The sequence below is a fragment of the Algibacter miyuki genome (genome assembly GCF_030409805.1).
Classification (GTDB): domain Bacteria; phylum Bacteroidota; class Bacteroidia; order Flavobacteriales; family Flavobacteriaceae; genus Algibacter; species Algibacter miyuki.
Genome location: NZ_JAUFQP010000010.1, coordinates 351,030 through 466,372 on the forward strand (window position 1 = coordinate 351,030; position 115,343 = coordinate 466,372).

Below are 115,343 nucleotides of genomic sequence, written 5' to 3' on the forward strand. Positions count from 1 at the left end.
TATTTCTGGATTATTAAGTGTAATATTATTAAGAATAGTATCGGCAAACAAAAAAACATCTTGTAAAACTACCGCTATTTGACTTCTTAAAGATTGTAAAGTAACATCCTTTATATTGACATCATCAACAGCAATAATACCTTCTTTAATTTCGTAAAAACGATTCAATAAATTAATAATGGTCGATTTCCCTGCTCCAGTTGCACCAACGATAGCAACGGTTTCTCCCGCTTTTACATCAAAAGAAATACCTTTTAGTACGGCTTCATCTTCAACATAATTAAAAAACACGGTATCAAACTTAATATTGCCTTTAAAATTTTCTGCTATATGTGTGCCATGGTCGTCTATTTGTGATGTGGTATCTAACACTTTAAATACACGGTTTGCTGCGACCATACCCATTTGTAAAGTATTGAATTTATCTGCAATTTGACGCAAGGGTCTAAACAACATCGGGATAAACATGATGAAAGCAATTAAATCGCCTTGTGAAACATCGGTACCTTTTAAAACCACGTGTAAACCACCATACCAAGCCACTAGTCCTGTAGCGATAGATGCTGACAAATCGGGCAATGGAAAGAAAATGGAGTTATACCAAACGGTTTTTAACCACCCCTTTTTATGGCGTTCGTTAATGGCTTTAAATTTTCTTAACTCGGTATCTTCTCGAGTAAAAAGTTGTAAAATCTTCATTCCTGTTAAGCGTTCTTGCACAAAGGAATTTAAATTAGACACCTCGGTACGCACTTCTTCAAAAGCCTTTTTCATTACTTTTTGAAAAATTCGAGTGGCGTATATTAACAAAGGAAGCATAATAAAAACCATGAGGCTTAATTTCGCATTAATATATACCATTACGGCAAAAACAACAATCATGGTAAGTAAATCTTTAACAATCATGAATAATCCTTGTCCGAAAATATCTGCAATTCGTTCCATATCAGTCACCGCTCGAGTAATGAGGACACCTACGGAAGAACTATCGTAATACTTCATTTTAAAACTCAGTAAATGATTGAATAGTTTAGTACGCACATCTTTTACTAAATTTTGCCCCAACCAAGCTGCATAATAAATAAAGCCAAGTTGAAACACGGTTTGAAGTATGAGTACTACAAACATAATAATCACGTAAAACAGGAAATCGTCAACCTTATTAACAGCAATACTATTATCAATGGCATATTTAGTTAAATAAGGCGTTGCCGCACTAAAGGCCGCCAACAACACCACCATAACTAGTAAGCTTATAAAAACGAAATTATACGGTTTTATATATGTAAACAACCTTTTAAAAAGGGTGATATCAAAAATATTTTCTTTCGGTTTGCTCATTTATATTATTATATCTTGAGGATATTCTACGTTTATTAAATATAAGCCATGTGCAGGAACTGAAAAGCCAGCTTCGCTCCTATTTTTAGACTTAATAATATGATGTAATTGGTCTACGGGAATTTTCCCTAAACCAATATTTATTATGGTGCCAACAATGGCGCGGACCATGTTTCGCAAAAAACGGTCGGCCTTAATGGTGAACTGAAGTTCGTTTTCAACAAGCTGCCAATCGGCTTTCATTATAGTACATAAAAAAGTTTTTACTTCTGTTTTACTTTTTGAAAAACATTGAAAATCGTTGTATTCAAATAGAATTTTAGCAGCTGCTTTCATTTTATCCACATCCAAACTATGTTTTACGTAATAAGCGCTCTCGTTATTAAAAACATCTTTTTGTAACGAAACTCGATACAAATAAGTACGGCTTATGGCATGAAAACGCGCATGTACATCATCTTTCACTTGAAAAATAGCTTGCACGGCGACATCTTTTGGTAAAAACGAATTGAGCTTAAACACAAAATTCGGATCATTTAAAGTAGCCTCAAAATCAAAATGAGCAAACATTTGTTTAGCATGCACACCAGTATCTGTACGACCTGCCCCCATTATTGAAATAGGTGTTCTGAGCAAAGTAGACAATGCTTTTTCTAAAACTTCTTGAACAGAAATAGCATCGGGCTGAATTTGCCACCCGTGATAGGCACTACCATTATAAGAGAGTTCTATAAAATATCGCAATTTGTTTTAATACTTTTGTTGAAACAACAAATATAGCTAGTTTTGCCGTGCTTGCGAAAGCCCTAATCTTAATTATATATTAAAAGATTTTAATGACCAAAATATTACTCCTTTCAGACACCCATAGTTATATAGACGATGCCATTTTAAAACATGTAAAACAAGCCGATGAAGTATGGCATGCTGGTGATATTGGCGACTTAAAAGTAACCGACGCCATAAAAAAACTAAAACCTTTACGAGGGGTATATGGCAATATTGATGATGCTAAAGCCCGAGGTGAATTTCCTGAACACAATCGTTTTATGTGCGAAGATGTGGATGTTTGGATTACCCATATTGGTGGTTATCCTCCAAAATATAATATTAGAGTCGTTGAAGAAATCAAGAAAAACCCACCACGTATTTTTATTTCAGGACATTCTCATATACTTAAAGTTATGCCCGATAAGAAGCTAAATCTTATTCATATGAATCCTGGTGCTGTAGGAAAACATGGCTTTCATAAGGTTCGAACCATGCTGCGCTTCACTATTGAAGGAAAAAAGATAGATAATTTAGAAGTTATTGAATTTCCAGACAGACACCCGAAAGTTTAATTCCAAAAATAAAAAAACTCCGAAAGTTTTCACTTCGGAGTTTTACGCACTAATAGTACTAAGATGTTAGGTTTATCGTAATCGATCAACAGATTTTACAAGTTCTTCATCCTTCTTGATGGCCTTATTGGCAAATGCCAACAACACGATAGAAACAAGAGGGAGAAGCATCCCAATACCTTTCTCAGAAACCGCCGTCTCTCCAGATACATTTAGCGATTGATACACGAAAAATCCTAGTAAAATAAAGTTTAATATGATATTAAGTCGCCCCAAAACAAATTGAAGCTTCCGGTTTTTAAACATAAAAATAGAAATCAAAGATAATAAAGCCGAACCTAAAAACAAGCCGATATATAATATATTATCCATAGCAAAAACAGTAACACCCGCATTTGTTATCCATACAGGAACCACAAAAGTTAAGCCTGCAGAAACCCCTGCGGCTAATAATAAATAAACTGTTTGAATGCGTTGTAACATAACTTTTTCTAAATAACTAGATCGCAAAAATAACAGTTCTTTTAAAAAAATACGTTAAAAAATTAAAATAAAGTTGTATAATTGCAGTATTAATTCTCAACAACCGCAAAAACAGGTTGTTATTCTTCCGAATAAAAATTCATTTTTTTCAAAAGACTCAAGATTTATATTCAATATATAAAATTCAATAAACATCGATGTTTGAAATTTCACAATTAAAAGAAAAAAAACTCACTGACTTACAGGAGATTGCTAAAAAACTAAACGTTCCGAAGTACCGCTCTCTAAAGAAATTAGATTTAGTTTACCAAATATTAGATACGCAAGCTGCCGACCCTAAAGCTGTTGATGCTGTGGTAGAACCAGCCAAACCAGCAGAAAGCGCCGCTGCAGATAAACCGAAACCAAGAAAACCGAGACAGCGCGTTCAAAAACCTGCTCCAAATACACCTAATAAACCTGCGAATACACCAGTACAAGCCGAAGCTCCTATTGAAGCTAAGCCTGTTGAGGAAGTTAAAGCAGAAGCTCCAAAGGCACAAAAAGCACCGCAAGCTGACAAAAAGGTAGAAACTAAAACGGAAAATACCCCGAAGCCGAAACCTAGACCACGTCCGCAAAACGATAGAAAAAACGATAACCAACCAAGGCCTCAACAAAAAAGAGAGCAAAATAATAAACAAAACAAAAACCAGAAAAATGGGAATACCCATGCTGGTAATAACGGTAATAAAGATAGTAGAAATCGCTATCGTGAGCCAGATTTTGAATTTGATGCTATTATTGAAAGTGAAGGTGTTTTAGACATTATGCAAGACGGTTACGGTTTTTTACGCTCGTCTGATTATAATTATTTATCCTCTCCCGATGATATATATGTATCACAATCTCAAATTCGATTATTCGGATTAAAAGTTGGAGATACCGTATTGGGACATGTACGTCCACCTAAAGAAGGCGAAAAATATTTCCCTTTGATAAAAGTGAGTAAAATTAATGGTCAAGACCCTAATGTGGTTAGAGACCGTGTATCTTTCGAACACTTAACACCATTATTTCCTCAGGAAAAATTCAATTTAGCTGGTCGTCAAAGTACGATTTCTACTCGAATTATGGATTTATTTGCACCTATCGGAAAAGGGCAACGTGGTATGATTGTATCACAGCCAAAAACAGGTAAAACCATGTTGTTAAAGGATGTTGCGAATGCTATTGCTGCAAACCATCCAGAAGTTTATCAAATGATTTTATTAATTGATGAACGCCCTGAAGAGGTTACCGATATGCAACGTAATGTACGCGGCGAAGTAATTGCTTCCACTTTTGATAAAGAAGCTCACGAGCACGTAAAAATTGCCAATATCGTTCTCGAAAAAGCAAAACGCTTAGTAGAATGCGGCCACGATGTTGTCATTCTTTTAGACTCTATCACACGTTTAGCACGTGCTTACAATAGTGTACAACCCGCTTCAGGTAAAATACTAAGTGGTGGTGTAGATGCTAACGCCTTGCACAAACCAAAACGTTTCTTTGGAGCAGCTCGTAACATAGAAAATGGCGGTTCGCTTACCATTATAGCTACAGCACTTACCGAAACAGGATCTAAAATGGACGAAGTAATTTTCGAAGAATTTAAAGGAACCGGTAATATGGAGCTACAATTAGATAGAAAAATATCGAATCGTAGAATTTTCCCTGCTATCGATTTAACCTCATCAAGCACACGTCGCGACGATATTTTACTCGACGCCAACACCATACAACGTATGTGGGTAATGCGTAAATACCTTGCAGATATGAACCCCGTAGAAGCCATGGAATTTATAAACGAACGTTTCAAACAAACCAGAAACAACGAAGAATTCCTGATTTCCATGAATGGATAAAATTTAAACACCAATAATTATAGAAGCCTTAATGTAAAAGTTAAGGCTTTTTTTTATGCCTATTTGGGCGTTACCCAAGGGTCGCGCTTTACGTTACTAGTTTTGGCTCGATGCGCGCCTCGCCAAAAGCTAACCACTACAATCGCTAACGCAGACTTAGATAGATAAAAGCCCTAAAACCAAATCTAATTCACACCATAAATCCCACTATAAACACATTGAAAACCACTCCTATAAAGTCGCTAACTCCATCGCTATCAAGACTGAAAAACTGATTTTTTTGCCGTTCATAATTTAACGCTAACACTTAACAGGTTATATTTCATGTTTTGTCGAAAACAAAAATGATTTAAGTTAAAATAAGAAAATACTTGCTATTTTTGATATGCTATTAAGCTATTAATTAACTTTAAAATCTGAAAACGATGAAGAACACAAAACAAAAATTTGTAAATATGATCAGTGCTCTTGCGATTGTATTTGCTTTAACTTTCTCAACTAACATGAATGCTACTACAGCAGTTAGTTCTGTAGAAGCTCCAACAACTGTTGCACTTGCTTCAACACACTTTACTTCTGTTGCATTAACAGGTAACTGGTATGACATTATATTCAGTTGGGTAAAATGTAAAATCTGTGGTGCTAAAAACTGTAAAATTAAGCACAACACAAGTAACTGTAAAAAATGTCACAGACCTCACAAAGGAAACTGTAATGGCGGTGGAGGTTCTACTCCTTCTGTACCATTAGATGGTGGACTTGGTTTCTTAATGCTAGGAGCTGCTGCTTTTGGAGTTAAAAAATTACGTGGAGACAAGAAAGCAAAATCTTAATATATTTTAAGAGATTATTTCATAACAAAAAGGCTTTTCTTCGGAAAAGCCTTTTTGCATTTTACTAAATAGCTTCTTTTAATAAAAGTTTATGAATACTACAATACCATGTCCTCGCTTATAAAAACGACATCCTTACTTCATTACAGATTATTGCAATACTTGAAATTTTACTTCTTAATTACAACCTATAGAAGATTAACAAACTACTATTCCTACATATCTAACACCCAACCTAATACTTCACAGGCATTATCTCTTGTTTTATCGAAAATTGAAATAATTTGATTTATTAAGCTAAAAAACTTAGTATTTTTGACCTGCTTTTATACTATAAATTAATTTAAAAAAAAATTAAAAATTATGATTACAAAAACAAAAATGGTTAACGGTATCAGTGCACTTGCTATTGTATTTGCTTTAGGTTTCTCAACTAATGCAAACGCTGTAGGAGGAGGAGGCTACGACAGACCTTCAAAACCAAAAAATTGCGGAAAATGCCACAAACACAGCCACTACGGAAAATGTAAGCCTGGTAATGGTGGAGGAGATCCAACTCCTACTCCATCTGTACCATTAGACGGAGGTCTTGGTTTCTTAGTTCTAGGAGCTGCTGCTTTTGGAGTTAAAAAATTACGTGGAAACAAGAAAGCATAATCTTAATTTACTTTAAGAGATTATATCAAAAAAGGTTTTTCTTCGGAAAAGCCTTTTTTTCATTTTATAAAATTAAAGGTGTATAGTTTAATTAATTTTTTTTTAAAAAGGAACACCACCAACCATCAACCTTATTTGTTCATCATAAATTGAGTCAAACATCTAATAGATGTTAAACTATATTTTATCGAAAAATAAACTATTAGCAGTTTAAATACTTAAATAGTGCTTATTTTTGATAATTAGAAATAATAACAAATCTGTTAAAATTAGTACATCCCCTTTTTAATTAACCCTACTTAAAAAATATGATAGATCTTAAATCTTTAAAAAAAGATATCCCACGGCCCATAAGACTCTTTCTAGGAAAGGCTTTTTTGATTTTTGTGATATGGAAAGTTGTTTACTCTGGTTTTATGTATGATTCTCAGTACTTGGATCACCCGTTAACAACACATGTTGCCGAGGCTTCTGCTGCTCTGTTAAATAACTTAGGAGATATGAGTGGCTTTACTACGAAAAGAGAGAACACTAGTTTTATTTTCGAAGGCGGAAAAACCATTCACGAAATATCGGCTATTTATCATAATGATATCATATCCTTAAATATTGCTAATGCTTGTAATGGCCTTGAAATTTTTGTGCTTTATATGGGGTTTATTATCTGTATGCCTTCATCCTTCTGGAGAAAAACAAAATATATCGTTTTAGGTATTCTATTACTCGATGCCATTAATATTTTAAGATGTGTGGGCCTTATTTATTTAATTGAATATTTCGAAATATATTTCGAATTTGCTCACCATTACCTATTCAAGGCTATTGTATATACGGCCACATTAATCATTTGGGGATATTTCGCCCGTAAAATTCAATTAAAAAATGACGCTGTATAAATCTGATAAAGTCCGATTCATTGTTGGACTTCTTTTAATTATCGTAATTTACACTTGGTACTACATCTATTTTGCCGAGAACAAGAACACCGTAAATATTCCTTCAAAGGTTAAACACATCATTACGTTTGCTACCACTGTTGCTGTATACTTTGTAGGTACTTTTCACTTAGGAAAACTAAAAGACACCTGGATGTCTTCCTTGTGGCACTTTGTACACGTCTCTGGCTTATTTATTATAGGTGTTATGGGATTATACGATTGGTTCATACATGATATATCCTTAAATGCTCGCCATTTTGCTGGAGGCATTCAAGAAATGCTTATTTCTCCTGTTTTATATTTTGCAATGGGTTTACTAAATAAAACATTCAACAAACAAGAACAACCAAAAACATAAAAATTTCGAAATACATTCTTTTTAATATTTAAAGAATTCAAAAATAGCACCTAGGTTTTTGAAAACTACATTCGATACTAACTAAAAAAAGCCTTGACATATATATGTCAAGGCTTTTTTCTTATGATAATAAGAGTTAACTATTAAATGAACTAGTATCTCATCAATAAATCTTTATACTCTCTTAAATCGGCTATATTACCTTTGTTGTTTAAGTTTTTAGTTAGCGCGATTAAATATTTTAAACTTTCAACTGGTGTGTCTAAATCGTTCTCTCCTGCCTCTTGTTCTTCATCTAAAGGTTCATCATCAAGAATAGGAATTAGAAACGTGCTATTCGCTTCTAAATGCTCATAAGCTAATCTAAGCACCTTTACTACTAGCGGTATTTTTTCATCTAACGCATAAGTTCTTAATTCCTTAATATCGTCGACTAACGTATCTTTATTAATACCTGTTTTATCCAGGTTCTCAAGAATTTTATCGACTAATTTATTTGCTTTTTGATTTTCCAACGGAGATAATATTATATGGTTATTAACTTATTCTAAATGCAAATTTAGATTTTTAAATTACTTTTCACACTATAAGAGCGTTAAAAAAATTCAAAAAAAAAGCTTCTCATTTCTGAGAAGCTTTTGATATCATAAAACTTTAAATCAATATTAAAGTGCAGCAACAAATTTTGCTAAACCTGATTTAAGGTTGGCCGCTTTGTTAGCGTGAATAACGTTTTTCTTAGCTAATCTATCTAACATAGATACTACTGAAGGAAATAATGTTTCAGCTTCTTGTTTATCAGTTGACTCACGTAATTTCTTGATAGCATTACGAGTTGTCTTATGCTGATATTTGTTAGTTAAACGCTTTGCTTCGTTACTTCTAATTCTTTTTAATGCTGACTTATGATTTGCCATTTTGTTTCTTTCTTATTTTTTTAATTGTAGCCCGTAGGGGAATCGAACCCCTCTTACATGGATGAAAACCATGCGTCCTAGCCGATAGACGAACGGGCCATTATTTTTTCAGAGTGCAAATATAAAAACTTTATTTTTAACTTGCAAATCTTTTTTTTTATTTCTTCAAATAACGAACAACGTTTCCGTTGCGGGTGCAAATATACAACTTACTTTAAATGTCGCAAGCACTTTTTAAAGTTTTTTTTATTTTTTTTTAATTAATATGCTTTTGCAAATAGTACACGCCCTTCCGATGGTTTCCCTGAATAAACACAAACGCCCGCTTCCTTATTCATTTCCAATGGAATACACCTAATCGTTGCTTTTGTGATCTCTTTTATCTTATCTTCAGTCTCTGCTGTACCATCCCAATGCGCTGAAATAAATCCTGTTTTATTTTCTAAAATATTTTTAAATTCTTCAAAAGAATCTACTTCTGTGATGTGAGAATCTCTAAAATCTAAAGCTTTTTTAAATAATCCGTCTTGAATTTCTTTTAATAAACCTTCAATAATGGTTGTTAAATCGCTTAAAGGAACCACTTCTTTTGTTAAAGTATCTCTTCTGGCAATTTCAACAGTGCCATTTGCGAGGTCTCTTGCCCCTATCGCGACACGTAAAGGAACTCCTTGCAATTCATGTTGTGCGAATTTTGCGCCTGGTCTGTGCGTGGTTCTATTATCAAACTTAACCGTTACATGTTTACCACGTAAATCGCTCATTATAGTATTTGCTACTTCGGTTATCGCATTTAAATCTTCATCTGTCTTATATATAGGAACAATAACAACTTGGTTTGGAGCCAGACTTGGAGGTAAAACCAATCCTAGATCATCACTATGTGTCATAATTAAAGCCCCCATTAATCGGGTTGACACCCCCCATGAGGTGGCCCAAACATAATCTTGCTTACCTTCTTTATTAGCAAACTTAACATCGAAAGCTTTAGCGAAATTCTGACCTAAAAAGTGAGATGTCCCTGCTTGTAATGCTTTTCCGTCTTGCATTAATGCTTCAATACAATACGTTTCATCAGCGCCAGCAAAACGTTCGCTTTCGGTTTTTAAACCTTGAACAACGGGTATAGCCATAAACTCTTCGGCAAATGTAGCGTATACGTTATTCATTAAAGCTGCTTCTGTTAGAGCTTCTGCTTTCGTTTCGTGAGCGGTATGCCCTTCTTGCCATAAAAATTCCGCAGTACGTAAAAATAAACGCGTACGCATTTCCCAACGCACCACATTGGCCCATTGGTTTATTAATAATGGTAAATCGCGGTACGATTGTACCCAACCACGAAAGGTATTCCATATAATAGCTTCGGAAGTTGGCCTAACTATAAGCTCTTCTTCTAACTTTGCTTCTGGATCTACACGTAACTTTCCTGGTCTATCAGGATCGTTCTGCAATCTATAATGTGTTACAATAGCACACTCTTTAGCGAAACCTTCTGCATTTTTTTCTTCAGCTTCAAATAAACTTTTCGGTACAAAAAGTGGGAAATACGCGTTTTGATGCCCTGTTTCTTTAAACATTTTATCTAATTGCGCTTGCATTTTTTCCCATATAGCATAACCATATGGCTTAATTACCATGCATCCTCTAACGGCTGAATTTTCTGCTAAGTCGGCCTTAACAACAAGTTCATTATACCATTTAGAATAATCTTCTGCTCTACTTGTAAGTTTTTTGCTCATATCGGTGGTTTGGCACAAAAATTGTGATTATGTTAAATATAAAAATAGTTCAGCAAAACTAACTATTTTTGCAATGTCCAACAATAAAATTATACAGATATGCGATTAAATAGCTACTTAAAACAAAAAATGCCCAACATAGCCTTACTAGGTTTACTGTTAGGCTTGTCATCTTGTGGCTCATATCAATACGTAGGTGTTGACAATGATGGTATTTATGGCGAACAAACGATAACTATTGATAATAATCGTGGAGACAACGTTATTATATCTTCAGATAATGCCAATAGCACATATTATGAAAACTATTTCAAAAATGGATCTTTAGCAACAGAACAAATTATTGCTAATAGCGAAATTTTCACAGATATAGATAGTTACGAAAGTGATAATTATTCTGAAGACGATATCATTACAACAGATAATACATACCAAGGTTATGCAGGTTGGGGACAGGACACCCAAAGTGTAACTATTAATTATATAGACAACGGTTGGAATAACTACGGATGGAATTCATGGGGATACAACAGTTGGGAATGGAACCGATATAACAATTGGGGATGGAATAGTTTTAATAACTGGGGCTATTATAACCCATACCACTATGGTGGATATAACAATATTTTTTACGGAGGCTACAACCGCTACGGTTATTACAACAACTGGGGGTATAACAGGTACTACGGAAACGGAGGCTATTACGGAAATTACTATAACAGAAACAATGTAGCCTACAACGCTAGTAGAAGAAATAGTTACAACAGTGTAAACAGTCGTAGAAATGCAGCACCAACTACAAGTACAAATCGTACGAGCAGCGCGACTTCTCGTGGAACAGCTTCAAAATACAACACCACTACTAGACGTAGCTCAACATCGGCCTCTACTGTTAACGGAAGTACAGTAAGCAGAAGCACTTCTAGCAGATCGACAACAAGCCCAACCACAAGTACAGCTAGAAGAACGACTTACACAACTAGAACTCCTTCTACAAATTCAACAACGAGATCAACGTCAACATCAACACGCCGTACTAGTACAACAGCAAAACCATCTACTTACTCTAGAAGTTCGTCGCCAACATATAATAGATCATCTTCTACTTATACGCCAAGCAGTAGTTCATCTAGTAGCAGCTCAGTTTCTAGATCATCAAGCAGTTCTAGTAGTTCGTCTGCTTCAAGATCATCAAGCAGCAGCAGAAGTTCTGGTTCAAGTTCATCTAGTGGCGGAAGACGTCGTTAATCTATTCTAAAAAAGAAAAAATAATATTATTTATGAAAAAGTTAAATCTACTAGCCATAGGGTTACTTTCTATGTCTAATCTATTCGCCCAAGATATTAGCGATGCCTTACGATATTCTCAAGATGAAATTCAAGGAACCGCTCGCTTTAGAGCTTTAAGCGGTGCTTTTGGGGCCTTAGGTGGCGACATGAGTGCGGTAAGTATAAACCCTGCAGGTTCGGCAGTATTTAGCCAAAGCCATATTTCCTTTTCTTTATCTAGTGAAGATAAAAACAATACTACAGATTACTTTGGTAACACTGAAAAAACAAACGACTCACAGTTCGATTTAAATCAATTTGGTGCTGCTTTTGTCTTCGGAAATAACAACAGAAATTCACCTTGGAGAAAGTTTACCTTAGCAATAGCTTATGATAAAACAAAAAACCATAATAACAGTTGGTATGCGGAAGGTTTAAATACAAATGATGATGGAAATTTCAGTAATTCCATAGCAAGTTATTTTTACGATTATGCAGATGGCAAAAGATTAGATCAAATTTCAGCATTTCCAGACGAATCAATAAGAGAAGCCTATTCTGACATTGGAAGCATCTACGGATTTGCACACCAACAAGCTTTTTTAGGATATGAATCTTATATTTTAGATGCTGTTGACGAATCTGATGATGGTAACACATTATATAACGCCAATGTAAACTCAGGCAATTTTACGCATCGCTACAGTTATTTAGCAACAGGCTACAATGGTAAAATAACATTTAATTTCGCCACCCAATACGAAGATAAATTATATCTAGGTATTAATTTGAATTCCCATTTTATAGATTATCAACGAGAAACATTATTACTTGAAAACAACACTAACGGAGGCGTAGTTACATCTATTGATTTTGGCAATACCCTAGCAACAACAGGTCGAGGTTTTTCTTTACAACTTGGTGCTATTTATAAAATAACATCGCAATTAAGACTTGGTTTAGCATACGACTCTCCTACTTGGTACACTATTGAAGAAGAAACAACTCAAAGATTAAATACAGACAAGTTATATGACGAAAATGTAGATCCTATAAACCCACAAATTGTTAACATTTATCCAGAATACAAACTGCAAACACCTGCAAAATACACCGGAAGTTTAGCTTATATTATTGGAACACGCGGTTTAATTAGTTTCGATTACTCTAATAAAAACTACGGAAACACAACCTTTAAACCAGAAGCCGATTATACAGATTTAAATAATGGTATAGACAATGTACTTACTTCTGCTTCAACTTATAGATTAGGTGGCGAGTATAAAGTAAAACAAATTAGCTTTAGAGGTGGTTACCGCTTTGAAGAAAGCCCTTATACCGATGGCGTAACCGTGGGCGATTTAAACGGGTTTTCACTTGGTTTAGGTTACAATTTTGGCAACACAAAACTAGATCTTACTTTCGATCAAGCCAAACGTTCATACCAAACACCACTTTATAATGTAGGTTTGTTAGACACTGTCGATATCGATCAAGTAAACTCAAATATAACGTTATCGCTTAATTTTAATATTTAAGCACTTACACTCTATAAAACATAAAAAAACTTGAATATTAAACCATTCAAGTTTTTTTTTTGTGACCAACTGTAATATTTCTCATTTAAAACAGACCAAAACACTTATAACAATTGTTTGTTAAGATAAAACATAACAAAACGGAATTACTTATCTTTGCAGACTTAAAATTAAGATTTTTCCGCAATGAAAATGGATAACACTATAGAAGAATACGATGCTTTAGGCGAAGACCACATTGGAACCTCATCGAACACACCGCTGAGAAATGATGCCTTTAAACTTTCTGATTCAGAAAAAATTGACATTATTAAAGATGATGTGCGCCATATCATGGAAACTTTAGGTTTAGATTTAACCGATGATAGTTTAAAAGGCACTCCAAATCGTGTAGCAAAAATGTTTGTAAACGAAATTTTTGGTGGTTTAGATCCTAAGAAAAAACCAAAAGCGTCTACATTCGACAATAAATATAAATATGGCGAAATGCTTGTTGAAAAAAACATTACGGTATATTCAACTTGCGAACACCACCTTTTACCAATCGTGGGTCGCGCCCATATTGCCTACATTTCTAACGGTACCGTTGTTGGTTTATCTAAAATGAATCGTGTTGTAGATTATTTCGCAAAACGCCCACAAGTACAAGAACGTTTAACCATTCAAGTTGTTAAAGAACTTCAAGAAGTATTAAACACTCAAGATGTTGCTTGTGTAATTGATGCCAAACATTTATGCGTAAATTCAAGAGGTATTCGCGATATTGAAAGCAGTACCGTAACCTCAGAATTTGGTGGAAAATTTAAAGAAGAAGCGACGCGTAGAGAGTTTCTAGATTATATTAAATTAGACACGAAGTTTTAAGTAAACATGATACGTTACGTTTTTTATTTAGATAAAAAGCTACAGACTATATATAATTACAGTCTTGTTTCAAATTTAAACCTTCAGAAAAACGAATCGTAAACAGCTTAAATCAACAAATTAACAACAATCGTATTTCAAACTAATACCAGCAACACATGCAACTTTTCGAGCATAATCCTATAAAAGTGTACAATTCCCTTTCGGGAAAAAAAGAAACCTTCACGCCTATTGAAACAGGTTATGTTGGCATGTATGTTTGTGGACCAACGGTTTACAGCAATGTACATTTAGGAAATGTTAGAACCTTTATGTCTTTCGATATGGTGTTTCGTTATTTGAAGCATTTAGGCTACAAAGTACGGTATGTTAGAAATATTACCGATGCCGGACATCTAGAAAATGATGCCGATGCTGGTGAAGATAAAATCACAAAAAAAGCTCGTTTAGAGCAAATAGAACCTATGGAAGTAGTACAACGCTACACTGTAGATTTTCATAATATACTAAACACTTTTAACTTTTTACCGCCAAGTATAGAACCTACCGCAACCGGACACATTATTGAGCAAATAGAATTGATTTCTACCATTATTGAAAATGGATTTGCTTATGAAGTTAACGGATCAGTATATTTCGATGTTCATAAATTTAATGAATCTCATGAATACGGCATATTAAGTAAACGTAAGTTAGAAGATTTAATACACAACACCCGCGAGCTCGAAGGACAAAGCGATAAGAAAAACCCGCAAGATTTTGCCCTTTGGAAAAAAGCTGAACCGCAGCATATTATGCGTTGGCCTTCACCTTGGAGCGATGGTTTTCCTGGATGGCACCTCGAATGTACAGCGATGAGTACTAAATATTTAGGCGAACAATTTGATATTCATGGTGGTGGAATGGATTTGAAATTCCCACATCACGAATGTGAAATTGCACAAAATGAAGCGGCCAAAGGTAAGTCTCCCGTAAATTATTGGATGCACGCCAATATGTTGGAATTAAACGGGCAACGCATGTCTAAATCTACAGGAAACACCGTAAATCCTGATGAATTACTATCAGGAAATAACAAGTTTTTTAGTAAAGCATACGCACCAAGTGTTATTCGCTTTTTTATTGCACAATCGTCTTACCGAAGTGTTTTAGATTTAACCGATGCCGGTTTATTAGCTAGTGAAAAAGGTTTTTATCGCTTAATGGATGCTGTTAATATTTTAGATGATTTAAAAGCGTCTGAAACCTCAACCATAGACATCAACGCATGGAAAACATCTTGTTATGATGCCATGAACGACGACTTTAACTCTCCAATTTTAATTGCCAATTTATTTGAAGCCGTTAAATATATTAATCAAATAAAAGAAGGTACTGCAACACTTTCTTCGGAAGATTTAAGCACGTTAAAAGACACCATAAATAGTTTTGTTTTTGATGTTTTAGGACTTCAAAACACAGCAAAAAATGACTCTGGAACCGATAAATTATCAGCAGCCGTTAGTGTTTTAATAAAATTAAGACAAGATGCTAGAGCGAATAAAGATTTCGCCCTTTCTGATAAAATTCGTGACGAATTAGCTGTTGTCGGTATTCAACTTAAAGATGGCAAAGACGGCACAACTTTTAGCGTGTCGTAAACATAAATCTTCGTAAGCGCGAGGACATTCAAGCAACTTATGAAACAAATTTTCATAGCGCCCTTTCTATTCATAATCAAGGTATATCAAAAATTGATATCGCCATTAACCCCTGCAACCTGTAGGTTTCATCCCACCTGCTCACACTACACAAAAGAAGCCTTAGAAAAACACGGCCTACTCAAAGGCGGTTGGTTAGCTATAAAACGTATTTTTAGTTGTCATCCCTGGGGTGGTTCTGGCTATGATCCCGTTCCTGATAAAGATTAATGTCACAATTCTTTTATTTACCAAAAAAACCTATTCCTCTTTTTTAACTTAAAATAAATTGACACAAATAACCGTCTAACTATTTGACAGTTAGATGTTTTTTATGTATTTTTATTTCACTTCCAAAAACATATTTCATTTTTGGAGTCTCTCCTATTTTCTTTTTAATAGCAAAAGTTCGTTTTATCTACTCTAATTCGGTAGATAATACCTTATAGATTTCTTTTTAATCGTGAGATTAATTCGAGCTTCTAGATGGATTTAAAATATCATCAAACGATAAACAAAACTAAAAATTACATCAAATAGATTAAGCTAGTTCTACTCGATTTTTCCAACGGCATAATCCATTTCTAATTTTCAGTTTTCAACTAACGCTATTACTAAAGAAGATGACAAAAAAAGCTAAAATTGTCGGTGTTGCTCAAGACGTAGAATTGGTAAACTTTGTGATGCCAAATACGCTGAACAAAAAGTACAAACTAAAATCGTACATTGAAGTATCGGAAACCCGCTCTAACAACAATATTAACACCATTGACTTAGATGATGAAGATCTTGTCGCTATTGAATTTAACGATCAAACCGAATGGATTGGACACCCTGCCGATGTACAAGCTATTTACGATAAAAAAACACTCCATCAGCGATCTACAAATAGTAATGACTATGTTTTTGATACCCAAATTTCAAACGAAGATTCGAGTCGTGGTTACATAAAACGTGCTTTAGTAAAAGTATTTAGCGTGTTTACACCTTCAAAACAAGTTGAAGAAATAGCCATGACAGCTTTGGCTGAATCCTACGACAATAAAATACAACCTCATTCTGGTCTGTATCAAATCGATTCTAATTTCAAAAAATCGAGTTATAAAATCCCAAAAGAAGATACTAAGATACCATTTTTATTATTGTTACACGGTACAATATCCACAACTTTAGACGCCTTTAGTGCTTTAAATAATGATAATGACACGTGGAAATCTATCCATAATATTTATGGAAATCAAATTATTGCTTTGGAACATTTTACGCTTTCGGTAAGTCCGTTACAAAATGCCTTAGATTTTTTAAAAGCCTGTCCAAACACGATTACTATCGATATTTTAAGTCATTCCCGAGGCGGATTAATTGCCGATATTTTAGCTAAATGTGATTATCGAAATACGGTTACAGGTTTTAGTGCACAAGAAATTGAAATTCTGAAAGGCAAAGAAGAACAAGGCAACCGCGAACTTATGGAAGCCATAACAAAAGAAGCTAAACGAAAAAAAATAACGATAAATAGAGTTATTCGAGTTGCGGCTCCCTCTAGTGGCACCACTATTTTATCTCGTAGAATGGATCACTATTTTAATCTTATGCTCAATGCGGTTTCTTTGGCATTTGGTGTTACAAATCCGCTTTACCATACCGTAAAAGCATTTCTACTTGATCTTGTGAGCCAAAAGGAAAATCCTGAAGTTTTACCGGGATTAAATAGTATGATGCCTGAATCGCTTTTTCAAAAAATGCTCAATATATCAGACACCTCTGTAGTGAGTGAACTTTATAATATTTCGGGCGATTCCGAAGTTGGAGGCGTCTCTTTCGACTCCTTAAAAGTGATACTTGCTAATTTATTTTACCTCGAAGCCAACGATTTGGTGGTAGATACCCGCCGCATGTCTCATGGTGTTATTCGTCAAGATGGTATTTACAAATATTTATCGCAAGGCAGCGGAACAAATCATTTTAATTACTTTTCAGATAAAGAATCTAGACTTGCTATTTTACAAGCCTTCCAAGCTAGTAAAGAGATTCCTGCAGAACTCTTTACCAAAGAAACATATAGCGATGCTAATCGTGGTATTTTATTAGATAGGCTTTCCATGGGAGGCATCAGTGTTCGTCCAGAAATAATCACCAGAGACGTTGTTATTTTTATACCCGGCATTATGGGGTCTTCCCTATCTCAAAATAACGAAAGCCAGTGGGTTAACATGCGCGAATTAAATCAAGGCGGTATTCCAAACAACCTAAATATAAATGCTAAAAATGTTGAAGCTAGCGGTGTTATTATAAAATATTACAACGATTTTGTTAACCATTTACTAGAACAATACGATGTAATAACCTTGGAATTTGATTGGAGAAAATCTCTAACAGAAGCTGCCGAAACTTTAAAAAATGAAATTGAAGACATTACCAAAAACCACAAAGTAAAACTTCATATTATAGCACACTCTATGGGTGGTGTAATGGCGCGACAATGTATGATCAACCATGCCGACACCTGGGCTTTATTCAAACAGAATCAATCGAATAAATTCATTATGTTGGGTACACCTTGGTTAGGCTCATACCTCGTTATGGAAGTCCTTACAGGGCATAGCAAACGTGTAAAACAATTAGCTGCTCTCGATTTTAAAAACGACCGAAGCGACCTTTTAAAGGTGTTTTGGAAGTATCCCGGAATTTTTGAATTAATGCCTATTGAAAAAGAAAGCAATCGTCATTTTTGGGATGAAAAATTTTGGCAAGCACTAGACGATCAAGCCAATTTAAAACACATGCCAATTCCAACTTCAGACCCTAAACTACTGGATAAAGATAAAAGGCACAGAGCTACAGACCTAGAGATGCTAAATTCATTTAACGATTATAAAAAGAAAATTTCTTCGTTTTTAGATAATTTAACTGATTCTGATTTTAATAATATCTATTATATCTGTGGCCAATCTGACAAAACTGTTTTCGATTACGAATTAAAAGATCGTTTTTTATCCCAAACCAAAAAACTAGTTTACAAAGCCACTTCACATGGTGATGGCAGTGTAACTTGGGCTACGGGTATCCCAAAACAATTATTAAATAGTAATAACCTTTATTATACACATACCACACATGCCGATTTAGCTAACGAAGATTATATTTTCCAAGGCATTTCCGATATTTTATCAACAGGAAGCACCAACGCCTTAAGTTCTCAAAGACCAAGCACACGAGGGGAAGAAATTATTTCTGAAGTTTACGAATCTTCAGAGCCTATTTCCGATGCTAATGCTGTTATTAACGCCATTTTCGATGTTAAAACAAAAATTAAAACCGAAACAGAATCCTTCAACATTAAAATAATTCATGGCGATTTAAAGGTTGCCTCCTACCCTGTTATGGTGGGACACTTTTTTATGGATCTTATTTTAAGTTCAGAAAAAGCACTCGACGGTTACCTAAATAATCGCTTATCGCAACGTATGAGTATTGGGTATTACCCCGGAAAAGTGGGCGAAAGCGAAGTGTTTTTCAACCTAAACACCCAACCCAGAGGCGCTGTTGTTTGTGGCTTAGGTAGCCCAGATACGTTAACGTCATTTTTACTCTCACAATCGGTGAAACAAGCCGTACTAAAATACGCTATGTTCATGAGAGATAACTACACATTACCACGTGCCAAAAAGTACGCCAAAGGCATGTCGTTTGTTTTAATGGGCATTGGCTACGGCCGTTTACCCATTGAAGAATCTATTAACGGGTTGCTCTTAGGTATTGCTGAAGCTAACAAACACATTAAAGACACCCAAGAAGGTTTACAATGCTTAAAAGATATTGAAATTGTAAATTATTACGAATCTATTGCGAGTCAAGCCTATTTTAGCTTATCCAGATTGCAAAATAAAAATGACGCTCGCATCGCATTTAGGTTACAAAAAGGCATTACAAAACGAACGGGTGCCAAAAAAAGAAATATTTTCCGTCATAATGAATACGAACGTTGGGTAAACCTACATATTGATAGCGTTAAAGACGATGCTTTAGTTTGTGAAACAGACGATGGTATTTCAGGATTCAAATATTATCAATCTAGTGGTTTAGCACGTGTAGAAGAAGAAATGGTAGGTATTGGTTTACACAAAATCAACCATTTACTAAAGGAAATGTCTACAAGTTCTTCATGGGATAGCCGATTATCAAAATCACTTTTCGAAATGTTGGTTCCAAACGATTTCAAAAACACGTTTAGAAACCAAAACAACCTCGTTTTAAAACTCGATAAACATGCCGCACAAATTCCGTGGGAACTTTTGCACGATAGTAAAACCAGCGACACACCAACATCGGTAACTTCTAGTTTTATTAGGCAATTGGTTACAAACGATTCCGTAAGGTTCAATCAAGTTTCTTTAAATAATATAGAAGCTTTCGTAGTTGGTGATCCTATTTATAATCAAAACAATTTACCACAATTACCGGCGGCTAAAATTGAAGCGGAATGGGTGGCGAACACGCTAAAAAAATCGGCCTATCAAGTCAATTCTCTAATAAATTCATCAGCAAAAAACATTATGATGGAATTATTCAGCAAGCATTATAAAATCATGCATTTTGCTGGTCATGGTATTTACGATCCTGAAAATTGCAATGTTGGTATTGCCATAGGAAACGGTATTTGTATCGACCCAGCTATGATAAATCAATTAGGCTATGTCCCCGAATTTGTATTTATAAACTGCTGTTACTCGGGTACTTTGAACGCCCAAGACGAGGCTTATAGCAAAAACAGATACCGCTTAGCTGCCAATATTGGTACACAGCTTATAGAGATGGGTGTAAAAGCCATCATTATTTCGGGTTGGGCTGTAAATGATGGTGCTGCCAAAGTTTTTGCTGAAACATTCTACGGAAAAATGTTTCAAGGTTATGATTTTGGATCGGCTGTAAAACAAGCACGCTTAGCCTGTTTCCAGAAATACCCGAGCTCTAATACTTGGGGCGCTTATCAATGTTACGGTAATCAATTTTATATGTTTAAAAACCGTTCGAAATCCAGTCGCTTTAAAGAGGAATATGTAGTATCATCTCAGGTTCACACTGATTTAGACAATCTATTTATTGCCATTCGAGACAAAAAAGAGGATAGCGCTTCGGCACAACGAAAACTCGATAAATATATAGATCAAGCGCAATCATGTAACTTGTTAGACGCTGTCACCTTAGAAAAAGAAGCTATGATTTATGATGAATTAGACATGTCTGATGTAGCCTATTTAAAATATCAAGACTTATTCGAATTCGACAAAGGCAACTATTCTATAAAAGCGTTAGAACAGTATTGTTTAGTACTTTCTCATCGCTTAGGGAAAGACGTTAAGCCAGAAGACGGCATGACAAAAAAACAAACTATTTCTGCTTATTTAAACGAAATAAAACTTTTAACCCTTGCTGGAAAAAACCCAAGCCGATTAAATATTATAGGAAATGCATACAAACTCTCAGCACGTCACTTTAATACTAAAGACAAAATTGACAAGTTTAAAATGGCTTACAACTCTTATCAAGATGCCTTAATTATTTCTAAAGACAAACATAATGGACAGTATCTTGATGCACTGTCGAACATGATTTACATAGGGTATTTCCTTGAACTTTTAGGTGATGATAAATCTCTATTATCACGATTTAATGAAAATCCAGCTTTTACAAAAGTGACTAATTTAGAAAAACATCTGAATGAATTTTATGAAGAATTAGACGATTATGATAAATCTGACTTAGATATTTCCGTACTTATTGGTATGACAGAAATCAGTTATGCTCTAATGTTAATCAACCCAAAAAACATTAACAAACAAGAGCAAAATATTTTAAAATGGTATCGTCAAATCTTCCATCAAATATACAGTCCGCGTTATATTAAAATTGAGATTTTACAAATAGAATTCTTTATCGATAACATTAAAGATTCTAAAATAAAGAAAAGTCTAACCTATATTAAAAGTGAACTTGAAAAATATTAAATCGGTTTAAACACCTAAAGCTAAAACCTATGAAAACTCCAATAAAAACCGTCATACTTATCAGTTTAAGTTTCATTTTAACCTCCTGTTACTCTGTACGCTTGCGAAGTACGGAAGGCGCTTACCAACCAGACCCGCTTTCAACCAGAACAGATTATTATAGAATGATGGCTGTGGAAGAAGTCTCCGAAGTTATAAAAATAGATGTCGTTTCTAAAGATTTCACTTATTTAATAAAGAAAACCGACGCTTGCAAATCAGGAAAACTGCATACGGTAGAATTCAAAAACACTTTTGGAGGCTCCATGTTAAGCCTCGTTACTTTCGGAAGAAAGCGTAAAATGAAAATTAAATATGTCTGCATGAAACCTTCAAACTAAAACTATGGCAACAACAAAAACACATGCACTAAATGAATGGGACACCCTACATAACAACGGACCATTCCCTTTAAAAACCCTTTACATTACCGAATTGGAAGGCGACGGAAATATGCCTGATAAATTGGATCGATATAACGATGCAGCAAAAGAAATTCAGCGACTAATAAAAGAAACTCACGAAGCCAATCAAGGTTTTAGAGCCTACGGATCGGCTTGGTCTATGAATCATATAGCCAGCCATAAAGACCGTATGCATTACAATGGTTTTATGAATATTCATATGCCCATAGAACCCAAAAATTGCCATACGCACACCAGTTTCGATGCGTCGAATTTATTTTTATTTGAATGTGGCACTACCATCAAACGCGTATCCGAAGTATTATCCGCTCACGGAAAGTCGTTAAAAACAACAGGTGCTAGTAACGGGCAAACCATTGCTGGCTGTATTTCTACTGGCGTTCATGGCTCGGCATTAAATGTAGGTGCTGTTCAAGATTATGTTGTGGGTTTAAATTTAATTATTGGCCCAAACCCGGAGGATATTGTGTATTTGGAGCGCCATACACAACCCGCTTTAAATAACGCTTTCGCGGAAAAAATAAATGCTCGAATCATTAGAAATGACGGTTTATTTAACGCAGCGCTTGTCGGTTTAGGTGCTTTCGGGTTTATCCATGGCATAGTAATCGAAGCCGAACCGCGTTTCCTTTTAAAACGTTACGTCAAAAAGATTGATAAAGATTTAGCCTTAGAACTTGCAGAAACCTTAGATTTTAAAAATTCAGCATTTAAAATCCCTGAAGAAACCTCCGCCGATGGTTCAGGAAACACACCTTATCATTATAAAGTGTTTATAAACCAGTACAGCAAAGAGCCTAAATACGTAGTGGAATTGATGTATAAAAAACCATACCACCCCAATTATGCCGATCCTTTCCCAATAATAAAACAATCGCTTTATCGCGATTTAATTTACCTCTTCACAAAAATGGCCGAGAATTTCCCAAAAAGTATTCCGTGGCTCGTAAAACGCTTGCGCAAATCTATTTTACCTACCGTAGACGACACTCTAACTGGTACTTTACCAGAAATATTTTGGGACGCCCCTTATCAAGGTCCTGCTTTTGCTTGTTCCGTAGGCGTAAACCATACCGATTCGGCAAAAGCCTTAAAAGTACTTGCCGATTTAACCAATAACGAAGGCCCTATTCCTGGTATTTTCGCAATGCGCTTTGTAAAACAAACAAAAGCAACTTTGGGTTTTACAAAATTCCCTATAACCTGTATGCTCGAAATTGATGGCGTATTATGGAAGAAAACTAAAAAAATAATGAGTTTAAATGAATATTCCAAACGTATCATTGAAGTTTTAAAAGCTAATAATATTCCCTTTACCATCCACTGGGGCAAAGCGAGCGATTGGGCTTTTCCAGGTTTAGTCAATCATATGTATGGTGAAAATGCTGTTAAAACCTGGAAACAACACCGGCATGCTTTATTATCTGAAAATATGGCGAAATTATTTTCGAACGATTTTTTAGCAAACACAGGTTTAGCAGAAAAAGACATCAACCAAGACAATGATTTCCCTACTGACGAAGAATTAATCGCATCATTATAATCATGCTTAACCTTATTAAAATATAATAATTATGACTAATGAACAAACCCGTTTTCCGTATAAGACATTAATTTGGGCAGTACTAGCTGCTATATCTATTTTTCTATTTAAACCACAAATAGGAGACTTATTAACTGGTGCGGAACACATTAATGTATTTGGTATTGAAATAAAAACAAACAAAGAACAGGCCATTAAATTGAAAGACTCCATACATCAGTTTGAAGTTCAAATTGCCAGTTTATCCACTCAAATTAACACCCAACAAGATCAAATACAAGAATTAGACAAGTTGAGTTCTAAACTGAAAAACGATTTAGCCGAATGTCCAAAAGCAAGTGACAATGTACTGAAATATAACGCTCAATTAAGCACCCTATTTAAAGCCAGTAAAGCTCTAAAAACGCAATCTGATGATTTAAAAGATGTAAAAATATTAAAAATGAGTCCTGTATTAAATAAAGTAAAATAAGCTTTATTTGAAGTGGCCCTTGCTAAGGGTGCGATATTCTGAATAAATATTTTAAAAAAAATCCCGTTTCGAACAAAATAAAATATTTTTTTATTGGAAACGGGATTCGTAATCTATGTAGTAACAATTAAAATGTCAACCTATGCTTTCACCGGAATCTCTTTTAAAATCTGTAATACAAATTCCCAGTATTTTTGAGCTGAAGAAATTTGAGCACGTTCATCAGGAGAGTGTGCACCTTTAATGGTTGGTCCAAAACTAATCATATCCATCTCTGGATAGTTTGTTCCTAAAATACCACATTCTAAACCAGCGTGACATGCTGCTACGTGTGCTTTTTCGTTATGTAATTCTTGGTAAATTCTATCTAAAACTTTTAAAATAGCCGAATCCATATTTGGAGCCCAACCAGGATAATCACCAGTACATGCAACCTCGCAACCTGTAAGCTCAAAAGTAGAACGCAACATGTTTGCTAAATCCCATTTAGAACTTTCCACAGAAGAACGTGTTAAACATCCAATTTTAACATGGCCGTCTTTTACAATAACACGTGCCAAGTTATTTGATGTTTCTACCAAGTCCGGAATATCAGCACTCATACGGTAAACCCCATTACAAGCCGCATAAATAGCTCGAGTTAAACCTTCTTGAACACCTAAATCCATGATTTTTTCAGGAGTGTCTATTTTAGAAATTACAATCTCTAAATTTGGTTCCATCGTTTTTAATTCGGCTTGTAGCGTCTCGGTTTGTTGTTTTGTTTCTAAAAGAAAAGCTTCTTCGTGAATGGCATCAATAGCAACAATGGCGTTACTTTCTCTTGGAATAGCATTACGTAAACTTCCGCCATCAATTTCTGAAATTCGTAAACCGAAATTTTCAAAACCATCGAATAATACACGGTTCATTATTTTATTAGCATTACCTAAACCTTCGTGAATTTGCATTCCCGAATGCCCACCTTGCAATCCTTTTACAGTAATTTTATAACCTATTTTAAATTCTGGAGTTTCTTCTTGCTCGTAAGTACGTGTTGCAGTAACATCGATTCCTCCGGCACAACCTACGCCAATTTCGTCATCTTCTTCGGTATCTAAATTTAATAGAATACCACCAGAAAGCAAGCCGCCTTTTAAGCCTTTAGCTCCCGTCATTCCCGTTTCTTCATCTATAGTGAATAAAGCTTCTATAGCCGGATGTGGAATATCGGTACTTTCTAAAAGCGCCATAATCGTGGCAACGCCTAAACCATTATCGGCACCTAAAGTGGTTCCTTTTGCACGAACCCAATCACCATCGACATACATTTGAATACCTTGCGTATCGAAATCGAATTCGGTGTCGTTATTTTTTTGGTGAACCATATCTAAATGCGATTGCATCACAACAGTAGTTCTATTTTCCATGCCTGCAGTAGCTGGTTTTTTGATGATAACGTTACCTACTTCGTCTTCTATAGTTTCAAAACCAAGTTTTGCACCAAAGTCTTTCATAAAAGCAATAACACGTTCTTCTTTTTTTGAAGGTCGTGGTACAGCATTTAAGTCGGCAAATTTATTCCAAAGCTGTTTAGGTTCTAAATTTCTTATTTCTGAGCTCATTTTGTTTACATTTTAATGCAAAGTTAGCAAAAATACACAGATATTGGTAGCTACTCCTGATTGATGTGGTATCCTTTTTTTTGAATGCCTATAATTTGTTAAAAGTCTAAGTGAACATTTTAAGATTAACTTTAATTTAAAAAGATATAAGTGTAATAAAAAAAAGATATAACGGAAAGCAGGAAGAAACCTTTATGGACAAGAAATAGCCTCTAGGTGCTAATTTTTATTATTTTTGATTTATGCTTAAAAACAAGAAAACGATTATGGCATTGCTGTTAATTCCGCAATATTTTTTCGTGAAATTATTAGAAGATTATCCGCAATTTGTGGAAACGTATTACAGTAATGGTCTGTATGTTTACGTGTCTAAAATGTTTCGTTTTACGTTGGGTTGGTTGCCTTTTTCGTTTGGTGATTTAGTGTATGCAGCAGCTGGTTTTTATATTTTAAGATGGTTTTATTTGAATATAAAACGACTAAAAAGTGATACAAAACAGTGGTTTGCTGATGTTTTTTCGGTGGTTTCGATGCTGTATTTTGCGTTTCATTTATTTTGGGGTTTTAATTATTACCGATTGCCGCTGTATAAAAGTTTGAATTTGGAGCCGGAATATTCAACAGAACAACTTGTAAAAGTAACCGAGAATTTAATTTTAGAGGCAAACAATTTACATTTAAAAATAACCAAAAACGATACGACTAAAGTAACCATGCCTTTTAGTAAATCGGATATTTTAAAGTTGGCACCAGATGGTTATGAGGGCTTAAAAAAAACGTTTCCCAATTGGGAATACACGCCGCGAAGTGTTAAAAAATCGCTATTTAGTTACCCATTAACCTACATGGGTTTTAGCGGGTATTTGAATCCGTTAACAAACGAAGCACAAGTAAACGCTGTAATTCCAACCATTAAACTGGCTACAACGGCCACGCATGAAATGGCACATCAATTAGGTTTTGCTGCAGAAAATGAAGCTAATTTTATTGGCTGTTTGGCGGCTATTAATCATGAAAACATATATTTTAATTATTGTGGTTACACCTTTGGTTTGCGCTATTGTTTAAATGAAATTTACAGACGTAACCCCGATTTACATAAGCAATTGATGGGCACTATAAATGTTGGAGTTTTGAAGAATTACGAAGAAGTACGCTTATTTTGGGACGCGCATCAAAACCCTACGGAACCTGTTTTCAAAAGTTTTTATAGTGGCTTTTTAAAAGCTAACAAACAGGTAAAAGGCATGGAAAGCTATAGTTACGTGGTGGCTTTGCTTGTTAATTATTTTGAAGAAAAATAAGACACTTTTAAATATTAACTTTTTTTTAAGTGTCGCACCTGCCTATGTAGTTAGATATTCTTACTTTTATGAGAAACTAACAGCTTATATTTATGTTTAAAAACGTTCTAGGAATCTTGAGCTTCTTTTGCTACAGTTGCCTTTTTGGCCAAGATTACTTCCCGAAAAATGATGGTGTAACCACGACCAACACCAATTACACAGCATTCACTAATGCAAAAATCCATATTTCTAGCAGTCATATTATTAACAAAGGCACACTGCTAATAAAAGATGGTAAAGTAGTAGCCTCAGGAACCGAGGTTAGTATACCGAAAAACAGCAAAATTATTAATATTGAAGGCAAAAGTATTTACCCTTCCTTTATTGATATGTATTCGGATTTTGGTATTGAAAAACCCAAACGAGAAACCGGTAACAGAAGTGCATCCCCACAATATGACGCCAGTAGAACGGGCTATTACTGGAACGACCATGTGATGCCAGAAAACCAAGCGCTTTCACAATTTAAGTTTGATGCTAAAAAAGCTAAAGATTTATTAGAAGCCGGGTTTGGAGTAGTTAACACCCACATTCAAGATGGTATTCATCGAGGAACCGGCACACTAGTTGCTTTAAACAGTCAAGCTGGAAATGAAACACGTATTCTTAAAGAGAAATCGGCACAATACCTGTCTTTTTCTAAAAGTGCATTATCTCGACAGTCTTATCCAAGTTCGCTCATGGGCAGCATGGCATTACTTCGCCAATTTTATCTCGATGCAGAATGGTATAAAAAAGGACTCAGTAAAACGAAAGATTTATCTATTGAAGCCTTAAATAGAAACCAGAATTTAATTCAAATTTTTGACGCAGGAAACAAAGCCAATGCACTAAGAGCCGATCTTGTTGGCGACCAATTTGGTATTCAATATGTTATTTTAGGTGGTGGTGATGAGTATGAGCGTATTGCCGATATAAAAAACACCAACGCCTCATTTATACTTCCTATAAATTTTCAAGATGCTTATGATGTTGAAAATAGTTTTTTAACAAATTCACTAGCGCTTAGCGATATGAGAGCGTGGAGTCAAGAACCTACAAACCCGAAGGTTTTTGCCGAAAACAACATCGATTTTGCTTTAACAACGCATACTTTAAAATCGCCAAGTGAGTTTAAAGACAAGTTAATACAAGCTATTGACAATGGACTTTCTAAAGAAAAAGCACTCGAAGCATTAACCACTATCCCGGCCAAATTACTGGGTCTACCATCAGAAATAGGGACGCTTACAAATGGTGCTTACGCTAACTTTTTAATTACTTCGGGAGATGTTTTTGATAAGAAAACAAAACTCTTTGAAAATTGGGTGCAAGGCGAGCAACACATGGTTACCAACATGAACACTAAAGATATTAGTGGTGATTATGAATTTAGCTTAGCCAATACAGTTTACAAGATGACGCTATCGGGAGATAGCAAAAAACTTAAATCTAAAGTGACGAGCGAAAGCAAAACTTTAGGCTCTAAAGTAAGTTATGATAATGATTGGCTTCAACTTTCATTAACCGCGATAGATTCTACTTCGGAAGGCTTTACCCGAGTTATGGCTCAGGTTGAAAACAATGCATCACTTAAAGGAAAAGCAATTTTACCTAATGGCGCAGAAACTGTTTTTTTAGCCACAAAAAATAAAAAAACAAAAACAGATTCCGAAGAAAAAGATGAAAAAAAGGCAGATTCGACAAAAACCATTGCCGCTATAACGTACCCCAATACGGCTTACGGATTTAAAACCCTCCCAAAACAAGAAACATTACTTTTTAAAAACGCGACGGTTTGGACTAACGAAGCCGATGGTATTTTAAAAAACACCGATGTGCTTATTAAAAATGGTAAAATAATTAAAATTGGCAACAACCTTAGCGATACAAAAGCTGAAATCATTGATGCTACCGGCAAGCATTTAACCGCTGGTATTATTGACGAGCACTCGCATGTTGCTGCAGCTTCAGTTAACGAAGGCGGTCAAAACTCATCGGCCGAAGTAAGTATGGAAGATGTTATCGATGATGAAGATATTGGTATTTATCGCAACCTAGCTGGTGGTGTAACATCTATGCAAATATTGCACGGTTCGGCAAATCCAATCGGTGGGCGTTCGGCTATTATAAAATTAAAATGGGGCGAATCGGCCAATAATTTAATTTATAACGATTCTCCTAAATTTATAAAATTCGCGCTTGGCGAAAATGTAAAACAAACCAGACATACCAACGGCGTGCGTTTTCCGCAAACCAGAATGGGCGTGGAACAACTTTATATTGATTATTTTACCCGAGCAAAAGCCTATAAAGCTTTAAAGAAAAGTGGAAAACCATATAGAAAAGACATCGAAATGGATGTGCTTGTTGAAATTCTGAATAAAGAACGTTTCATTTCTTGTCATTCTTATGTGCAAAGTGAAATTAATATGTTGATGAAAGTTGCGGAACAATTCGACTTCAATATTAATACATTCACCCATATATTAGAAGGTTATAAAGTGGCCGACAAAATGGTAGAACATGGCGTAGGTGGCTCAACCTTTAGCGATTGGTGGGCGTACAAATACGAAGTTAACGATGCCATTCCTTACAATGCTGCCATTATGCACAATGCAGGTGTTACTGTAGCGATTAATAGTGACGACCCTGAAATGTCTAGACGTTTAAATCAAGAAGCAGCTAAAACCATTAAATACGGAGGTATGAGCGAAGAAGACGCTTGGAAGTTCGTAACCTTAAACCCTGCCAAACTATTACATATTGATCATCGTGTGGGAAGTATAAAAGTTGGAAAAGATGCCGATGTGGTATTATGGACCGATCACCCGATGTCTATTTATGCTAAAGCCGAAAAAACCATTATTGAAGGCGTAACTTATTTTGATTTAGAACGCGACAACAAACTGCGTGCCGACATTAAAACAGAGAAAAACGAGTTGATAAACCAAATGCTTAAAGCTAAAAACAAAGGTTTAAAAACACAACCTATTAAGAAAAAGGAAAAAGAAGCAATGCATTGCGATTATGTAGGCAATCAAATTAATTAAAACGAAGACAATGAAATATTTCAATTTATATATCGCGTGTGCCTGCCTCCTATTTTTCGGATCTATACACGCCCAACAAACACCCGCAAAAAAACAAAGCAAAGCCCTATCTATAGAAGGAGCAACCGCCCATTTAGGCAATGGTAAAGTTATTGAAAACGCCCTCATTATGTTTAATGAAGGAAAAATCACTTTTATAGGAAGTGCCCATATGAGAATTGCTCGTATAGGCAAAGTTATCGACGCTAAAGGCAAACATGTTTACCCTGGTTTTATTATTCCGAATTCTACTTTAGGTTTAGTTGAAATTGATGCGGTAAAAGCCAGTGATGACGACTCCGAAATTGGAACTTGGAACCCAAACATTAGAAGTTTAATTGCTTATAATGCCGAATCTAAAGTAGTAGAGTCTATGAGACCAAACGGTGTTTTACTCGGGCAAATAACACCACGTGGCGGGCGTATTTCGGGCACCTCATCTGTAGTACAATTTGATGCTTGGAACTGGGAAGATGCTGCCGTAAAAACCGATGAAGGTATTCATATTAATTGGCCAAGCAACTTTTCCAGAGGACGCAGTTGGCTGGGTGAAGATCCTGGTCTAAAAATGAATAAAGCGTATGCCGACCAAGTTAAAGCCATAGAAGATTATTTTAATAATGCCAAAGCCTATTCCAAAGCAACGCCATCTATAACCAACTTAGCTTACGAAGCGCTTAAAGGTATTTTTGATGGTTCTAAAAAACTATACGTTAATGTGAATGATGAAAAAGGCATTATAGATGCCGTTAACTTTTCTAAAAAGAACAACATTGCAAACACGGTTATCGTTGGTGGTCAAGACGCGTATAAGGTGGCAGACATTTTAACGGCAAACAATATTCCAGTGATATTAAACCGTGTACATTCTAGACCAAACCAAACCGATGATGATTACGATTTACCATATAAAACCGCAAAATTATTAGTAGATCAAGGTGTTATAGTCGCATTACAAGCGAACGGCCAAATGGAGCGCATGAACACAAGAAACCTACCTTTTTATGCAGGTACCACTGTTGCTCATGGTTTAACTAAAGCACAAGCTTTACAATTAATCACTTTAAATCCTGCTAAAATATTAGGCATCGATGCCATGTACGGTTCATTAGAAACGGGTAAAAGTGCGACCTTATTTATAAGTGAAGGCGATGCTTTAGATATGCGCACCAACATCATCTCGCATGCTTTTATAGACGGACGCCTAATTAGTCTAGAAACGCACCAAACAGAGTTATGGAAACGCTATTCCGAGAAACATCAATCCAATTAAACCCCATAAAAAAAGCAAGCTTAACAGCTTGCTTTTTTATTTTATATTTGTTCTTTACTGCAAATTACTTAGCAATTTCAGCTGTTTCTGGAGTTTCAAAAATAGCATTATCTGGAGCTGTTTGAGATAATTTTACATCTGTAAAAACATCTTTTCTTTTGCTTTTTCCTGGGGCATTATTTTCTGTTGTAAAACCTTCCATGCTTTCAACAAGTTCTAAACCATTCACAGTTTGCCAATCTGTGTAACGTCTAAAATGTAATTCCGAACTTTTTTCTTTTGAAAAATAAGTTACAGTATAACCCAACCATGCCATTTTATAAGTCGTTGGATTGTAATAAAGCACATAATCATCTCCTGAAGATTCACCAACACCATTTTCATACGAAATTTTAATTCCTGGATATGTTACACCTTCGAAAGTAATAGACTCTGCATCGCTATAAATAATACCATCATCGGCTAAAACAAAAGGCATCGCGTAGAAATAAAACATTAAATTATAGAAAAAACGAGGATTACCTTTAAAGGCTTTATCGTTTTTACTGTTCAACCAAATATCGTTGCTATTCGCACCAATGGTATGATCTGGCATATCTACTACAATATTTCTATTCTTTAAATTGGTAATAGTCGATACATTTCCATCGTCCTTTACTTGCGTATAAGCTAGTGATTGCATGCTATTCCAAGTCTCTAAACCACCGTGAGCATCAAATACTTTTACTAAAGCTTCTGGATAGTTTTTGGTTGGAGCAGCCGTTTCTTCAGCTGTAGTTTCTGCCTTTACAGTTTCTTTTTTTGTTTCATTTTTACAAGAAAACATTGAAATGGTAAGTAATAATAAAAAAATGTGTTTCATAGTGGTTTTTTAATTTTAACCTAAGTCGTAAATAAGCGCTCAAAATTACATTAAATAAATTATTTTTGTTAAACCTATGATAAAAGAAATTACAAGTATCCAAAATCCGTATATAAAACAACTCTTGTTACTCAAAGAGAAATCTAGAGCACGTAAAAAATCGGGCTTATTTTTAATTGAAGGCGTTCGCGAAATAGAACTCGCTATAAAAGGCGGCTACGTGCTAGACACGATTTTATTTTACCCAGAACTTTTTTCTGAAACGGCACTAAACACGCTAACTACGAGTCAGAATTCAACTATTGAAATCTCTAAAGACGTTTACGAAAAACTTGCTTACCGAAGCACTACGGAAGGTGTTTTAGCCGTTGCCAAACCGAAAAGCCACCTGATAAGTGATTTAAAATTTAACACCCAATCGCCATTAATTCTAATTGCTGAAGCACCGGAAAAACCGGGTAATATTGGTGCTATTTTACGTACTGCCGATGCAGCCAATGCCGATGCTGTAATTATTGCCAATCCCAAAGGCGATTTATACAACCCCAATATTATTCGTTCTAGCGTAGGTTGTGTGTTTACCAATACCATTGCAACCGGTTCTACTACCGAAATTATAACATTTCTAAAAGCCCATAATATTAATATTTACTGTGCTGCGTTGCAAGCTTCGGTAGACTATCATACCCAAGATTTCACAAAAGCCACGGCCCTAGTTGTTGGCACAGAAGCTACCGGCTTAAGTGACGAGTGGCGCGTCAATTCAACCCAAAATATTATTATCCCTATGCAAGGCGAAATCGATTCTATGAATGTTTCCGTTGCCGCAGGAATTCTTATTTTTGAAGCCAAACGCCAACGCGATTTTAAGTAATATCATGGAAACCATAAAACCCTTAATATTAATCCATTTTAAATTTAAAAACTATGCAGAAAACATTACTCTCTTTTTTTATTCTACTAAGCTACTTAGGTTTTTCTCAAAACCCGAATTTAGTTTATAATGGCAATGTAGAATTATTCTCATCACCAACAAGTTCACCATCAGGATGGTCGTCTTCTAGCGATTTTGGAGGTTTTAATCAAAACACTACCGATTTTAGTGAAGGTGCTAGCAGTGTACAATTTAATCCAATGTTTACTGATTTAATGATGTTTACCACAGTGGCCATACCTTTGGAAGCCAATAAAACCTATAACATTAAATACAGCTACAAATTCCTTGGAAATGCGTTTGATACTGACGATAATATTAAATTTCAAATTTACCTAACATCTACCGAAAAGTTTGAAAACTTTGTTAGTATTACAAACAACGAGTGGAACACGGTTGAAGTACAATACACCCCAACCGTATCTGATGCAGATGCAGAAGCTAGTATTACAGTAACTCCAGGAGATTCAGAATACGCTGTATTATTCGACGATATTCAAATTGTGGAAGCGGCTGTATTATCTAACACCGATGTTTCAAAAGAAAAACACATCAATTTAGTCCCCCTTGGCAATAATCAATATCAAATAAAAACAGGGGCAGATACACAAATTTCTAACGTGTCGTTATATTCTATATTAGGCGCCAAGCAAAGGTTATCTCCAGCATCAAAAAGGGATCAAAACTATAATTTAAATCACCTTTCGGCTGGTCTTTATGTTTTTCATATTACAACCAATACCCAACAAATTGCCGAAAAAATATTGATTAAATAATACCTTAATTTAAATTACGAACTATAGCGTTAATGAATTCAACAACCCTTTTTTACATTATAATCGCCTTAATCCTTATCAATTTTATAGTTGATAAAATTTTAGACGCCTTAAATGCGAAGCACTTTAATGATGCACTTCCCGAAGATTTACAAGATGTTTACGATGTAGTGGAATACAAAAAATCGCAGCAGTACAAAGCCACCAACTATAAATTTGGGCTGCTAACATCTACCTTTTCGGTGGTGCTTACTTTAAGTTTTTTATGGTTTGATGGTTTTGAATTCATTGACAATATAGCCCGTAGTTACAGTACAAACCCTATAATTATCGCACTAATATTCTTCGGAATTATTACCGTAGGTAGCGATATACTCACCACACCATTTTCGTATTACAGCACCTTTGTAATTGAAGAAAAATTTGGGTTTAACAAAACCACAAAAGGCACGTTCTTTTTAGATAAACTAAAAGGCTGGCTCATGATGGCCGTTGTTGGCGGTGGTATTTTGGCTTTAATTATTTGGTTTTACCAGCTTACAGGCGACAATTTTTGGCTGTATGCTTGGGGATTAGTTGCTGTTTTCAGTTTGGTTATGAATATGTTTTACTCCAAACTTATTGTGCCACTTTTTAACAAACAAACTCCATTAGAAGCCGGAAGTTTACGCGATAAAATATCGGCATACGCCAGTACGGTAGGTTTTAAAATTGATAAAATATTTGTAATTGATGGCTCTAAACGCAGTACCAAAGCCAATGCTTACTTTTCAGGTTTTGGAAGCGAAAAACGCGTTACGCTTTATGATACTTTAATAAACGATTTAGATGAAGATGAAATTGTTGCTGTGCTTGCCCACGAGGTTGGCCACTATAAAAAGAAACACATCATTTTTAATTTGATAACCTCTATTTTACTCACCGGTTTTACACTTTTTATATTATCGCTTTTTATTTCTAATCCGTTATTATCGGAAGCTTTAGGTGTGCAAATACCAAGTTTCCATATTGGGTTGGTGGCTTTCGGGATGCTCTACGCGCCTATTTCGGAAATTACAGGTTTAATAATGAATATGTTTTCTAGAAAATTTGAATACCAAGCCGACAATTACGCGAAAAACACCTACAAAGCCGACCCCTTAATTACCTCCTTAAAGAAGCTTTCTAAAAACAGTTTAAGTAATTTAACACCGCACCCAGCTTATGTTTTTATGCATTACTCCCACCCGACACTTTTAGAACGTATTGGGAATTTAAAAAAATAAGTCACTCTCTGTTTTTTGTTATTTTGAAGTTAGGGGGAATTGAATACGCTAAGTTGTTAATTTTGATGGCTTTTTGTTTAGATTTATTGTTGAATTTGTAAAAGTTTTTGGCTATTTTCGTTTGAGGTTGGGAGTTACGTTTAAAATGATTACCGCGCCACTAAACCTCATGAGCAATTATAAGAGAACTAAAAAATGCACACAGACTTACCATTAAAAGAAAGCTCTACAGATAAATTAGGAAGACATATTTTTGCTTCTGAAATAGCATCTGGACTAGTCAAATCTTTTAAAGATAATAACGAAAGTATTGTACTTGGAATTAATGGTACTTGGGGCTCAGGAAAATCTACGTTACTTAATTTTATAATAAATGAAGTTGAACAACTTTCATCAGATATAAAACAAGATATAATAGTTTTAAGATTCAACCCTTGGATGTTTTCTGGACAAAAAGAACTACAGTCTGTATTTTTAAGAGAATTAGTTATAAAATTAAAAAACAACTCGGAAAATCTTAAAAATGTTTCAATAAAAATAGCTGAATTTTTAGAATACCTAAACTGGGTTAATTACATTCATTCAGGTGCAGGTGATGCAATAAAATATCTAAGGAACTTTTTTAAGAAGGCAGGCAAGGAAAAAGATCTTAATCAATTAAAAAGTGAAATTGACAACATTCTAATTGAATCAAAAGTAAAATTATATATTACAATTGACGATATAGATAGATTAACACCTTCTGAAATAACTGAAATTTTTCAATTAATAAAATTAAATGGAAACTTTGCAAATACAATTTTCATCTTAGCCTATGACCAAAAGGTAGTTGAAACTGCATTAGAAAATCAGTTTGGTGAAAACGGAAAAAAATATATCGAAAAAATAGTACAAGTTGACTATACTTTACCTTCTATTTCTAAAGAAGATATTTCAAGATTATTTATTGATAATTTAAACGAAATCTTTACTGATGAGAAAATAAATAAAACAATTAAAAGCTTAAATGACTCAATTAAAGAAGAACCTTTCATAGATACTTTCCAATCTTTACGAGATATTTACAGATACAACAATAGTATAAAGCTTCGATTACCATCAATAATTAATGAGCTAAATGTTTTAGATTTTTTATTGATTGAGTCTTTAAGAATATTTAACTCAAAAGCTTATCAATTCATAATTACCAATAAAGATATATTAACATACAAAAACAAAACGTCAGTTAACAATTTCCACTCTATTTCTACCAATGAACAGTCTACAGAAGAGTTTATTGAAAACTCAGAATTTGATTTATTAGTGAAAACAAATTTAAAACGATTATTCTTAATTGACACTTCCTTTTCATTGAATGAAAGTACTGATGAAGAATTAATTCGAGCAAAAAGAGTTGCTAATAGGAATTATTTTGACAGGTATTTTAATCTTCAATTATCTAACTTTGATATTCAAGAAAATGTGTTTGATAACTTCATAAACAAAAATTCGATTAGAGAAAACGAAGAGGTACTGATTCAAATTCACGATAAAGAACAAATATTTCAGTTTTTAAACTGGATAAAAATAAAAAGTAAAAATTCCGAAGAAACTAAACATCAAAAAATAATTGAATCTATTTTAACATTTTCTAAAAACTTATCATATACAAGTGGAATATTCATGGGAGCCGGTTCCGACTTAAGCGTTACCTTACATTACACTTCAGAAATGCTAAGTAATATAATAGAGTTAGATTTAAGAAGAGAAATTATCATAAACCATTTAAAAAACAATCATTGTTTTACTTCATTCCATGTCGCGGACGGAATATTATATGCTAACGAAAAATTAGAAAGTAATCAATTATATTCCAATGATCAATGGCATTACCTATTCAAATACGAAAAAGAGAATGATGCAGTGTTTACTGAAAAAATAATAGAACATAGAAATGCTATTGCAAAAGAACTTTTTGATAAAATTTTAACTGACTCCGACTATTTAGCAGAAGATGAGATTCGCTCGGTTTTAGAGGTTGTTTATAAAAACTATAGAAAACATTACGAAGTAAATTTCCCCAAATTAATAAGTAAAGACACCGAATTAGTGAAGTTTTTATGGTTATCTATTAAGCGGAACAAGATGACTTCAGTGAACATGACTGCTTACCAACTTGCCGATTATCAGTTTTTTCCATGTTTTAACAAGGAAAAAATAAAGGATAGAATAGATAAGTTTAATTTAGACAACTTTGATGAAAACGAAAATAAAGTAATAGCACTATTTCAAAATGCCTACTCAGATGGTTTCATCGATAAAAAATATTACGATATAGAAACACTTAATGAAATAATGAGATAATCCCACCCCCCCAGCCCAACCCCGCGTTAACGATTAAACGGTTTGTTTGAAATCCTTTTTGCCTTTTTCGGCAACAAGATTGAGTAGTGAAAGCGTGTTAAAACGCCCAAAAAATTGAATATCCAAAAATTTGATTACCTTTGCAGCTTGAAACTCGGGAAAAATCGAGTTTATATTCCTCAGAGAGAGGATGTGTTACTGGAAGTTTAAGGTTAAGTATGTCGATTCGCTTTCTTATGTAACACCACATAACAAAATCGAATACTTATACAAGAATGAGCACATTCCAAGAATTAGGTCTTAATGACGACCTTTTACGCGCAATTACCGATTTAGGATTTGAAAAGCCTAGTGAAGTTCAAGAAAAAGCAATCCCAATTTTATTAAATTCTGAAACCGATTTAGTGGCACTAGCCCAAACCGGAACAGGAAAAACAGCAGCATTTGGTTTCCCTATGTTAGCTAAAATAGATGTAAACAGCCGCACAACGCAAGGTTTAATTTTAAGCCCAACACGTGAGCTTTGTTTACAAATTACCAACGAGATGAAACAATACGGTAAGTATTGTAAAGGTTTAAATGTGGTTGCCATCTATGGTGGATCTAGCATTACAGACCAAGCGCGTGAGGTAAAACGTGGTGCACAAATTATTGTGGCTACACCAGGTAGAATGAAAGATATGATTAGCCGTAGATTGGTTGATATTTCTAAAATTCAATATTCGGTTTTAGATGAGGCCGATGAGATGTTAAACATGGGTTTTAAAGAGGATATTACCGATATTTTATCGCATACTCCTGAAGAGAAAAACACATGGTTATTTTCTGCAACGATGCCTAGAGAGGTAGCAACGATTGCTAAAAAATTCATGGACAATCCGCAAGAAATTACGGTTGGAAATAAAAATGAAAGTACAAGTAACGTATCTCACGAATACTATTTAGTAAATTCTAGAGACCGTTACCAAGCCTTGAAACGTTTGGCTGATGCGAACCCAGATATATTTTCTGTTGTATTCTGTAGAACAAAACGTGATACGCAAAAGGTTGCCGAGCAACTTATTGAAGATGGGTATAGCGCTGGTGCTTTACACGGCGATTTAAGCCAGAACCAACGTGATTTGGTAATGCAATCGTTTAGAAAAAACCAAATACAAATGCTTGTGGCTACCGATGTAGCGGCTCGTGGTATTGATGTTGACGATATTACTCACGTTATTAACTACCAATTACCTGATGAAATTGAGACGTATACGCACCGTTCTGGTCGTACTGGTCGTGCCGGAAAAAACGGTATTTCTATGGTTATTGTTTCTAAAAGTGAAGTGCGCAAAATTAAAAGCATCGAACGTATTATTAAACGTCAGTTTGATAAAAAGGAAATTCCAGACGGCATGGAAATTTGCGAAGTGCAGTTAATGTCGCTTGCAAATAAAATTCATAACACGGAAGTTAACGAGGAAATTGAAAAATACCTAACAAGCATTAATGAAATGTTTGAGGATACAACAAAAGATGAATTGATTAAAAAATTCTTCTCTGTTGAATTTACACGTTTCTATAATTATTACCAAAAATCGAAAAACTTAAACGTTGCCGAAGGTTCTAGAGATAGAGAAGGCGGACGCGAAGGTGGTCGTGATTTTGGAGGAAGCTCTAACTCGACAAGATACTTTATTAACGTTGGTGAGAAAGATGGTTTTGATTGGATGAAATTGAAAGATTTCTTAAAAGACCAATTACAACTTGGTAGAGATGACGTATTTAAAGTGGAAGTTAAAGAGAGTTTCTCTTTCTTTAATACTGAAAATGAAACTAAAGATAAGGTTTTAGCTTTCTTTACAGACTTTAAACATGAAGGTCGTTTTGTTAATGTTGAAGTTTCGGAAAACCGAGGCGGTGGCGGAAGACGCAATGACAGACGTGGCGGCGGCGGAAGACGTGACGATAAACGTGGCGGTGGAAGACGTAGTGATGACAGAAGAAGTGCTTCTGGAGGAAGTAGAAGTGATCGTAGACGTGAAGGTGGATCTAAACCAAGACGTTCGGATTCGGACTCTGGTGGAGGAAAATTTGCTGGAGCAAGACGTTCTAGAAGATAAGCCTAACCGGTTATAAATATTAAAAAGCTGACTGAAAGTACATTTACTTTTAGTCAGCTTTTTTTATGCTTAAAATTATAGAAGAATAAAGACTTAACGTTTTAAACTGAAATGCCCTTGATAGGTTTTATTTTGACTTGGTCTGTACAGTGTAAACCAATAATCGGATGATGCTAATAAATGCCCATTGAAAGTGCCGTTCCAACCTTTTGATTTTGGGTTTAATTGAATAAGTAATTTACCATACCTATCGAAAATATTAATTTTAATTCCCGGTTCTGCCTCTGGTAAAGCAATTTCCCAAACATCATGATAGCCATCGTTATTAGGTGTAAAGTACTTTGGGTAATTGAATATAAAAATAGCTTCAGTATAAACAATACACTCATTTTCGTTTAGAATATAAAGCGTATAATCGCCAGGTTCTAAATTGTTAAAATAAGGTCGTGTTTGAAAAATATTGCCGTCTAAAGAATATTTAAAATCTTCTGCAATTCCATTTACAGAAACTGATACCGTGTTTCCATTAGATGCCCAATCGCTCACTTCAACACCAACATCGGTTAACTCATTAATGCCTATAACCTGTACCGTTTTAGTGGCTTCACATTTTAAACTCGGATTATTAGGATCGATATCAAAAACCGTTACCGTATAATCGCCTGGGGTATCTACAATAAGTTCGTGGCTAGTGTCTCCCGTATTCCACAAGTATTCATCGTGAGCAGAATCGACATACAATTCCACAGTTTCACCCGGGCATACATACCAAAAGGTATCCATAACGATGTCTGGACTTCTATTAATTTTTATGTAAAATGATGTGGTATCAAAACAGGTATTATTGGTTGTGTTTTCGGCACGAACAAAAATACGTTGCGGATTGCTTTGATTTTCAAAGTTTTCAGCTATGGAAGCTTGTCCGTTATCGGCATCATACTGACTTAAATGGTAGGTTACCTTTCCTGTTTGTCCGTTTAAAATAATATCGGTTTGACTACCCAAATCGAAAAATGCCTTACTGTCTATAGCGCCATCGCCACAGAAAAACAAATCGTTTGGTGGGTTTGCAATTACGGCTTTATCGATGATAATGGTAATGGGCGTTGTAGAAAAACAACCGATATCTGTATTTTCTAATCTCGCAACGATTGTTTGGTTATTGCTTGAGGTTTCAAAAGTGGATGGATTTAGAACGCCCAAACCTGATGTTGCGTCAACATAATTCAAATGATAGGTAATAGCATAATTACCAAGCGATAAGCTGCTTGGCGTATAAACTTGGCTATCAAATTGAGATAAATCTACAAAGGCTTTTCCATCGTTCGAGGCATCGTCACATAAAATTAAATTAGTGACTACCTCCGCTCTTTCCGTTTCAATAATTAATTTAAAGCTTGATATATCAAAACAATTCTTGTTTAGCACATTGGTTATACGCGCATAAATAGTTTGATAATTACTGGTATTTAATATCGTACGCGGTAAAACATTAAGCTGATCTTCGGCATCATCGAAAGTTAAAAAGTAATCCACATCGAAATCTGAACCAGACTGAGTTCCTAAAATTTCAGCTGTTTTAGTATCTAAATCAAAGGATTCAATGCCATCGGCTTTATCATCGTTGCAAATCACATAATCTTCTGCTTGTTGCGCTTCAGGCGATTCAAAAATCTCTAAATATTTAGATACATTATACGTACAACTTCCCGATTTAAAAACGGCTTTAACCAAGTACTTACCTGCAGTGGTATAAGCATGTTCTGGACTAATTGCTGTTGATGTTTTGCCATCTCCAAAATCCCACAAAACAGAATCTATAGGTTCTTCGGTATTTAAATTCAAGGAAATATTAGTATTTGAACAGCTGTTATCCGCATCAATTTTTCCAACAAAATACGATTGAATAAAAGACGGTAAACCAAAAATGGTTGTTTTAAACTGCAGATCCACGCTCCTACTCACATAATTGCAACCTAATCCTTTAACATTCGGATTTTCAACCACACTTAAATTCCGAGAAAACGTATTAGAAATATAAATTTTTCCATTGGGTCCAAGTTGTAAGCCTGAAATAAGTTTGCTCTCGGATGAAATAACCACATGCGAACTAATTAAATCGGCCCTGTTGTTCATCGTTAAATCAAACTGATACAATTTTGAGGTGTATTTTTGCTGATCTAAATCGGTAACATAAAGTAATTTACTATTCGGAGAAAACTCGATACCATAAGCGCCATTAAAAAACGTATTGGCAAAAAAACCATTTAAAGTAATGGCGTTAGAGACTACACCGGTTTGTTTATCAAAATCGAAAATATCAACAAAACTATTGGTACTCCATTTAGCCAAAGCCAACCGCTTTCCGTTAGGAGAAAATTTCATGTAGCCAATACTATTAAAATCCGATCCGCCATGATAGCTGCCTACAACAGAAATTACAGGCGTAGTATCTACACCATCTTTCGTGATTTTAAAACTGGCCAAACTGGCACCATTCCAAAGTTGTGTGGTTACCCAAAAATCGACACCATTGGCATGCTGAACAGCCGATATTTTTTCGGAACAAGGCCCAATAACGGGTATATTTTTATTTGCAGTAACATCACCATTACCGTTATTTAGCGTCATATCCACTTCGGAATAATTCAACCCAACCACAGAGCCACCAGCGGCCACCGTAAAAATATAATAAATTGTATCAGAGTTTGGTTTTGGGACTACAATAGCCGATTGCGTGCTCGAAATATCACCTTTTAAACCTGCTCCATTAGGCATAATATTATGGTTTTTATCCCACACCTTACCGCCATCGGTATAAAATAAAATCTCCCCTTCAGCATTGGATATTCCGGAGCAACCTTCATTCGTGGCCAGTTTTCCATCGGTTAACGCACCAACAGTTTCACCATCAAAATAAACGCCGGCATTATAACCAAAATACCAATTAGAACCTTCCCCTTGAGCGCATACAGCAAGCGGCATTAAGGCAGTAAGCACCCCCAAAAAAAGCACAACATATAATTTAGAAAACATCTTTTTCCTTTAAAAATCTAGACTTAAAATGACAGGGGGCTCATTTTTTGTTTAAAAATAAGCAAGCTTTTTATATTGTAATAATAATCTTAATAAAAAAAAGTCAAAAACCAATAAAATTCACATAAAACCGTTAAAGCTGTATTAATAGCATGATATCTACGTTAAATTATACTAAATTATGCGCTTATGTTTATTTCTTTAGTATTTTTATAAAAAATTTAAATTAATGAAAAAAATTTTAATATTCCTTTTTATATCTACTCTTGCAGTCGAGCTATCTTATGCCCAAGACGCATTGAGAGCGGAAGGAGTTGTTCTTAATTCTTCAACGTCTACGGCGTTAGAAGGCGTTAATATTGTTAACCTAAACCAAGTTAAAGGAACAACAACCAACGAAAACGGGGAATTTAAAATTACAGCAAAAGTTAACGATACACTTCACTTTTCATATTTAGGTTTTAAATCCATCAAAGTACGTGTTACTAATGACTGGTTAAAGTATGGCAGCTCTAACATTGAGCTTACCGAACTCGCGCTAGCCCTAGAAGAAGTGGTGGTTAGCCAACTTAAACTTACCGGTTTTTTAGAAGTCGATATTAAGCAAGTTCCTGCCATAAACAGCAATTACCGATACAGCATTTCTGGTTTAGAAGGTACTGGTTACGAGGCGAGCCAAAAATCTGGATTAACCAAAGTTATTGGTTCTATTTTTAATCCAGCCGATTTTCTACATCGTATGTTTGGCAAAAAACCAAACGAGCTTAAAAAGCTTAAAAAGATGAAAGAAGACGACGAAATTAGAAACCTTTTAGCGCATAAATTCGATCGCGAAATGCTTACTATTTTACTGCAAGTAGACCGTGTAGATTTAGACGAAATTGTAAGCCAATGCAACTACTCGAAAGGGTTCATACAAAAAGCAAACGACTTGCAAATTCTCGATGCCATTAACGAATGCTACGAAGAATACAAGCTATTAAGTCGCGGTAGAACACGTAAAATATAAATTATTTGGGCGTTACCCTTTTCCGTAAAAACTACACAGGGTCGGGCTTTCCGCTATATCTTTTTTAGGTTTATTTACAAACAAATACTGTATTCAAAAAACAGGTTTTGTTTCAAAAACAACGTGTTTATTATAAAGTAAAAAAGGATGCCGCATCAATCCCTAACGCATGTGTCTGCCATCAACAAGCTAACATAAAACTCTTAATTCGTTTTATAAAATCGTTCGATAATCTCTTCGTGACTTTTAATGGTGTTTTTACACCAATCCATACGTTTCTCAAGAATTTCTTCTTCAGTTAATTTCCATTCCAAATCCGTTTGTCTCAATTTAGACGTGGCTTGTTGTAAAATAATAGCTGCCGAAACCGAAATATTTAAGCTCTCGGTAAACCCAACCATCGGAATTTTCAAATAACAATCAGCAGCCTCTAAAACCGCTTCCGATAAACCTTCTGTTTCTCTTCCGAAGAAAAAACACGACTTTTTAGTCACGTCAAAATCCTTTAAATCGCAATCGTCTGTATGTGGTGTTGTAGCCACAATTTGATAGCCTTTAGCTTTTAAATCGTCAATACATTCCTTTACATGATTGTATCGGTGTAAATCTACCCATTTTTGAGCGCCCATCGCAATTTCCCGATCAATATCTTTGGTGTTGCGTTCTTCAACAATATTCAATTCCTGAATTCCAAAAACATCGCAAGTTCGCATTACAGCACTCGTGTTGTGCAATTGGTACACATCTTCAGTAGCCACTGTAAAATGTTTGGTGCGTTGCGATAAAACTTTTGCAAATTTATCTTTTCGCGATTCGGTTAAAAAAGTTTCTAAGTGTTCTAGAAGTTTTAAATCTGTCATATTTATTTATAAAAAAATCGAAATTACTAAAAAAGAGTTAATTTCACAGTATGAAACATATTGTTGTATTAACGGGCGCAGGAATTAGTGCCGAAAGTGGCATTAAAACCTTTAGAGATGCCGATGGTTTATGGGAAGGTCACGATGTGATGGAAGTTGCTACACCCCAAGGTTTTGCTGCAAACCCAGAATTGGTTTTAGATTTTTACAACCAACGCCGTACACAACTTTTAAGCGTTAAACCAAACGCTGCTCACCAACTTTTGGCCGAACTAGAACAACAGTATAAAGTAAGTATCATCACCCAAAATGTGGATGATTTACACGAACGTGCTGGCAGCACAAACGTAACGCATTTGCACGGTGAGCTCTTAAAAGTGCGAAGTACTGCAAACCCTACCGATATTAAAGCTTGGCAAACCAACCTTAATTTAGGCGATCTTTGCGCTAACGGACACCAAATGCGACCGCATATTGTATGGTTTGGCGAAGATGTCCCGATGATGGAAAAAGCCATTACTATTTGTGAAACTGCCGATATTTTAATGATTATAGGCACTTCGATGCAAGTGTATCCTGCCGCTAGCTTAATGGATTATGTGCCACAAAACACGCCCACATTCTTTATAGACCCCAAACCGAACATGGCAAGCAACAAAAATATAAACGTTATTGCCGAACGCGCTACAATAGGTGTTGCTCAAGCGATTAAACTCATAGAAAACCTATAGAATCCTACCCTTTTATTTTTCATTACATCGAAAAAACAACCGGAATTTCAGAATATATCGCATTATAAAAGCACTACCTCATTAAAAAGAGTATCTTCGCGCCAAATTTAGAATTGCTTATTATGAAACGTATTAATGAATACAAGAAATTATTTGGTGCTGAACAAGATATGAGTTTAAAAGCTCTAAAATCTTCTTACAGAAATTTAGTAAAAGAATGGCACCCTGATAAATTTCAAGCTGGTGATGAAAAGGCTATCGAAGCTGAATTAAAAAGCCGACAAATTATTGATGCTTATCATTTTTTAGTGAGTATTGCTCCAGAAACAAAAGCTGCTAATTTAGACGATTTCAATACAACCATTGCAACACCAATCATGGATTGGCAACACAAGGGGTTACTTTTAGAAGTTACTTTTTTAGACGGAAACACTTACGAATTCTTTGGTGTAAATAAAGCGTTATATATTAAATTTTCGCAATCGGATAAACAAACCCGTTTTGGAAAACGTAATATTTTTAACTCGTTTACCTACAGAAAAATTAAGAAAAGCGAAGTAGAAGCTTAGTCTTTATTTTTTTCTTCAATCCAACGACTCATAAATTTCGTGCTTTGCATGCTTTGATGTTGTAACATCTGGCCTGTAAAATTGTTTTGGCGCTGGCTATATAAGTTTATAGCCAGTGATTCCATGCGCGATAAAAATACCTGTTGCAGAGTTTCTTTATTAAAACGGGTATTAATTACGGCAAAACTAGGTTCTTGTTTTTCGTTCCAAAACCAATCATTTTCATGCAATTGTACGGCTTTGTTCGCAAAGTCCTGTGGGTTATCGGTTATAAATCCGTTAGGTTCAAAATCACCAAAAAGGCCTTCGGCCCCAATAGTTGTGGTTACCATAGGCGTTCCGTTTTGCAAAGCATCCACCAATTTACCTTTTAATCCTGCACCAAATCGCACAGGCGCTAAACACACTTTGGCTTGTTGCATGGCAGTATAAACATCATCAACAAAACCCTTGATTAAAAAGCCTTCTTTAACGTTGTTTAATTGAGTTACTTTTTGCGACGCATAAGCCCCATAAATATGCAATTCTGCTTTTGGTAATTGCTTCCTGATTAATGGCCAAATGGTTTCCTTTAAATATAAAACGGCGTTATAATTGGGTTCGTGCAGAAAATTACCGATGGTTATAAAATGTGAGCGTTCTTCAAACTTTGGAAGTTTTTGGATAAATTCCTTAGAAATGCCGTCGAGCATAAAAGGCAAATATTGCAACAAGGCTTTATCCACTTTGAAATCGTTTTGCAAGATTTCCATTTCAACTTCAGAAATAATTAAACTTAAATCACTGCGGTAAATACTGGCAATTTCACGTTTTGCCGTATCATTAAACAAATAACTTTTATCGAAAACAGCTCCATCCTTAAAGGCTTGTTGTCTGCCTTTTCGTAAACCATGTAAATCTTCGGTGTCTAAAACTCGAATGGCATTCGGACAATTTTCGGCAACGCGCCATCCAAATTGTTCTTCCATTAAAAAACGATCGAAAACAACAACGTCTGGTGCAAGGTGTTTCACATACACATCAAAACTGGCACTATTCAATTCAATAGTTTCTTGTTTAACACCAATACTCTCCAAGTTAAAAGCATTATCACTTTTAGCACATGGGCTGGCAAAAGTAATTTCAGAATTTATAGTTTGAAAGGTTTTAATCAACTGCATCATTCGGCTTCCAGCCGCAGAACTTTTGGGCTCTGGCCATACAAAACCAATAATTAATACTTTTTTCATACTTGATTTTTCAATATATAAATTTCAGAAACTATGAAACCGATTTACTCTGGCTTCGCCTCCATACCATATTTTATACGCACCAATTGCGCCCAATCTACAACAGCTTTTATTTGTGCATCACTTAATTTTGCTTCACTATGGGTAATGGTATATGATTCTAATGGCATTTCCTTAGCTTCTACCATTTCAATAATTTCCTCAAACTTATGATCTTTCCGTTTTACGGAATTCCCTACCCAATTGGAGAAATTCAATTCTTCCTTGCCTTCATCAACATGGTGTGCTAACCAATAATTAACCGGTGTAATGTTGTTATACCAAGGATATCGTGTAACATCACTATGGCAATCGTAACAAGTTTCTTTTAAAATTTGTTTTACGTTTTCAGGCGGATTCGTTTCAGCTAAAAAAGCATTTACAGATTTTAAATCGCCTTCATTTTTATCCGGACCAAAAAACTGTGCCACTCCAAATGCAATCAATAACAGCAACAATACTTTTTTTATCATCTTCATTTTAATTAAATTTAAACCATAAAAATACATAATCCTTTTGACTACCGAGCAACTCTACAACGAATTAAATTACGTAAATCATTCGCGCGAAAAACGCCTTTTTTATGCCAATTTGGTAATTGCAAACCCCGATTTAATTCCGAGGTTATTAGATATTCTATTTATGGTGGATGATAAGTTATCGCCAAGAGCGGCTTGGGTTTTAGAGTTTTTGTGTAGTCAAGATATTGAACCTATAATTCCGTATTTAGACAATTTTACATTGAATTTTCATAAAGTCCATTTAGATTCTGCCGTGCGACCCGTAGCGAAAATATGCGAAGCTTTAGCAACACATTATACCTCGAAAACAAGTCATATTATACAAACGGCGCTCACCGAAACACATAAAGAACGGATTATAGAAAACTGTTTCGATTACATGATTACCGATGGCAAAGTAGCCTCCAAAGCGTATAGCATGACCACGCTTTTTATGTTGGGTAAAACAGTCAATTGGGTACATCCTGAACTAAAAATTATTTTAGAGCGCGATTTTCACATACAAAGTGCCGCATTTAAAGCCCGAGCGCGTATAATTCTAAAAAAAATAAATAAGAAAAAACGTTAAATACTTAGCAGCTCTAACTTCAGTTTTTAACTTTCTTTACTATCTTAGCATCTTTAAAAAAAATCATTTAAAATATGTCATTATCAGCATTAAACGCCATATCGCCAATCGATGGTCGTTACAGAAGTAAAGTCAACGAATTAGCTCCATATTTCTCGGAAGAAGCTCTAATAAAATACCGTGTTTTAGTTGAAATTGAATATTTTATCGCCCTTTGCGAAATTCCGTTACCTCAACTAGCATCTGTTGACAAGGGTATTTTTGAAGATTTAAGAGGGATTTACAAGAATTTTTCTTCGGAAGATGCTTTGGCAATCAAAAAAATTGAAAGCGTTACCAACCACGATGTTAAAGCGGTTGAGTATTTTATAAAAGAGCAGTTTGATGCTTTAAACTTATCAGAATACAAAGAGTTTATCCATTTCGGATTAACTTCTCAAGATATTAATAACACCGCTATTCCTTTAAGTATTAAGGATGCGATGAACGATGTTTATGTTCCTGAATATTTTATTGTTCTAGAAAAACTAAAAACATTATCTAAAGATTGGGCCAGCATTTCTATGTTAGCACGTACGCACGGGCAACCGGCATCGCCAACACGTTTAGGTAAAGAAATTGAAGTATTTATTGTACGTTTAGAAGCGCAGTTTAACTTATTAAACGATATACCAAGTGCAGCCAAATTTGGTGGAGCAACAGGTAATTTTAACGCACACCATGTAGCTTACCCAAATATTGACTGGAAAGCTTTTGGAGGTCAATTTGTACAAGAAAAATTAGGTTTACACCACTCGTTTCCAACCACACAAATTGAGCATTACGACCACATGGCAGCTTTGTTTGATACCTTAAAACGTATTAACAATATCATTTTAGATTTAGACCGTGATATTTGGACTTACGTATCTATGGATTACTTTAAACAAAAAATTAAAGCTGGTGAAGTAGGAAGTTCTGCTATGCCACATAAAGTAAATCCTATTGATTTTGAAAATTCAGAAGGAAATTTAGGTATAGCAAATGCTATTTTCGAACACCTTTCTGCAAAATTACCAGTATCGCGTTTACAACGAGATTTAACCGATAGTACGGTTTTACGTAATGTTGGTGTACCTTTCGGACATACCTTAATTGCTTTTAAATCGACTGTAAAAGGTTTAGATAAATTACTTTTAAACGAAAGTAAATTTGCTCAAGACTTAGAAAATAACTGGGCAGTAGTAGCTGAGGCTATTCAAACTATATTGCGTCGTGAGGCTTATCCAAATCCTTATGAAGCTTTAAAAGGGTTAACACGTACCAACGAAAAGATAAACCAAGCGTCTATCTCTAATTTCATTGATACTTTAGAAGTTTCGGATGCTATTAAAGCCGAATTAAAACAAATTACACCAAGTAACTATACAGGAATTTAATATGTTTAGCGATAAAGTTTCTATGATTATTTGCGGCTGCTTAATAGCTGTTATTTTCTGTACAGGAATTTTAGGCATACTTAGTAATTATATTGTTTTAACGGTTATTTCGGTTTTGTTTTTAACTATTGTTTACAATATTATTTACACCAAACAAAACTCTAAACAGAATTCAAAATAACGCATAGAACATTGCACATAAAAAAAGGGACACTTTATAAAAGTGTCCCTTTTTTATTTATTTTACAGCTAGATTTTAAAGCCGTATAATATTTGTATCTCCCTGTTTATTTAAAGAAATCGGCAATGCCTTTTAATTGTTCTTCATCGATATTGGCATACTTCATCGCTCCAACCAAACTGCCCATTTTAGACGGATTCATCCCATCTCCTAATACACGAACAACTCCGAAACCAATCTCCTTAGAATTAGCAAAAACAACGACCTCATCGGCCTCATCATCATTACCAATATATTTTACGGTAAACTTATTCCCCAAATGGCTAAACTCTATTAGCTCATTATATTTTTCATTGTTTAAAATGGTTTTAACGGTCTCCATCTCAGCTTTCATATCTGCTTCATTCGTGTCGTTAACTTTAAAGCCTATAAAGTTTAATCGTTTTACCGAATTAAAGGCTTCTGCTTGTGTTTCCGACAAACTAGCTTCATCCATATTCAACATAGAAATTGGCAAATCTTGCGAAATAAAATTTGCCGATTCCTGATGATCTACAAAGTAAGTTTGCAGTGTTGGCTCATTATTACAACTCACTAAAACAGCGATTGCAAAAAGACTAAATACTAGATGATTTACTACTCGTTTTATGATTGATGTATTCATTAGATTGATGTTTTTCTTTAATATTTTTGTTACGCCGTAATAAGTCAATAACTTATTTTTTCTTCTTTAAATGCTCACCTCCAGCAATATTCATTTTATCGGTAAGTTTAGAAATTTCGTTTAAGTTAATATCGCCAGTTAAAGACACTACAACCGTTTCAATTTTACGTTCCTTTCCACCTACTTCAATACCTTCGTCCATAAATTTATCTACGCCATTTACGAAAATTAAAAGTTCCTTTACATGGTCTACATCACGACCTTCTTTTACATAAAAACTCACATGAGTTCCGTCGTCCTTAACTTCCATTAATTCTTCCAAAGCATTAGAGCGCGATTTTACCCATTTAGATAAATCTACCGCAATGGTTTTATTATCTGTAATAATGGTTTTAAAACTGGTAATACTTTTAACCATATCAATATATGCTTTCGCTTCAGCATCATCAACATTAATTCCCATTTTGGCAATCATTTGAAACATTTTTGGTTTTATAGACACATAGGTTACATCCGAATTGTCGCTATATTTTTCAAAAACATCGCTTTGAGCCATGCCCGTTAATGGTAATAACATCACAGCCATTACAAACACTATTAATCTATTTTTCATTGTATTTGATTTTAATTTATTTGAATTATTCATTGTTCCTTTTTTTTAGTTTTTAAAAATTAATTCCGTCGCATTATCTAGTTCGTTTAAGTAGCCTAGCGTTGCTGTGCCCTTTTCAACCTCATCTAAATAAGCTACCGTCGATACGCCTTTATTAAAGCTTTGCGAAATCATTTCTAGCGATCTCGTTACTTCGGCTAGCGCCAATTCTGGATCGTCATAAGTTCCTAAATCGGTATCATTAAAATTTCCACCAAAATAAAACCCTATCATAAGCACTGCTACTGCTGCCACCGACAGCCATTTATAATTAAACTTTCGCGACGTTTCCAACGGTAAATCGTTATTAAACTGCTCCTGTTTACTTACCGTAAAATAACCAAACATAGGCTTATACATTTCTAAATGGGGCGCAACTTGGTCGCTTGCAAAATAGTGTTTCAACTGCTGCTCTTCCTTTAGGCTTGTTTCGCCATTTTCGTACTTTTCTAGTAACTCTTCTATATTATTTAACACCATAATTATGTGTATTAGTCAATTTTTCTCTTATTGTTTTTCGCGCTCTCGATAAGTTTACACGCACTGCTGTATTTTTCATATCCAGCATTTTTGCAATCTCATCCAAATCGTATTCTTCTATATCTCGCAGCTGAATAATGGTTTTTTGTAACTCCGGTAAATCGGCAATAATTTTGCCTACCCAACTCACACTATCATTTAATTCCATCTGCTTTTGCAGTCCCGTTTGTTTATCCTCATAATTAGAATGTACAATTTTAAGATTCTGCGCCTGTTTCGATTTCAACTTATCAAAACAAAAATTCTTGGTCATCGTCATCGAAAAAGCTTCCACATTTTTATACTCGGCAATCTTTTTCTTATTGTTCCATAATTTCAAAAGCACCTCTTGCGTAGCATCCTCGGCTTCTTCCGTCGAAACCAGCAAGCGTTTCGCTAACCGAAATACTTTATCCTTAAAAGGCATTACAACATGTAAAAACTCTTTTTGAGTCATTTTTAATTGGTTTTATAAAACAGCTTGGTAACGGCTATTTAATATTACGACGACACCCTTTCGGCTTTGTTACATCTAAAATAAATAATTTTAATAAAAATTTGGGCGTAACCCTTTTTCGTAAACACTACAAAGGGTCGAGCTTTTCGTTACAAGTCCTCGCAACCCCAATTGTCATTGGGTTTCCTGTGGGCTTTCCACTGCAATCCCTTACGCGGGCACAACCCCAAAAACAATCCATAACCACCATGTTTTGTGCTTAAATAAAGTTCATTCTTCAAAAAATTAAAAACCTTACCCCTATTATTTACGTAATAAAAGTAATAGGATGTAAACAATTAATCCGTTCTCAGTTAAAAACCCCACAACAAAAGGCTATGTTTAACACAAACTATATTTTTTATTACACAATAATGTAACTAAATTTAGAGTTTTAAAATATAGCCCTATAAACTAAATATAATGAAAAGCATAAAATCCCTAGTCCTAATTCTGTTAATAGCCTTAACTGCAACCAGTTGTTTTAAAGATGAAGACGATATTATTTCAACAACAAGCAATAAAAACGATTTTGTTTGGCAAGCCATGAATTCTTGGTACAATTGGAAAAATGAAGTTCCCGCATTAGACGATGCTCAAGACGATAATTCTTTGAGTTTTCAAGCTTACTTAGAACAATACGACACCCCCGAAAACCTATTCAATAGCCTGATATACAAAACAGGCGAAGTAGATCGTTTCTCATGGTTTATAGAAGACTATATTGAGCAAGAACAAGCTTTTCAAGGTATTACAAAATCTTTCGGACTCCGTTTTGAAGGCGTTCAAATTAACACGGCCGGTGATGTTGTTATTTACGTACGCCACGTCGCCGATAACTCCCCTGCCAGCGATGCCAACATTAACCGTGGTGATATTATAAATGCCATAAACGGTACTACACTAACCACTGCAACCTATAATACAGCCGTAAATAATTTATACGAAGATCAAGTAACATTATCTTTTGTTTCGGAAAACAGCGGTACACTTACGCCTATTGGAGATAAAACTATAACTGCCACCGTACTTTCTGAAAATCCAGTATTTCTTACAAAAGCATTTAACGATATCGATGGTAAAAAAGTAGGATACTTGCTTTACAACGGTTTCCGTTCTTCTTATAACGACGAATTAAACGCTGCTTTTGCCTATTTTAAAAACGAAAACATTAGCGAATTAATTTTAGATTTACGCCTTAATGGTGGCGGATCGGTAGAAACATCGGCCTATTTAGCTAGTATGATTTATGCCAACGCTACCGAAGACGATGGTTTTGCAGAATTACGCTTTAACGACAAGCACGACAACGAAAACGGATATTACAATTTTACGAACACCTTAAGTGTTTATAATAGTGATGGTGACAAAACAGGCGAACAACCAATTAACCGTTTAAGTACATTAACTCAATTATACGTTATAACCTCGAACAATACTGCTTCGGCAAGCGAAATGATAATTAACGGTTTAAGATCGTATATTCCTGTAAAATTAATAGGCGCAACAACGTATGGCAAAAACGTAGGCTCAATTACATTATACGATTCTCCATCGTCTGATTACACCAAGCAAAGTTCGGCTAACGCTAATCATTTAAATGCCTTACAACCTATTGTATTTCAAATATTCAATAAAGATGGCGAAAGTGATTATACCACTGGTTTTGTGCCTGACATTGCAGAAATAAATGAATACGATTATTGGAATAACACACTTCCTTTTGGAGACGAAAACGAAGCCCTTCTACAAGCAGCCTTAAACAACATTAAAGGTATTGTAGACCGCGGTACCAATACTAAAAACTCCGTTAACAATAGACTTTTAGAAGCTCCAAAATCGAACAATAAATTTGAATTCGATATGTATATTAATAACGACTTCTTTTCTAATTAATGCAAAAACATAAAACGTATTTTAATTGGAGTTCGGGTAAAGATTCTGCCATAGCATTATATTATTTATTGCAAAATAAGGACTTTAGTGTACAAAAATTAGTAACCACGGTAAACAGCCATTACAACAGGGTGTCTATGCACGGACTTAGAACCGAGTTACTTTTAGCACAAACCGAAGCTTTAAATATTCCGGCGCAAGTAATAGAATTACCCGAAATGCCAAGTATGGAAACCTACGAAGCCGTCATGCTTAAAACCGTCAATACACTAAAAAGAGACGGATTTACACACGCCGCCTTTGGCGATATTTTCTTGGAAGATTTACGTACTTACCGGGAAAACAACCTCGCAAAACACGGCATTAAAACGGTTTTTCCTATTTGGAAAAAAGACACTAAAGCACTCCTTACCGAATTTTTAGATTTAGGATTTAAAACCATCATTGTTTGTGCGAACTCTAAATATTTCGGAGCCGATTTTGTGGGTACTATTATAGATGAAAACTTTATAGATAATTTACCAGAAGGCGTTGACCCTTGCGGGGAAAATGGCGAGTTTCATACCTTTTGTTTTGATGGGCCTATTTTTAAAAACCCAATATCATTTACTATAGGCGAAAAAGTATATCGAGAATACGATACGCCAAAAACAGATGATGATTCGGTTTGTTCTGCAGATGCATACGGTGTTTGGTATTGCGATTTGATACCACAAATAACGTCATAAAAAATGCCGCCCAATCAGGCGGCATTCTTCATATAAAACAATAAATTACTTCTATTTATTTCTTAACTAACTTCTGTGTAAATACTCCTGAAGTTGTTGATAGTTTAACAATATAAACTCCCGGATGTAATCCATCTAAAGATACTGGAGTTGTTCTATCTATTAATTCTTTTTGAAGTACCAAAGCACCTGTAACCGAATAGATAGCCATTGTTCCTGTTTTAGAAACATACAACTCAGACGACGCTGGATTAGGATAAAGTCCGATCGCATTTTGCTTTTCAGCAACACTTAATGAAATATCTTTTTGGTTTATCACACCAACAGCATCTAAATCGAAACCTCCAGAATTGAAAGGCGTGGCATACAACTCGTTTATAATATTCCCTAAACTGTCGTAACCTGCATATAAAGGATTAATAGTACCTACAACATCGACTAATTTCACATGTGTGATACTTGTTTTATCTAATAATTCATTATCAGCGATATCCGAAATATCAAAAGGTGTTCCAAAATTAGCTCGGTATTTTCCTGCTAAATTATTTAATTTGGTTGCATCTACAGATCCGAAACCACCAATTTGCGTTGTTGTTTGCGTTTTACTATGTGAAGGAAACCTAAAATAGTTAATCCCATCTGAACTGACTTCAACAAATGCTAGTTCTAAAAAGGTATTACTGAAACCATTTTCGAATACCGCAAAATCGTATCCCTCACCATTTGTAATTGGCAACGCAAATGTTACAATAGCTTCTCCTGCATCTCCTAAACTTACAGGCGAATTATTTGGAGTTCCTAATGCCGATTCTGGCGTACCAAAAGAAGCATACGCATTACCTTGGTATTCTGTTTCTGGGTTAGCAATATCAACATGACCTCGTGTTACCTCGGCCCCATTTGCCCATGCAACAAAAAGTTCGCTGGCAGCAGGAATAGCTGTGCTACCTGGTTGCCCTGCTACTGGAGCATAAGGTTGATCGTTATAATAAATTCCTGATGGTAAAATTCCAACATCATAATTATTTACAAAACTACCATCATTGCCGTAAATAAATAATTTACTTTCACTAGTATAACTAATAGCATCTCCAATATACAATCTGTTTTCTATTTTCTCCATAGAATAAGGATTCTGTACGCCCTCAGTCGATAAATCTATAAACGATGTACTTGGTAAAGCCGTATCACTCAACGCCATTTTAAAAACCTCATTTCCTAAAACATAATAAAGCGATGTCGTATCTAATACTAATAATTCAGGATGAGACAATCCTGCGAAAGCATAAGCTGTTTTATTGGTGTAATCTGTTAAATCAATTTTAAAAAGAGACCCCGTAGTTTCTCCTGTTGGATTGTAATTAGGACTTCCACTGCAAAGCACATATAAATTGGTAGCATCAACTTCTAAGGAAGAAGGTACATCTCCAACCGCAATAGATTCCACACTATTTGTTGCTGTATCAATAACAGAAACACTGTTTCCGAAACCGTAACCACCTTGGTGTGCTACAAATAAAATACCGTTGTGCTCAACAATTTCTTCTGGGCCTTCGACTACAGAAATAGTTTCAGTAACCGTATTAGTCGCTAAATCTATAACCGCCACATAATCATCAGAAACGTCTGAACCATCTCCCCAGTTAGTTACATAACCCTTACCATTGTAAAACGCAATGTTACGAGGATTAGACATTTGATCTGAAATAGTTGCTACTAAAGCCAATGTGTTTCTATTGACCACTTTTACATAGTTGCTATAATTAACAACAATATATAAATAATCACCTTCAAAAGCCATGCTTTGCGCAACATCACCTAATGCAGCTCCCGAATTTTGAGTACTGAAGGCATTATTTTCAATAAAGCCTGTAGAAGTTAAAACGGATACAGATGCGTTACCATACCCAAAGCCACCTTCATTTAATACAAAAACCCCATTCTCGAAGGTTTGCGCAAATGTTAAAACGGAGAAAAAGAGTCCTGTTAGTAGTAATAATGATTTTTTGTAAAAATTTCTCATATTTTATTTTTTTGTTTACTGAAGCTATTGTGCCTTAATTATACAACTTCAGTGATTTAGTTTTTTGTTTTAGTTATTAGACACGTTGTTGTTATTCTTAATTATTGAAGTAAAATGAATTTGGGATAATTTCAACAGAAAATGTTTTCTGTTTTGCTCCGCTCATGTTATAAATGAAAACCTCTCCATTAGACACATAATCTTTGGCATCGGCAACATAAATTTGGTCGTTATGGATTTTAAAACCATAAGGAATTTGTACACCACTATCACTAAGCGAAAACAAGGCTGTTACCGGAAGTTCAAAACTGTTCGTTTCTAGCGTATAAACAGCTTTATCTAAAGTGTAATACAGCGTACTATTATAGATATCCAAAAAACGAGGATGTTCAGTTTCAGGAAAGCTTAATGAGGCTTCTACAGTATCATTGGTTAAGTTAATTTTAACCAACTGACCCGATGTTTCCTCGGTAGCATAATTTGGTTTTCCCGAGCAAAGCACATACAGCTTACCATTATCAACAAGCATATCACCAGGGACATCACCAACAGTTATGGTACCTGTTAGGGTTTCCGAAACTAAATCAATAACACTTATGGTGTTTCCAAAACCATAACCACCTATATGCGAAACGTAAATTTTGCCATTATTAACTAATATATTTTCAGGGCCTTCAGCTACCGTAATTTTATCTTCAACTAAATTGGTATTTAAGTTTAAAACCGCCACATAATCGTCGGTAGTATCATTTGGATCGCCCCAATTCGTGATATACCCTTTAGCGCCATCAAAAGCAATATATCTTGGATTTACAATATCTGTAGTAACTGTTGCAATATATTCAAAGGTATAACGGTTAACAATTTCTATAGTAGCCGAATTATTAACAACAATATAGGCATAGTCTCCATAAAGCCCCATACTCTGTGCAACATCTCCTAAATCCGCATCATTAACTCCAGAATAAATAGAATTAAAAATTTGTTCATCGGTATCTATAAACGACACAGACGCATTAGAATATCCATAACCACCTTCATTTAAAATAAAAAGGCCTTGGTTATAATCACCTTCTGGTAATTCTACAACATGTTCCCGATCATCACTAGTACAGGATAATGTAACTATTGAAATAAAAAATAAAAGACTAACATGTTTAAAAAACGATGTTTTCATAATACTAAAATTTTAAGTTAATATAAAAATTAAAATTCCTACCTGGCATAGGACGATTTAAAACGCTTTCATACGATTCGTTCCAGAAATTAAGCACTTGCGCACCTATTTTATAATTTTGTTGCTTTCCAATAGCATATTCAGCCCCTAAATTGGCAACCATATAACTATCTAAAATATTTGACGTGAAATTATCTGTGGTGGTAAAAACTTCGCCTGTATTAAGGTATTGATAATAGGCTGAAAAGTTTTTATAACCGTAACCAAACGAAGTAGTTAACTTATGAAATGGCACATAAATAAGTTGATTTCCAGTTTCTTCATTTTTAGAAACGGTGTACGCGTAAGTGGCTGAAAAACTAAACGCATGTTCCTTTATTTTTTTATTGAAAGACATTAAAGCTTCAACACCATATATTTCTACTTTACTTGTGTTTTCGGGGCGAAATACCCCAAAACTATCCGGCACCCAACTCAGTAAGTTTTTTACTGAATTATAGTATCCCGTCACTAAAAGAGACGCATTTTTAACATGAAAATTATTGCTAATTTCACCTTGATACGATTCCTCTGGCTTTAAATCGGTATTACCTAGACCTTGCCAATACAAATCGTTGTATGTTGGTATTCTAAAGTTTTTTGAAGTATTAAATTTTAATTGATAAAAATCGGTAATATCAGCCTTTACGCCAACCGAATACAGAAACGGATTGCCATAACTTTCATTTGCTTCTTGACGCAAGTTAATTTCATACAAAACCCCTTTTGAAAGCACTTGCCTAAAACTAATTAATGCCGCTGTTAAATGTCTCGTTTCTTGCGTTATACTAGAACCTTTTCCGTTATTTTGAGTATAATCGGTTCCAAACGAAAGCAACATTTTACTGCTAAGCGGATAATCTACACCGTATTTAGCTATAACACTTTCTACTTTTCCGAAGGTATAAAAATCGCTATCAACATTGGCAAAATAGCGATATTCTTCGGTAGTTGTTGCTAGTTTTAAATTGGATTTGAATTTTCCAAAAGCACTCTTCCACTCTACTAATGAGCGTGTGTTTAAATCGAAATATTTCGTTTTTAATGCATTTGGTGTTGGTACCGAAAAGTTTCGACGTCCTTTATAAATATTCGCATAAATATTTAAAGTGTTTTTAGCATTTAGCTTGGTACCTGCCGCGAAACTGATGTTCGTGTTTTGGTATTGTCCATTTTTATTAACTCGATTGGTTTCTAAGTAAGGGTAATCATTATTCGATCCCATTTTGGCAACACCCAACATCAAACTCACCTTCTCGTTAGCATAGCTTGTTCTGTAGTCTATACCGTAGGTGTTAAATTCGCCGTAATTAGTAAACAATTCATTATTAAACCCTGTATTATAAGCCAACTCGTTAACCAGGTTAATACTTCCACCTATGGCACCACTACCATCAGCAACGCTCGATCCTCCAGCTTTTATTTCAATCTTATTATAACCTCTCGTGTTTATAGTATTAAAATCGGTTTGGCCTGTAGTTTGCGAATTGATACTAATGCCATTCCAAAGTACAGCCGTTTGCGAAGCTGTTGTTCCTCTAAAAGATGGAGATGACACCATGCCCAATCCGTTTTCCTTAAAATATACTGTACTGTTGTAATTGAGTAGATTGGTCAACGAGGCTTGATTTTGCCTTAACACACTATCTTTCAAAATACTCACATTGGTGGTATATATAGAATCTTTGATGCGGTAAGCTGTTAAAAGCACCTCACCCAAAGCAGTCACAGGTTTAGCCTGCGAATACACTTGTCCAAAAAAGACACCAAAAAATAGTACTAAAATTGTTTTTCCCATAAATTCAAGACTTTTTACCCGAAAGTCATTCATATTTTGAAATTGGCAGGTCTCCTGACTTGCGTCCTCATGTTTGTCTTCCCAAAGCATTTGCTTCAGTGACGTTGAAGTGTAACATGAGGCTTTATAGCCTACAGTTGCGGGAACAGTTCAAGAATTATTTCAATACGCCTTTAAAAACGTAAATCCACTTACTTGATTCCCTTTTAATTCATCTAATTGAAATAGATGAAACCAAATTTCGCTGCAAAGCTAATCCTTTTGTTCTATATTCTGTTATAAACGGGGCATAACATTCCTATAAATTATTTAAATAATGGGCTTGGATAAATACTAGTGTTTTTTACACCTAATATTTTTTTAATATGAAGACATAAAGTAGTTTTTAGAACCGTTTATTTGAATTATGATAAACTTCAAACAAATCAAAACCAATATTAATCGAAATTACAAAGGGCCTCTCACCTCCTCATGTAAGTTCTCGTTTGATTAATACAACAACCGACTAAGTTATTAGGTTCTGATTAAGCAAAGCAATTGTAAGACAAGCGTTCCTTACCGGTTCTTCAAAACTATTTATTTTTATTTTAATCTATTTTTAAATAATGTAAACACCTCTTAATTGTAACGTGCTTATGTTAACCAAAATTAATTGAATCTTTGGTAATTTCCTCGTAAATATGCATCAAAAATTTAAGACAACACTAACTTACACTTACAATCTCTTGCAAATTCAAAAAAAACTAATATGTAAAATTATGTTTCATAAATCTTTAAAAATTCTTTACCCGAGAATTACTTTAGATGCTGAATATGGCAGGTCTCCTGACTTATTTTATGTTACCTTACCTTCCCAGTAAATACCAGTGGTTTTGAAGTTAATAACACCTTCTAACGAAGTACCGAATACCGTTTCGATAAAAATTCACAGTTGCGGGAACAGTCCTAGATTTTAACTAGATTCCCTTTTAATTCGTTCAATATCTATTGAATAAAACCAAATTCTTTACAAAAATAGATTCTTTTTCAAATGCAAACTAATGAAATTCACTTTTTCTTATTCAATTTATAAACAAGATAAATAAAACCAACTAAAAAATGTAGGATTATAATTCCCCCTACTATATATATTGTTAAATTTGACCCGCCTCTCATAACCGAAATTTTAAATAAAGTTAAAAAACCTAATCTATCTCAATGTTACTATTGTTACAAAAAAAGTACATATCGTCCATTTTACTTTTTATTTTTATAGGATTTCTTTCTTGCAAAAACGAACAAAAGGAACCGCCTTTAGAATTTGCCAACGGTACATCGGTACCTTTAAAATACGCCAAAGGTTTTTCGGTAACACAATTTAAAAACTACAAAGTTTTAGAAATTAAAAATCCTTGGCCAAAATCGGAAAAAAGTTATCGCTACGTTCTAATTAATAAGGAAAACGCCGCTAAAACAACCTTTATGCGCGACGAATTTGATGGTATCATAACAAATCCCATCGAGCGTATTGTAGTCACATCGACCACCCATATTCCGGGGTTAGAACTTTTAAACGAAGAAAACACACTCGTTGGTTTTCCTGGTACAAAATATGTTTCTTCCGAAAAGGTAAGAACCCGAATTGATAATGAAAGCATTAGAGAACTGGGTAAAAACGAAGGTATTAATACCGAAGTTTTATTAGAATTAAATCCCGAATTAGTTGTTGCTTTCGGCATTGACGGCAACAATAAATCTTTAGATAACATTTCTAAATCGGGTATTCCTGTTGTTTTTAATGGCGATTGGGTTGAAGAATCTCCTCTAGCAAAAGCTGAATGGATTAAGTTTTTTGGCGCCCTATACAACAAAGAAAAACAAGCTGATTCTATTTTTAATCACATCGAAACAGAATATTTAAACGCAAAAAAAATAGCCAAAAACGTAGCACATAAGCCCACTATTTTAAGTGGTGCCATGCATAATGATGTTTGGTATTTACCTAACGGAACAAGTACCGAAGCGCAATTATTAAGAGATGCCAACACCCATTATTTATGGGAAGACACGGAAGGTACCGGTAGTTTACATCTCAATTTTGAAAGCGTTTTTATGAAAGCTAAAAACGCCGAAATCTGGTTAAGCCCATCAAATTATTCGAGTTTAGAAAGCCTGAAAGATTCAAACGAGCACAACGCCGAGTTTGATGCTTTTAAAAATAAAAATATTTATACCGCTAACAATACCACCGGAGCTACAGGTGGCGTTTTATATTTTGAACAAGGCATGAGTCGTCCCGATTTAGTTTTAAAAGACTTAATTAAAATTTGTCACCCAGAATTGCAACCCAATTACGACCTTTACTTCTTTAAACCTTTAAAGTAAACATTACAGCCAAAACCTTAAAAATGACTAAAAACTACCGGTTTTCATTTATAGCATTAACCCTAATTTTAGTGGTTTGCCTTTTTATGAATATCAGTTTAGGGTCAGTTTCCATTCCGTTTAATGCAGTTTTTAATAGTTTACTAGGCAACACATTAGAGCAAGACAGTTGGGGGCATATTATCCAAAATTACAGATTACCAAAAGCCATAACCGCCATTATTGTAGGTTCTGGATTAGGTATTTCGGGCTTGTTAATGCAAACGCTTTTCCGCAATCCGCTAGCAGGTCCTTTTGTTTTGGGTATTAGTTCGGGGGCCAGTTTGGGTGTGGCTTTAATTATTTTAGGTTCAGGCCTTTTTGGTGGTGTTTTTGCCGCTCTCTTTATATCTAAATGGGGGATTGTTATTGCTGCCAGTTTAGGTAGTTTTTTAGTACTCCTTTCGGTTTTAATGGTGTCTATAAAAGTACGCGATACTATGGCTATCCTAATAATCGGTCTTATGTTTGCCAGTATTACAGCCGCTATTGTTAGTGTGCTTTCCTATTTTGGTTCGGCACAACAATTACAGCAATATGTATTTTGGGGCTTTGGCAGTTTAGGAAATCTTTCGTGGAACGACCTCTCCATTTTTCTTATTATTTATGGACTGGGTATTCTCGGTAGTGTATTTTCAATAAAAGCATTAAACACCTTACTTTTGGGTGAAAATTATGCTAAAAGTTTAGGTTTAAACATCAAGCAAAGTCGATTAATCATCATTATAACCACGAGTTTACTTGCCGGAACTATTACTGCTTTCACAGGCCCTATTGCCTTTATAGGCTTAGCCATTCCGCATTTAACACGTCAAATTTTCAACACATCAAACCATAAAATATTATTACCTGCCGTATTTTTACTAGGCGCCATTGTAATGCTTATTTGCGATAGCATTGCGCAAGTCCCAAATAGCGATTACACCCTACCTATTAACGCTATTACCAGTTTGGTTGGTGCGCCGGTAGTTATTTGGTTGTTGGTTAGAAAACGTCGCATGGTATTTTAATTTAACTGAAAAACATTGAGTAAACCAAACCCACATATCATTTTAAAAACCGAAAATTTAACCATCGGTTATGCCACAAAAAAGGCAAAAACGGTAGTGGCATCGCATATTAATATTGCACTAAAAAAAGGTGAATTGGTAGGATTAATTGGCGCTAATGGTATTGGAAAATCCACCTTATTACGCACGCTAACGCATGTTCAAAATCCGTTAGAAGGTACTGTTTTTATTAACGACAAAGCTATTTCAGATTATGTCTCACTCGATTTAGCTAAAGTGATGAGCTTGGTTTTAACCGAAAAAATAAGCGCTAACAATGTTTCGGTTTACGAATTAATAGCCTTGGGCCGTCAGCCGTATACCAATTGGATTGGTAATTTATCAGACCATGATAAAACTGTTATTAATAAAGCGATTGCACAAACTGATATTGAAGATTTAAAACATAAAAAATGTTTTGAATTAAGCGATGGCCAACTTCAAAAAGTGATGATTGCACGTGCCCTAGCACAGGATACCGATTTAATTATTCTGGACGAACCCACCTCGCATCTCGACATGTACCATAAAGCATACATTTTGAAATTACTTCAGAAATTAGCTAAAGAAACCGGAAAAACCATTCTATTTTCTTCTCATGAAATTGATTTAGCCATTCAACTTTGCGATACTTTAATTGTCATGAATAACGACAAAGTGATTTCGGACCAGCCTTGTAAACTCATTCAGAATGGCGTTTTTGAAACGCTTTTTCCGAAGGATTTAATTGTTTTTGATAAAGAAACGGGAAGTTTTAGGGTGAAGAAGTGAATACTTACTATAGTTCTAAACCTTCAACAAAAAATTCTTTAGGCAGATATTCTTCGCTAAACTTTTGTTGTAAATGATTAAACCACATAACTTTGAACGATTGATCACTAATGATTCTTTTAGGCTTACCGTCTGTATAAAACAAATCTTTTTGTTCTTCATTCTTTATCCCGGATAAGATAAAATCTGGTGACTGAAAAGATGGGCCAGGTGTTTTTTCTAGAACATGTCCATCATAAGATTTTCTGTGTTCTAATTTTTTTGTTTTAAACTGTACTCGTTTTCCAAACTCATAGTTAAAATTACTTTTATAATTTAAAACCTCTGATATTAAATCAACAGTCAAAGACTTGCTCTTACTTTCATCTTTTCTGTAGTACTTAAGCTCTAAGTAACTTTTAATTAAAGAATTATAAATAGTTTTCTCGACAAATTCACTTTTATTAGCATTAAAAAAAACACATACATATTTCACTACATCAGCTATTTGTGCTTTTTCAATCACATCACTGTAAAGATTTTTTTTATCTTCCTTTTCATATAACACTTCTTTTATTAACATTAGCGGTGGTACGTGAGCAGGAAACTCCATAATTCTTTTAGGAACATAACTAAACAATGGATGTGATTTAAGTGTTACAATATCTCCTATTTTAAATACAGCCATATTCTTTCTTTATTTTTTACTAAATATAAGAATAATAGTATATTTACCTGAAAGTAAGGAAGTTCTTTAGTTAAAAGGAATAAAACATTTGTTGAACTACTGTATTGGTTATTAATCAATCACTTAATCCGACCTTTTCGATAGAAATGGGATAATAAATATGGTGATTAAGTACTATGTAATTCTGTTAGTTTTGTTACACCAACATAAGAAATTATTTTCGGAAGTAACGTTACTACCTCAATAATTCTTATTAGAACATTGATATACACCAAGCTGTGGCATACATTAAAGGCTTCTAAAGCTAAGGTAATTATTGCTAGGGTAAGTTCTATCATATATAAGTATTTATTAATTAGACGTACAATTGCAACGTGAGTCGAGAACTCGGCTAATGGTTCAATCCTTTTTAAGGTGTAAGTTTTATTCTGTTATAAATACGTGCGAGAACTTCTCTTACTTTTATTAAAATATGAAAGCACAAAAAGATTGGTTTAAAGACAGAGGGTATCCACATTTTACTAATAAGACTCCAATGTCTATTAGAAAAAATATTGAGCGCTTTGTAACCAATCAAAAAAAAGTAGCACAGCATTCCTTCTCCCCTCTTATTTTTAAAGAAATCAAACAAAGGAGATATAAATTATCCAAATTCAATGATGTTAAACGGCGTTCGCATAAAAAACTAAAGCATGATAAAATTGTATCGAACTCTAAAATTAGAGAAATACTATACGCAACTCACATAGATGCACATATCTACTCGTATTATACCCAACAAATAATAACACCAAAATACGAAGCTTACCTAGAACAAAACCCTTTACTTTCAAATTCAATAACGGCATACAGGCAAATAGAAACAGACAATAAGCTTAAATTTAAAAACAATGTGCATTTTGCAAAAGATGTATTTGATGAAATTAAACGAAGAGAAAACTGTGTTGCACTTGTTTTAGATATAGAAAACTTTTTCCCAAGTCTAAACCATAAAAAATTAAAATTAGCTTGGGCGAAGATATTAGGTCATAAAACGCTACCGAAAGATCATTTCAACCTTTTTAAAGCGACTACAAAGTTTTCTTATGTAAAGCTGAAAGACCTAAAAACTAAAAATAGTCATTTTGATGAAAAAGAATTATCTAAACATAGAAAAGCAGGTAAGCATACTTTTTTTGAAAATATAAAAGACCTCATTGATTCTGATGTTATAATTCATAAAAACCAAAAACATGATGACGATAAAAACCTAATGGGAATACCTCAAGGTTTACCTATTAGCGCATTATTGGCGAATATCTACATGTTAGATTTTGATAAAGCCGTTTTAAATGAGTTAACCTTAAACCACAATGTGTTTTACCGAAGATATTCCGATGATATCGTGGTGATTTGTAAAGAACATCAAATATCTTTAATTGAAGAATTTGTCAAAAATGAAATGACAAAAAACAAATTAACGGTATCCTTAGAGAAAACAGAAAAAACACTTTTCAAAATAAACAATAGTCGTTTACAATGTTATAAAATTAAGAAAAACGGGAGTTTAAAAGAAAATATCCCCTTAAACTACTTAGGTTTTGAGTTTTATGGTTATCAAACATTAATTAAATCTAAAAACCTAGCTAAGTTTTATAGAGAAATGAAACAAACTATAAAACGTAAGCATAAACGAGTTGAGATTATAAAAGAAAAACACCTTATGGATGACGCTCCAATATTTAAAAGAAAACTATATAGACTTTTTAGTTTTAAAGGTGAAAAGTCTAGAATGTTACCAGCAAAACGAACCAACTATATTGATGGCAAAGCGCAAACTGATTATTTTGACCGAAAGTTTAGAGGTAATTATTTAAGATATGCTTACAGAGCATCGGACGATTTAGAAGCTCCAGAAATAAAAAGACAACTACGGAATCATTGGGAAATACTTCAGAAAACAATGAAAAAATATGATTTTTCGAATGTGAAGAAAGACTAAAGAGTTTAAATTACAACTCTTATAATTTCTTACTTTTACAACATACAACTTAATAAAATGAACGACAATCTCATCTTAATTCTCGCTATTCTTATTTCGGCCTTAATTGGTGCTTATTTAGGCATGCTTTTTACCAAACTAAAATCTAAAAGCGAAAAAAGCACTTTAGAAGAACGCAATAGTAATTTACAGAACCAATTTGAAGCGTTTAAACAACAAACTGCATCCGAAAAACAGGAACAAAAAGTAACAATTTCTAAAATTGAAAACGACCGCGAAAATATTCGTCGTGAAAAAGATTTTTTAAATGCTGAATTAGCTCGCAGAAATACAGAGTTTGAAAACTTACAAGCTTTAAACCAAAAGCGCGATGCGGAATTAGAAGAACGCCAAGCCCAACTTCGAAAAGATTTTGAACTGCTTGCTACTAAAATTTTAGATGAAAAATCGGAGAAATTTACGCTTCAGAATAAAGAAAACATAAAAAACATTTTAACACCACTTCAAGAAAAAATTAAAGGTTTTGAAGAAAAAGTAGATTTAACGCAAAAGGAAAGCATTAGTATGCATTCGGCTTTAAAAGAGCAATTATTGGGCTTAAAAGATTTAAACCAACAAATGACCAAAGAAGCCACCAACCTAACAAGAGCGCTAAAAGGTGACAGCAAAATGCAAGGTAATTGGGGTGAATTGGTTTTAGAGCGTGTACTTGAAAAATCGGGATTAGAAAAAGATCGTGAGTATTTTGTACAACAAAGTTTTACATTAGAAGACGGCTCACGCGTGTTACCCGATGTGGTTTTAAATTTACCCGACGGTAAAAAAATGATTATTGATAGTAAAGTGTCATTAACCGATTACGAACGTTTTGTAAACGCAGAAGATGAAGAAAAACCACTGTTTCTAAAAGCTCATGTAAATTCGATTAGAAGGCATGTCGATCAACTTTCGGCAAAAAACTACCAAGATTTATATGATATTGAATCACCAGATTTCGTGCTGCTGTTTATCCCTATAGAACCTGCTTTTGCTGTGGTTGTAAATGAAGATAATGCGATTTACAATAAAGCCTTTGAGAAAAATATAGTGATTGTTACACCATCGACTTTACTCGCCACTCTGCGCACCATCGACAGTATGTGGAATAACGAAAAGCAACAACAAAACGCCGTTGAAATTGCCCGACAAGCCGGAGCTCTTTACGATAAGTTCGAAGGTTTAGTAAGAGATTTAACCAACGTTGGAAAGAAAATTGATGCAGCAAAAACTGATTATTCTGCCGCTATGAACAAACTGGTTGATGGCCGAGGCAATATCATTACAAGTGTAGAAAAGCTTAAAAAAATGGGAGCAAAAGCTAAAAAGGCACTGCCTGAAGCTATAATTAAACGAGCTCAAGAGGAGGAATAATAAAAACTTCCACCGCATAACGTATTGATATATTATTTGTAAAGCAAAACGATGGCTACGAAAACCATTTTTTAAAAGTAGATTTTTGTAAAACTTCCTAAAAATTAAATACCTTTATAGATTACGTTAAATATATTTCTATTTTAGAATATATTTCGAAGTATTATTTAAAACTAAACGACTAAAATTTATGTTTAAGCATTCCGAAGAATCTCAAATTTCAATTACAGAATTAATGCTTCCATCCCACTCTAATTTTAGTGGAAAAATTCATGGTGGACATATTTTATATTTAATGGATCAAATTGCCTTTGCTTGCGCTTCTAAGCACTCTAGAAACTACTGTGTAACGGCTTCTGTAAACAAAGTCGATTTTTTAAACCCTATTGAAGTCGGACAATTAGTAACGCTTAAAGCCTCTGTTAATTACACCGGAAGAACTTCTATGGTGATTGGTTTACGTGTGGAATCGGAAAATATTCAAACCGGAGAAGTGAAGCACTGTAACTCGTCTTATTTTACCATGGTTGCTAAAGATGAAAATGGTAAAAATGTGCCTGTGCCAGGTTTAATTCTAGATACCGAACAAAGTGTAAGACGTTTTGCGCGCAGTATTGTAAGGCAAGACCAAGCGAAGTCTAGATTTTCACGTTTTAATTCTTCGGAATTTAAAATTGAAGAACACATCGATGTTGTTAAAGCCCAAAATGCTCAGGTTACTTTGTAAAATGCATTTAAAAACATAAAAACGGTCTATATTCTGAATATTTTATTCAGAATATAGACCGTTTTAAATAACTCATACACCGTTTTACAATCGGCTTAATAATTCGGCTTTCTTGTTTTCAAACTCAGAAACCGTTAGAATTTCCTTGTTTTTTAAAGCTGCCAATTTTTCTATTTTACTAAAAATATCTTCCTCGAAATCAGTTGTGTTATTTGTATTATTTAACACGGGAGCCGATTCTAAAATGATAGGTTCTGGCTGATTTTGATTCGTATTATTATTATTATTATTATTAGCGTTGTTATTATTGTTGTTAACAATAGGTTCCTGTATTGGTGCCGGTTTATCTGGACCTCCTGAGATAATAGGTAATGTATTTAAATCGACTTGACCGTATTGACTTGTAAAGTTTACAGAGTAATTACCGCCTTGTTGTTGACCAACACCACCAATTTGATTATCTAAAGTATCAAAAACTGTAACTTTCCCGTTTTGTTGAATGGCCAAACGTGCGATGTTAGAAAATATAGCATAGCTCATGCCGTTTTGACTTCCTGTTGAATTTGGAAACCCTAAATCGCCCCACCAGTTACCAGAATTTGATTGAAAACCGTTTTGATTTTCTACTTTAGGTAATGGTTTATATTGTATAGCACCTTGATTTATTAAATTTGATAGTTCCACACAAAGTCCGTCTACCGTAGATTTTAGTTGGTAGTTAAACATATCGCCTACCATAGTCATACCACCTTGCATCCATTGGCCTCCTCCGCCTAATTCCGGGATATTAAATTGTGCCATAGTACCATTACTTAACATAAGGGCTTGCGTTAAATTTGTAACAGCGTTAACGCTTATTCCATAGCGGTTCGCTACATTCTGCATGTTTTGAAAACTTGCATCTGTGAATATTGCATTCATAATTATTTTTTCTTTTTTAAACTGCTAACCTAACAATTTTAGGCAAAGGTAGACTATCATTTTTTTAATAACGCTCTTTTATACAGAAGTTTAGCATTTATTTTTGATGATCCTTTTTAGACTTTGAACGACTGCCTAAACATCCCCGAATGTCCCGCGTTAGGGATTGATGCGGCATCCTTTTTTTGTGCTTTATTAGACCATGCTTTTGAAAGATGACATACTTCAAAAAAAGTTCTAACTTTTAAATTAGCACGATTTAAACAAAAAAAGATATAGCGGAAAGCCCGACCTGTTTCCTGAACTTATTTCAGGAAACAGGTAACGTCCAAAAACAAAAAAAACCTCACATTGCTGCGAGGTTTTTAATTCTATATGGATTGTTTTTAAGTTTATTTACTTAAATACATTTTACGTCTTGAATATAAATCGTAAAAGGCATCATCTTTTAAACTATCGATAAACAGGATGCTTTCGCCCGTACTTTTCATTTCTGGACCTAGCTTTTTATTTACGTTATGGAATTTATTAAAAGAGAAAACCGGTTGCTTTATAGCGTAGCCTTCTAATTTAGGATTGAAAACGAAATCTTTCACTTTCTTTTCGCCTAACATTACTTTTGTAGCGTAATTTACATACGGCTCGCCGTAAGCTTTTGCTATAAAAGGTACGGTTCTAGAGGCTCTTGGATTGGCTTCGATAATGTAAACTACATCGTCTTTAACCGCAAACTGGATATTAATTAACCCAACCGTATTAAGGGCTAAGGCTATTTTTTTAGTGTGGTCTTTTATTTGTTGCATCACTAAATCGCCCAAGTTGAAAGGTGGTAATAACGAGTTACTATCGCCAGAGTGAATTCCGCAAGGCTCAATGTGCTCCATGATTCCGATGATGTAAACATCTTCGCCATCGCAAATAGCATCGGCTTCGGCCTCAATGGCTCCATCTAAATAGTGATCGAGTAGTAATTGGTTGCCAGGCATTCTGCTTAATAAATCTACAACGTGCTTTTCTAGCTCTTCTTTATTGATTACAATTTTCATGCCTTGACCACCAAGAACGTACGATGGACGTACTAATATTGGGAAGTCTAACACATCGGCAATGGCAGAAGCTTCGTCGGCTGTGGTTGCAATATCAAACTCTGGATAAGGAATGTTGTTTTCTTTAAGCATGTTAGAGAACAGTCCGCGATCTTCTGCTAAATCTAGCGCTTCGAAACTTGTTCCTAATATTTTAATCCCGTATTTGGTTAATTTTTCAGCTAGTTTTAAGGCTGTTTGCCCTCCTAACTGAACGATAACACCTTCTGGTTTTTCGTGCTTAATGATGTCGTAAATATGTTCCCAAAATACTGGTTCGAAGTACAATTTGTCTGCCGTATCGAAATCGGTTGAAACTGTTTCTGGGTTACAGTTGATCATGATGGTTTCGTAACCACATTCTGCAGCTGCTAAAACGCCGTGAACACAACAGTAATCGAACTCGATACCTTGACCAATTCTGTTTGGTCCAGATCCTAATACAATAACTTTTTTCTTATCGGTTACAATACTTTCATTATCGGCATAACGTTTTCCGTCGGCCGTTTCCATATCACTTTCAAAAGTTGAATAGTAATACGGTGTTTTAGCTTCGAACTCGGCGGCACAGGTATCTACCAATTTGTATACACGGTTTACACCTAATTCTTCACGTTTGCTATAAACTTGACTTTCTAAACAACCCAACATGTGCGCTATTTGTCGATCGCCATATCCTTTTTGTTTCGCTTCTAAAAGTAAATCTTTTTCGATTGTATCGATAGTAAAGGTAGAAATCTCGTTTTTAAGCATATGAAGTTCTTCATATTGCTTTAAGAACCACATATCAATTTTTGTGATTTCGTGAATTCTGCTTAACGGAATTCCCATTTCGATAGCATCATAAATAATAAAAACACGATCCCAAGAAGCGTAAGTTAACTTCTCAATGATTTGTTCGTAATTCTTATTTTCTTTACCGTCGGCACCTAAACCGTTTCTTTTAATTTCTAGTGACTGCGTGGCTTTGTGTAAGGCTTCTTGAAAAGAACGCCCGATACCCATAACCTCACCTACAGATTTCATTTGAAGTCCTAAAGTTCTATCTGAACCTTCGAATTTATCAAAATTCCATCGTGGTATTTTTACAATTACATAATCTAATGTTGGCTCGAAAAGCGCTGATGTTGATTTTGTAATTTGATTATTTAATTCATCTAAATGATACCCTAGAGCTAATTTAGCAGCAATTTTTGCAATAGGATATCCTGTTGCTTTACTTGCTAATGCTGAAGAACGCGATACACGTGGGTTAATTTCAATGGCAATAATATCTTCTTTTTCATCTGGAGAAATAGCGAACTGTACGTTACATCCTCCTGCGAAATCGCCAATACTACGCATCATGTGTATGGCCATGTCGCGCATTTTTTGGAACGTTTTATCACTTAAAGTCATAGCTGGTGCTACAGTGATAGAATCTCCGGTATGAATACCAATTGGATCCATATTTTCGATAGAACAAATAATAACAACATTATCATTTGAATCTCTAAGTAACTCTAACTCGTATTCTTTCCAACCAATTAAGGCCTTATCAATCATTACTTCGTGGATTGGAGAAATTTCTAATCCGCGCGTTAATAATTCATCAAAATCTTCTTCTCTATAAACAAAAGAGGCGCCCGCTCCACCTAAAGTAAATGAGGCTCTAATAATTAAAGGGAAACCAAATTCTTGCGCAATTTCTTTACCTTTTAAGAAAGATGTTGCCGTTGCTTGTGGTGCCATAGGAATTCCTATTTTAAGCATCAGCTCACGAAACTGCTCTCTATCTTCAGTAATATTAATGGCATCGATATCTACACCAATGATTTCAACATCAAAATCTTTCCAAATTCCTTTTTCATCCGCTTCAATACATAGATTTAAAGCCGTTTGCCCACCCATAGTTGGTAAAACAGCGTCTATTTGAGGATGTTCTTTTAAAATTTGAATTAACGATTTTGTAGTTAGTGGAAGTAAATACACATGATCGGCCATAGAAGGATCGGTCATGATTGTTGCGGGATTAGAGTTTATTAAAACGGTTTCAATTCCGTCTTCTCTAAGCGATCGCAGCGCTTGGGTTCCTGAATAATCAAATTCACAGGCCTGCCCTATTACAATAGGACCTGAGCCAATAATTAATATCGATTTTAGTTTTGGATTTTTTGGCATTTTTACGCGTTATTTATTGTCACTTAATGTGTTGCAAAAATAGTAAATCGTTGACATAAAAAAAGGCGTTACACCTAAGTAACACCTTATATTTTATTAACAATTGTTAATCATTATTTTTTATGTCTAGTTTCAGTAGAAACAGATATTTTCTTTCTTCCTTTAGCTCTTCTACGTGCTAATACCTTTCTACCATTAGCAGAAGCCATTCTTTCTCTAAAACCGTGCTTGTTTCTTCTTTTTCTCTTAGAAGGCTGAAACGTTCTTTTACTCATTATCTTGTGTCTTTAAAACTGAATTGTATTTTATAATATCTTAGCTCGGGTATCCCCTAAAACTGACGGCAAATATACGAAGAGTTTTCACTTTGACAAATGTTATTTTAAATATTTTCATAATAATTTCACTTGTACCGAAAACATTAACAACACCGCAATATATTTGACTTCATGCTTGTTTTTTATGATAAAGGAATAATTTGTTTTTCATAAAATTTTAGTTTCTTTGCATAATTAACAGTTAACAAGCAGGAAATTATCCTCTAATTTAGAACAAAATACAACCATGTACAATAAAATTATAAAACTTATTATCGCAGCGGGAATTATCGCTTTTGCCATTTATCAATTTACCGAAGGTTATATAGGTAATGGTATTATGCTTATTTTATTATCGCTTATCTTTATATTTCTATACTTTAGAAATGAGTTTATACTTTTAGCTTTTTTGAAATTAAGAAAACAAGATTTTGAAGGCGCTACAAAATGGTTAAACAAAATTAAAAATCCAGAAGCCGCTTTAATAAAGAAACAACAAGGTTATTTCAATTACTTACACGGTGTAATGGTATCGCAATCTAATATGAATGAAGCGGAAAAATACTTTAAGAAAGCCATTTCTTTAGGATTAACTATGGATCACGATTTAGCGATGGCCAAACTTAATTTAGCAGGTATTGCTTTTTCAAAGAAAAGAAAAATAGAAGCTCAAAAATTACTTACTGAAGCTACAAAATTGGATAAACAAGGCATGTTAACTGACCAAATAAAAATGATGAAAGATAATATGAAACGTGCCGTTGGACCAAACCAACATTACGGTGCTGGCGGATCGGTAAGAGCTCAAAAACGTAGAGGGTAGATTTTTAAACTCTTTTTATTGCATAAAAAAAGCCAACACTTTCGTGTTGGCTTTTTTGTATCTTATGATATATTAGTTATAAAAACCTTCCTTCGGAATATCTAAAAAGTATTGTTTTCTAGACCTGTTATTCAGGTGTGGTTCACGTAACCAAGGGTTATGCAATTTTAATATTTTGTAGTTGATACCAAAGTTTTCAGCAAACTTTGTAAAATCGGTTACCGCTGTATCCACCTCTACTTTATACGTTGGGATTTCTTTGTACAAATCTTTTTCTCTAAAATTAAAACCATACGTATCTGGATTAGATAAAATTTCTTTTAAAGCTACAATTCTAAACATGTAACGTCCCGTTTCTTCACCTAAAAGCAAATCGTAATACGTGTTTACGTTTTGTTCTCTTAAACGTCTAGATACACCTGCATTACCCGCGTTATAGGCCGCTGCAGCCAAAGTCCAAGACCCTAAACTCGCTTTCGATTTTAATAAATATTTACAAGCCACCTCGGTAGCTAATTCTAAATTGTAACGTTCGTCTACATTACTATTAACCTCTAACCCGTTTTCGCGTCCGGTAGCTGGCATAATTTGCCAAACACCACGAGCACCTGCTGGAGAAACCGCATTGGTTAAGCCACTTTCTATAACGGCTAAATATTTAAAATCGTCTGGCACACCATGCTTTGCCAAAATAGGCTCTATAATAGGGAAATACTTTTTAGCACGTTTAAACATCAACAATCCATTAGATTGCCAATATGTATTTACAAGTAATTCTCTATCCATGCGCTCAAAAATATCAGGGTTTTTTAGCGGCATGGCTTCTCCTGCAAAATCTAATTGCTCTGGAACTTGTAAGGCATAAACATTATAATCGTTAACTAATTTAGTTTCAAAATTTTCATCGGTAGGGGCGTCTTGAAAGGCGTTAACAAATAACACACACAAACTTAACAATCCTATCATAGCAAGGGACTTCTGTACAATTTTCATTTTTCTATTTTTATTTAAATATAGTTTTTAATTTAGTTCTGTAAAATAATTTTAGGCAAATTTTCATTAAACCATTTGTATTTATTTATTACCGCAATATGTGTTCCGTTTTTAAGCACTATACAGTCTTTTATGTTTTTTATGGGAAAAACACCATCAGCATCGCCATGAATATGAATAATACCCTTTGGTACTTCCGTTTGATTCCAACACAACATTTGCTCTATGGCCCAAGATAAATAACGACTATCATTTACCGAAAGGTATTTTTGATAGAGTTCTATTCGTTTTTTAACGACTTCACCAACGGCATATTTTTCGAACACATCAATATTTGCAGCTAATTGCGTAGGAACTAACTTATAAGCTTTAGTTGCTTTTGCTATAACCATTCTTTTAGGTAATTCAAACATCGATTTTACACTAGACACAATAATGAGTTTTCTAGGCGTGATATGTTTTGCCATTTCTTGTACTAGCACACCTCCAAAAGACACCCCTAATAGCACAATATTTTCATGCTTTATATGCTGGCACATACGCAATGCATAATCCCTAAGCGATTCATTATCAATTGGTATCATCCATTCTAGTAAATGAATTTGAAAATGAGCTTCCGGTAATTTAATATTCTCAAAAATCAAAGGACTCGCAGCCATTCCGGGCATTAAATAAACATGTATTAACTCTTGACTCATAAGGGATTAAGATCTATTTAACTTTTATATAGGTTTTTTTTCGTATTTTTGCACTACAAACTTATACAAAATAGTTTTCACTATTTTAAGATTTGGGATAATTAAAAAAAATTTATGATATGGTTGAAGCTGCTGAATTGATTGACAATGAATTTTTACGTCAATTTGAGATTAAAATAGATGACCATTTGGCCATAATAGAATATTCGCTACAAGAACGAAAAATTTTTTTAACAAAACTTATAGTTCCAGAACAAATTACTGAAGAAGATTTTAATAATGAATTTTTATCGGTGGTTTTTGAACAAATAGCAGAACGTAATTTAAGCGTGATGCCTACCTGTCCGGAAATAGCAAAATTTGTAAGAAGCAATAGAAAATATAAACGTATGCTACCTGTAGGCGTAAGAATATAAATTTCTAAATATTGAAAATAAAAAAACCGAAGTTATTAGCTTCGGTTTTTTTTATGTTTTATTTTAAAATGAACATTCTAATAATACTTAGCATAATCATCGGATACTTTATCTAATATCACGGTTTGATTATCGGACGTCATTAAAACAAGCTGTCCCTCGGTATTTAGGGTATACACCTTATCATCTGTATCAATATCTTCAAGCGTTACGGTAATTCCTTTTAACTCCCATCTAAAAGTATTTATAGACGAAATTTCTAGTTCACCATTAACTACAGAGTTTATTGTAAGCCCTGTATTCGATTCACCAAACACCAAATTAAATGTGGATACAGAATTGGTGTCGCTCACTGTACTTTCCCATACGCCAAGTAAATCAAAATTTTGATCATCATCATTACTGGAACATGATACAAAGGCAAATATAGCTAAGGAAGCTAAAAGAAGTTTTAAGTGTTTTTTCATAATCAACAATAAGGTTTTAAGAAAAAACCCACAATATTTCACCAAACTTACACTAGCAACATCAGAGACTCAAAAAAAGTCGTTTAAAATCATAAAAACCTCTTCAAAAAGGAATTTATAGAATTTAAGTTGTTACTCCCTGATTTTCAAAGTCGAAACGCACCAAACCATCATCGTCAATTTTAGTCAATACAACGTCATGTAAAGTATTTACTAATTCTGGATTCCAAGGTGTTTTTACTTTTACGTAATTCTCGGTAAAGCCATGGATATATCCGCCTTTATTTTCACTTTCAAACAAAACAACACGCGAACTACCCAATTGATTTTCGTAAAAGGCACGACGTTTTTTAACCGATAAACCACGTAACATTTTACTACGTTTACTACGCACATTACCTGGCACAACACCATCCATATCTGCTGCTTCCGTATTATCACGTTCCGAATAGGTAAACACGTGTAAATAAGAAATATCTAACTCGGTTAAAAAATTATAAGTCTCTAAAAAATGCTCATCTGTTTCACCAGGAAACCCAACAATAACATCCACACCAATACAAGCATGCGGCATCACTTCTTTTATTTTTAAAACGCGATCTACATAGAGCTCTCGCATGTATCGGCGTTTCATTTTCTTTAAAACCTCGTTACTCCCAGATTGCAATGGAATATGAAAATGCGGCACAAAGGCACGAGATTTCGATACCAAATCAATGGTATCATTCTTTAATAAATTAGGTTCGATAGACGAAATTCGTAAACGCTCAATGCCTTCAACTTTATCCAATTCGGTAACCAAATCTAAAAAAGTATGCTCGTGTTTTTTATTTCCGAACTCCCCTTTTCCGTAATCGCCAATATTAACGCCAGTTAAAACAATTTCTTTAATATTTTGTTTTGAAATATCTCGGGCATTTTGCAACACATTTTCCATGGTATCACTTCTAGAAATACCACGCGCTAAAGGGATGGTGCAATAGGTACATTTATAATCGCAACCGTCCTGAACTTTTAAAAATGCTCGTGTTCTATCGCCTATTGAATATGAACCTACGTAAAAATCGGCATCTTCAATTTCACAGGAATGGACTTCGCCAAAATCGTTCTTTGATAAATCGTTTATATAATCGGTAATTTTAAATTTTTCAGTAGCACCAAGCACCAAATCCACACCGTGAACATCGGCCAACTCTTGAGGTTTCAACTGCGCATAACATCCCACAGCCGCTACAAAAGCATCTGGATTTGCTTTTTGCGCCTGTTTTACAATGGTTTTAAAACGCTTATCGGCATTTTCGGTAACCGAACACGTGTTTATCACGTAAATATCAGCCTTTTCAGAAAAATCGACACGGTTAAATCCTTCATTACTAAAATCTCTAGCAATGGTTGATGTTTCAGAAAAATTAAGCTTACAACCTAAAGTATAAAATGCGACTTTTTTATTCATTTATTATATTTCATTTCCACCTAGATGAAAATCTCATTATATTTACCTGTTAACACTAAAAGTCTGCAAATTTACAATTAATAAGTTATATGATAAAACATGTTACTATCCAAATAATAAACTACTTATCAATTAGTTGCGCTGTTTTATTCTTTTTTTCCTGCGGAAATGATACAAACCATAACCAAGATCATCTTGTTTTTAAGTATAACGAACATAAAAACATAGGTTCGTTAGACCCTGCTTTCTCAAAAGACATTGCCGATATATGGGCCACCAATCAGCTTTTTAACGGCTTAGTACAAATGGACGACAACTTAAATGTAATGCCTTGTATTGCTAAAAGCTGGACTATTTCCGAAGATGCTCAAACTTATAATTTCAACTTACGTAATGATGTATTTTTTCATAAACATCAATTATTTGGAAAAGACTCAACTAGAACCGTTATCGCGAAAGATGTTGAATACAGCTTAAACCGATTATTAGATAAACAAATTGCTTCGCCAGGAAGTTGGATTTTAAGCAAGGTAGATTATTTTAAAGCGGTAAATGATTCGGTATTTCAAATTAAATTAAAACAAGCCTTCCCTGCTTTTCTCGGCTTGCTCACCATGAAATACTGCTCGGTGGTACCCAAAGAAATTGTAGAACATTATAACACCGACTTTAGAGCGAACCCAATTGGCACAGGTCCATTTAAATTCAAACGTTGGGAAGAAAACGTGAAACTTGTTTTTAGAAAAAACAATCTTTATTTTGAAAAGGATAAACTAGGAAAAAGCTTACCCTATTTAGAAGCTGTAGCTATTACATTTTTACCAGACAAGCAAAGTGAATTTATGCAATTTGCTCAAGGAAACATTGATTTTGTATCAGGTTTAGATGCCTCTTACAAAGATGAAGTTTTAACTGCCGATGGCCAATTGAGAAGCAAATATGAAAACATATCGAACTTAATTCGCGGCCCTTACTTAAACACCGAATACTTGGCCTTTTATCTTGATTCTGAAGTATCGGAAGTACAATCTAAATTAATTAGACAGGCGGTAAATTATGGTTTCGACAGAAATAAAATGATGATTTATTTACGAAACGGCGTTGGTATTCCTGCTAATGGGGGTTTTATACCAAAAGGACTTCCGGGATACAATGAAAATATTGGCTTTACTTACAAACCCGAAAAAGCAAAACAATTAGTCCAACAATTTAAAGACGAAACCAATAATAACGCACCAGAAATCACTATTACCACCATTGGGAATTATTTAAGTTTTTGCGAATACATACAGCGTGAGCTACAAAAAACAGGCCTTATTGTAAATATTGATGTGATTCCTGCTGCGACCTTAAAAGATGCTAAAGCCAACGGAAAACTGGATCTATTTAGAGCCAGTTGGGTAGCCGATTACCCCGATGCTGAAAACTACTTATCGCTTTACTACAGCAAAAATTTTGCGCCAAACGGCCCAAATTATACGCATTTTAAAAACGACCAATTTGATGCTTGGTACGAGCAAGCCTTTACAGAAACAAGCCCTGAAAGTAGAGCTTTACTTTATACTAAAATGGATTCTTTAGTGATGCAAGAAGCTCCAATAATCCCTTTATTTTATGATGAAGTTGTACGTTTTACACGAAAAAACGTTGAAGGACTGGGTATAAATCCTATTAATTTATTAGAACTTAAACAAGTTAAAAAGAAGCGATAACCTTTCTAATTACATCTTTTTAAAAAAATATACATCATCATCTCCTTTTCCGCCGAGTCGCTTTGATGATAGAAAACCTGAAACATTATCAGCATTTATAATGATAGACAAATCGTCTTTATTACTATTTAAAGGTTCTTCCAATTTAACTGCTTTCTCAAAGGCGCCTTCACTATTCATTGTAGATTTATATAAATCGTAACCACCAAAACCATTTGGCCTATTTGACGAAAAATACAAGGTATTATCATCAGCAATATAAGGAAACATTTCTTTGCTATAAGAATTAACTTTAAGTCCTAAATTTAGGGGTTCACTATAAGTACCATCTTCCAAAATATCGACTTTATAAATATCCGAAGCTCCTTTTGAGGTGTTCTTACCGCCTTTAATATTAGCTGTAAAATACATGGTTTTCCCATCGCTACTTAATGCAGGATGCGCATAAGAAAACCTAGGTTTACAAAAATCTAACACCTTAAAATTAGTAAAGCCTACTCCACTTTCAAACTCACCAACTTCAATATGAAAATTGGTTTCTTTAAAGGGAACTTTTGGTTTGTTTTTTTTGGTATAGACTGTAGAAATATATATTTTTTTTCCATCTGCCGATAGTGTCGCACTATTAATTTTAGATACGTCTGCTTTTGGATCTATTTGTAATGGCATAAGGTTTTCTATTTTGTCATTTCCAACTAAATACCCCTGAAGCACCATTAGTTTTGGCTCGCCATGAACACGTTTTACTTTACCTTTTCTATCAAGCTCAAAGGAAGTTAACATAATATTGTTACCAACCCGCATGAGACCGAAATGAGGATTTTCATTATTTATATCTAAATTCTCAATTACAAAATTATTGGTTTGCCCATAAGAAAACCCACATAAAAACATAAAAAAAACAGCAATCCTTTTCATCATAATCTATTGATATTAAAACAAATATACAAATACTTATTTTAATATTTCGGAACAATAAACACAACAAAAAAGTTAATCGGTTAAGCTTAAATAAACGTAAAAAAACAGCATCCTCGTCTCAACGAAACATTTTCGTTTTTTCAAAAACATGATTTAAATTAGCACGTACTTTCTTTGTAACTCCGATTTTTCGTAACCGCATGATTACAGTTATAACTTGATTGTTTTTCTAAATTATATTACTCTTATTAGAAAACTGATCTATTTCAGTTGGTTCAAGCAAAACTTCACTCAATATACCCAGAACAAACAGGTATTGTCCTACTTCATATAAAACAAGTAATATTGGACCATCGAATGCAGAGCTACTTCCATAAAGCTTTATCGCTAGCATGCTTTCGGATATTACAAAAAGCAGCAAACCTAAAAACACCAAAATATAACTCTTGTAACAAACAAACTCTTTTCTAACAAAAGCAAATGCCAATAAAACTACAGATATAAAAAAATAAACGATAATTATGAAGAATTGTCCTTCTGAGTTATCGTAAACTTGGGTAACAAGCAAGAACATATATAAGCTAAAAAGTAATAAAAAGAAGAATATCCGATTATAATTAAAATCGTGATTTTTCGCTAACCTTAAGCCATAAAAAATTTTACCTCCTGCAAAAAACACGAAAGACAGCAAGAAATAGGTATAACTATTATTCATGAGCACCCCAAAACAGCCACCAATAGTAAAAAGGACTAAACCTATAATTACGGCATTAGACTTAAATTTAGGAACCTTATCACTCTTATTCACTAGATAATACACCAACAATAAACCCGTTACTAAACTTTTGGTTATAAAACGATGAAGGGATGTATCTTGGTTTTCCTTTACCAAGTTATCCAATATAAGAGCTATAAAAAATATAACAGAAAACAAGTAAACGTTTTTAAAAAAAATACGCATAAAATAGAATAATTGACTTATTTTTTTCCAAGATAGCCAATTCATAACTTATTACTCTTTAAAAACTTAAATATCATTGTGTTATTTTACATTCAATACCCTGAAGAAGAATTAATTGTAAATACTCCACATATTAAGCAAATTTCGTTGCACAAAATAATAACTCCATAAAATTAGAACATTGCGCTATAATTTAACTCTAAAAACAACGCCTAGGTTAACTCACAAGAACAACCTGAACCAGAGCTATAAGCCATTATACTAGGCACCTACTTAACTTGAAAAGCAGATATGCATTTGTTATTACAAATAGATCTTATAATTAAAACAAGATTCATTTAAAATGACTTTCACACATTTCACCTATTATAATAAAGTTAAGTTCTAAAGTCCTCCTATTCTCTTCTATATTTTTTAGTTTCTTCAAAAACATACTCTAAAATAGCCTGATCTTGTTCATCAAATTCAATTCCACGTCTACTCATAACTATTTGGGCTACTTCAAAAGCTTTCTTTGTTAAATAGGTTGAAAAACCAGCGCTGCCACCCCAAGAAAAGCTAGGCACAAAATTACGTGGAAATCCTGGCCCAAAAATATTTGCACTAACACCAATAACGGTACCGGTATTAAACATGGTATTTATACCACATTTACTATGATCTCCCATCATAAGACCGCAAAACTGCAAGCCTGTTTTGGCAAAACCTTCGGTTTCATAATCCCATAACCGCACCTCGGCATAGTTATTTTTTAAGTTTGAATTATTAGTATCGGCGCCTATATTACACCATTCACCTAAAACAGAATCTCCTAAAAAGCCTTCATGCCCTTTATTTGAATGTCCAAAAATAACCGAATTACTTACTTCTCCACCTATTTTACAAAACGGCCCAATAGTTGTTGGCCCATAAATTTTAGATCCCATTTTTATAACAGAAGCTTCACCTAAAGCTAAAGGCCCACGAATTAGTGCGCCTTCCATTATTTCAGCATCTTTAGCAATATAAATAGGTCCTTTAGAGGCATTTAATGTTACAAATTCTAGCTTTGCACCTGCTTCTATAAAGATGTTTTCTGGAGCTATAACATTATTTGTTTCAGAAATGGGCTGCGAGCTACAGTCTTCGGTAAGTAAGTTAAAATCTTCCTGAATAGCATCTGCATTTTTAGAAAAAATATCCCAAGTATTCTCGATAACCAAAACATCATCCTTAAATTCAATAGCTTCAAAAGCATCAAAATCGATATCCTCTTGCTCTTCTTTTGTAAAAAAAGCTATGATATCTTCACCTTTAAGAATCAATTGGTTTTCCTTTAAACCTTTTACAACTTCAATTAAAGCTTCGTTTGGAAGGTATGATGCGTTAATCATCACATTTTCTTCCATTTCTACCATCGGGAATTTTTCAGCTAAATAATCTTCCGTGATTGTAGTTGTGGTGCAACCTAGGTGTTTTTCCCATTTTTCACGAATGGTTAGTATACCAACTCGAATTTCGGCTACGGGCCTCGTATATGTAAAGGGTAATAAACTGTTTCGAGAGGGACCGTCAAAAAGGATGTAATTCATTTGAATCCAAAGGATTTATGGCTTGAAAAAAATAGTTTCAAGTCTTATTATTTTTCAAAAGTAATTTAAATATAGAAAACAAAAAAGCCTTCCATATTAAATATGAAGGCTTTATATAAATTAAATACGTGCTAAACTTATTTTTTAAACTTAGCGTATTTGTTTTTAAACTTGTCAATACGACCAGCTGTATCTACTAATTTAGATTTACCAGTGTAAAATGGATGAGATGTTCTAGAAATCTCCATTTTTATTAATGGATATTCAACACCATCAACCTCAAGAGTTTCGTTTGTATTTGCTGTAGATTTTGTTAAAAACACATCTTCGTTAGACATATCTTTAAACGCTACTAATCTATAATTTTCTGGGTGTATACCTTTTCTCATCGCTAAATGCTTTTATTCTTTTCAATTTTGGAAGTGCAAATTTAAGCAAATTTTATAAATTCACAATATTTTTTGCATTTTATTTTTTACTGGTACAAATGTAACGTTTTACTATCTTTGAACACTAACATTTCAACTAAAAAATTTCAATAAAAATATTATGGACAAAACTTTAAAATCTGTAGCCACAAATTTCGGCTTGTATCTAGGCACACTACTAGCTTTAATTACAATAGTACCTTATGCTATCGACATTACAATATTAACCAATACTTGGTTAGGTATCTTCATTTTAATTGCTATTATTGTTTTTGGTATCATTTCGGTTGCCAAAGCCAAACAAGTACAAGCAGGTTACGCCACTTTTAAAGAAGCTTTTACCGCCTATTTTATTACGGTAGCATTAGGTTTACTTATTAGCACACTAGTTTCTTATGTATTATTCAATTTTATTGATACCGATGCCGCTGAAGTTTTAAAGCAAAAAACTATTGAAAAAACAGTAGAAATGATGGAAGGTTTCAATTCTCCAAGTGGCGTTATAGACCAAACTGTTGAAAACATGGAAGCTCAAAACAATTATTCTATAGCAAATATTGTAAAAGGATTAGCAGGTTATTTAGTGATGTTTAGTATTATAGGACTTATTGTTGCTGCTGCAATGAAAAAAAAGAACCCTGACGCAGAATAAATTCTGTATTTTTGAATCTTATTATTGAAAACCATTACATGAATATATCAGTAGTTATACCACTACTTAACGAGCAGGAGTCTTTAACAGAATTACACGATTGGATTGTACGCGTTATGCAAGCCCATAGTTTTACGTACGAAATTATCTTTATTGATGATGGTAGTACCGACGATTCATGGAAAATAATTGCGACGCTTTCAACTAAAAATGATAACGTAAAAGGCATTCAGTTTTCACGAAATTTTGGTAAATCGCAGGCTTTACATGCCGGATTTAAAAAAGCTGAAGGTGATGTTATTATCACTATGGATGCCGATTTACAGGATAATCCAGATGAAATACCAGACCTTTATAATATGATTATAAAAGATGGTTTCGACTTAGTTTCTGGTTGGAAAAAGAAACGTTACGATTCTGTTATCGCAAAAAACCTACCTTCTAAACTATTTAATTGGGCCGCGCGTAAAACATCGGGGGTAACTCTTAACGATTTCAATTGTGGACTAAAAGCCTACAAACAAGAAGTAGTTAAAAACATTGACGTTAATGGCGAAATGCATCGTTATATTCCGGTACTTTCAAAAAACGCAGGTTTCAGTAATATTGGTGAAAAAGTAGTACAACATCAAGCTCGAAAATACGGCGAAACTAAATTTGGTATGGATCGGTTTGTGCACGGTTTTCTCGATTTAATTACCATTTGGTTTTTATCGCGCTTCGGTAAACGGCCCATGCATTTATTTGGATCTTTAGGATTTATTATGTTTGCCATTGGTTTTGCTTTTGCCTTCTATTTGGGCATCGACAAGTTATTTTTAAACAGAGCAGGACGCCTTATTACCGAACGTCCACAGTTTTTTATATCACTTTCTACCATGATAATAGGTATGCAATTTTTTGTTGCAGGTTTTTTAGGCGAAATAATTCTTCGAAATAAACCCGACAAAAACCGCTATTTAATAAAAAATGAATTAAATTTAAAATAAATCCTCAGCAAGGGCTATTGCTGATTCCTCCAATTGTAAAAAGTTAAATGGAGTTCCAATTTTTCTATTACAATTGTTTACTTTTGTTACACAACTAATTATACAAAACATGATACACATTGAACCGAAAATTTTAGACAGAATAAACGCTTGGTTAACACCTGCTTTTGATGAAGAAACGCAAAACACTATTAAAGATAGTATTGCTAACAATCCAAAAGATATTCAAGAAAGCTTTTATAAAGATTTAGAATTTGGAACAGGTGGTATGCGCGGTATAATGGGGGTTGGTACAAACCGTATCAACAAATATACCTTAGGAAAAAGCACACAAGGTTTAAGTGATTATTTAATAAAATCGTTCCCTGGAGAAACACCTAAAGCGGTTATTGCTTACGATTGTAGACACAATAGTAAAAGCTTAGCAAAACTGGTAGCCGATGTGTTTTCTGCTAACGGAATTCAAGTCTATTTATTCGAAGATTTACGTGCAACACCAGAATTATCGTTCGCGGTAAAGCATTTAAATTGCCATTGTGGCATTGTTTTAACAGCATCGCACAACCCACCAGAATATAACGGTTACAAAGTATATTGGCAAGATGGCGGACAATTAGTACCACCGCATGATGGCGCTGTAATTAGTTTAATTAACGCTTTGGATTATGCCGATATTAAATTTGAAGCCAATAACGATTTAATAGAATATATTGGAAAAGATGTTGATGATGTATTTATCGATGCCTCAGTTGAAAATGGTTCTGTTGGTGCAACACAAGCAGCAAAAGACGATTTAACCATTGTTTTCACATCATTACACGGAACTTCAATTACGGCAGTTCCTGAAACGTTGAAACGTGCCGGATACAAAAACGTTCATATTGTAAAAGAACAAGAAGCTCCAGATGGTGATTTTCCAACCGTAGCTTCTCCAAACCCAGAAGAACCAGCAGCTTTAAAAATGGCTTTAGAATTAGCCGATAAAGTAAATGCCGATATCGTAATTGGTACCGATCCAGATTGCGATCGTTTAGGTGTGGCGGTTAGAAATTCGGATGGTGAATTACAACTTTTAAATGGTAACCAAACCATGTTAATGATGACTGATTTTCTATTAAAACAATGGAAATCAGAAAGCAAAATTAACGGCAAACAATTTATTGCTTCAACTATAGTATCTACACCAATGCTTACCAAGCTAGCAACATCTTACGGTGTGGAAAGCAAAATTGTATTAACAGGTTTTAAATGGATTGCGAAGTTAATTCACGATTTTCCTGAATTAGATTTTATAGGTGGTGGTGAAGAAAGTTTCGGTTATATGGTTGGCGATTTTGTTCGCGATAAAGATGCCGTTACCTCTACCCTGTTGGCTTGCGAAATTGCAGCAATTACAAAATCTAACGGAAGTTCGTTCTTCAACGAATTAATCAAATTATACACCGAACACGGTTTTTATAAAGAAAAATTAATTTCGTTAACTAAAAAAGGTATCGAAGGTGCCGAGGAAATCAAACAAATGATGACCGACGCGCGTAACAACACCCTTAAAGTAGTTAACGGATCTAAAGTAGTTAAGTTTGAAGATTACGATTTATCGGTTTCAAAAAATATGATTACTGGTGAAAAAACACCTATTGATGTTCCAAAATCCAACGTACTAATTTATTATACTGAAGATGGTAGCCAAGTGGCATTAAGACCAAGTGGAACCGAACCAAAAATTAAATTCTACGTGAGTGTAAACACACCGCTATCGGCTATTGAAGACTTCAAAACAACCGAAGCTGCGTTAGACACTAAAGCAGAAGACATCTTAAAAAGCATGAACCTTATTTAATGGATTATATAAAGAAGCTTTCCAGGTTTATTTCACCTTACAAGAAATACGCCTATTTAAATATTTTTTTTAACATCCTTTTCGCACTATTTGGTACACTCTCTTTTGTATCACTTATGCCGATGTTAAAAGTTTTATTAAAAACTGCCGAATCTATAACAACCAAACCCAGCCGTGCTGATTATGATGGCATTTTAGAATATGGCGAATATTTAGAAGATTCTTTAAACTATTTTATTACTCAAAAAATAGCAACAGACGGTCAATACAGTGTATTAATTATAATGATTTGCATTGTATTGGCAACGTTTTTGCTAAAAAACCTATCCGGTTACTTTTCTAATTTCTTTCTAGCTTATTTAAGAAATGGGATATTAAAAGACATTAGAAACGAGTTATACAAAAAAACAGTAGAGCTTCCTATTGCCTATTTTTCAGAAAAAAGAAAAGGCGATTTAATCTCGAGAATTTCGGCCGATGTTAATGAAATTCAAAATTCATTACTAGCCATGTTAGAGCTTTTGGTTAGAGAACCGCTAACCATTATATTCACGATTATCGTGATGTTTACTATTAGTGTAAATCTTACTATTTTCGTTTTTGTATTTATTCCTATTTCTGGACTTATTATTTCACGCGTTGGAAAAAGTTTAAAAAAACATTCTAATCGTGTACAAGAAGAAAACGGCATGTTTCTTTCTGTTTTAGACGAAACGCTTAACGGCTTAAAAGTGATTAAAGGTTTTAATGCTGAAGATAAATTCAATAGAATTTTCACAACGTCTACAAACCGATTGTTTAAATTTTCGAACAACTTAGCCCATCGTCAAAACTTGGCTTCTCCAACTTCTGAATTTTTAGGAATTGTGGTGATTGCAGTGATATTATTATATGGTGGAAAAATGGTTTTAGTTGATAAAATATTAACCCCAGACCAATTTATAACTTACATGGTTCTGGCTTATAACATTCTAACACCAGCCAAAGCAATCAGTAAAGCGAGTTATAAAGTAAAAACCGGTAACGCATCTGCCGATCGTGTTTTAGAAGTTCTAAATACAGAATCTACCTTAAAAGATTCACCAAATGCGATAACCAAAAAAGACTTTTCTAATGAAATAAAATTAAACAACATCTCCTTTAAATATGAAGATGAAATGGTTCTGAAAAACTTCTCAATTTCAGTGCCTAAAGGAAAAAGTATTGCGTTAGTTGGTCAATCTGGAAGTGGAAAATCAACCATTGCTAATTTAGTTACCCGTTTTTACGATGTTAACGAAGGTAGTATTACCATAGATGGCGAAAACATTAAAAACCTAACAAAGCATTCACTTCGGAATTTAATGGGCTTAGTAACTCAAGATTCTATCCTATTTAACGATTCAGTAAAAAACAACATCCTTATCGGAAAAGAAGATGCTACGGATGATCAAATTATCGAGGCCTTAAAAATTGCAAACGCTTGGGAATTTGTAAAAAACCTTCCGAAAGGTATTGACACCAATATTGGCGATGCTGGAGGAAAACTTTCAGGAGGCCAAAAACAACGTTTAAGCATTGCGCGTGCTGTACTTAAAAACCCACCAATTATGGTGTTAGACGAAGCTACTTCGGCATTAGATACAGAAAGTGAACGCTTGGTACAAGATGCCTTAGAAAACATGATGAAGAATAGAACCTCCATCATTATTGCACATCGTCTATCAACCATCCAAAATGCTGATGAAATTATTGTTTTAAATAAAGGTGAAATTACAGAACAAGGAAAACACCAAGATCTTATTACCAAAAATGGTGTTTATAAGAAACTAGTAGATATGCAAAGTTTCGAATAAAACAGAATATCATAAAAAAGTAAAAAGGATAGAGACTTGGGGGCTTCTATCCTTTTTTTATTCCTGTTAGACTTGGGGAAGACTAACAAATTAAGTAGGTTACTGATACAAATTTAAAACAAAAGACCATACAAAACAAGAATAAAATGCATTTTAGCGAAATAAGATGTTTTTAATCGATAAAATAGATTTCAAATCACTCATTTGTAATCTTTTACAACTTTAATAAAAGATTCAAATTTCAATTAAACCTTTTGTACATTTATAAGTCTAATAAATAAAGTATTTTTTAGTGACGGACGAATTAGAACTCATAGAACAATTAAAATCGGACATCCATAGAGAACAAGCCTTTAGAGCCTTAATAACGCAATATAAAGAACGCTTATATTGGCATATTCGAAATATTGTAAAATCGCATGACGATACCGACGATGTGCTGCAAAACACCTTTATTAAAATTTATAAAAACATAGATAAATTTAAAGGCGACAGTAAACTATATTCTTGGATGTATCGTATAGCTACTAACGAATCGATAACATTTATAAATAAAAATGCGAAACGATTACAAACTAGTAATGAAGAAGTACAACAACTAGCCTTAAACAATTTAACATCTGATGTTTATTTTGAAGGCAGCGATATTCAACTCAAATTACAACAAGCAATAGCCACATTGCCAGACAAGCAACAATTGGTTTTTAATATGAAGTATTTTGAAGATATAAAGTATAAGGATATGTCGGAAATTTTGGAAACCAGTGAAGGCGCTTTAAAAGCATCGTACCATTTGGCCGTAAAAAAAATTGAAGCCTATTTAACTCAAGATTAAACCTTTTTAACAAATACAAGTCTTATTAATAAGATGAAAACAAATAAATTACATAACATTAACGACAGTGGTTTTAAAACACCCGAAGATTATTTCAATAATCTAGAAGATCGTGTATTAAGCAATATAAAGCTTAATGAAGCGGTTAGCGACCCTGGTTTTAAAGTACCCGACCATTATTTTGATTCATTAGAAAACAAGATTTTAAATCAGGTGTCTGAAAAAGAAACCACGAAAGTAATACCTTTATTCAACAGAAAGAATTTACTATACGTTTCAAGTATTGCAGCTGCAGTGCTGTTACTCTTTAACCTTTCCATTTTTGAAACTCAATCAGATTGGGATAACATTGACCTGGAGACCGTTGAAAATTATATTATAACAGAAAATCTAGGTTCAGAGGAAATTGCATCCTTACTATTGGAAGATGGAGATATTTCCGAAGAAAGTTTTAGCGATATCGAATTTACAGACGAAGCTGTAGAAGGATACTTTTTAGAGAATACTTCTGTAGAAGATTTAATTACAAACTAAAAAATAATATTAGCATGATAATCATGCGTCCTGAAAAACAAAAAACTCAAACCTTATGAAAGCACATATTTTAACCCTTTTTATACTCCTGTTTTCGGTGAGTGTAATTGCGCAACACAAAGATGACGACAGAGAAAAGATTCAAGCTTTAAAAGTCTCTTTTATTACAGAAAAGCTAGACTTATCAGCTAAAGAAGCGCAAGCCTTTTGGCCTATTTACAATGCATACGGAGAAAACTCTAGAAAGTACAAGTATCAAGATATGCGCAATATTCGTAAAGAAATTAAAGATAATATTTCGACATTAAGTGATGCAAAAGCCAAAGAATTATTAGATAAATTTGTTGAAGCTGAAAATAATTTGCACCAAGAACGTGTAAACCTAATTACTAATTTAAAGAAAATAATTTCGCCAAAAAAAATAATTTTATTAAAAGCTACCGAGGACGATTTCAACAGAAAACTTTTTGATGAGTATAAAAAACGTAAACGTAGTGACACTAAAAAATAGGAACAATAGCTTAGAAACTTTATAAAACAAAAAACTCAGGATTAGATGTAATCCTGAGTTTTTTGTTTTAATTCTAATTGTACTCTTTTTTCTAATTACATTTTTACAATTATAAATTCAGACCTTCTATTAAGTTGGTGTTCCGCTTCACTACACTTAACGCCATTTTTACACTTATTAATCAATTGAGATTCGCCAAAACCTATAGCGCTTTCAATTCTTCCCGCATTTATACCTTGGCTTATAATATAATCTCTTGTCGATTTAGCTCTTCTATCAGATAATTTTAAGTTATAATCATCACTATTTCTTGCATCGGTATGAGACTCAATCTTTATAACCATTTTTGGATATTGCGTCATCAATAAAACAATTTTATTTAATTCTATAGAAGCATCGCTTCTTATAAACGACTTATCTAAATCGAAATAAATAATACCAATTTTTATTTTCAAAACGCCGCGCTCTTCAACAATTAACCTATCTAATGTTTCCATACCAAGCGCTACTATAGTTTCTCCTTTTTCATTTAAGGTTAACACAGGTTTTTCTTTAACATCATACCCTGTTTTATCTGCAATAACTTTAAACTTTGTATTACAATCTAAAACGGTATCAAATTGATATGCACCTGCGAGGTTTGTTGTTGTCGTTTCTAATTCTGTTCCATTTTCAGAATACAAACTCATTTTAACATCGGCAATACGTTCGCCTGTTATAGTATTGGAAACATAACCTCTAATAGATTGTTCGCATAATGGTGCTTCTAACTCTAACCTAACGAATGAATATATATCATCATCACCTTTTCCAGATAACCTATTAGAACATACAAAACCTTTGTTTTTTGCTTCATTTACAATGAAACCAAAATCGTCTAACTCACTATTTAAAGGAGCGCCTAAATTTACTGGTTTATTAAACTGAGTCTCCTGTATTTTACTTTCGTAAACATCTAAACCACCAAGTCCTAAATGCCCGTCTGAGGCAAAGTATAATGCATTATCTGTTATAAACGGAAACATTTCGCGACCAGCCGTATTTATTTTTTCACCTAAATTTCTTGGTTTACTATACCCTGTATACGTACTATCTTTTATTGCTTTATTTATGTTTTCGTCTAGAATATCTACCACAAAAATATCGGTTGCTCCAATCGCCCCTGGCATATCTGAAACAAAATATAGCAACTTGCCATCTGGACTTACTGCGGGATGTCCAACAGAATAATTTTCGCTATTAAAAGGCAGTTCTTTTATGTTTCCCCAAATAGGCAAACTGTCTTTATCTTTTTGTAATTCGGCACTATATAACTTTAAATGATTGGTACCTTTACCGTCTCTTTCTAATTTACCATCATAATTATTTCTGGTAAAATAAACTTTAGTTTCATCTGGTGAAAAGCTTAACGTAGCTTCGTGATATCGTGTGTTTATGCTTTTAGAAAACTCTTCTATTAATCTCACATCCGATTCTATAGCATTTAATTTTCCTAAATACATATTTAAAAAAGGTTGTTCATTCCAATGATAAATTCGGGTGTGATAATTAGAAGAATCCACAGCAGATGAATACACCAATTGGTCTTTATAATACATTGGACCAAAATCTGAATATTTTGTATTTACAGATATATTTTTTAAAACAAATCCGGGTTCAATATCCAAAACATCTTCAATAGTTAATGTTTTTTGATTTAATAAAACAGACCTATCATCATTGTTTTCCGTTCTTTTAGCAAACTCTTTCATCCAGCGTTTTGCTTCTCTATATTTTCCTATACCTTCTAACGCATGGGCATATCTAAAAATATATTCGGCATCTACATCTGTATAATATTCTGATATTAATTTATCATACCATACATATGCTTTTTCCATATCCGTATTAAAAAAGTACGAATCTCCAGCTCTTTTTAAAAGCTTCACATAAGTTGAATCGTTAGTTTTAATGCTTGAATTATTTCTTCTGTCTATTTTATTAAGTTCGAATTCGTATAAAGCAGAAGCTTCTTTGTACCACATTCTATCGAACAATTTATCGGCCTTTCTCGTTGAACTTTGAGCAAAAGAAATACTTATTGTAAATAGAAATAAAAGTGTAATTGTATTTTTCATGGCGTTCATATTTAAAAGAATCGTGGCGATTTTAATTGTTTTTCTCTAGATCTTAGTTCGAAACGCAACATGATTTCATGACTTCCTGAATTGAAATTTTTCAACCTAGTTGTTGTGGCATCATAGGCATAACCTACCATTATTTTAGGCCCTAATTGTAAGCCTAATAAACCACTAACAGAATCGTCCCATCGATAAGCAACTCCTAACCTTAGCACTTCATCAAACATAAAATTAGCTGATACGTCTGCAATCATTGGAGCTCCAACAACAAACTTTCCTAAAAAGGCCGGTTTAAATTTAATCCGAGGCGTTAAATCGAACACTTTTCCTGCGATTAAAAAGTAATGTAATCGTTCGGCAGCTACAGCGTTTTGAACGCCATCATAATGTTCGTTAGTTAAGAAATTTGGTACCGATAGCCCGATGTAACTATCCTCACTATGCCAATATACACCGGCTCCAACTGTTGGTAAAAACTTGTTATCTATAGGTTGCTGAAAAACGTTTTCGTCTTCCTGAAACGAACCCCTAGACCAATCTACATTCAATAAACGTCCACCTCCTTTTATTCCGAAAGACAGTTTGCTTTCATAATTTAAATTAATGGTATATGAAAAGTTAGCATCGAGGAAAAATTCATCTGAAGGCCCTAGTCTATCATTGACTAAAACAACGCCTAATCCTACGTTTTTTCCTACCGGAGATTCTATACTAAACGATTGTGTTTCTGGCGCACCATCTAATCCTACCCACTGGGTTCTATGTAATCCTGTAGCGGTTAAATGACCTCTAGAACCAGCATAGGCAGAATTTACAGTTAGTGTATTAAACATGTAGTCTGTGTATTGTGGGTCTTGCTGTGCATTTGCATGATAACATGCAAATACTACAGCGAGACTAAATACTATTTTAAATTTTAAGTTCATCTTTAAATTCTTGTGTTTTTAACTATATACTGTGTTCTTAATTTATCTTACTATGTAAAGCCATCCTGATCTTGGTTCAGACCCGTCTCCTAAATCGAGGACGTAATAGTATGTTCCTACAGGTAGTTTTTTGTTTTTATTTACAACGGCTCTTCCGTTCGATATACCATCAAATGTATTATCGTAACCTTCTTTTATGTAAACTACATTACCCCATCTGTTATAAATTTGAAGTTCATTATTAGGGTAGTTATCAATACAATCAATTACGAAGAACTCATTTTTGCCATTTCCGTTAGGCGAGAATTCATTATAAATATGTAAACACTGCGGTACTATGGTTGCCTCATCACTATCATTATTTTCATTAGAATCGATTTGATCTAAAAATTCAAGTGATGCTGTATTTACATAATCATTAACATCTATTACTTTAACAGTAATCTCTAATGTTTCATTTGCTCCTCCTGAAACTATTGGCAATGTCCATAAACCAGATGCTTCACTATAAATACCAGATGAAGCAACATAAGATTTAAACTCATAACCATTTGGCAATACATCTCTAATTTCTACAGATGTGGCATCAATACCGCCTAAATTGTTTGCCTCAATGGTAAACACAATCTCATCTCCTATTGAAGGATTTCCGTTATCAACCGTTTTTGTTACAGCGATATCTACGATTGGTGTGTTAATGAATGCTGCATCTTCATCATTTTCACTTTGGTCCCCATCATCATTATCTGGAGTACTGTTAGGATCAAACTGATCGCTAGCAATAATTTGAGCAATATTTAAATACTCACCATCTTGCAATGTTGGCATGTTCACTGTAGCATTGTACGTAATTGTTAATCCTGTTAAAGGCACATTTAAACCTGTCCAAGTAATAATATTGCTTCTAAGTTCTCCACCATGACTGATATTAGCAATATTGCTATAACCAATAGGCAATAGATCTTCTAAAGCAACACCTGTTGCAGCATCTACTCCTGCGTTATTTATTTGAAGTGTAAATGTTACCACATCGCCTACGTTAGCATTCATATTGCTTACAGATTTGGTTAAACTTAAATCTGCTGTTTCAGTCATTACCAAAATACGATCTTCATCATCTTCACTTTGATCGCCATCATCATTATTTGGTGCACTATTAGGATCGATCACATCACTTGCTGTAATTTCAGAGATGTTTAAATATTCCCCTGCAGCGCCTGTTGGCTCGTTAATTAATACATCGATAAACAATGTTTGAGAACTTCCGTCTGGCACGGTTCCAACAGTCCATAATCCTGATATTTCATCATATATTCCTGAAGTTGCACTAAAACGTACAAAGTCAAAACCTTGCGGTAATAAATCAGTTACCTCTACTCCTGTAGCAGCATCTGGTCCCGCATTGCTCACAGTTATTTGGAATGTAATTTCATCTCCTGTATTTGGCGTAATCTCATTATCTACAACTGTTTTTATTAATGATAAATCTGCCAAGGCATCTACTGGAGATACTAATATATTATCCTCATCATCTTCACTTTGGTCGCCATCATCATTGTTTGGTGATGAATCATTATCCGCGACATCAGAAGCTGATATTTGAGCAGTGTTAAAATAATCTCCCGCACCATTCACTAACGCATCAATCAATAAAGTTTCAGTTGTTCCATTAGCAATATTACCAACGTTCCAAATCCCTGTTATTTCATCATAAGTTCCAGATGTAGAGCTAAACAAGCTATAATCGAAACCGGATGGTAATAAATCAGTAACCTCTACTCCTGTTGCGTTCTCTGGTCCATCATTGGTTACGGTTATTATAAACGTAATTTCCGAACCTACTAAAGGCGAAGTATCTCCATCAACAACACCTTTTGTTAATGATAAATCGGCTACTGAAATTACAGGAGTGACTTCAGCACTAGCTTCATCATCTTCACTTTGATCGCCATCATCATTATTTGGTGTAGAATCCGAATCTAATATATCAGAAGAAGTGACTTGTGCTATATTCAGATAGTCTCCTGAAGGATTCACCAATACATCAATAAGTAAAGTTTCTGATTCGCCATTGGCTATGCCTCCGATACTCCACAATCCGGTAACTTCATCGTAAACTCCAGATGTTGAGCTAAATAAAACAAAGTCATACCCTGATGGTAATAAATCGGTAACTGTTACGCCTTTCGCATCTTCCGGACCATCATTAGTCACGGTAATTTGGAAGGTGATTTCTGAACCTATTAAAGGTGTTAAATCATTATCTACAACCGTTTTCGCTAATGAAAGATCTGAAACAGATACAACTGGTGTTACAATAGCACTATCCTCATCATCTTCACTTTGATCGCCATCATCATTATTTGGTGTAGAATCCGAATCTAATATATCAGAAGAAGTGACTTGTGCTATATTCAGATAATCTCCCGAAGGATTCACTAATACATCAATAAGTAAGGTTTCTGATTCGCCATTGGCTATGCCTCCGATACTCCACAATCCGGTAACTTCATCGTAAACTCCAGATGTTGAGCTAAATAAAACAAAGTCATACCCTGATGGTAATAAATCGGTAACTGTTACGCCTTTCGCATCTTCCGGACCATCATTAGTCACGGTAATTTGGAAGGTGATTTCTGAACCTATTAAAGGTGTTAAATCATTATCTACAACCGTTTTCGCTAATGAAAGATCTGAAACAGATACAACTGGTGTTACAATAGCACTATCCTCATCATCTTCACTTTGATCGCCATCATCATTATTTGGTGTAGAATCCGAATCTAATATATCAGAAGAAGTGACTTGTGCTATATTCAGATAATCTCCCGAAGGATTCACTAATACATCAATAAGTAAGGTTTCTGATTCGCCATTGGCTATGCCTCCGATACTCCACAATCCGGTAACTTCATCGTAAACTCCAGATGTTGAGCTAAATAAAACAAAGTCATACCCTGATGGTAATAAATCGGTAACTGTTACGCCTTTCGCATCTTCCGGACCATCATTAGTCACGGTAATTTGGAAGGTGATTTCTGAACCTATTAAAGGTGTTAAATCATTATCTACAACCGTTTTCGCTAATGAAAGATCTGAAACAGATACAACTGGTGTTACAATAGCACTATCCTCATCATCTTCACTTTGATCGCCATCATCATTATTTGGTGTAGAATCGATATCAAATACATCCGAGGTAATAACTTCTGAAACATTTAAATAATCTCCTGTTTCATTTACTAAAACATCAATCAATAATGTTTCTGACTCTCCAGATAACACCGTTCCTAATTGCCATAATCCTGTAATCTCATCATAAACTCCCGATGTTGAACTATATAAAACAAAGTCGTATCCTGATGGTAATAGGTCCATCACTTCTACTCCTGTTGCATTTTGAGGTCCATCGTTAAAAACTCTAATTTCAAAGGTAATTTCAGAACCCACAAGTGGTGTGGTGTCACCATCAACAACTATTTTAGTTAAAGATAAATCTGCTGATGCTGGTACAATAGTTAATGTATCTTCATCATCGTCATCTCCATTTCCATCGCCATCTTCATCGACTGTATTATCCGTGGTTGGATCACTGTCAGGATCGTATTGATCTGATGCTGTAATCTGTGTTGTGTTTGTATAACTGATTCCTGTTCCTGGTGCATTCACTGTAGCTTCATAAGTCACTACCGTTGTACCGTTGTTCGCTGCAACGCTTAAACCAGTCCATGTTGCTGTGTTTCCTGTGGCTATTCCGCCGTTATTTACAGTGCCTAAAGTGTAACCGTTTGGAAGGATATCTTCTACTGATACACCTGTAGCGACATTTGGTCCTGAATTGGTTAATGTTAAGGTAAACATTACCGTGTCGCCTACGTTTGGATTGCTGTTACTAATGGCTTTTGAAATACTTAAATCCGCTTGTTGAATCGCGATGCCTACTGTGGCTTCGTCATCATCTGCAATACCATCGTCTTTATCATCTATTGTGGCATCAGTTGTTGGATCACTATCGGGATCGAATTGATCTGATCCGGTGATTTCAACGCTGTTGATATATTCATTAGCAGTTCCTGTTGGCGCATTTACTGTTGCATCAAATGTTAAAGTCAATGTGTTCGTGCCTACTGGTACGGATAAACCGGTCCAATCTAATTGATTAGTTGCTGTTTCCGTACCTGTGCCACTAATGTTAGTGATTGCACTATAACCTACTGGCACGATATCTTGTACCGATACGCCTGTTGCGGTTACTGTGCCGGCATTACTTAAGGTGATGGTAAAGGTTACCACATCGCCTACATTTGGTGTCGCATTACTCACGGCTTTTACGATACTTAAATCGGCTGTTTGTGGTGTGATGGTAAACCCATCTTCATCATCTTCACTTTGATCACCATCATCATTATCTGGTGTACTCGTTGGATCGTATTGATCGCTGCCTGTAATTTCAGCAACGTTATTGTACTCACCTGCTACTCCTGTTGGAGCGTTTACCGTTACGGTGTAACTTAGAGTTACCGCATTGCTTGACCCGATACTCGCAATGGTCCAATCGATTTGATTGCCCGTCGCGATACCACCATTATCTATCGTGCCGCTTGTAATGGTGTAACCTGATGGTACAACATCTCTCGCACTCACATGAGTTGCGGTGTCTAGGCCGTTGTTGGTTATTGTAACTTCGAAGGTTACAGAATCCCCTACATTTGGTGTCGCACTACTACTTGCTGAAATGCCTTTGCTTAAGACTAAATTGGCTTGAGTTGGCACCACAATTTCGGCGTCTTCATCATCTTCACTTTGGTCGCCATCATCATTATCAGGTGTACTGTTTGGATCAAACTGATCGCTTCCTGTGATTTCTGCAACGTTTTTATATTCATCTAAAGTTCCTGTTGGAGCATTTATTCGTACTTGGTAACTTACTGTTGTGCCTGTTAATGGTACGTTTAAATTGTTCCATCTAATGGTTGTGTTTCCTGTATTGAATACGCCACCATTATCGATACTACCAGCGACTAAACTGTAACCGATTGGTAAAACATCATCGATACTAACTCCTGTAGCTGCTACTGATCCGGCATTGCTTACGGCAATACTGAACGTTAATACGTCTCCCACATTTAAGGCGCCTCCATTATTATCCACTACGGTTTTATCTATTGATAAATCGGCTGTTTGTGGTACAATATTGAATTCCGTATCATCATCTTCATTCGTGGTACTCTGTGGTACAGTCGGATCACTATCTGGATCAAACTGATCACTTGCGGTGATTTGAGCGATATTTAAATACTCGTCTGCTGCGCCTGTTGGAGCATTCACGGTTGCTTCATAAGTTACTGTAATACTTCCGTTTGAAGGCACACTTAAACCATTCCATGTGGCTATGTTTCCGGTGCTTGTTCCTGCGTTGTTTACTGTTCCTAATGTATAACCGATTGGAAGTATATCTTCTACTGATACACCTGTGGCAACACTTGGCCCGGCGTTGTTTATTGTTAATTCAAACACTAAAACATCACCTACATTTGGTGTGGCACTGCCTGAGGCTAATCCTTTGGTGATACTTAAATCTGCTGATGCTGGTACAATAGTTAATGTATCTTCATCATCGTCATCTCCATTTCCATCGCCATCTTCATCGACTGTATTATCCGTGGTTGGATCACTGTCAGGATCGTATTGATCTGATGCTGTAATCTGTGTTGTGTTTGTATAACTGATTCCTGTTCCTGGTGCATTCACTGTAGCTTCATAAGTCACTACCGTTGTACCGTTGTTCGCTGCAACGCTTAAACCAGTCCATGTTGCTGTGTTTCCTGTGGCTATTCCGCCGTTATTTACAGTGCCTAAAGTGTAACCGTTTGGAAGGATATCTTCTACTGATACACCTGTAGCGACATTTGGTCCTGAATTGGTTAATGTTAAGGTAAACATCACCGTGTCGCCTACGTTTGGATTGCTGTTACTAATGGCTTTTGATATACTTAAATCCGCTTGTTGAATTGTGATGCCTACTGTCGCTTCGTCATCATCTGCAATACCATCGCCTTTATCATCTGTAGAAGCATCAGTTGTTGGATCACTATCGGGATCGAATTGATCTGATCCGGTGATTTCAACGCTGTTGATATATTCATTAGCAGTTCCTGTTGGCGCATTTACTGTTGCTTCAAAAGTTAAAGTCAATGTCGCTGTTCCTACTGGTACTGATAAGCCGGTCCAATCTAATTGATTAGTTGCTGTTTCCGTACCTGTGCCACTAATGTTAGTGATTGCACTATAACCTACTGGCACGATATCTTGTACCGATACGCCTGTTGCGGTTACTGTGCCGGCATTACTTAAGGTGATGGTAAAGGTTACCACATCGCCTACATTTGGTGTCGCATTACTCACGGCTTTTACGATACTTAAATCGGCTGTTTGTGGTGTGATGGTAAACCCATCTTCATCATCTTCACTTTGATCACCATCATCATTATCTGGTGTACTCGTTGGATCGTATTGATCGCTGCCTGTAATTTCAGCAACGTTATTGTACTCACCTGCTACTCCTGTTGGAGCGTTTACCGTTACGGTGTAACTTAGAGTTACCGCATTGCTTGACCCGATACTCGCAATGGTCCAATCGATTTGATTGCCCGTCGCGATACCACCATTATCTATCGTGCCGCTTGTAATGGTGTAACCTGATGGTACAACATCTCTCGCACTCACATGAGTTGCGGTGTCTAGGCCGTTGTTGGTTATTGTAACTTCGAAGGTTACAGAATCCCCTACATTTGGTGTCGCACTACTACTTGCTGAAATGCCTTTGCTTAAGACTAAATCGGCTTGAGTTGGCACCACAATTTCGGCGTCTTCATCATCTTCACTTTGGTCGCCATCATCATTATCAGGTGTACTGTTTGGATCAAACTGATCGCTTCCTGTGATTTCTGCAACGTTTTTATATTCATCTAAAGTTCCTGTTGGTGCATTTACGCGCACTTGGTAACTTACTATTGTTCCTGTTAATGGTACGTTTAAATTGTTCCATCTAATGGTTGTGTTTCCTGTATTGAATACGCCACCATTATCGATACTACCAGCGACTAAACTGTAACCGATTGGTAAAACATCATCGATACTAACTCCTGTAGCTGCTACTGATCCGGCATTGCTTACGGCAATACTAAACGTTAATACGTCTCCCACATTTAAGGCGTCTCCATTGTTATCCACTACTGTTTTATCTATTGATAAATCGGCTGTTTGTGGTACAATATTGAATTCCGTATCATCATCTTCATTCGTGGTACTCTGTGGCACAGTCGGATCACTATCGGGATCAAACTGATCACTTGCGGTGATTTGAGCGATATTTAAATACTCGTCTGCTGCGCCTGTTGGAGCATTCACGGTTGCTTCATAAGTTACTGTAATACTTCCGTTTGAAGGCACACTTAAACCATTCCATATGGCCATGTTTCCGGTGCTTGTTCCTGCGTTGTTTACTGTTCCTAAGGTATAACCAATTGGAAGTATATCTTCTACTGATACACCTGTGGCAACACTTGGCCCGGCGTTGTTTATTGTTAATTCAAACACTAAAACATCACCTACATTTGGTGTGGCACTGCCTGAGGCTAATCCTTTGGTGATACTTAAATCTGCTGATGCTGGTACAATGGTTAATGTATCTTCATCATCGTCATCTCCATTTCCATCGCCATCTTCATCGACTGTATTATCCGTGGTTGGATCACTGTCTGGATCGTATTGATCTGATGCCGTAATCTGTGTTGTGTTTGTATAACTGATTCCTGTTCCTGGTGCGTTTACCGTAGCTTCATACGTTACTACCGCTGTGCCGTTGTTCGCTGCAACGCTTAAACCAGTCCATGTTGCTGTGTTTCCTGTGGCTATTCCGCCGTTATTTACAGCTCCTAAAGTGTAACCGTTTGGAAGGATATCTTCTACTGATACACCTGTAGCCACATTTGGTCCTGAATTGGTTAATGTTAAGGTAAACATCACCGTGTCGCCTACGTTTGGATTGCTGTTACTGATGGCTTTTGATATACTTAAATCCGCTTGTTGAATTGTGATGCCTACTGTCGCTTCGTCATCATCTGCAATACCATCGCCTTTATCATCTGTAGAAGCATCAGTTGTTGGATCACTATCGGGATCGAATTGATCTGATCCGGTGATTTCAACGCTGTTGATATATTCATTAGCAGTTCCTGTTGGCGCATTTACTGTTGCTTCAAAAGTTAAAGTCAATGTCGCTGTTCCTACTGGTACTGATAAGCCGGTCCAATCTAATTGATTAGTTGCTGTTTCCGTACCTGTGCCACTAATGTTAGTGATTGCACTATAACCTACTGGCACGATATCTTGTACCGATACGCCTGTTGCGGTTACTGTGCCGGCATTACTTAAGGTGATGGTAAAGGTTACCACATCGCCTACATTTGGTGTCGCATTACTCACGGCTTTTACGATACTTAAATCGGCTGTTTGTGGTGTGATGGTAAACCCATCTTCATCATCTTCACTTTGATCACCATCATCATTATCTGGTGTACTCGTTGGATCGTATTGATCGCTGCCTGTAATTTCAGCAACGTTATTGTACTCACCTGCTACTCCTGTTGGAGCGTTTACCGTTACGGTGTAACTTAGAGTTACCGCATTGCTTGACCCGATACTCGCAATGGTCCAATCGATTTGATTGCCCGTCGCGATACCACCATTATCTATCGTGCCGCTTGTAATGGTGTAACCTGATGGTACAACATCTCTCGCACTCACATGAGTTGCGGTGTCTAGGCCGTTGTTGGTTATTGTAACTTCGAAGGTTACAGAATCCCCTACATTTGGTGTCGCACTACTACTTGCTGAAATGCCTTTGCTTAAGACTAAATCGGCTTGAGTTGGCACCACAATTTCGGCGTCTTCATCATCTTCACTTTGGTCGCCATCATCATTATCAGGTGTACTGTTTGGATCAAACTGATCGCTTCCTGTGATTTCTGCAACGTTTTTATATTCATCTAAAGTTCCTGTTGGTGCATTTACGCGCACTTGGTAACTTACTATTGTTCCTGTTAATGGTACGTTTAAATTGTTCCATCTAATGGTTGTGTTTCCTGTATTGAATACGCCACCATTATCGATACTACCAGCGACTAAACTGTAACCGATTGGTAAAACATCATCGATACTAACTCCTGTAGCTGCTACTGATCCGGCATTGCTTACGGCAATACTAAACGTTAATACGTCTCCCACATTTAAGGCGTCTCCATTGTTATCCACTACTGTTTTATCTATTGATAAATCGGCTGTTTGTGGTACAATATTGAATTCCGTATCATCATCTTCATTCGTGGTACTCTGTGGCACAGTCGGATCACTATCGGGATCAAACTGATCACTTGCGGTGATTTGAGCGATATTTAAATACTCGTCTGCTGCGCCTGTTGGAGCATTCACGGTTGCTTCATAAGTTACTGTAATACTTCCGTTTGAAGGCACACTTAAACCATTCCATATGGCCATGTTTCCGGTGCTTGTTCCTGCGTTGTTTACTGTTCCTAAGGTATAACCAATTGGAAGTATATCTTCTACTGATACACCTGTGGCAACACTTGGCCCGGCGTTGTTTATTGTTAATTCAAACACTAAAACATCACCTACATTTGGTGTGGCACTGCCTGAGGCTAATCCTTTGGTGATACTTAAATCTGCTGATGCTGGTACAATGGTTAATGTATCTTCATCATCGTCATCTCCATTTCCATCGCCATCTTCATCGACTGTATTATCCGTGGTTGGATCACTGTCTGGATCGTATTGATCTGATGCCGTAATCTGTGTTGTGTTTGTATAACTGATTCCTGTTCCTGGTGCGTTTACCGTAGCTTCATACGTTACTACCGCTGTGCCGTTGTTCGCTGCAACGCTTAAACCAGTCCATGTTGCTGTGTTTCCTGTGGCTATTCCGCCGTTATTTACAGCTCCTAAAGTGTAACCGTTTGGAAGGATATCTTCTACTGATACACCTGTAGCCACATTTGGTCCTGAATTGGTTAATGTTAAGGTAAACATCACCGTGTCGCCTACGTTTGGATTGCTGTTACTGATGGCTTTTGATATACTTAAATCCGCTTGTTGAATTGTGATGCCTACTGTCGCTTCGTCATCATCTGCAATACCATCGCCTTTATCATCTGTAGAAGCATCAGTTGTTGGATCACTATCGGGATCGAATTGATCTGATCCGGTGATTTCAACGCTGTTGATATATTCATTAGCAGTTCCTGTTGGCGCATTTACTGTTGCTTCAAAAGTTAAAGTCAATGTCGCTGTTCCTACTGGTACTGATAAGCCGGTCCAATCTAATTGATTAGTTGCTGTTTCCGTACCTGTGCCGCTAATGTTAGTGATTGCACTATAACCTACTGGCACGATATCTTGTACCGATACGCCTGTTGCGGTTACTGTGCCGGCATTACTTAAGGTGATGGTAAAGGTTACCACATCGCCTACATTTGGTGTGGCATTACTCACGGCTTTGGCAATACTTAAATCGGCTGTTTGTGGTGTGATGGTAAACCCATCTTCATCATCTTCACTTTGATCACCATCATCATTATCTGGTGTACTCGTTGGATCGTATTGATCGCTGCCTGTAATTTCAGCAACGTTATTGTACTCACCTGCTACTCCTGTTGGAGCGTTTACCGTTACGGTGTAACTTAGAGTTACCGCATTGCTTGACCCGATACTCGCAATGGTCCAATCGATTTGATTGCCCGTCGCGATACCACCATTATCTATCGTGCCGCTTGTAATGGTGTAACCTGATGGTACAACATCTCTCGCACTCACATGAGTTGCGGTGTCTAGGCCGTTGTTGGTTATTGTAACTTCGAAGGTTACAGAATCCCCTACATTTGGTGTCGCACTACTACTTGCTGAAATGCCTTTGCTTAAGACTAAATCGGCTTCTTGTATGGTAAAAGTTGCTGTATCTTCATCATCGTCATCGCCTCCTGTAGTTGGGTCATTATCACCATCAGCATTATCTTCATCCACAGTATTATCTGTTGTTGGATCACTATCAGGATCATCTAAATCACTCGCTGTAATTTGAACACTATTCGTATAATTACCTTTATCATTAACAATAGCATCATAGGTTAATCTTCTTGATAAACCATTCCCTAAAGCTAAGTTACTCCAAACAATAGATTTATTTCCGACAATAAAATTACCAGAGTTACTTATAGTTCCTGGAACCAAATCGAATCCTGAAGGTAAAAGATCTTCAATATCTACACCTGTTGCATCTCCTGGTCCAAAGTTTTCTAACACAACAGTAAATGTAACCGTATCTCCTATCGAACCAGAGATAGGTAATACCGTTTTCGTAATTTGAAGATCGGCAGATTCTAAAATAACAGATGTATTATCCTCATCATCTTCACTTTGATCGCCATCATCATTACCTGGTGTACTATTCGGGTCTGCTTGATCACTTTTTGTTACTTCAGCTGTATTTAAATATTCATTAGTTGTTCCTGTTGGGGCATTAACTTTAGCTGTTATATTTAATATTTGATCTATGGTCGTAGTTACTGAACCTGTAGTCCAAACACCTGTAGAAGGATTATAATTCCCGCCCGAATCATCGCTCTGATAAGTATACCCGTTAGGTAATTTATCTAAAACCTCAACATTTGTTGCTGTATTAGCTCCTGCATTAGAAACCGTTATTGTAAACACAACCGTATCTCCAATACTAACATTACTAGGTGAAACCATTTTTTGAATTGATAAATTTGCAGACTGGATGCTTATAATTGCTGTATCTTCATCATCATCGGCGATACCATCAGCCTTATCATCTACTGTTTCATCTATAGTTGGATCACTATCAGGATCAATATTATCACTCTCTATAATTTGTGCTGTATTTAAATAAGAACCCGAAGCATTAACAATGGCATCAAAGGTTAAACTTAAAGTTGAGCCATTAGCAATATCTAAATTAGACCATGAAATAGTTTGTGTACCGGCATCGAAACTTCCAGAATTAGAAACGGTTCCTGGAACCAAACTATAACCTAATGGCAATACATCTTCAACTGAAACTCCAGTAGCATCCATATTTAATGCACTAGTATCATTATTAAGAATATCTATTTGAAAAGTCACCGTATCTCCAACATTTACTGAAGCTGGTGTTACTGTTTTTGTAAGTTCTAAATCTGATATTCCAACGACTTCTAAAATCATAGTATCAGCAATATCTGTACATTGTCCGTTAGAAAGCGTCCATCGGAACTGATAAGTTCCTAAAACTAATCCTGAGACTTGAGTAGATGCTGAATTTGGATCTATGAAATTAGCTGAAGATGGCCCTGAAATTTGACTCCAAGTTCCGGTAACCCCAGAAGTTGGCGCATCAGCATTCATATTTACTGGGCTTGAAATTGCAACAACTTGATCTGGACCAGCATCTACAGCAGTTAACTGCTCGTTTACCACAACTCTTACTTCATCAACTAATGTACAACCGCCGTTTGTAACCGACCATTCAAAAACATAAGCTCCCGAAATTAAATTTGTTATGGTTGTCTTTTCAAAATTTGGCGATAATATGGTTGCCGCACTTGGGCCTGAAACTTGACTCCATGTTCCTATTCCTTCAGCTAAAGACGATGCATCCATTGTGGTTTGACTCGCACAAATGTCTTGATCGAAACCTGCTTCAGCAGCAGAAGGTCTTGCATCAGGGAAAGTAATTTCTACGGTATCCGTTTTAGGATCGCACAATGAGCCTGGACTTAAAGGAAAAGGACCTCCGTTTGTAACAGTCCAAGTTAAGGTATATGGTGTGTTAATATTATCTGGTATATTTGAAAGTGTAGTGGTTGGAGAGTTTGGGCTATCAATAACAATAACACCTCCCGAAGGATCATCTCCTGGGTTTGCAAAAGACCACGTTCCAATTCCAATAAAATCGTCTGGATTCGGAGTTAAAACAGCATTTAATTCCGCATCAAATTGACATGCGTTAGGTTGATCTGGACCTGCAATAGCATCACTTGGAGGTTCGAAAGCTTCAATACGAACAACATCTGCTAATTTTATACAAGCCCCTCTAGTGTAAGTCCATTCTAGAATATAAAGTCCTGGATTTACAATATTCATTGTTGTATCATATTGTGTACTATCGGCTAAACTAGCACCTCCACCACCTACAGGAAAAACAATTTGCCATTGTCCGGAAACCGCCGGAGTTCCGCCTATTAATGATGGATCTGAACCTGCTAAAGTAACTTCATTAGCAACAGGATCTGTTAAACATTTTTGCTGATCTAGACCTGCATCAGGCTCTGGTGGTTGCGGAATTGTTCCAATAGTTACTGTGCTTACGCCAGGATCACAACTAGCTGGCCCTGAACCTGTATTAGTGTTAAAAATAACATCATCTGGTTCATATTGAAATACATATTCTGAACCTGGAGTTATCGTCGCATTAGCCGTATTTGCTCCCGTTGTGGTTATTGTTGAATTTGTTCCTGTTGTAGAAACTTGTGTCCATGTACCAGAAGAACCAACTGTTCCTTCTAATAATACACTAGTTGCTGAACATAATTGCTGATCTCCACCTGCTGATGCCGGTGCAGAAACCTCAACCACAACATCGGCCGATAATGGTGGTGAACAAAGTGGGCTACCAACAATGTTCCATTTAAAATTATAAGTTCCTGTAACTAAATTAGACACTGTAACCGTTGGACTGTTAGTATCAGAAAACGTTGGAACGCTAGGTGCACCTGACTCAATAGTCCAATACCCTATTTCTACATTAGGGTTACCAACAGGGTTGGCTTCAAGAACAACTGTTGTAGCATTACAAACATTAATATCATCCTCAATAACAGATGGAATACTTGCTGGAATTCCTACATTTAGAGTTACACTGCTCGTTGCTGTTCCGCTAGGACAATTACCGCTACCACGAGTAACTACCCAATCAAAAACATAGGTTCCTGAAAATGTAAATATGACATCACTATTCGGATCCGTATCATCTGCAAAGGTAAAACCTCCCGGACCTTGATTTAATACCCATTTCCCTGTGGTACCTGTAGGTAACGGATCGTTGGCATCCATCGTAAATGTTGTTTGGCAACCTGTTTGATCTGGACCAGCATCGGCTATTGGTTGATCTGCTATTGTTATTTCGACAGTGTCGGAAACAGATTGACAACCACTAAGTCCGTTAGTCACTGTCCAAGTCAAAACATAAGCACCTTCTGAAGGGAATGTTACTGTGGCATTGTTATCATTTGCTGAAGGCGAAAAACTGACACCAGCAGCTGGACTTGACCAAACTCCGGTTTCATCTGGAGCAACTGGCGCACTTCCTGCTAAAGTGTATGATAAATTACTGGCAGCCTGACAATCGTCAGGACCTGCTGATACATTTTGAGGACCTTCCGTATTACTTGTATTGATTATTAAAGTAGCACTTTCCGGAGTTGGACATGTAGCGCCTATAGCATCTTTCAAAGCAATAGTCCAAGTAACCGTATACGTTTCATTTTCGGCCAAATTTTCTATCTGTGTACTTGGGCTATTTACATCTTGAAATGTTGGTCCAGCTGGACTAATTGACCAAGTACCTATTTGGCTTGCAGAAGGTGTATTAGCATCTACTTGAAACGTTGAGCCAAAACAGATATTCGCAGGCGTAGGTGTGCTTATTGCTGGAGTATCAATGGCTGTAGAGTTAAGTGTTATTGTAATATCATCTGGTTCAGCTTGACAACCTACCGAAGGTCCTCCTGTTACATTATACCTAAATGTATATACCCCAGGTGTTGTAATGCCTGTTATATTTATGTTTTCAGAATAAGGATCATCAATATTCACTGTTGCAGGCCCTCCTATTTGTGACCAAATAGAACTTCCTACCGTTATTTCATTACCTGATAAATTTGCTCCTAAAGCATCATCATAATTACAATTCAAAACAACATCTCCTCCTGCAGATGGGGTTGTTGCACTTCTTGTTATTGTAATATTAATTGTGCTTGTCGCATCGGTACATTCGGTTAATAAATCGCCTCTTGTCTCTGTTCTAAAAGCAATGGTATATGTTCCGGTAGGAAGTTGCGCCAAACTTCCTAAACCAAAGTGATCTAAAAAATCTAATGTAAAAACACCTCCAGTAAAATTACCAGTTCCATATTCTCTATATGGTGTTGGGTAAGTAACTTCTGCCGGAGCATTTAAGTTATCAACTGGCCCGCTTACTATACTGTAAACGGTATTTGTACCCCCTGTAGTTGTTATTGGAATCTGTATTTTAGAAACATTACATTCTCCGATAATATCATTCCCCATATTAGCTGTTATAGACGGAAAAGCGTCGCTAAACCTTACCGTTACGCTTCCTGTAGAACTACATGCTGGCATACCTCCTGAAACGGTATTAGGATTAACTATGGTGTAGGTAAATGTATAAGGATCATTCGCATTGTCTAAACCAGAAACTAAAGTGGTTGAGTTTGTTGGATCTGTTAATACGATATCTGGATCGGAACCCGTATATTCCCAAAGTACTTCCTCTCCTGCAAATGTTGGTTCTGCACCTACTAATGTGGTTTGACTAATAGTTTGATCACAAAAAATAATATTATTATTTTCAATACTCGATGTTGTTACTTCTTGAGTAGGCTCTGGAACAACGATTGTTACAACATCACTACCATTAACGCATGGTCCACTCACATTCCATCTAAACTGATAGGTTCCAGCTTGCAATGGAGACACCGAAGTATTTGCACTATTTGGAGATGCTATGCTTGGAGCTGTTGGCCCACTAACAAAAGACCAAGTACCTTGTTGCCCATCAATACCACATCCTGCAAAACTCCCCGAAAGGTTAGCCGATTGTGATGCTGTATAACATTGATCTAAATTTTGATCTGCACCTGCATTGACGTTTTGTTCACCGCCTCTATTTGTAACGGTAATTTCAGCTGTAGAAACACAATCTAAATTTGAGCCTAGTGCGTCTTCATTTCTTATGGTATACCTTATTGTTGAAACACCACAACTAGTCTCTGGCAGTGTAATTGAAGTTACGTTCTGGTCATTAACGCTAAAAACAACTCCGGCAGATCCTGTTGATGTCCAACGTACGGTTTCACCAAACTGAGGCGCGCTACCTCTTAAAACTATTGTACCATTACTAGGGCATGACACAATATCGCCGTTGGTAATTACCGCTTTAGTTAATGGCTGCACCATAACCTGCATATCATCTCGATTATCGCCGCCTTCTCCACAACTTCCTATTAACCTAAAACCATAGGTTTGCCCACCAACGTAGCCTGTAACCGTTGTTGTAAGAGCGTTAGGGTTATCAATAATTACTGAAGGACCACTTATTTGCACCCATTGCGACCCCGTAAAAGGGCTACCGCCCGGACTGGATACTGAGCCTGTTAAGATTAAACCATCACTGACACAAATCACTTGATCTGGCCCTGCGTTAGGCGAACAGTTTTGGGCCAAAGCAGAAAAACTTTGGAATAAGAAAACTGTAGTAATAAAGAGAAACTTTAAATAATTTGCGCGAGCAGACTCTAGAGGAATGTAGATTTTCTTCATGTAAAAAATTATGTATTAGGTATTATCTATCTTATAAAATCTTTATTCATTCCTCATAATTTGCGAAAGCACGTTATAGAGAAATGTAGATTTTCTTTATGTAAAAAACTTATATATTATCCATTGTATAAAACCTAAATCAAATAAAGATTTCATACATAAAACCCTAATCATTTCTCATTATTTTGCGTTAGCAGACTCTAGAGGAATGTAGATTTTCTCCATGTAAAAAACTTATATATTATGTATTACTTAAAATCTTGAGCAAGTTGAAATTTCATGTTTCCACCCCTACTCAAGCCTCATTATTTGTATAAACAAACATTAGAGACATGTCCTTTTATCTATGTAAAAAAACATCTATATTATGTAACCTAAAACACCTAAACCAAGTCAAAATTTAACACTATAAACCTTACTCAATTCTTATAATTTTCGTTGACATTTCTAAGAAAAAACACATGTTATAATCAATACTCGATTAAACGGTTAATTCGACCGCTAAAATACTAAACAAACTTAAAACAAGAAATAAATTTCAACTATAATGAAGCAATTCTATTATATAAATTCTATAAATATTAATCTTTATTTTTTAAGACAGACAATACAACGTTCTTGCGTAAGAGTAATTTTAAACATAAAGAAAGTTTTTTCTTAAAACGTATTATAACCTATACTTTATAACCCGAAACTCCTTTTATTATATTTTGATTCGTCACAAATCGATGATAGACCTTTATATTTATGTCTAATAAATAAAAGGTATATAAAGACTTTTATATTTTCTAAAAACGCATAACGTTCTTGAGTAAGAATAATTCTAACTTACTAGAAGGTTTTTCTTAAAAAAATCATGCTTTAACAATAAAAAACTTACTAATAATTATAGATTTTTAGTTTTGCGCATTTTCCTTTATATGACCGAAAATTTATAGTAAACAGTTATCTTTTTACTTATAAATTATAGACTTCAATATTTTTAGAAACCACATAACGCTCTTGCGTAAGAATACTTATATTTTTATAGAGAGTTTTTTCTTAAAATATTCTTATTCCCCATTGAATAAACACCTTTATCTTAATTGTAATTTTCATGTTTTGCAGAATTTACTTTTTTTTGATAAAAAACAATAGTTGATCTTTTATTTTTTTTCTAATAAACAAACCTCATAGATTTTTCTTTTCTAAATAAGGTAACTAATATTTCATTGATCAAATTTCTGACTAGAAAAACTTGAAATTTTGAACATTAAAAAAACAGCTTTTAATATCCTGTCTTAATTTTATGAAAGAGAGAATGTCTCTAAACACATATTCTCTCGCATTGTGTTTAAAGTTGTTTTCTTAGATAACAGGATTTCGTTTTCCACAATATAAACTGGAGAGATTATCATGTTCTTAAACTTATATTAAACCATTTAAATCAACTCTTAGGTTGTTTCGCCTATGTTTTTCAGTAACGAATACATGCTTTAAAACTGCGCTATAAGCTTTCTATGCCCCAGTGTTTTGTAGTTATTTCTATATGCCAGCCATAATCCATAAAAAACACTTACATAATTTTTTAGAATGCATTTGCAAGTTTCCCTTCTGGCTTTTCTATTAGTTATAATACGAAGTCAAAAGCAGCTTCTATGGATAGTTTAGATGCGCTTAACTCCATTCCTTTTGATTTAGATTCCATCTCTATTATATTTCTTCGCTCTTCCGTAAACATTCCGCATGCGTTATAACTTGCCTGTTTTAAAGTTTGACAAAAACGGAGCTATCCCGATGTCTAATAATTCACATTATATTTTTAGAACGAAAAGAACACTTTCTGATAATAAATTATAATCTCAGCTATGTTCAAATTAGGCACAAAAAAAACGGATTGTGAGCACAATCCGTTACTTTTTTAGCTTGAAGCTTTGTAGCGGGAACTGGACTCGAACCAGTGACCTTCGGGTTATGAGCCCCGAGACCTCCTTTTTTGAAACCATTTTACTGGGGTTTCACGCTATTATTATGTAGAATCGTGTTCAAAACCGTGTTCAAGTTTATGTTCACTTATTATACAAATATTTTGATGCAATATAACCCATAATTTAATTACTCCATATATTCCTGCCATTTTATTAAAATATATTTTTCAGTATGGTTTTCTATTCTTTTTAAAAAGCCAAATTCAAAAACAAAAAGATAAACATCACCTTTTTTATTTTTCCAATAATGGGTAAAATATTTTGGATTAAATCCTAAATCTAAAATAACTTTTGCCCTAACTATTGCTTTACCTGATTTATTAAAATTTTTAAGAATTTTTCTATTTAATTTTAATTGATTGTCCACTTTATTATAGAACCTTGGGACTTCATCTAAAGATTTCCGATAGTGATATGAACTTTTGCAATGCAAATCGCAATAAATTTTATCTGACCGTCCTATCAGTTCTTTTCCGCAGGATAAACATTCATTCTTTTTTAATTTCATATCACTTAAACGAAGATTACACGAATACTATTCGTTTAAGATACGGTTAAATTATTTTATATAAATATCTTGTTTTAAAAACTTTAATATGCTAAATAAACATGTGACATTAAAACATCTTTTTATTAAAGAGCAACAATGTATTGGATTACAATTCAATGCAGATAAAGTTATCCAAGCTCTAATTAAAGAGTTACCAAGCCCTAAATGGAGTAAAGAGTTTAATATGGTATATATTATAAATAATAAATCAAATATTAATTTGATTTTCGAGAAGTTTGAAGGTGTTGCTTGGATTAATTGCAACTATTTTTTTAACGATAGAAAACTAAATAGTGATAATAAAACTACTGATATATCTTGGTTTAGAAATCGACCTGTAAAAAAAAACTTTAGAACATGTCCTGATGAATTTTTACAAAAATTAGAGTTAAAAAAATATTCTAATAGCACAGTAAAAAACTATGTTCATAGTTTTGAGAAATTTATTAACTATTATAAAGAAAGAGAATTATTTAGCATTAACGAAAATGATATTAGGATTTATCTTAAAAAGTTAGTTAACGAAGATAAATCTAATTCATATATTAATATGGCTATCAATGCTATTAAATTTTATTACGAAATGGTTTTAGGAATGCCTAATAGATTTTACTCTATTGAAAGACCTCGAAAAGAGTCAAAATTGCCAAAAGTATTATCTAAAGAAGAAATAATTACAATAATTAATAGTACCAACAACATAAAACATAAATGCATTATAAGCTTATTATACTCATCTGGTTTGCGCAGAAATGAGCTCTTACAATTAAAAATAGAAGACATCGATAGTAAAAGAATGGTTATTAGAGTGGAACAAGCTAAAGGTAATAAAGACCGCTATACTGTGCTCAACAAAAGTGTTCTGGAAGACATGAGAAAGTATTTTAAAATTTATAGACCTAAAACATATTTATTTGAAAACCCGATATCTGGTAATAAATACAGTAGTTCTAGTGTACTACAAATTGTAGTTAAATCTGCAAAAAACGCTGGTATTAAACAAAGAGTTACTCCACATATGCTAAGACATAGCTTCGCTACTCATTTACTAGAAAGCGGTACTGATATTAGATATATACAATTACTCCTAGGTCATAATTCTACCAAAACAACTGAAATTTACACACACGTTGCTACAAGTTCCTTTACAGAAATTAAAGATTTACTATCTTAGTGCACATATAATAGATATATAGTTAATACTAACTATATATATTTGTTGTGGGTAATTTAAAAAAACATTTAGTAAATAATGCCAATTAATATTTATAAAGAAAAAAATAATGAAAGGCTAGCTTGGTTGTGCGATAAAAGTTGGGATTTACCATATCAAATTTCTGAACTGGAAAATTGGTTAGAAAAAACTGGAAAACACCTTCCTATTGGGCAGTATGTTGCTGACATTGGATTTGGAATTAGAAATGAGGCAAATGGTGGTGGCGGAGTTATTAGTAAAAATATGATAGGTATTATGAGCAAAATTGGAATGGAAATTTATCTTTCAGAATACCCATCAAAATGACCAAATCAAAACGGCTGGATTTTTTAAAATCCTATCTCAAATTGTACGGAGTTGAAAGAATTGAATTAACGAATGAAACAGTTGACTCAATTAGTGGAATTGCAATTTATGATGAAAATGACCCAGAAGAAAGGCAGGAATTTATTTGGCATAAAACTGAAAGACAAGTTCCTTCACCAGAATTGAATATTCTGATTGAAAAAATTGTGACGGAAAAATGGCATACTGGAGACAAAATTTCGGAACATATTGAGGAGCTGGAATTAGAGGAATTTGACAACTCGCTTAAAGAAAAAATACTGACTGAATTATTTGACGTCCGAATTAGAATGGTTGACGATGGAGAAGAAACGGACTCTTATTGGGTACATT

The 115,343-nt window shown here is 34.9% G+C and carries 85 protein-coding genes, 2 tRNA genes and 2 riboswitches (2 of these 89 cut by a window edge); of the genes, 49 read left to right on the forward strand and 38 right to left on the reverse strand.

Annotated features, from left to right (window positions below):
* Both QWY92_RS09570 and truA read right to left on the reverse strand, forming a co-directional pair.
* Positions 1-1,341 carry the 5' portion of an ABC transporter ATP-binding protein gene (locus QWY92_RS09570; protein ID WP_290268276.1) on the reverse strand. 429 nt of this gene lie to the left of the window's left edge, so only the first 1,341 of its 1,770 coding nucleotides appear in the window; its start codon is at positions 1,339-1,341; the stop codon falls past the left edge of the window.
* The gene (gene truA / locus QWY92_RS09575) at positions 1,342-2,085 is read right to left on the reverse strand and encodes a tRNA pseudouridine(38-40) synthase TruA (RefSeq protein WP_290268278.1); all 744 of its coding nucleotides are present in this window, start codon (positions 2,083-2,085) and stop codon (positions 1,342-1,344) included.
* Positions 2,086-2,177: 92 nt separating this feature from the next.
* Between truA and QWY92_RS09580 the strand changes: the two genes are divergently transcribed.
* Positions 2,178-2,684, forward strand: coding sequence for a metallophosphoesterase family protein (locus QWY92_RS09580; RefSeq protein WP_290268280.1), 507 nt, complete (start codon positions 2,178-2,180; stop codon positions 2,682-2,684).
* Positions 2,685-2,756: 72 nt separating this feature from the next.
* On the opposite strand, the gene QWY92_RS09585 is transcribed toward QWY92_RS09580, so the two are convergent.
* Positions 2,757-3,167 carry a DUF4293 domain-containing protein gene (locus QWY92_RS09585; protein ID WP_290270680.1) on the reverse strand — a complete coding sequence of 137 codons (411 nt, stop codon included), beginning with the start codon at positions 3,165-3,167 and terminating at the stop codon, positions 2,757-2,759.
* Between the two features lie 197 nt (positions 3,168-3,364).
* On the opposite strand from QWY92_RS09585, the gene rho reads away from it, so the two are divergent.
* The 5 genes from rho to QWY92_RS09610 all read left to right on the forward strand — a co-directional run bounded on the left by rho (position 3,365) and on the right by QWY92_RS09610 (position 7,839).
* A complete protein-coding gene (rho, locus tag QWY92_RS09590) occupies positions 3,365-5,053 on the forward strand; it encodes a transcription termination factor Rho (protein ID WP_290270682.1) in 1,689 nt (562 codons plus the stop codon).
* A 455-nt stretch (positions 5,054-5,508) separates the two neighbouring features.
* The gene (locus QWY92_RS09595) at positions 5,509-5,886 is read left to right on the forward strand and encodes a PID-CTERM protein-sorting domain-containing protein (RefSeq protein WP_290270684.1); all 378 of its coding nucleotides are present in this window, start codon (positions 5,509-5,511) and stop codon (positions 5,884-5,886) included.
* Between the two features lie 363 nt (positions 5,887-6,249).
* Positions 6,250-6,543, forward strand: coding sequence for a PID-CTERM protein-sorting domain-containing protein (locus QWY92_RS09600; RefSeq protein WP_290270686.1), 294 nt, complete (start codon positions 6,250-6,252; stop codon positions 6,541-6,543).
* 308 nt (positions 6,544-6,851) lie between these two features.
* The gene (locus QWY92_RS09605) at positions 6,852-7,439 is read left to right on the forward strand and encodes an exosortase/archaeosortase family protein (protein ID WP_290270688.1); all 588 of its coding nucleotides are present in this window, start codon (positions 6,852-6,854) and stop codon (positions 7,437-7,439) included.
* The gene (locus QWY92_RS09610) at positions 7,426-7,839 is read left to right on the forward strand and encodes a hypothetical protein (RefSeq protein ID WP_290270690.1); all 414 of its coding nucleotides are present in this window, start codon (positions 7,426-7,428) and stop codon (positions 7,837-7,839) included. The genes QWY92_RS09605 and QWY92_RS09610 overlap by 14 nt, the downstream gene beginning before the upstream one ends.
* 152 nt (positions 7,840-7,991) lie before the next feature.
* Here QWY92_RS09610 and QWY92_RS09615 read toward each other — a convergent pair whose 3' ends face one another.
* From QWY92_RS09615 to proS, 4 genes are all read right to left on the reverse strand, one after another.
* Positions 7,992-8,354 carry a hypothetical protein gene (locus QWY92_RS09615; RefSeq protein ID WP_290270692.1) on the reverse strand — a complete coding sequence of 121 codons (363 nt, stop codon included), beginning with the start codon at positions 8,352-8,354 and terminating at the stop codon, positions 7,992-7,994.
* Between the two features lie 150 nt (positions 8,355-8,504).
* Entirely contained in the window at positions 8,505-8,756 is a 252-nt protein-coding gene (gene rpsT / locus QWY92_RS09620) for a 30S ribosomal protein S20 (protein ID WP_290270694.1), read from the reverse strand.
* A gap of 27 nt (positions 8,757-8,783) precedes the next feature.
* Positions 8,784-8,855, reverse strand: a tRNA-Glu gene (locus QWY92_RS09625).
* A 161-nt stretch (positions 8,856-9,016) separates the two neighbouring features.
* On the reverse strand, positions 9,017-10,495 hold the full coding sequence (gene proS / locus QWY92_RS09630; RefSeq protein WP_290270696.1) for a proline--tRNA ligase: 1,479 nt from the start codon (positions 10,493-10,495) through the stop codon (positions 9,017-9,019).
* A gap of 129 nt (positions 10,496-10,624) precedes the next feature.
* Between proS and QWY92_RS09635 the strand changes: the two genes are divergently transcribed.
* From QWY92_RS09635 to QWY92_RS09675, 9 genes are all read left to right on the forward strand, one after another.
* The gene (locus QWY92_RS09635; protein ID WP_290270698.1) at positions 10,625-11,743 is read left to right on the forward strand and encodes a hypothetical protein; all 1,119 of its coding nucleotides are present in this window, start codon (positions 10,625-10,627) and stop codon (positions 11,741-11,743) included.
* Positions 11,744-11,775: 32 nt separating this feature from the next.
* The gene (locus QWY92_RS09640) at positions 11,776-13,302 is read left to right on the forward strand and encodes an OmpP1/FadL family transporter (protein ID WP_290270700.1); all 1,527 of its coding nucleotides are present in this window, start codon (positions 11,776-11,778) and stop codon (positions 13,300-13,302) included.
* Between the two features lie 186 nt (positions 13,303-13,488).
* Positions 13,489-14,166 (forward strand): GTP cyclohydrolase I FolE, encoded by a 678-nt coding sequence (gene folE, locus QWY92_RS09645; protein WP_290270702.1) that lies wholly within the window; start codon positions 13,489-13,491, stop codon positions 14,164-14,166.
* Positions 14,167-14,324: 158 nt separating this feature from the next.
* Positions 14,325-15,806, forward strand: a complete 1,482-nt coding sequence (gene cysS / locus QWY92_RS09650) for a cysteine--tRNA ligase (protein WP_290270704.1) — start codon at positions 14,325-14,327, stop codon at positions 15,804-15,806.
* 39 nt (positions 15,807-15,845) lie between these two features.
* Positions 15,846-16,076 (forward strand): membrane protein insertion efficiency factor YidD, encoded by a 231-nt coding sequence (gene yidD / locus QWY92_RS09655; protein WP_290270706.1) that lies wholly within the window; start codon positions 15,846-15,848, stop codon positions 16,074-16,076.
* A gap of 392 nt (positions 16,077-16,468) precedes the next feature.
* Positions 16,469-21,853, forward strand: coding sequence for a DUF7379 domain-containing protein (locus QWY92_RS09660; RefSeq protein WP_290270708.1), 5,385 nt, complete (start codon positions 16,469-16,471; stop codon positions 21,851-21,853).
* Between the two features lie 29 nt (positions 21,854-21,882).
* The gene (locus QWY92_RS09665; protein WP_290270710.1) at positions 21,883-22,233 is read left to right on the forward strand and encodes a hypothetical protein; all 351 of its coding nucleotides are present in this window, start codon (positions 21,883-21,885) and stop codon (positions 22,231-22,233) included.
* A 4-nt stretch (positions 22,234-22,237) separates the two neighbouring features.
* On the forward strand, positions 22,238-23,860 hold the full coding sequence (locus QWY92_RS09670; protein WP_290270712.1) for an FAD-binding protein: 1,623 nt from the start codon (positions 22,238-22,240) through the stop codon (positions 23,858-23,860).
* A 31-nt stretch (positions 23,861-23,891) separates the two neighbouring features.
* Positions 23,892-24,332 (forward strand): hypothetical protein, encoded by a 441-nt coding sequence (locus QWY92_RS09675; protein ID WP_290270714.1) that lies wholly within the window; start codon positions 23,892-23,894, stop codon positions 24,330-24,332.
* Positions 24,333-24,472: 140 nt separating this feature from the next.
* Here QWY92_RS09675 and QWY92_RS09680 read toward each other — a convergent pair whose 3' ends face one another.
* The gene (locus QWY92_RS09680) at positions 24,473-25,936 is read right to left on the reverse strand and encodes an aminoacyl-histidine dipeptidase (protein ID WP_290270716.1); all 1,464 of its coding nucleotides are present in this window, start codon (positions 25,934-25,936) and stop codon (positions 24,473-24,475) included.
* A 266-nt stretch (positions 25,937-26,202) separates the two neighbouring features.
* On the opposite strand from QWY92_RS09680, the gene QWY92_RS09685 reads away from it, so the two are divergent.
* The 3 genes from QWY92_RS09685 to QWY92_RS09695 all read left to right on the forward strand — a co-directional run bounded on the left by QWY92_RS09685 (position 26,203) and on the right by QWY92_RS09695 (position 31,626).
* Entirely contained in the window at positions 26,203-27,240 is a 1,038-nt protein-coding gene (locus tag QWY92_RS09685; RefSeq protein ID WP_290270718.1) for a DUF3810 domain-containing protein, read from the forward strand.
* A 92-nt stretch (positions 27,241-27,332) separates the two neighbouring features.
* Positions 27,333-30,314, forward strand: coding sequence for an amidohydrolase family protein (locus QWY92_RS09690; protein WP_290270719.1), 2,982 nt, complete (start codon positions 27,333-27,335; stop codon positions 30,312-30,314).
* A 10-nt stretch (positions 30,315-30,324) separates the two neighbouring features.
* A complete protein-coding gene (locus QWY92_RS09695; protein WP_290270721.1) occupies positions 30,325-31,626 on the forward strand; it encodes an amidohydrolase family protein in 1,302 nt (433 codons plus the stop codon).
* A 64-nt stretch (positions 31,627-31,690) separates the two neighbouring features.
* Here the strand turns inward: QWY92_RS09695 and QWY92_RS09700 are convergent, their stop codons facing one another.
* Positions 31,691-32,488: a DUF6503 family protein gene (locus QWY92_RS09700; RefSeq protein ID WP_290270722.1), complete on the reverse strand. Its 798-nt coding sequence runs from the start codon at positions 32,486-32,488 to the stop codon at positions 31,691-31,693.
* 76 nt (positions 32,489-32,564) lie between these two features.
* On the opposite strand from QWY92_RS09700, the gene QWY92_RS09705 reads away from it, so the two are divergent.
* From QWY92_RS09705 to QWY92_RS09725, 5 genes are all read left to right on the forward strand, one after another.
* Positions 32,565-33,362 (forward strand): TrmH family RNA methyltransferase, encoded by a 798-nt coding sequence (locus QWY92_RS09705; protein ID WP_290270723.1) that lies wholly within the window; start codon positions 32,565-32,567, stop codon positions 33,360-33,362.
* Between the two features lie 53 nt (positions 33,363-33,415).
* Positions 33,416-34,198 (forward strand): T9SS type A sorting domain-containing protein, encoded by a 783-nt coding sequence (locus QWY92_RS09710; RefSeq protein WP_290270724.1) that lies wholly within the window; start codon positions 33,416-33,418, stop codon positions 34,196-34,198.
* A 32-nt stretch (positions 34,199-34,230) separates the two neighbouring features.
* Complete coding sequence (locus QWY92_RS09715; protein WP_290270726.1) at positions 34,231-35,463, forward strand: M48 family metallopeptidase; 1,233 nt, start codon at positions 34,231-34,233, stop codon at positions 35,461-35,463.
* A 195-nt stretch (positions 35,464-35,658) separates the two neighbouring features.
* Positions 35,659-37,806 (forward strand): KAP family P-loop NTPase fold protein, encoded by a 2,148-nt coding sequence (locus QWY92_RS09720; RefSeq protein WP_290270729.1) that lies wholly within the window; start codon positions 35,659-35,661, stop codon positions 37,804-37,806.
* Between the two features lie 275 nt (positions 37,807-38,081).
* On the forward strand, positions 38,082-39,908 hold the full coding sequence (locus QWY92_RS09725; protein ID WP_290270730.1) for a DEAD/DEAH box helicase: 1,827 nt from the start codon (positions 38,082-38,084) through the stop codon (positions 39,906-39,908).
* 93 nt (positions 39,909-40,001) lie between these two features.
* Here the strand turns inward: QWY92_RS09725 and QWY92_RS09730 are convergent, their stop codons facing one another.
* A complete protein-coding gene (locus tag QWY92_RS09730) occupies positions 40,002-42,944 on the reverse strand; it encodes an FIDD domain-containing protein (protein WP_290270732.1) in 2,943 nt (980 codons plus the stop codon).
* 229 nt (positions 42,945-43,173) lie between these two features.
* Here QWY92_RS09730 and QWY92_RS09735 point away from each other — a divergent pair, with 229 nt between their 5' ends.
* Positions 43,174-43,953 (forward strand): carboxypeptidase-like regulatory domain-containing protein, encoded by a 780-nt coding sequence (locus QWY92_RS09735; RefSeq protein WP_290270734.1) that lies wholly within the window; start codon positions 43,174-43,176, stop codon positions 43,951-43,953.
* 203 nt (positions 43,954-44,156) lie between these two features.
* Here the strand turns inward: QWY92_RS09735 and QWY92_RS09740 are convergent, their stop codons facing one another.
* A complete protein-coding gene (locus tag QWY92_RS09740) occupies positions 44,157-44,813 on the reverse strand; it encodes a TrmH family RNA methyltransferase (RefSeq protein ID WP_290270736.1) in 657 nt (218 codons plus the stop codon).
* Positions 44,814-44,863: 50 nt separating this feature from the next.
* On the opposite strand from QWY92_RS09740, the gene QWY92_RS09745 reads away from it, so the two are divergent.
* Both QWY92_RS09745 and QWY92_RS09750 read left to right on the forward strand, forming a co-directional pair.
* The gene (locus QWY92_RS09745; RefSeq protein ID WP_290270737.1) at positions 44,864-45,544 is read left to right on the forward strand and encodes an SIR2 family NAD-dependent protein deacylase; all 681 of its coding nucleotides are present in this window, start codon (positions 44,864-44,866) and stop codon (positions 45,542-45,544) included.
* A 122-nt stretch (positions 45,545-45,666) separates the two neighbouring features.
* The gene (locus tag QWY92_RS09750) at positions 45,667-46,113 is read left to right on the forward strand and encodes a KTSC domain-containing protein (RefSeq protein WP_290270738.1); all 447 of its coding nucleotides are present in this window, start codon (positions 45,667-45,669) and stop codon (positions 46,111-46,113) included.
* Here the strand turns inward: QWY92_RS09750 and QWY92_RS09755 are convergent.
* Complete coding sequence (locus QWY92_RS09755; protein WP_290270741.1) at positions 46,110-47,342, reverse strand: glycosyltransferase; 1,233 nt, start codon at positions 47,340-47,342, stop codon at positions 46,110-46,112. The two genes, QWY92_RS09750 and QWY92_RS09755, sit on opposite strands and share 4 nt — an antisense overlap.
* A gap of 44 nt (positions 47,343-47,386) precedes the next feature.
* A complete protein-coding gene (locus QWY92_RS09760) occupies positions 47,387-47,860 on the reverse strand; it encodes a heme-binding domain-containing protein (protein ID WP_290270743.1) in 474 nt (157 codons plus the stop codon).
* A 37-nt stretch (positions 47,861-47,897) separates the two neighbouring features.
* Between QWY92_RS09760 and QWY92_RS09765 the strand changes: the two genes are divergently transcribed.
* Positions 47,898-48,470: an adenylosuccinate lyase gene (locus tag QWY92_RS09765; protein ID WP_290270744.1), complete on the forward strand. Its 573-nt coding sequence runs from the start codon at positions 47,898-47,900 to the stop codon at positions 48,468-48,470.
* A gap of 74 nt (positions 48,471-48,544) precedes the next feature.
* The gene (gene purB / locus QWY92_RS09770) at positions 48,545-49,888 is read left to right on the forward strand and encodes an adenylosuccinate lyase (RefSeq protein ID WP_290270745.1); all 1,344 of its coding nucleotides are present in this window, start codon (positions 48,545-48,547) and stop codon (positions 49,886-49,888) included.
* Between the two features lie 287 nt (positions 49,889-50,175).
* Here the strand turns inward: purB and QWY92_RS09775 are convergent, their stop codons facing one another.
* From QWY92_RS09775 to QWY92_RS09790, 4 genes are read right to left on the reverse strand one after another with little or no spacing between them, the layout of a single operon-like run.
* Positions 50,176-50,733, reverse strand: coding sequence for a GFO_1091 family lipoprotein (locus QWY92_RS09775; RefSeq protein WP_290270746.1), 558 nt, complete (start codon positions 50,731-50,733; stop codon positions 50,176-50,178).
* Between the two features lie 52 nt (positions 50,734-50,785).
* On the reverse strand, positions 50,786-51,346 hold the full coding sequence (locus QWY92_RS09780; protein WP_290270747.1) for a GFO_1090 family protein: 561 nt from the start codon (positions 51,344-51,346) through the stop codon (positions 50,786-50,788).
* Positions 51,347-51,391: 45 nt separating this feature from the next.
* Positions 51,392-51,865 carry a PG0215 family putative anti-sigma factor gene (locus tag QWY92_RS09785; protein ID WP_290270748.1) on the reverse strand — a complete coding sequence of 158 codons (474 nt, stop codon included), beginning with the start codon at positions 51,863-51,865 and terminating at the stop codon, positions 51,392-51,394.
* Positions 51,852-52,361 carry a GFO_1088 family ECF-type sigma factor gene (locus QWY92_RS09790; RefSeq protein ID WP_290270749.1) on the reverse strand — a complete coding sequence of 170 codons (510 nt, stop codon included), beginning with the start codon at positions 52,359-52,361 and terminating at the stop codon, positions 51,852-51,854. Before QWY92_RS09790 ends, QWY92_RS09785 begins: the two co-directional genes overlap by 14 nt.
* A 462-nt stretch (positions 52,362-52,823) precedes the next feature.
* Here QWY92_RS09790 and QWY92_RS09795 point away from each other — a divergent pair, with 462 nt between their 5' ends.
* Entirely contained in the window at positions 52,824-54,296 is a 1,473-nt protein-coding gene (locus QWY92_RS09795; protein WP_290270751.1) for a GFO_1087 family putative carboxy terminal peptidase, read from the forward strand.
* Positions 54,296-55,024, forward strand: a complete 729-nt coding sequence (locus QWY92_RS09800; RefSeq protein WP_290270753.1) for a Dph6-related ATP pyrophosphatase — start codon at positions 54,296-54,298, stop codon at positions 55,022-55,024. The genes QWY92_RS09795 and QWY92_RS09800 overlap by 1 nt, the downstream gene beginning before the upstream one ends.
* Before the next feature lie 55 nt (positions 55,025-55,079).
* Here QWY92_RS09800 and QWY92_RS09805 read toward each other — a convergent pair whose 3' ends face one another.
* From QWY92_RS09805 to QWY92_RS09815, 3 genes are all read right to left on the reverse strand, one after another.
* Entirely contained in the window at positions 55,080-57,047 is a 1,968-nt protein-coding gene (locus QWY92_RS09805) for a DUF5074 domain-containing protein (RefSeq protein WP_290270755.1), read from the reverse strand.
* Between the two features lie 97 nt (positions 57,048-57,144).
* On the reverse strand, positions 57,145-58,224 hold the full coding sequence (locus QWY92_RS09810) for a YncE family protein (protein ID WP_290270756.1): 1,080 nt from the start codon (positions 58,222-58,224) through the stop codon (positions 57,145-57,147).
* A 4-nt stretch (positions 58,225-58,228) separates the two neighbouring features.
* A complete protein-coding gene (locus QWY92_RS09815) occupies positions 58,229-60,061 on the reverse strand; it encodes a TonB-dependent receptor plug domain-containing protein (protein WP_290270758.1) in 1,833 nt (610 codons plus the stop codon).
* 27 nt (positions 60,062-60,088) lie between these two features.
* Positions 60,089-60,315, reverse strand: a riboswitch (cobalamin riboswitch).
* 544 nt (positions 60,316-60,859) lie between these two features.
* Positions 60,860-61,078, reverse strand: a riboswitch (cobalamin riboswitch).
* Positions 61,079-61,258: 180 nt separating this feature from the next.
* Between QWY92_RS09815 and QWY92_RS09820 the strand changes: the two genes are divergently transcribed.
* Genes QWY92_RS09820 through QWY92_RS09830 form a run of 3 tightly spaced genes read left to right on the forward strand, consistent with a single transcriptional unit; the run spans position 61,259 to position 64,284 of the window.
* Positions 61,259-62,425 carry an ABC transporter substrate-binding protein gene (locus tag QWY92_RS09820; protein WP_290270760.1) on the forward strand — a complete coding sequence of 389 codons (1,167 nt, stop codon included), beginning with the start codon at positions 61,259-61,261 and terminating at the stop codon, positions 62,423-62,425.
* A 23-nt stretch (positions 62,426-62,448) separates the two neighbouring features.
* Complete coding sequence (locus tag QWY92_RS09825) at positions 62,449-63,474, forward strand: FecCD family ABC transporter permease (protein WP_290270762.1); 1,026 nt, start codon at positions 62,449-62,451, stop codon at positions 63,472-63,474.
* A gap of 15 nt (positions 63,475-63,489) precedes the next feature.
* Positions 63,490-64,284, forward strand: coding sequence for an ABC transporter ATP-binding protein (locus QWY92_RS09830; RefSeq protein WP_290270764.1), 795 nt, complete (start codon positions 63,490-63,492; stop codon positions 64,282-64,284).
* A 7-nt stretch (positions 64,285-64,291) separates the two neighbouring features.
* On the opposite strand, the gene QWY92_RS09835 is transcribed toward QWY92_RS09830, so the two are convergent.
* Both QWY92_RS09835 and QWY92_RS09840 read right to left on the reverse strand, forming a co-directional pair.
* A complete protein-coding gene (locus tag QWY92_RS09835; RefSeq protein ID WP_290270766.1) occupies positions 64,292-64,951 on the reverse strand; it encodes a hypothetical protein in 660 nt (219 codons plus the stop codon).
* Between the two features lie 167 nt (positions 64,952-65,118).
* On the reverse strand, positions 65,119-65,289 hold the full coding sequence (locus tag QWY92_RS09840; protein ID WP_290270769.1) for a hypothetical protein: 171 nt from the start codon (positions 65,287-65,289) through the stop codon (positions 65,119-65,121).
* A gap of 134 nt (positions 65,290-65,423) precedes the next feature.
* Between QWY92_RS09840 and QWY92_RS09845 the strand changes: the two genes are divergently transcribed.
* The 3 genes from QWY92_RS09845 (at position 65,424) to QWY92_RS09855 (ending at position 69,069) form a co-directional block, all read left to right on the forward strand.
* Complete coding sequence (locus QWY92_RS09845; RefSeq protein ID WP_290270770.1) at positions 65,424-66,932, forward strand: reverse transcriptase domain-containing protein; 1,509 nt, start codon at positions 65,424-65,426, stop codon at positions 66,930-66,932.
* Positions 66,933-66,989: 57 nt separating this feature from the next.
* Positions 66,990-68,342, forward strand: coding sequence for a DNA recombination protein RmuC (locus tag QWY92_RS09850; protein WP_290270772.1), 1,353 nt, complete (start codon positions 66,990-66,992; stop codon positions 68,340-68,342).
* A gap of 190 nt (positions 68,343-68,532) precedes the next feature.
* Entirely contained in the window at positions 68,533-69,069 is a 537-nt protein-coding gene (locus QWY92_RS09855; protein ID WP_290270774.1) for an acyl-CoA thioesterase, read from the forward strand.
* Between the two features lie 84 nt (positions 69,070-69,153).
* Here the strand turns inward: QWY92_RS09855 and QWY92_RS09860 are convergent, their stop codons facing one another.
* From QWY92_RS09860 to rpmH, 3 genes are all read right to left on the reverse strand, one after another.
* On the reverse strand, positions 69,154-69,990 hold the full coding sequence (locus QWY92_RS09860) for an SHOCT domain-containing protein (protein WP_290270776.1): 837 nt from the start codon (positions 69,988-69,990) through the stop codon (positions 69,154-69,156).
* A 392-nt stretch (positions 69,991-70,382) separates the two neighbouring features.
* A complete protein-coding gene (gene carB / locus QWY92_RS09865; RefSeq protein WP_290270778.1) occupies positions 70,383-73,235 on the reverse strand; it encodes a carbamoyl-phosphate synthase large subunit in 2,853 nt (950 codons plus the stop codon).
* A gap of 113 nt (positions 73,236-73,348) precedes the next feature.
* A complete protein-coding gene (gene rpmH / locus QWY92_RS09870) occupies positions 73,349-73,510 on the reverse strand; it encodes a 50S ribosomal protein L34 (RefSeq protein ID WP_290270780.1) in 162 nt (53 codons plus the stop codon).
* Positions 73,511-73,799: 289 nt separating this feature from the next.
* On the opposite strand from rpmH, the gene QWY92_RS09875 reads away from it, so the two are divergent.
* Positions 73,800-74,375, forward strand: coding sequence for a DUF2892 domain-containing protein (locus tag QWY92_RS09875; RefSeq protein WP_290270782.1), 576 nt, complete (start codon positions 73,800-73,802; stop codon positions 74,373-74,375).
* 72 nt (positions 74,376-74,447) lie between these two features.
* Here QWY92_RS09875 and QWY92_RS09880 read toward each other — a convergent pair whose 3' ends face one another.
* A complete protein-coding gene (locus QWY92_RS09880) occupies positions 74,448-75,368 on the reverse strand; it encodes a lytic transglycosylase domain-containing protein (protein WP_290270784.1) in 921 nt (306 codons plus the stop codon).
* 32 nt (positions 75,369-75,400) lie between these two features.
* A complete protein-coding gene (locus QWY92_RS09885) occupies positions 75,401-76,066 on the reverse strand; it encodes an alpha/beta hydrolase family protein (protein WP_290270785.1) in 666 nt (221 codons plus the stop codon).
* A gap of 119 nt (positions 76,067-76,185) precedes the next feature.
* On the opposite strand from QWY92_RS09885, the gene QWY92_RS09890 reads away from it, so the two are divergent.
* On the forward strand, positions 76,186-76,482 hold the full coding sequence (locus QWY92_RS09890) for a GNAT family N-acetyltransferase (RefSeq protein ID WP_290270786.1): 297 nt from the start codon (positions 76,186-76,188) through the stop codon (positions 76,480-76,482).
* Positions 76,483-76,559: 77 nt separating this feature from the next.
* Here QWY92_RS09890 and QWY92_RS09895 read toward each other — a convergent pair whose 3' ends face one another.
* Positions 76,560-76,949 carry a hypothetical protein gene (locus QWY92_RS09895; protein WP_290270789.1) on the reverse strand — a complete coding sequence of 130 codons (390 nt, stop codon included), beginning with the start codon at positions 76,947-76,949 and terminating at the stop codon, positions 76,560-76,562.
* Positions 76,950-77,073: 124 nt separating this feature from the next.
* The gene (mtaB, locus tag QWY92_RS09900) at positions 77,074-78,402 is read right to left on the reverse strand and encodes a tRNA (N(6)-L-threonylcarbamoyladenosine(37)-C(2))-methylthiotransferase MtaB (RefSeq protein WP_290270792.1); all 1,329 of its coding nucleotides are present in this window, start codon (positions 78,400-78,402) and stop codon (positions 77,074-77,076) included.
* An 89-nt stretch (positions 78,403-78,491) separates the two neighbouring features.
* Between mtaB and QWY92_RS09905 the strand changes: the two genes are divergently transcribed.
* Entirely contained in the window at positions 78,492-80,114 is a 1,623-nt protein-coding gene (locus tag QWY92_RS09905; protein ID WP_290270795.1) for an ABC transporter substrate-binding protein, read from the forward strand.
* A 9-nt stretch (positions 80,115-80,123) separates the two neighbouring features.
* Here the strand turns inward: QWY92_RS09905 and QWY92_RS09910 are convergent, their stop codons facing one another.
* The 4 genes from QWY92_RS09910 to QWY92_RS09925 form a co-directional block, all read right to left on the reverse strand.
* Entirely contained in the window at positions 80,124-81,035 is a 912-nt protein-coding gene (locus QWY92_RS09910; RefSeq protein WP_290270797.1) for a TolB family protein, read from the reverse strand.
* Between the two features lie 229 nt (positions 81,036-81,264).
* Positions 81,265-81,969 (reverse strand): lysoplasmalogenase family protein, encoded by a 705-nt coding sequence (locus QWY92_RS09915; RefSeq protein WP_290270798.1) that lies wholly within the window; start codon positions 81,967-81,969, stop codon positions 81,265-81,267.
* 422 nt (positions 81,970-82,391) lie between these two features.
* A complete protein-coding gene (locus tag QWY92_RS09920; RefSeq protein ID WP_290270799.1) occupies positions 82,392-83,567 on the reverse strand; it encodes a GlmU family protein in 1,176 nt (391 codons plus the stop codon).
* Between the two features lie 137 nt (positions 83,568-83,704).
* On the reverse strand, positions 83,705-83,956 hold the full coding sequence (locus QWY92_RS09925; RefSeq protein ID WP_159019589.1) for a type B 50S ribosomal protein L31: 252 nt from the start codon (positions 83,954-83,956) through the stop codon (positions 83,705-83,707).
* 160 nt (positions 83,957-84,116) lie between these two features.
* Here QWY92_RS09925 and QWY92_RS09930 point away from each other — a divergent pair, with 160 nt between their 5' ends.
* The 7 genes from QWY92_RS09930 to QWY92_RS09960 all read left to right on the forward strand — a co-directional run bounded on the left by QWY92_RS09930 (position 84,117) and on the right by QWY92_RS09960 (position 91,191).
* The gene (locus QWY92_RS09930) at positions 84,117-84,647 is read left to right on the forward strand and encodes a DUF4199 domain-containing protein (RefSeq protein WP_290270803.1); all 531 of its coding nucleotides are present in this window, start codon (positions 84,117-84,119) and stop codon (positions 84,645-84,647) included.
* A 38-nt stretch (positions 84,648-84,685) separates the two neighbouring features.
* A complete protein-coding gene (locus tag QWY92_RS09935; RefSeq protein WP_290270805.1) occupies positions 84,686-85,636 on the forward strand; it encodes a glycosyltransferase family 2 protein in 951 nt (316 codons plus the stop codon).
* A gap of 109 nt (positions 85,637-85,745) precedes the next feature.
* Positions 85,746-87,476, forward strand: a complete 1,731-nt coding sequence (locus QWY92_RS09940; RefSeq protein WP_290270807.1) for a phospho-sugar mutase — start codon at positions 85,746-85,748, stop codon at positions 87,474-87,476.
* Positions 87,476-89,311 (forward strand): ABC transporter ATP-binding protein, encoded by a 1,836-nt coding sequence (locus QWY92_RS09945; protein ID WP_290270809.1) that lies wholly within the window; start codon positions 87,476-87,478, stop codon positions 89,309-89,311. Before QWY92_RS09940 ends, QWY92_RS09945 begins: the two co-directional genes overlap by 1 nt.
* A gap of 292 nt (positions 89,312-89,603) precedes the next feature.
* Positions 89,604-90,146, forward strand: coding sequence for an RNA polymerase sigma factor (locus QWY92_RS09950; protein ID WP_290270810.1), 543 nt, complete (start codon positions 89,604-89,606; stop codon positions 90,144-90,146).
* A 33-nt stretch (positions 90,147-90,179) separates the two neighbouring features.
* The gene (locus QWY92_RS09955) at positions 90,180-90,680 is read left to right on the forward strand and encodes a hypothetical protein (protein ID WP_290270813.1); all 501 of its coding nucleotides are present in this window, start codon (positions 90,180-90,182) and stop codon (positions 90,678-90,680) included.
* 55 nt (positions 90,681-90,735) lie between these two features.
* Positions 90,736-91,191, forward strand: a complete 456-nt coding sequence (locus QWY92_RS09960; protein WP_290270815.1) for a sensor of ECF-type sigma factor — start codon at positions 90,736-90,738, stop codon at positions 91,189-91,191.
* Positions 91,192-91,286: 95 nt separating this feature from the next.
* Here the strand turns inward: QWY92_RS09960 and QWY92_RS09965 are convergent, their stop codons facing one another.
* From QWY92_RS09965 to QWY92_RS09985, 5 genes are all read right to left on the reverse strand, one after another.
* Entirely contained in the window at positions 91,287-93,308 is a 2,022-nt protein-coding gene (locus QWY92_RS09965; RefSeq protein WP_290270817.1) for an OmpA family protein, read from the reverse strand.
* A gap of 11 nt (positions 93,309-93,319) precedes the next feature.
* Entirely contained in the window at positions 93,320-94,237 is a 918-nt protein-coding gene (locus tag QWY92_RS09970) for a PorP/SprF family type IX secretion system membrane protein (RefSeq protein ID WP_290270818.1), read from the reverse strand.
* Between the two features lie 42 nt (positions 94,238-94,279).
* Positions 94,280-110,932, reverse strand: coding sequence for a PKD domain-containing protein (locus QWY92_RS09975; protein WP_290270820.1), 16,653 nt, complete (start codon positions 110,930-110,932; stop codon positions 94,280-94,282).
* A 1,916-nt stretch (positions 110,933-112,848) separates the two neighbouring features.
* Positions 112,849-112,936, reverse strand: a tRNA-Met gene (locus QWY92_RS09980).
* A 90-nt stretch (positions 112,937-113,026) separates the two neighbouring features.
* Positions 113,027-113,407: a hypothetical protein gene (locus QWY92_RS09985; RefSeq protein WP_290270821.1), complete on the reverse strand. Its 381-nt coding sequence runs from the start codon at positions 113,405-113,407 to the stop codon at positions 113,027-113,029.
* Positions 113,408-113,495: 88 nt separating this feature from the next.
* On the opposite strand from QWY92_RS09985, the gene xerA reads away from it, so the two are divergent.
* The 3 genes from xerA to QWY92_RS10000 all read left to right on the forward strand — a co-directional run.
* Positions 113,496-114,623: a site-specific tyrosine recombinase/integron integrase gene (gene xerA / locus QWY92_RS09990; RefSeq protein ID WP_290270823.1), complete on the forward strand. Its 1,128-nt coding sequence runs from the start codon at positions 113,496-113,498 to the stop codon at positions 114,621-114,623.
* 78 nt (positions 114,624-114,701) lie between these two features.
* Entirely contained in the window at positions 114,702-114,971 is a 270-nt protein-coding gene (locus tag QWY92_RS09995) for a hypothetical protein (RefSeq protein WP_290270826.1), read from the forward strand.
* Positions 114,968-115,343: the 5' portion of a hypothetical protein gene (locus tag QWY92_RS10000; protein WP_290270827.1), read on the forward strand. It continues 5 nt past the right edge of the window; the window shows 376 of its 381 coding nt (coding positions 1-376); its start codon is at positions 114,968-114,970; its stop codon lies off the right edge, out of view. Before QWY92_RS09995 ends, QWY92_RS10000 begins: the two co-directional genes overlap by 4 nt.

Bases quoted from the DNA above. Each gene is read 5' to 3' on its own strand.
- xerA (WP_290270823.1), top strand. From the start codon at position 113,496: ATGCTAAATAAACATGTGACATTAAAACATCTTTTTATTAAAGAGCAA.
- QWY92_RS09680 (WP_290270716.1), bottom strand. From the start codon at position 25,936: ATGAGCTCAGAAATAAGAAATTTAGAACCTAAACAGCTTTGGAATAAA.
- QWY92_RS09735 (WP_290270734.1), top strand. From the start codon at position 43,174: ATGAAAAAAATTTTAATATTCCTTTTTATATCTACTCTTGCAGTCGAG.
- rpsT (WP_290270694.1), bottom strand. From the start codon at position 8,756: ATGGCAAATCATAAGTCAGCATTAAAAAGAATTAGAAGTAACGAAGCA.
- QWY92_RS09675 (WP_290270714.1), top strand. From the start codon at position 23,892: ATGACTAATGAACAAACCCGTTTTCCGTATAAGACATTAATTTGGGCA.
- QWY92_RS09965 (WP_290270817.1), bottom strand. From the start codon at position 93,308: ATGAAAAATACAATTACACTTTTATTTCTATTTACAATAAGTATTTCT.
- QWY92_RS09995 (WP_290270826.1), top strand. From the start codon at position 114,702: ATGCCAATTAATATTTATAAAGAAAAAAATAATGAAAGGCTAGCTTGG.
- QWY92_RS09785 (WP_290270748.1), bottom strand. From the start codon at position 51,865: ATGGTGTTAAATAATATAGAAGAGTTACTAGAAAAGTACGAAAATGGC.
- QWY92_RS09700 (WP_290270722.1), bottom strand. From the start codon at position 32,488: ATGAAACACATTTTTTTATTATTACTTACCATTTCAATGTTTTCTTGT.
- QWY92_RS09975 (WP_290270820.1), bottom strand. From the start codon at position 110,932: ATGAAGAAAATCTACATTCCTCTAGAGTCTGCTCGCGCAAATTATTTA.
- QWY92_RS09895 (WP_290270789.1), bottom strand. From the start codon at position 76,949: ATGAAAAAACACTTAAAACTTCTTTTAGCTTCCTTAGCTATATTTGCC.
- QWY92_RS09695 (WP_290270721.1), top strand. From the start codon at position 30,325: ATGAAATATTTCAATTTATATATCGCGTGTGCCTGCCTCCTATTTTTC.
- QWY92_RS09890 (WP_290270786.1), top strand. From the start codon at position 76,186: ATGGTTGAAGCTGCTGAATTGATTGACAATGAATTTTTACGTCAATTT.
- QWY92_RS09720 (WP_290270729.1), top strand. From the start codon at position 35,659: ATGCACACAGACTTACCATTAAAAGAAAGCTCTACAGATAAATTAGGA.
- folE (WP_290270702.1), top strand. From the start codon at position 13,489: ATGAAAATGGATAACACTATAGAAGAATACGATGCTTTAGGCGAAGAC.
- QWY92_RS09790 (WP_290270749.1), bottom strand. From the start codon at position 52,361: ATGACTCAAAAAGAGTTTTTACATGTTGTAATGCCTTTTAAGGATAAA.
- QWY92_RS09940 (WP_290270807.1), top strand. From the start codon at position 85,746: ATGATACACATTGAACCGAAAATTTTAGACAGAATAAACGCTTGGTTA.
- QWY92_RS09640 (WP_290270700.1), top strand. From the start codon at position 11,776: ATGAAAAAGTTAAATCTACTAGCCATAGGGTTACTTTCTATGTCTAAT.
- QWY92_RS09930 (WP_290270803.1), top strand. From the start codon at position 84,117: ATGGACAAAACTTTAAAATCTGTAGCCACAAATTTCGGCTTGTATCTA.
- QWY92_RS09970 (WP_290270818.1), bottom strand. From the start codon at position 94,237: ATGAACTTAAAATTTAAAATAGTATTTAGTCTCGCTGTAGTATTTGCA.
- QWY92_RS09875 (WP_290270782.1), top strand. From the start codon at position 73,800: ATGTACAATAAAATTATAAAACTTATTATCGCAGCGGGAATTATCGCT.
- QWY92_RS09685 (WP_290270718.1), top strand. From the start codon at position 26,203: ATGGCATTGCTGTTAATTCCGCAATATTTTTTCGTGAAATTATTAGAA.
- QWY92_RS09795 (WP_290270751.1), top strand. From the start codon at position 52,824: ATGAAAAGCATAAAATCCCTAGTCCTAATTCTGTTAATAGCCTTAACT.
- QWY92_RS09960 (WP_290270815.1), top strand. From the start codon at position 90,736: ATGAAAGCACATATTTTAACCCTTTTTATACTCCTGTTTTCGGTGAGT.
- QWY92_RS09850 (WP_290270772.1), top strand. From the start codon at position 66,990: ATGAACGACAATCTCATCTTAATTCTCGCTATTCTTATTTCGGCCTTA.
- QWY92_RS09945 (WP_290270809.1), top strand. From the start codon at position 87,476: ATGGATTATATAAAGAAGCTTTCCAGGTTTATTTCACCTTACAAGAAA.
- QWY92_RS09810 (WP_290270756.1), bottom strand. From the start codon at position 58,224: ATGAAAACATCGTTTTTTAAACATGTTAGTCTTTTATTTTTTATTTCA.
- QWY92_RS09665 (WP_290270710.1), top strand. From the start codon at position 21,883: ATGAAAACTCCAATAAAAACCGTCATACTTATCAGTTTAAGTTTCATT.
- QWY92_RS09840 (WP_290270769.1), bottom strand. From the start codon at position 65,289: ATGATAGAACTTACCCTAGCAATAATTACCTTAGCTTTAGAAGCCTTT.
- QWY92_RS09985 (WP_290270821.1), bottom strand. From the start codon at position 113,407: ATGAAATTAAAAAAGAATGAATGTTTATCCTGCGGAAAAGAACTGATA.
- QWY92_RS09600 (WP_290270686.1), top strand. From the start codon at position 6,250: ATGATTACAAAAACAAAAATGGTTAACGGTATCAGTGCACTTGCTATT.
- QWY92_RS09845 (WP_290270770.1), top strand. From the start codon at position 65,424: ATGAAAGCACAAAAAGATTGGTTTAAAGACAGAGGGTATCCACATTTT.
- QWY92_RS09580 (WP_290268280.1), top strand. From the start codon at position 2,178: ATGACCAAAATATTACTCCTTTCAGACACCCATAGTTATATAGACGAT.
- QWY92_RS09885 (WP_290270785.1), bottom strand. From the start codon at position 76,066: ATGAGTCAAGAGTTAATACATGTTTATTTAATGCCCGGAATGGCTGCG.
- QWY92_RS09750 (WP_290270738.1), top strand. From the start codon at position 45,667: ATGAAACGTATTAATGAATACAAGAAATTATTTGGTGCTGAACAAGAT.
- QWY92_RS09815 (WP_290270758.1), bottom strand. From the start codon at position 60,061: ATGGGAAAAACAATTTTAGTACTATTTTTTGGTGTCTTTTTTGGACAA.
- QWY92_RS09755 (WP_290270741.1), bottom strand. From the start codon at position 47,342: ATGAAAAAAGTATTAATTATTGGTTTTGTATGGCCAGAGCCCAAAAGT.
- QWY92_RS09775 (WP_290270746.1), bottom strand. From the start codon at position 50,733: ATGAATACATCAATCATAAAACGAGTAGTAAATCATCTAGTATTTAGT.
- QWY92_RS09690 (WP_290270719.1), top strand. From the start codon at position 27,333: ATGTTTAAAAACGTTCTAGGAATCTTGAGCTTCTTTTGCTACAGTTGC.
- QWY92_RS09660 (WP_290270708.1), top strand. From the start codon at position 16,469: ATGACAAAAAAAGCTAAAATTGTCGGTGTTGCTCAAGACGTAGAATTG.
- QWY92_RS09760 (WP_290270743.1), bottom strand. From the start codon at position 47,860: ATGAAGATGATAAAAAAAGTATTGTTGCTGTTATTGATTGCATTTGGA.
- QWY92_RS09825 (WP_290270762.1), top strand. From the start codon at position 62,449: ATGACTAAAAACTACCGGTTTTCATTTATAGCATTAACCCTAATTTTA.
- QWY92_RS09585 (WP_290270680.1), bottom strand. From the start codon at position 3,167: ATGTTACAACGCATTCAAACAGTTTATTTATTATTAGCCGCAGGGGTT.
- QWY92_RS09805 (WP_290270755.1), bottom strand. From the start codon at position 57,047: ATGAGAAATTTTTACAAAAAATCATTATTACTACTAACAGGACTCTTT.
- QWY92_RS09730 (WP_290270732.1), bottom strand. From the start codon at position 42,944: ATGTTTTCTAAATTATATGTTGTGCTTTTTTTGGGGGTGCTTACTGCC.
- proS (WP_290270696.1), bottom strand. From the start codon at position 10,495: ATGAGCAAAAAACTTACAAGTAGAGCAGAAGATTATTCTAAATGGTAT.
- QWY92_RS09670 (WP_290270712.1), top strand. From the start codon at position 22,238: ATGGCAACAACAAAAACACATGCACTAAATGAATGGGACACCCTACAT.
- QWY92_RS09800 (WP_290270753.1), top strand. From the start codon at position 54,296: ATGCAAAAACATAAAACGTATTTTAATTGGAGTTCGGGTAAAGATTCT.
- QWY92_RS09910 (WP_290270797.1), bottom strand. From the start codon at position 81,035: ATGATGAAAAGGATTGCTGTTTTTTTTATGTTTTTATGTGGGTTTTCT.
- QWY92_RS09595 (WP_290270684.1), top strand. From the start codon at position 5,509: ATGATCAGTGCTCTTGCGATTGTATTTGCTTTAACTTTCTCAACTAAC.
- mtaB (WP_290270792.1), bottom strand. From the start codon at position 78,402: ATGAATAAAAAAGTCGCATTTTATACTTTAGGTTGTAAGCTTAATTTT.
- QWY92_RS09780 (WP_290270747.1), bottom strand. From the start codon at position 51,346: ATGAAAAATAGATTAATAGTGTTTGTAATGGCTGTGATGTTATTACCA.
- QWY92_RS09935 (WP_290270805.1), top strand. From the start codon at position 84,686: ATGAATATATCAGTAGTTATACCACTACTTAACGAGCAGGAGTCTTTA.
- QWY92_RS09880 (WP_290270784.1), bottom strand. From the start codon at position 75,368: ATGAAAATTGTACAGAAGTCCCTTGCTATGATAGGATTGTTAAGTTTG.
- cysS (WP_290270704.1), top strand. From the start codon at position 14,325: ATGCAACTTTTCGAGCATAATCCTATAAAAGTGTACAATTCCCTTTCG.
- carB (WP_290270778.1), bottom strand. From the start codon at position 73,235: ATGCCAAAAAATCCAAAACTAAAATCGATATTAATTATTGGCTCAGGT.
- QWY92_RS09860 (WP_290270776.1), bottom strand. From the start codon at position 69,990: ATGAATGCAATATTCACAGATGCAAGTTTTCAAAACATGCAGAATGTA.
- QWY92_RS09605 (WP_290270688.1), top strand. From the start codon at position 6,852: ATGATAGATCTTAAATCTTTAAAAAAAGATATCCCACGGCCCATAAGA.
- QWY92_RS09610 (WP_290270690.1), top strand. From the start codon at position 7,426: ATGACGCTGTATAAATCTGATAAAGTCCGATTCATTGTTGGACTTCTT.
- QWY92_RS09835 (WP_290270766.1), bottom strand. From the start codon at position 64,951: ATGGCTGTATTTAAAATAGGAGATATTGTAACACTTAAATCACATCCA.
- QWY92_RS09635 (WP_290270698.1), top strand. From the start codon at position 10,625: ATGCCCAACATAGCCTTACTAGGTTTACTGTTAGGCTTGTCATCTTGT.
- QWY92_RS09905 (WP_290270795.1), top strand. From the start codon at position 78,492: ATGATAAAACATGTTACTATCCAAATAATAAACTACTTATCAATTAGT.
- QWY92_RS09725 (WP_290270730.1), top strand. From the start codon at position 38,082: ATGAGCACATTCCAAGAATTAGGTCTTAATGACGACCTTTTACGCGCA.
- QWY92_RS09740 (WP_290270736.1), bottom strand. From the start codon at position 44,813: ATGACAGATTTAAAACTTCTAGAACACTTAGAAACTTTTTTAACCGAA.
- QWY92_RS09955 (WP_290270813.1), top strand. From the start codon at position 90,180: ATGAAAACAAATAAATTACATAACATTAACGACAGTGGTTTTAAAACA.
- QWY92_RS09715 (WP_290270726.1), top strand. From the start codon at position 34,231: ATGAATTCAACAACCCTTTTTTACATTATAATCGCCTTAATCCTTATC.
- purB (WP_290270745.1), top strand. From the start codon at position 48,545: ATGTCATTATCAGCATTAAACGCCATATCGCCAATCGATGGTCGTTAC.
- QWY92_RS09855 (WP_290270774.1), top strand. From the start codon at position 68,533: ATGTTTAAGCATTCCGAAGAATCTCAAATTTCAATTACAGAATTAATG.
- yidD (WP_290270706.1), top strand. From the start codon at position 15,846: ATGAAACAAATTTTCATAGCGCCCTTTCTATTCATAATCAAGGTATAT.
- QWY92_RS09710 (WP_290270724.1), top strand. From the start codon at position 33,416: ATGCAGAAAACATTACTCTCTTTTTTTATTCTACTAAGCTACTTAGGT.
- QWY92_RS09705 (WP_290270723.1), top strand. From the start codon at position 32,565: ATGATAAAAGAAATTACAAGTATCCAAAATCCGTATATAAAACAACTC.
- QWY92_RS09745 (WP_290270737.1), top strand. From the start codon at position 44,864: ATGAAACATATTGTTGTATTAACGGGCGCAGGAATTAGTGCCGAAAGT.
- QWY92_RS09820 (WP_290270760.1), top strand. From the start codon at position 61,259: ATGTTACTATTGTTACAAAAAAAGTACATATCGTCCATTTTACTTTTT.
- rho (WP_290270682.1), top strand. From the start codon at position 3,365: ATGTTTGAAATTTCACAATTAAAAGAAAAAAAACTCACTGACTTACAG.
- QWY92_RS09925 (WP_159019589.1), bottom strand. From the start codon at position 83,956: ATGAGAAAAGGTATACACCCAGAAAATTATAGATTAGTAGCGTTTAAA.
- QWY92_RS09920 (WP_290270799.1), bottom strand. From the start codon at position 83,567: ATGAATTACATCCTTTTTGACGGTCCCTCTCGAAACAGTTTATTACCC.
- rpmH (WP_290270780.1), bottom strand. From the start codon at position 73,510: ATGAGTAAAAGAACGTTTCAGCCTTCTAAGAGAAAAAGAAGAAACAAG.